Below are 112,995 nucleotides of genomic sequence, written 5' to 3' on the forward strand. Positions count from 1 at the left end.
GAGCCATTAAGCTAACTTGTACTAATTACCCGTGAGGCTTAACCATACAACGCCAAACGCGTTTTATGCGACAGTTTAGACAGAAGTTAATATAACTAAAGTAGAAATTACTTAGAAAGACTTAAAAAATATTATCAGATATTTTCCAAATTCAGTTAGTGCGTAGAAATACGAATTAACGCCCTAATTTGCTTGGTGACAATAGCGTTTTGGACCCACCTGATTCCATGCCGAACTCAGTAGTGAAACGAAACAGCGCCGATGATAGTGTAGCATTTGCTATGTGAAAGTAGGACATTACCAGGCTTCAAATTGTAGAAAGCCCGACTAGAAATAGTCGGGCTTTTTTACGTCTGCAGAAAAGTAAAATGTGCGCAATTAACACCCACTCATATCGCGACACAAAGTGATCCAAGTTAAGAAAACTAGATAATAAAATTCGCGAAAAATATGGGATAAGCGGGGATGACTTGGGATTTAGTGGGATAACATTTTAAACAGTCTTTAAAATAGTGAAAGTAAGCAAGTATTGAAAACTGCTTACTTTCAAAGTCAATTATTCTGCTATTACTCGATACTTCAATTCTGATGGTGATACAGAAATAATATCGATTAAATAATTTCTGAATCTAATTTCCTTTGAGTCAACAGGGTAAACCAACTCTTGTTTAAAGTCAGAACGGGCCATATTTTCAAATGTGTACTCTCTGTATAGTAGACTGATGCCGTTCGTACCTTGTCCTGTATAAACTATTTCATGGTTTATATAACCGTTTTCAGACAGCGGTACTTGAGATTCTACAAGCTTAAACGTGGTATCAAGTGGGTTCATGGTATAAGTATCGCCACTCCCAACAGGTGAAGTCCAAAAGCTGTTTGACATTACTGTCTGATCCCATTGCCCTTCATTATTAATTCCCAACATGAAAATGCTGCCAGGAATTGAAATTACACTATTTCCAAGCTCGTTTTTACCTGAAATCTTATAAGTATCACCAGCAGTTCCATGAAAATTCACACTTGTCGAAAGAATACCACCTTCAAATACAAAGTCATTTAGCGCTTGGTAAGTATCTTTTTTAAAGCTTGCTTTGTAAGATTTGCGAACAATCAACTGCTCGCCAACATAGGCTGTTTGTTCTTCATCTAGCGTGTAGTTTTTGATATCTACTTGCTCAATTTTGCTTGAATGTTTACCTAGTTGAACTGTTGAAGTACACCCAGTAAGAGCAGCTGCAATTATTAATGCTGTGGTATATTTCCAATTTGATTTTGACAAAAACATATATAGTTCCATTTATTTTAAGTTGATACAGCTGCTGTTCATGCGGCCAGGATCAGTTTAAGTTATTTGAATTAATTTATCACCTGAATAAAAAAACGACAGGGAATTTTTAGTAAATTTTTGCCATAAAAAAGCCCCTTTCGGGGCAATTGGTTGGTTAGAATAGCTCGGGTTGTATGCGCTTGGTTTCAGCGGCGTGTACAGCGCGAACAATCTGGTAGATGCGTTGCTCAGATAGGTTGTATTTCTTAGCAAGCTCTGTGTGGTTGTTACCTCTAAAGTCTTGGTAAATTTGGTTGTGCTTAAGTATGGCGTCAAGCCCAACACCTTTAGGGATATAAACGCTCATGCCACCGCACTGGTGGCGAAAGTCATCAACTATTAACGTAGCCAATTTAGTGGCCTGTTCTTCGTCAATTTTATTCTCTAAAAGCATCCGCTCAATTGAATCTAGCAATATCAATAGAGTTTCAGCCGTTTGCGCTTTACCACTCATAACTTACTCCGGTGAACCAGAAATGGTTATTGGATATTTTTCAGATGATGGATAAGCAATTAATTTATCATCTAACTCAGCCCACAATAATGACTGATCTCTTTCGGCGATCTCTTTCGCTTCTTCTAGAGATAAACCAGTCATTTTTAAAGTGTATCCATTGCTAAAGTCTGCTTTGCTAGGTCTATGATTAAAGTAATGACTTCTAATAGCATGAGCGATTGATAAAGCTATATATTCAGCATCAGATGAAGAGCAATTATTATCATCTAACCAGTCATGAGTAAGAATAGCGCCACCGTTTTCTAAATCGTGCATAGCCTTATTAACTAAATGATCTTTTCTATTTAATGACATAACTAGCTCCTGTACTTGGCTAGGTTCTCTTGCCACTTCTGGGTTGACTCTTGCAGTGTTTCAGGACGTTCGACTTTCATTTCAATGGCCTGATTAGCAGAGACAACCGTTTTAGATGTTTGGCTGTTTAAGAACTTTTGTTGCTCGGTTTCTAGCACCTTTTGTAAGTAGGCGTGATCATCACCCATACGGCGGTAACCGTTGCGCTCCCAGTGGTCACGAATGCTGGCAACAGTAATGGTTAGCGCTTGGGTAAATACCGCTAAATCGTGCTGTTTAGTTAGCTCGATTATGTCCTGGCTTAACTTTAATTGGCGGGCGTGTGATAGGTCTGATTTGTCCGGCGTAAACAATTGAACATAATCAGCCAGCGCCGCACTTGCTTGACCTGGTAACGCAGTGTAAATGCACAGCAGTTCGTCAGAGGCTTTGTTGTGTGCAATCGCTGAGATATCTAATAAACCTCGGCAATGAGGGCATTTAGCTAGTTTTTGCATTACCTGCCTCCTTTGCTTGATCCACAGAAATACCAAAGCGCTTAATAAACTCGTTGCAGTCTTCAAAGGCTTGTAAAGTCGTAAGATACCGCGCACGTTGCATATTGACTGGAATATTTAAACGACTTGCTTGCAACTTGGTTTGAACGACAAACATTTCTGTTGAATCGTCTAGTGATTCCATATCAAGAGCTTTGTAGTAGCGCAATACAGCCGCAATTTTTACCGTCATCGCTTGTTTCATTAAGCGTAAATGGTAGCGCTTTAAACGTTCAATTAGCTCATTGGAAATGGGGGCCATCCAGTCTAAACGGTCAATTTCCTTGCCATCATTTAGGCTTTTTGATTGCTTAACACACCACTTTTCAAGAGCAATATAACTGCCATTTTCAAGCAGCTTATGCGCTTTCATCATGGTCCAGACTTGACCTAGTTTTTTAAGCCTGGGCTCTTTATCAAGTAAGGCCTGATCAATCTTCCGCGTAACTGGCTTTTTCTTTTTAAAGCCTAGCTTTTCCATGCCTTTAATTACTTTATCGAGCTGCTTTTTATCCATCTTGGTGGTGCTGTCGAGACCAGCCCAGGCTTTAAGGTTCGCACGGTAAACATCATCGTCCATATTGAGATCACGTTTAGCGATTTGGATAAGCTGAATTAACTTTTTCATCGGTTACTCCAAAGCCGCCCGTAGGCGGCATACCGTTAAGCGGATTGTTTTACTGGTTCGTGCACAGCCAAGGTTTCCTCTTTGATAAAGGCAACCTTTGATCCTGCATTATTGATTTTTGCTTGATTAAAGCTGTTCAGCGCTTTTTTGTATGATGGCGAAGTGATCATAGGGTAATCATTTACGCGTACTTTATAAGTTATTGTCTTCATGCTGACTCCTCCACATCATTTAAGTGATCAACAGGAACATGCACCGGTTTAATAAAAAATTGTTCTTTTTGATTAAAAGTAATGCCTTCAATGCCTTTAACCTGCTCGCGGTGTTTAATGAGGCCTGTTTTATTCACAGATGTTTTAACACTTAGCAAATCAGTCAGTTTTAATTGCTCTTGTAGCTTTGCTAACGCGTCGATCACTTCTTGGCCTTGCTTTACAGTTACCGATAATGGCGGTGTGCGGGTGCCAATTTCGCCTACTGTATAAATGCGAGATTTTTTACCAGCAGGCACTATGTCTTGCTGGTTGGCGCTAAAGAATATTTGAGCTGATTTACTCAATACCTTAATTTCGTTATTGATTGCCGTGGTGGTCTCTTTTAACGATGTTTTGGCATCTTCAATCGCCTGATTAGTTTGTGCAGTGGCTATTTCGAGCCTTGTTTGCAGTTGGCCAATGCGGAATATGGTTTGTTCTAACTCGTCTGAGCTGCTTACAGACAGCATATCGTCTGATTTTACGCGGCGGTTTGTTGATTTAGCCATGGCGTTTATCCTTCATATTGTGGATTTGAGTTTCCAGTTTGTGGGTTGCGTTTTGAAGTTGCGCTAAAGTACTTAGTGCATCGTCTTTACGTCCCGCTAAAATTTCGCCATTAACCAGCTCAGTTAATTGTGCAATGGTATAAATTGATGGCGCGGTATTTTGGGTTAATCGGGGTGTGCTAATTTGGGCTGTTGCACTGTTCATGGTTTGTTCCTTACGCTGCTTTTTCTTGTAACCAAACACGAGCAGCGTTGATCACATCGGCTTCGTTATTGCCAGTAAATGGCAAGCCAATGTCAGCTATTACCGCTTGTGCTTTTGGGGTTAGGTTCTCGATGGTAATGCGCGTCGTTATCTCAAATTGCAGTAAGTACTTAGCGCGCTCCTTTTCTGTTTTTAACTGGCTTAAAAGTGCCTTGTCAAAATCAGTAATTGATAAAAAGGCCATGTTAGGCTCCTGGGTTGTGTTCAAGTTTGGTGTGCTCTTGGCCATGCACAGGGCGGTGCAAAGACTCTTTTTTACCTGCCTTAATACCGTCAAGAATTGCGCGGCTGGTGTTCGCTTTTTTGCCTCGCTTTAACGGTGAGCTGCTACTCAGGTCGGGGAACTCTTGCGCCATGTAGCGTTCAATAATGCTGGTTTCTTTTTCGCTAAGGGCGAACTCTTCAACCGTGCGAGCAATACCAAACACCCAACCTTCAGCAAAACGATCGCCACGGGCTACTTTAGTTGCACGTTTGCACTGTTTAGGTTGCTGCTTTACATACTCTTGGCGAGTTTGTTTTAGCTTGCTCCAGAGCACTTCGTAGCAGTATTTAGCAAGTTCTGGTTGCGGGTTAATACCAATAAAAGCGACTTCTGAATTACTAAATAAACTGGACGACATCACAAAACGCACACCAAATACACGTTTGATCAAATGCAATAAAGCCGCGTGATAACTCACTACTTTTTTGCAATCCGTTTCAACACGTTCATGCTGTACATAGCTAAAATCAATGTCGCTTTCGCTTACCTTATGTTTGCGCATTAGGTTTTGCGCTTGGCGCATTGCAGCAGCTGCTTCATGCTCATTGGTTGCTTGTTTGGCAAGCGCTAAACACTGGCGAATCTTTTTAAGAATGCGGCTATCCATTGCTACCACCTGCTTGCAACTTTTGAAAAATCGCGCTTACGTATTTAGCCTGATGAATTGCATCATCAAGGGCATTGTGGCGAGTGCCTTCAAAAGGCATATCTGTTTTAGGATCGAAGTTAAAAAGGCGGCGGCCTAAATCCACAATGGTGCGTACATCACGGTCATTTCTAAATTGCCATGGTGCTTGCATGTCACATGCTTTATAGGCATTACGAATAATTGTGTTATCAAACGTTGCACCATTCCCCCAAATGTTACGGGTGTCTATGTCTTCAATCTGGCTCACCCATTGGTCAAACTCGCCTAGTGCTTCAGCAAGTGGTAACACATCATGAGCAAGTAACTTTTGGCGTGCTTCATCATCTTGCTTTAACCACCAAAGCACCGTATCTGCATCCATTTCGCATAGCGTTGCAGAGCTGGTTAAATCAATACTTACTTCAAAGCCAGCGCCAATATCACCAGTCATTGGGTCAAAAAAACAAGCGCCAATACTGACAAGAGCCGCATTTGAACCAGTGCCCATGCTTTCTACATCGGTCATCACATCTTTCATAACTAAACCCTCACGTATTCTTCGGCAAGTTCTGCCGTAATGCGGTCTTCGCCTAGGTCGGCTGCTTCGTTCATCAGGTTTTTCATCAGCGTGTTTACGTTGAGTGGGTAACTCATATCAACGGTTTCATCAGGGCGGCCAGTGGTGCGGCCAAACTTGCGAATACCACGCAGCGCTTGCTGCATTTTTTCAATAGCGGCGGGTTCAATCACTTTCTCAGGTACCAAGTTGGCGGCTTTGAGTTTGTGATCAATGTAATCTTTAAGCTCAGCACCAAGGGGCGGCACATTTAGCTTATTTACGCGGTATGCAAATTCGCGCACGTTCATTGAGCTTAAAACTTTGTCCAGCTCGGTTTGGCCGATAATGCAAATACCAATTAACTTAGTGAACCCTTCGCTTAGCTCCCACAGCACCTTTAATTGCTTAATGGTTTCTTCGTCTAGGCGGTGGCCTTCGTCAATAAGTAAAATATGGCGGTTGCCAGCGTTACAGCTGCGGGTAAGTTCATCACGTATAATCGAATCACGGTCTTCGCTACTACGTGGCAGCTTAGAAATGTTCAGCTCACGACAAATAGCCTCACTAATCGAGCTTGAACCAATTTTCTTTTTATCAATTCGGGCAGGGCGAATAACCCGAATATTAGGGTGCTTAGCGCGTATTTCTTCCATGGTAAAGTTCATCATTACCGTTTTGCCGCTGCCGCACTCACCTACCAGTGCCATTAAGGTACCTACCTTTGCACAGTTGATAATTGACTCAATCACATAGCGCTGCTGCGCGCCTAAATACACATGGTCAATGCTATAAATTTCGTTATCCCATGGGTCGTTAAAAATTTTAAAATGTTGTCTGGCTCTTGGTGTAAGCATTTGTGCCTCCGGTAATTCAATGACTATGTGCCCGTTAATTGAGTCTTCGTGACCAATGATCAGGCGCTTGGTTTTATGTGCATGTTTCCACTGGCTGCCTGTGGTCACCGCGTTGTAATGTGGATCATCCAAAAATATTTGGTAAACGTTGCTCTCAACAATTAAGCCGTTTTCAATTGCGAACTTTTCTAAGCCTGCTTTAAGTGCTTCACGCGGTAGCGTGCGCTTTGGCCAGTCAGACTTAGTGACTATTTTGTTAAGCGTGGCCTCGCTGGTTTTAACGTTGGCATTTAGGTTTAACCACTGCGCTAACTGTTTATAGGTAATGCCACGGTTAGCCATCATGCGACCTAGCTTTATCTTCCAGGTCTTTCGGCTTAACTTCTTTTTATGCTCGTTGGGTTCGCTCATGCCACCTTCCTGTATTGCGTTGGATAAGCGGCTAGCACGCGGTTAAAAAATTCATCACGCTCTTGCTCGTCATTAAAAATGTACTGGCCTTTTTCGTCGGCTAGTTCCGTCCAGCGTTTTGAATCAACCAACTTCACATGCACCATATACACGGTGCGAGTACGGCCAGACACAACGTTAAACGGTGCATGTTCGGCTTTGCGTAGTTGGTGCTTTTTACTGTTTCCCATGGTGGTATCTCCTAACGGGTAAAATTAACCACGTTTAAGTGGTTTGGTTTGTCAAAGGTTGCTAGCTCGTCAAGTAAGCTAGGTAATTGGCTTGCATCAATACTGCGATCAGCAAGATAGATTTTTTCTTCAGGGGTAATAGGTGTGCCGCGCTTTGCCACAATGGCTTTACGCAGTGCAACGCCCGCTAAAGTGTGGGTAGGATGTTGTAAGCCGGTATCAACTTGCTCACCACGCACACGCATAAAGTCAGGTGTTTGCAGCTCGTTTAAATGGCTGTGTGCATCGAGTGCACCACCAAACGGCACGGCTTTTTTACCGCGCTTAGCTTTTACTATTTCTTCATCGCTCATGCCTGGATAAGCACCACGCTCGGCTTGCTTACGGGCAATATCTAACGAGGTATCTTTAGGCGCTTTCATTTGTTGGCCAATCACTGCGCCGTTTACATCAAAGCCTGCTTCGTCGGTTTCAATGGGGGCCACGGTATGTATTTGCTGCTCGCCTTGGTGCTTGCAGTACACAAGTACTTCACCACGTTCTGATAACGCCATAGGCAGCACTAACACTTTTAAGCCTTTGTAAATGCCAACAAGGCCATCAAGCGCATACTTTTGGCTGCGTTTAACGCCCGGGTGAACAAACGTGATCGACAGGTCAGGCCTAACCATGCGGGTTTCTTCTTTATGGGTAAGTAACCAGCGGCAAATATCTTCGCTTGGTAGGTCGCGTACTTTGCCGTGCGCCATACGTTTCATCCAAAACTCATAACGGCCTTTACCGTGGCGGCTATGCTTGGCTGAGTAATGCGGTATTTGATCTGCGTTGTAGGCGTTTTGCCACGAAATAGCATGCTCGTTTAACTCCGCAACGCTGTTTACTGGCTCAAACATCAAACGCGACTCAAACAGTTTTTCAACTAAGTTGTTGGCGTTTTCTACTTGGCCTTTAGCGCGTGCGCGGCCCACTTCGTGATCAATCACATCAACGCTTAATGCATCCAGGGCGCGAAGAACTGCACCCGCTGTATTGGCTGAACCTTTATCCATAACTAAAATGTCAGGCAGGCCACGTACTGGGCACTTTTCATCGTTGTGCAAACCCCAGCACCACAGCAAAAAGTCATACAGGTTTGCCATGGTTTCACCGGCGCTTTCGTAGTAACGCACACGTACCGCACCGGAATAGTGATCAGTTAATACATAGCGCCATACGCGTAGGTTTTTTATCTTCTCTAGGTTTTCAGGCTTGTTTTTGTAAAACTCGTCATCGCTCATAAAGCGTTGCACACGGCCTTTTTTACCGCCTGGCGGGTAGTAAATTAAGCACAAGCTTGGGTCAACCTGATGCACATGGTTAGGGTAAAGGCTGCGTAGCTGCACATGCGCAGTACTTTGGGTAAGCATTTTGGCCGTAGCGTTTTGTTCGCGCAGTAAACGCCTAACCGTACTGTTACTTTTAAACTCACAACCATTGGCCGCTAATATGCTTACGGCATTAGGCGTTTCAACAATTTGCTTACCGTTTTTACGATTACCCACCGCCAGCATGGCTTTGAGTTTATCTAGGCTTTCAGGGTCTTGGCTGCTGTTACCTTTGTCAGCACGCGGTTTACGGCCACTGCTGTAACCGAGTTTGGCTAACTCACGGTAAAAGGCATCTTTACTTAGCCCTAGGCGCTGTTTAGCTTCAGCTAAAATAATGCCTTTTTCGCCATGTTTCGCGTTTTCGATACGCTGCTTAAAACCAAGTAAAATTTCGTCAGCCATGATGCTTACTCCTCGTTGCTCATGGCGCTGTCGTTAAGCTCTTGCAGTACATCAAGGCTGGGGCGCATTTTTGGTAAGTAGCCCTCAAGTATGTTTGAGGTTTCAAGCCACGCTTGGGCAAAGTCTTCAGCGAGGGTTTTAAAGCTATGTAGTAAGCCTGCAGCTAAGTACTCAGTCACTTGGGGTGATAAGTTATCGTCATCTAAAAAATGCTCACGCAGTGCTATTAAGCGGCTTAGCGATTCAACGGCGTTACTTTCGTACTTGGTGGCTTCAAATAATAGGTGCTTGGTTTGGTCTACCCAGGCATCTGCCTTAAACTTGGTGCTTTCAAGTTCGGTTTGATAGTCCATGGCTTTCATTTGGTAGTCGTCACGCATACGAACAGCTACTTGGCGTTGTTCGTCTGCGTCTTTGGTTTTTTTCTTTTCGTTATCAAGCTCTTTTTTATGCTTGGCTTTTAGGTCGTCAATCAGGTCTTTAATTGATTCTTTATCGCCTACCTCAACAGCTTCTGACTCAATAATTAAGGCTTGCTCGTCTGTTGGTAGGCTTTTTAAAGCGCGCATTTCACGAATGCCTAAACCAATTTTTTGACTAGCATTCAAAAAATCTTCACCAAATGACTCAAGGTTACTAAGTCGTTCCTCCATCGTGCTATATGAACAATTGAAAAAATATTTACAAATATCTTTTAAGTTACTAGTGGTCTTTTCAACCCCATTTTCATCTACATAAGGAATGCCTTTATATTCGTTGGATTCCTTAACTGTTTTATAGGTTAGTATTTCACCAACAATTGACTGCTCTTTATTAGCTTTAAAAACTTGGTGCTGACCTATTGCAATATAAATTTTTGATTTCGCCGCTAGTAAGTTATTAGCGTCAACAATGGCTTTTTGCTCTTCATTTGAAGCCGTAGTTAAGTTTTTATTAGTCATGAGCAGTACCCTCTGAACGGTTAAATAATGGCTGCGATAGAGCTTGTTGTAGATGGTTTCTAATTAGTAAGCTTTCGAACTCGTTATTAGTAATAACAACTTCTGGCACAGAGGATGAAAGTAGGTATATAAGCTGTTTTATTGTTAGTTCTTTATCCGCATGTTTAGCACCCAGAAGAAATGGGCTTGAAAACATAACGCTGATAGTTGCTGCCAAATCATTAAGGCGCGCTTTATCCACTAGCGGGTTCTCGTGGTTATTTAAAAAATTACAAACACTGCTTAATGAACCAATAGGTCGATTATCGGAGCTGTGTTGCTTCATCCATTCGAAGCGCTGTTTTGCTTGTTCTTTAAGAAGGGCTTGGTAGTCAGCCGCTATTTGGTCTAAATCAGTATTCATACTATTGCTCCATAATTTCTACGGTCTTGTTCTAGTTGCTGGCTGCGCTGAGTTATCGCCAGCTGGGCGCTATTGGCTAAGGTGATTAGGGCAGGCCCTAAGCGCACTTTGTTTTGATCCCATGGGCAATATTCGGCAAAGCCTGCTTGGATCAGGTTTTTAATAACTGCCGTTGCCTGTGATTGGGTGATGTTTAAACGCTTGGCTAATTCGCCTGGGCGTAGGCCATCGGCTTCATAACCGCTGAGCGCTTTAATTGCGCTTAGGCCGCGCTGCATGGTTGATGAAATATATTGCTCACTCATGCTGAAGCCTGCTTGCTTTGGTAAAACTCGCGCAGTTCTTTAACGCAACTAGGGCATGCAGCCTCTATTTCAATGTGGCAGGTTGTAACGTGTCGCCAGCCCATGTAATTTGCGGCATCAATAAATGCGTTGACTGGTATGGTGCCGTGCTCTACACGTTTGCAGCAGTTGCACTGTAGAGTGATTTTTGGTGATTCAATCTTGAGCTGCGCTGTAGTGATTTTTTGAGTTAGTAATTTCATGCTTTGTATTCCTTGTTAGCCATTGCTTTAAGCTGCGCCATAGTCATCAAAAACACCGTTTTAGTGCTCTGAGGGCGAAATTTAGACGGTTCTTGGTCTTTGATAGGGGCAGGTTTCATGGCTTTTGCTCTTAACTAATGGGGTTCGTGGATTAGGTCAAAACAGGCTTGGGGTTCGTCAAGCTTTTCGGCTTCGAGCTTTTGATAAGCCAGTTGTTGCATTAACAAAATTATTTGCTCTGCCACATATTGGGCATTGCCTGCGCCTTCTTCTAACTGCATAACCATACCGATCACTTGGTTAGCAAATAGGTTTAAATGGGTAAGGTTGCTGTTACTTGGCTTTTTACCTTTGGGCATATCAACAATGAGTTTGTCTAGGCTGTGCGCCATGTACATCAGCGGGTACTCGCGCCCTGTTGCTGCCATGTACGGAATAAGTAAACTGGTGGGCATATCGCCGCTGCCTAAATGCTTGTACAGCATATCGGTGCTAATACCTGTTCTGTCGGCGATGCGTGGCACACTCATTTGACGCGTTGCTTGGGCGTGTTCTTTACATAGCTGGAGTGCTTCGGGCAGGCTACGGGCAACAATACGACCCCACTGACGGCGTTTTGGCTTAGTCATGAGTCGCTCCTTTTGGCAAGCAAAAAATAGCTAAAATGGCATTCCAAAAACAAACAATTTTTGGAACTTCACTTTGTACATTGCATAGCGCTACGCTGGATATAACACCAACACCCAAGGGCGTAACATGCAAACATACACCGTAAACAATATATTGATTTGGCTGTGCATAGACGATAAAGCCATTCAACACACCCCCTTTACTTTGTGCAGTGCTGTGGCACTTAAACAGTTGATTATTGACTTGAGCCGAAAGCGGTATATGCAACGGCGTATTGCTGTGCGCACACTGTACAAGCAACGTAGCAATCAGTTGCTGACCTTGATGTGGTTGTGTGAGCAGCGACGAGCGCATTTTAGTCATAATAGTGATCCTGTTGGTTCGATGGTTGACTTAGTGATTAATTGGTTACTTAGGCCTTATGATGCGAGTAACTGTTTAAGCTCATTAACGCCTTGTTGGCGTAATGCGCCCTTTAGCAACTTAGGCTGTGCGTATGAGTCAACATCTGGGAATACAACATGAATCGGTTTTTCGATGAGCTTAGCTATTGCCTCTGCAATACGGCGAGATTGAGTGTGGCCGCAAACAACTCCCGATACAGTGGCAAGGTTTACGTCCAATGCATCTGCAAGCATAGAAAGGGTATAACCTTTTGCTTTGATAGCTTGTTTTATTTCTTGTGATTTCATAGTACATTACCTTTTTGTGATTAACCTTTTGCATGGTTTTGGCGAACAGAAGCAAAAGGTTTTGTTAAGATGTTTTCATTGTAGTTATCAAATGTGATAACTGTCAAGGGTAAATTATCAAATATGATAAATTCATTGAAGTTCGAACGTGAGAGGCTGAATTTAACTCAAGCCGAAGTTGCGAATGCTATAGGCGTTGGAAAAGCTAGTTATGTTCGGTGGGAAGGTGGTAAAGCTATTCCATCAGATAAATTAAATGAATTAGCAAAGCTTGGTTTTGATATTAATTTTGTGGTTACTGGTGAACATAATTCGGCGCATTCATTAAATAAAAATAACTACCAAAGAGCTATGCGAATAGTGATGCTTTATGTTGTGAAATCAGGCCGTGAGGTGAAAGATGCTGATCTGTTTGTACAAGTCGTTAACGAGGTTTATCAAGTGATTGAGCAATGTGAGCAGGAAAGTAAAGAAGTAGATCAAGTTGATATAGGCACAAAAATAATTAATTTATTTGCAGCGTAGAGCAAGGGATTAGCAATGGATAAAGATGACAAAATAGTTGAAGCATTACTTAAAAATAATAATGTCATTTCGTTTGAACAAGCTTTTAAAAAAAAGGCTGGTATTAACCAAGAGATTGAGGGAAAAAGTAACTACCAAGTGCATACACCAAATGGCGAACCTTCCGAAGGTGTTAATCAGTCAATCATTGGTGATGGTAATTTTCAGGTCACTGGTGATGTAACATTCAATCAATTAAAGTCTATTAAACAAGAATTAGTGCCACCTATAGATAGTATTGGTGCAAGTACTACACTCGTAACACGCATTGAAACCTTGCTCGATGATGTGAAGAAAGCGCAATATAAACGTATTGGCAAAAGCTATAATTGGCGAGCGTTAAACGGACAATTAGGTATTGCTTTTGGATTTAGTAAAACGAGCTGGAAAAAAGTTTATTTATTACCTCAAAGCCGTGGCAACGATGTTATTGCATGGTTGCAGAAGAAATATGACAACACAATAAGTGGCCGAATTGAAAAGGCCAGTATGCAATCTGGCTATCAACATACTAAACCAAAGTGTTATGAACTAGAGACAGAATTTGCCCAACAAATAGGCTGGAGTGAGGAAGAGCTTAAAGCACAAAGAATCGCGTTTACTGGAATTACATCACGTAGATACATCAAAGTTGCGCTTTACAACCAGTGGGTTGATCGGTTGGGCAGTCTACTTGATTAATATAGAAATTAAGAGTTTTTAATAAATATGGCGACTGTCGCCACTTTATATAAGCAAGCACCTATTACCGTAGTGCCAACAGCTATATAAGTAAAAACATCCGACATGTCGTGGGTGTTTTTTTTAATGTTTTGTTTTATATGGTTTTATTTTCTCCTCTGCTCCGACTGTCGGAGGTTTATCTTTATTTAACTCTTACAAATGCTATCTGCAAACCAGTAGACTAACGATTTAAAAAGGAATTTCACATGATAAAACGTGGTTTAATTTTTACGCTTGCTATAAGTAGTGCATTGCTTGGTTGTGATAAGCAGGAAATCAAAGTAGAAACAGTACAGCTTACTCCACCGCCTGCTGAATTTATTAGCCCTTATCGGTTTCTTAAATTTAGGATCAGCGCAGCTAGTGACATTTTAAAAGTAGCACCAGATGCTAACGGTTCGATAGTTACTAGCACCAACCAATATGAAACGCGATATGAAAGTAATGATGGCATTATTACTTATTCAGAAATTGCACTTCTAGAAACCGCTCCATGTAGCCAAACACAAGAGTTTGATCCTATCGCCATGCTTAATGCTGTTGCGGTAGATGTTAGACGCTTAGAACCTCAAATGAGAATGACGCATGTAGCGACTTATTATGATCATAGCAACAAGTTAAAAGTGAGTGTGACTTGTCAACAAGATGGAATGCCAATCATAGTTGCCTTTAGTAATAAGTATTATGGTTATTAATTTAACTTGTGGAGCTCTATTATTGAGCCAAAGGTAACGCGAGTGACACAATGGGCTCTCTAAGATACTAAAATGGTACAATAAGGAAAGTAAAGGAAGCTGTTAGTTTATGAGTGAATATAAAGAAATTTTAACTCGTTACCCTATAGAAGAGTTGTTAAATGTTTTCAGAAATAATCAGGATATGGTATTTGTTTATAGCGATTTTGAACTTGGTTATAACCTTGAATACATAAAAAGCTACGAACTTCTGTTAGATACCGCGGGCATTAATCAAACAGAGCTAAATCAAGAAGAAAAATTAAGAATAGTTCATGATATTATTGACCGCTTAGTTAAGGATGACTTTTTAATTGAGTGGACTCCAACGGACTTTAGAGCTGTAACCTATCAAGATCGTCCAGTTCACTGTCTTTTTTTACATCGAGCATTTACATTATCAAGCCAAGGGATAGAGCTTGTTCTCAAGGTAGAAGCACACAACGATGCTGAGCGACGTCATACTGATACCCATAAACATAATACGTTAATGCGCTGGATTGCTGGTTCTTCTTTTTTATTATCATTGGTGGCTGTTAGTGTTTCTGCCTATTTGGCTTACATTGCTAATCAAAATATGCAACTTAATCAGCAGCGTTTGGAAATCCAGCAACAGCAAATAAAAGCACTTAGCCATAAAGTTATAGAAGAACTCCCAGCAAAACCTGAAACTACAAAACCTGCTAACTAGCCCCCATTTTTACTAAAACCCTTTAATTTAGCCCCCCAACAAATAGCGCCACACTGGCGCTATGAAAAAACTTATTCCAGCCGACCTAACCCCGCATTACAGCCGTGCTTTTTTATTCTGCATGGACTGGATTTATGAGGCAGAAGGAGGCGACTCTGATCATAGTGCCGACAAAGGTGGCCGTACTCGCTTTGGTATTAGCAAAGGCGCTTACCCTGGTGTGGATATACCGACTTTAACGTGGCCGCAGGCTATGCGTATTTACCACCGTGACTTTTGGCGGGGTAGCCGCGCTAAAGAACTAGCTGAGCATGGCTTACTTGAACTTGCCTTTTTACATTGTGATGCCGCCATAAACCACGGCGTGCCACTGGCCAACATGCTGTTACAGCAAGTACTGGGTGTGAAGGTAGATGGCATTTTAGGTTCGCGCACCCTTGCTGCAGCTATAAACCACAATCAAGAAGATTTACTGGTTGATTACTTTGCCCGCCGCGCCAGCAAATACAGCCGTATTGCAGTGAATGATCCTAGCCAAATAACGTTTTTATATGGCTGGCACCGCCGCCTATTTAAGCTTGAAAACCGCATTGAAAAAGCGGTAATGAACGAGTCATTTTATTGCTCTTGGGATTTTGTATGAAGAGCATTCCACTTTATGAAAAGCGTGGTTATGACCTGCGCATTAGCACTTTTGCTAATGGCGAAAACCCTGACCCCCTAACCGTTTGCCCCACAGGCAACCCCACATTAAAGAATGCGTTTTTAAAAGGTTGGCACTCAATAACGGGTGTGCGCCTTGAAGTAGAGGCGCGTGTTTTGAATTCAAAAAATACAGTAAGGAGTTTGCCCCGTGGACGAATACGTTAAGTGGTACCCGTGGGTGCAAGGTTTTGTGCTGGTGGTTTTTTTTGTGGTGGTTTACGCACTTAAAAAATCGTTTGCCAGCAAAGACGATGTGAACAGCCAAGACAAGCGCTTGCAAACCGTTGAGCAAACCTATGTGACCAGTAAAGATTTTATCAAGGTGAACGAAACCGTGCAGCGCATTGAAGTTGAGATAAAAGATTTACCGCAAGACGTAAGTAAATTGACCCAAGAAGTCACTAAGTTGCAGAGCGAAACCAAACATCTACACGATATTTTAAAGCGTATAGAGCACCCACTTAATTTAATTGTTGCATCAAAAATTACAGGTGATCGAAATGGCAAGTGAGTTTCAGGTAGAGATGTGGCTGCTTATATGTTTGCTCATTGCGGGTGCATTGTTCTTTTTGTATGTGTTTTTTCGGCTTGGTTATGTACTGGGTATGTTTATATGTGCGTTTATTTTTAAACGATTTTTTAAGGATGGGGGCAATGAAAGAGATATTTGAAGCTGATCAGCGTTTAGTTATTTTGCGTGCCTTAGCTGAGGCCGCAGGCTATAGCGCTAACTGCAGCATGTTGAGTTGTGTGCTTAGCTCGTACGGGCATCAATTAAGCCGCGACAAAGTACGCGCGCACATGCGTTTTTTAGAAGACGTTAACTTGATCACCATTGATGTGGTCGGTGATAAAACCTTAGTGGCTAAAATTACAGAGCAAGGGGCTGATGTAGCTGCAGGGCGTAAGCTTGTAGATGGCATTAAGCGCCCAGCACCTGGGGGCATTTAATTATGGCACGCGGCAATAAGATAGAGCGCCTGCCTGATCACTTACGTGAAAACTTACGTGAAATGCTGGCAACCAAACAACACACCTGCCAACAAATAGCCGATGCAATTAACGAAGAGCTCGCAGAATTATCTGGCGTGCAAACCGATGTTGAAAGCATTGATGACAACACGGTGTGGCGTGAAAAAAAACGCATTGAGAGCATTGCAGACGAAATACGCCGCAGCCAAGCGTATGTTGAGTCGTTATCTAAACAATGTGATTTAACCAGCATTGGTGACACTGGCCGTGTGCTTATGAGCCTGCTGCAAAGTGCGGCGTTTAAAACAACCAGTAGCTTAATGGGCGGCGAAGACCCCATTGATGCCGACACACTTAACGACCTTGTATTAGCGGTTGCACGCTTACAACGCAGCGCTAACCACAATGCCGACTTAGAAAAGCAGATAGCAGAAAAAGCCCGTAAACAGGCGCTGGCCGAAGCACAAGCTCAGGCTGAAAGTGCAGGTAAAGCGGCTGGTTTAAGCTCAGGCAATATTGATTTAATACGCCGTGCCATTGCTGGGGAACGTTTGTAATGGCTATGAATGAAGAAGAATTAACCGCGATTTTATTACCGTATCAGGCGGAATATGTGTGGGATCAATCTCCGGTTATTCTTTATGAAAAGTCGCGTCGTATTGGTTTAAGTTGGGGCGAGGCGGCGGCCAGTGTGCTTGATGCCGCTGCAAGTAAAGCCGCTGGCGGCATGGATTGCTGGTACATAGGTTATAACAAGGATATGGCCGAAGAGTTTATTCGTGACTGTGCCAACTGGGCTAAAAGCTTTAACGAAGTGTGCGGTGATGTAAGTGAAGAGATTTACGCTGATGAAGGCAAAGACATTCTTACTTATGTTATTCGCTTTGCTAGTGGCTTTAGGATTACCGCGCTTAGCTCGCGCCCGTCTAACTTACGGGGTAAGCAAGGGCGAGTAATTATTGATGAAGCAGCGTTCCACGATAACCTTGATGAACTAATAAAAGCGGCATTCGCGCTATTAATTTGGGGCGGTAAGGTACGCATTATTAGCACCCACGACGGCGAAGAAAACCCCTTTAACTTACTTATTAAAGAATGCCGCGCAGGCACTAAGCCTTATAAGGTTTACCGCACAACGTTTAGAGAAGCATTAAGCCAGGGCTTATATAAACGCATTTGTGCAATGAAAGGCACAGAGTATAGCCAAGAACTCGAAGACGAATGGGCCAATGGCATTTATGACTTTTATGGTGATGGCGCTGCAGAAGAACTTGATGTGATCCCAAGTGCGGGCGGCGGTGTTTACATTAACCGCTTATTGGTTGAGCGCTGCCAGCACCCAGACAGTAAAGTGATCCGCCTAGAAAAACCGGATGACTTTGTAACGAACCCTGAGCGCACTCGCATTATTGATGACTGGTTAATCGATACCTTAAAACCATTAATTGATGCCATGCCTGGGCAACGCACTGTGTTTGGCCAAGACTTTGGCCGTAGTGGCGATTTAACCGTACTTTGGCCCATGCAGCAGCAAAGCCCCATCAAGTACCACACGCCTTTTTTAGTTGAGCTGCGTAATATTCCGTTTGATTGCCAAGAGCAAATAGTGTTTTACCTGCTGGATAACCTGCCGCTGTTTTTTCATGGCAAGTTTGATAGCCGTGGTAATGGCCAGTCGATTGCTGAAAAAGCCATGCAACGTTATGGCCCAAGCCGTATTGATTGTGTGATGCTGTCGCGCCCTTGGTACAACCAATTCTTTCCTAAATACAAAGCCGCGCTTGAGGGGCAGTTTATTACTGTGCCTGAAAGTGAAGATGTAGTGGCCGACCACCGCCGTGTGATTTTAGAAAAAGGCCAACCCAAAATGGATGATGGCCGCGACAAAGGCAGTGATGGTAAATGGCGACACGGTGATACAGCCGTTGCTGGGGTGTTGGCTAATGCCGCCACATTAGAAGAAGGCGAACCCGCCGCAGGTGCCACGGTTGCAAAAAATAAGCAGTCAATTAAAAACCAGCCATCGCGGTTACAAGGTCGAACAAGACCAGGTGGACTGTTTAAGCGAATTACCGGTTATTTTAAAAATTAACACTGACGCGCTCAGCGCGATTTTAAGCCTGTGTTGGGTGCGTTGAATGGCATTGCACGCAAAAACGAATTTAAAGCCGCTTAGGCAAATGTAAAAGATTTACAAAAGGGTTGAAAAGCTATGTTTGGTTCTAAAAAACGCAAGGCAAAGCAAGAGGCAGAATTTGCGGCAAAAATTGCAGCAATTGTGACTGAAACAATTGCCACAAAAAATTCAGCAAATGAAAATACCACCACGTTTAAAGAAGCCGCTGGGGCAATGGCGGGCAGTATTGACGCAGACGATCACTTGTATTCTAAGTTGTCGGCAGATTCTAACCGTAACTTAAGTGGTCCTACACGGGTGCGTATGAATAAAATAGCCCCGTACCTTTGGCAAAGTAATATGATTGCCAACCGTATTATTGAATTGCCATTAGCTTATTTGCTGGCCGAGGGCGTTAAAATTACCAATGACGATGAAGACTACCAAGCGGTAATTGATGCGTTTTGGACTCACCCGATTAATAACATGGCCATTAAGCTTGAAAAGAAAGTGAGAGAGCTGGCGATATTTGGTGAGCAGTTTTACCCTGCGTTTGTAAACCCCTTGAGTGGTGAAGTGCAACTGAGTTATTTAGACCCCGCCCATGTTGAAGAAGTGATTTACGACCCGCGTAACCCAGAGCAACCAGTAGGCGTTAAAACTAAACGCATGAGCAATGGCCGCCATTACTTTTATAAAGTGATCATCAATGGCAGTGAATCGGTATTTACCAAGCAAACCCAGCGCCTACGTGAAGGCTTTGCTGATGGCGATATTTTTTACTTTGCGATTAATAGCTTTTGCGCCCACGGACGGGGCAACTCCGATTTAACCGCGCAGTGCGACTTTTTAGATTTGTATGACGATTTTATTTTTGGCGAAGGCGATAGAGCCGAAAACTCCCGGGCATTTGTGTGGGACGTAACGCTTAAAGGCGCTGATAAAAACAAAGTTCAGGAACGTGCAACCGAGATTGAAAGTAACCCACCGCGCCCAGGCTCTGTAAATGTGCATAACGACAGCGAAGAGTGGAAGGCCGAAAGCCCCTCGCTTGGTACTGGCGATACCGAAGCCCTGGCAAAGTTATTTAGAAACCACATGCTAGGTGGTGCAACCATGCCGCCGAGTTGGTTTGCGGATGGTGGCGACGTTAACCGCGCCAACGGTGAAGCCATGGCCGAGCCAACCTTTAAAATACTTGCCATGCGCCAGCGCTACATTATTTATATGCTGCATGAAATAGCGACCTTTGTTATTCGCCAGTATTACAAAGCAACACTAGGACAAGAGCCTGACCGCACGATTGAAGCCGATGTGTTTAAGTCAAAAGTGGTGATGCCAGAAATGACCGCTAAAGATATTAGCCGCTATGCTGCGGCGTTACAGCAAGTAGTGGTAGCTGTAAACCTTGCGATTACACAGGGCATTATTACTGAAGAAACGGGCTTAAGTGTGATTGCATCAATTGCTGATCGCCTTGGTGTTGAGATAGACCCCGCCACTGAGCTTGAGAACGTAAAAACTGAAATAGCGCAAAAAGCAAAAGACCAGGCAAAAGCCGATACCTTTAATGCGTTTGATGGCGCTGACGATGATAGTGCTGATGAAGCCGCTAATGAAACAACAGCCGATAACGAGCTAACTGATGACACCGAGTGAGCGCACAGCAGCGTTTAATAAAGCCCGTACCGCACAGCTCAAGGAGTTGCTTAAAAACAAGCAAGGGCTGTGGGATTCGTTATTGCGCTTATTAGAGCTGGCTGAAGAAAACACCCAAACTATATTGCAAGGGCAACCAACCGATTGGCAGCAGTGGCATTACGGTAAATTGCAAGGGCAAATTAACCAGGTAATGCAAGAACTGGGTGAGCGCAGCGCCGCGCAAATTACGGCGTTTTCAAAAACTACATGGGTGGCGGGGATTAACTTAATTGATGTGCCACTTAAAGCCGGTGGTGTAACGGTTAACGCCATGACGCAACTTTTACAGCACCGCCAGCTTGTGGCCATTGACAGCTTTATGGTTGATCGGATTAAAAACGTGCTCAGTGGTAAAGCTGACTTTATACGCTCGCAGCTGGGGCTGGTGATGATGGGCGCGCAAGATGCCAACACCGCAAAAAAAGCCATTACAGAAAGCTTAGGTGACAAAAAGATGTGGCGGGCTAAAACCATTGTCAACACCGAGCTTAGCCGTTTATACAATGTTGCAGGGCAAATGCGTATGACCGAAATTGGCGATGCAGTACCAGGCATGGAAAAAGAATGGCGTATGGGTAAACGCAAAGAACACCGCGCTAATCACTTGGCTGTGCGCAATACCCGTGTTGCTGCAAGCAAACCATTTACGGTAGGCGGTATTAAAATGATGCACCCACACGACCCCAAAGCACCTGCTAAAGAAACCGTGAACTGTAGCTGCTTTACAGTGCCGGCAATGGCACATTGGAAAGTTGACCCGAAACTGACTGTTAAAACTTAGGAGAGAAAGATGGCTTTATTATTTTTGTATGCGTATTTTTTTGTAGGGTTTGGCTTTGCGTTAGCGTCGTGGTTAGAAGCGGCCTCTACCAATGCCAAGAGTAAAAAAAGTGTACCGGCCTTTTTTAAGGTGGGCACACTTTTTATTTTATGGTGGCCATTTATTGCAGTGTATTGTTACCGTGCTCATGTAAAGCGAACTGTGCCACCTATCGATTGGGATGAACTGAGTAAGTAAAAAACAAGTGTAATTATGATGGCAAGCTGGGTATTATTTTAAAGGGACTTTTACTATTTTAAAATTAAGCCATCATAAGGACACGTTTAAATGGAACGATTACAGAACGTTTGGCAGCAAGCTTTAGATAATAAAGATTCGGCCACTGCATTACTTGCGCTAATTAACGAACACAGTGATTTGCTGTATTTATGGAAAGAGCCAAGCTATGAAGATGAACCGATTAACTACCATGTAAAAATAATTGAAAAGCTCGACAACCCATACAGAAATGAAGACGATGAATTGTTTGATGATTACCAACCAATTTTGATACCCGATACAAATAATGACCTTGCTTTATTAATAAAACAAAGCGGTGTTACGCCCATGAACTGGGGTAATGAACTCGCCTAATTTTCCTAAAACCCTTTAATTTAGCCCCTCCCCAAATTCCCTTACATTAAAAACTCATTAGCCAAACTAACAACCATTGAGGGCGACATAATGAGTTTTTTTGCATTACTGACCAAGGGCCATGCGTTACTAGAAATAGCAACAAAAGTGCTCGACATTGTTGAAGACGTTAAAGAGATTGGCGACGACAATAAGCCTAAAACGGATGAACGTGGTCAACCGATTATTAAAAAGCAAATCCGCAAAGTTCAACCTGAAGAAGTGTTTGATTTTAAAGTTGAGCGCGATAGCGGTGTTGTAAAAGCACTTACCAAAGCCGGCCAACGTGTGGAAGGTGTACTTGCTGCTGCCGACCTTGCCGAAGCTTTACTGGTTAGTGATGGTGCGAGCGACGCTGGTAAAAACTTGCTGGAGCAAGAAGCCGCAGCTGCTGATAAAGCCAAAGCGTTACTTGCTACTGCTGAGCTGGACGCTGCAAACAAAGCGAAAGACGCAGAGCAGCAGGCAAAGGATATTATTGCTAAAGCCCACGCTGATGCTAAAGCGCTGCTTGATAAAGCTGAAAAGGATGCCAAAGCTGTTGCAGATAAAGCGCCCGCTAAACCTGCTGCAGATAAAGCGGCTAAGTAAGGGGCTAAATTATGTTGACCTTTTTACCTGCAGGTACTGGCTTTTTAGGCAACCGTGCGTTTGTTGAAGCTAAAACATCAGATTACCGTGATGTGATGGACTTAGTGCGCCGTGAGCTTGTAAAAGTGATCGTCCCTAATAGTTCGCATCGTGATAGCTGGGTAGATATTACCGCTTTTTACCCTGAACAAGTGGTGGTTAATAAAGATGGCCGCTACTGGGCTTACGCTTACACAGTGAACGAAGCTAACCAGGTTACGTTTGATGCACCGGTTGAAGTAGTTAAAGAGTTTAAACCAGCAGGTGTTGTAAAGCTGACCGAAGCTTGGTTTGACGAAAGCCGTTTTATTGAAGCCAGTAATATTAAGCCAAGTAAGTTTTTAGTGACGCTTATTGAAGTAGGTAAAAGCTTAAATGGTGTGAACTACCCAGCCCACGTTCTGCGTGAAGCGGCCCCTTTGTTTAACGGTGCCAAGTGTATGGTTAAGTCTGACGATGACCATATAAAAGGCGGCGCTCAACACTTTAACAACCTGATTGGCCAGTTTGCTAATGCCCAGTTTGTTGAAGGAATTGGCGCAGGTAAGCAAGGTGCTCTGCAAGCCGATTTAACCGTGCTAGAAAGCTCAGGTTATGCCACCAAGCTACGCGAAGCCGTTGATAACAACATGCAAGAGCTGTTTGGCTTAAGCATTGATGTAGATGGTAAAGCCACTGGCAAAGGGGCTAACCGCACGGCTAAGCAATTCCTCAAAGTTAATTCCGTCGATTTGATCATGGTACCTGGTGCAGGTGGTCGGATCGTGTCATTTAAAGAAGCTCATAATCAAGGCAATGTCATGAATGAACAATTGTTGCGCCTAATCGAAGCGCTTAAAAAATCGAACCCCGCGTTAGCTGCATCTGTGACAGCTGACGATGATGAAACCGCTATTGTGCAATTAACCGAAGCGCTGGCAAAACACGGTGCGCCAGAGCCTAGTAACGGTGAAGGCTTAACGCTTGCTGATGTGAATAAAGTGATTGTTGCAAGCCAACGTTTAGTTGAAGCAAAGCAAAGCGCGGTGGCGTTAATTAACCAATCGACTTTGCCAGACGCCGCCAAAACACGCTTAACCGAAAGCGTGCAAAGCAAAGACGACGTAACCACTGAAATGGTGAAAGGCTTAATTGATGCTGAAACCACGTATTTAAAACAGTTTACTGAGTCAGGCAAGGTGAACATGCCGCACGGCGTGCAGTACTCAGATAACCCAAGCGGCATTGAAATGCTGAATGCGTTATTTGACCCAGCTAATAAAGACGTTGTGAGCCTAAAAGAAGCTTACATTGACCTAACCGGTGATAAGCACTGCACAGGGCGTTTAAGTGATTGTAGCCGCACTCGTATGGTTGAAGCGCTTGATAGCAACAGCCTGCCTAATGTGTTGGCTGATGTAATTAACCGCCGTGTAGTTGAGGTGTATACCAGCCTTGAGAAGTACCAGTTGTGGCGCAAGATTTTCCGCGTGAGTAATGCAACTGACTTTAAAGATCAGAATGTCACTGAATGGGGCGGATACGGCGACTTACAAGGCGTACTTGAAAGTGGCGCTTACCCAGAGCTTGCAAAACCGACTGACACGAATGCGAAGTATAAGGTGAGCAAAAAAGGTGGCCTTGCCACTATAACCATGGAAATGATTAAAAATGATGACCGCAACATCATTACGCAAATTCCTAACAAGCTGGCCCGTGCTGCTGCGCGAACGCTCAGTAAGTTTGCGTGGGACTTTTACATTAACAACCGCAATGCACCGGATGCTAAAGCGCTTTTTCATGCTGACCACAACAACCTGTTTAGTGCTGCGCTAACGCAAGATGAGTTAATGAAGCACTGGCGCGCAATTATGAATCAGCAAGAGCTTGATACCGGTGAGCTGCTTGAAATTGAACCGGCATTTTTACTGTGCTCACTGGGCAATGTTGATGACGCATTTAACTTGTTCCAACGCAATGACAACAACGACAAAGCATTTGCTCAGCAACTAAACCTTGAAGTGCTACGTGTGCCTGGTGCGACTGATCCGAACGACTGGGGCTTAATGACCGACCCAGGTGAGCTGGCTAACTTTGAGATGGGCTTTTTAGATGGCATGGAAAACCCTGAAATCTTTACGCAAGACATGCAAAACGTGGGCTCGGTGTTTACGAACGACCAAACCACAATGAAGATCCGCCATATCTATGGTGGCCAATGTACTGACTACCGTGGTGCGACTAAAGCGATAGTTATTTAATTTCCTTGGTGAACTGGTGATGGGATGACACGTTGCGCACGGATGCGCTTTATAAGGGTTTTTATTATGTATGCAACACGATTGCCAAGTTATGTACAAGACCAGCAAGGCATTTTAAGCGCTGACGAAATCAATAACGCGTATGCCGATATGCTTGCTAAGTACCAAAAAGACACGGGTAATTTAGATATTGCAATTGAACATGTTGATGCCTGTTTAAAGCTGGCTGCAGCAAGTTGTATTGATAAGTTAGCGACCTATTTTGCTAACAATGATAACAGCACGATTTCCAGCGATAGCGTTGACCACGGTAGCAAAGCCGATAGTTACAGACGCATCGCAAACGGCTACCGCAGCCAGTACAACGCGGTAGTGATCAATGACAATAAAAGCTCTGCGTATGGTAAGCCGGTTGCGTTACCTAAGCGCCAACGGTTGCGCTGATGACGGTACGAATTACAGCAAAGGGCTTTGATGCCTTAACTGAGCTTTGGCAACACTCACCGGCGATTGTACAAAATGAGTTGTCGAGCGCGATGAATGAAGCTGTGGCGTATGCGCAGTACCAAATTGTAAGCCGAACACCTACGGGAGCCGGTGAAGGTGGCCACTTAGCGGCAAGTATTAACAGTGAGGTGATAATTAACCCCACTGTGCAAATTGGTTATGTGGGTACCAGTAAACTTTACGCTGAAGCGGTAGAGCTTGGCACTAAGCCACACATGCCGCCGATTGAGCCGCTAGTGAACTGGGTAGAGGCAGTGCTGAACCTTGAAGGCTTAGAAGCTGAAAAGGTAGCCACGTTAATAGCACTCAAAATTAAGTCACGCGGTACTGAGGGGCAATTTATGTTTAAAGAAGGCTTAGAGGCCAGTGAACCTTATATTCAAGAGCGTTTTAACCAAGCAATGAAAACGCTGCTGAATACATTGGGAGGCGGTAATGCTTGATCAACTTAGAGCGGCCATTGTAGCGGTGTTAAACGGTGCAAATATTGGCACGTTTTACCCTAAAGAGCGTTTTAGTAAAAACATGAACACGCTAAAAGAGATGTATGGCCAAGGTGAGGGCATTGCCGGCGGTTATATACGGTTAAAGCGCCGCAAGCGCCAAAATCCGTACGCTACCCGAACCACTAAAACCTATACGTTTGATGTGGTGTTTTTACAAAGCTTTGTTGATGAAGACAGCAGCCAAGTGGCCTTTGAAGATGCCATTGACGCATTAGATGACGCCTTTGCTGTTGATCCGCTGTTGAGTGATTTGGTTGACGATTTAGACGATGGCGACGACACCGGCCTTATTTTAGATGACCAAACACCGGTGATGTTTTGTGGCGTGTTATGCCACCAGGCACGAATGCATTTAACCGTGAACGTGAGTAGTTAGGAGAACATGATGAGTAAAACACCCAGCCACGGCGGCAGCTATACCAAAGACGCAAAAGGTGAGTTAACCCTAGTTGCGCGTACACAGCCGGTTGCCACGGTTAAAAAACCAGTTACTAAACCCGCAAAAGCAAAGGGGAAAGACAATGACTAAGTGGAGCCAAACCAGTCTTTTAGCCGCAATAGAAGCGACCTATGGCACGTTGCCAGCGGTACTAAATGCGATGCTAACCAAAGACATTGAATTACGCCCTTTAGAAGGCGAAGAGGTTGAGCGCGGGTTAAATACGCCGTATTTGGGCGCTGAAGAAACCATGTTTACCAACGAGTATGCGGGGATCAGTTTTAAGGTTGAGCTTGTTGGCTCGGGCACGTTGGGCTTAGCGCCAGCGTGGGGGCCACTAATGCGCGCATGTGGTATGGCTGAAGTGATTGTGGCTGATACCAGTGTTGAATATACGCCTGTGTCTGACTCGGTTGAATCGGTGGCCATGCACTTTCAGCTTGGCCGTAACAAGCACACGCTGTTAGGTGCCCAAGGCAGCTATACCATTGAGCTTGAAAAAGGCATTCCTTATTTGTCGTTCGACTTTAAAGGGCTTTACGTGCCACCCAGTGATAACGCATTACCGGCTGCTGATTTTAGCGCATGGCCTAAGCCAATACCGCTCGGCGCTGGGCGTACTACTGACTTTTTATTGCATGGCTTTGAGGTTGTGCCGTCAAAACTGAGTATTGATAGCGGTAACGAAGTGGAGTTTGATCCAACGCTTACTACGGAAAAAATTGAATTTTTAGACCGTGCTATGTCGGGCTCTGTAAATATTGCCGCACCTAACATTGCTGATATCGACTTTTTTAGCCGTGCTCTTAGCTCGCAAACAGGCAACTTACAAATTAAGCACGGCCCTGCAGGTGGCCACCGCGTGACAATTAGCTGCCCTAAAGTGCAAGTAAAACAACCTAAATATGTTGAGCGCAATAAGAAAGCAGAGATTGAGATGGCACTGGCTATTTTACCAAGCGCCGGCAATGACGAGTTTAGCTTGCTACTCGATTAACTTTTTTAAATCAATTTAAACACCAGGAGAAAACAATGGCTTTTTCAATCGTAACTATGCAGAACCTTGAAGTTAAGCAGCCGGTTAAATTTATTTTTGACAGTGATACTCATGAGTTTACAGGCAAGTTTAAGCTGCTTGATGATGACAGTAATGAGCAGCTGGCTAATGGCGGCGACCATGACTTTATTAAAAAGATTTTGGTGGGCTGGGGTGATGACTTTGTAGGCGAAGACGATAAGCCATTGCCATTTAATGAGGAGAACTTGGCTGCGTGTTTAAAAATTAGTTGGTGGCGCACTGCTGTAATTGACGCTTATTTTGTTGCGGTTGCAGTGGCCGGAAGAAAAAACTACTAGAGGCTGCACGCTATTGGGTAGCCGATGAACACCCAGACACAACCCATTTAATAGATGTATTAACTCAGCAAAACGCACCAAAGCATGTAATTGACCAAGTTAAAGCGCTCGACCTAGACAAACAATTTAATGTGTTTAGGTGCAATGCGCTGGCCCTTACGGCGTTTTTAACGGTGTCAACACAATGGCAAGGAGACGGAAACGGCATTAGTTACAGCAATGCCGCCGTGGCATGGAAGCTAGCTGGGTTAGATATTACGCCTGATACGTTTGCAAAGTTTCAGGTATTAGAAGTTGAAGCTATAAACGCAGCACGAGAGCAACATGAGCCGATATAATTTGAGTTTAAAAGTACTGTACGATGGCCGAGCAATCAGCCAGGGTACGCGTACCAATGCAAACGATATACGCTCGTTACAGCAACAAGCGCAGCAGCAAGTTGCGCAAAATCGTGCGTTAGCCACCAGTAATAACAGCGTAGCGCAAAGCTATAGCGGTTTAGCTACGGCCGTTGGTGGCTTTATGGCGCTTAATTTTGCCAAGCAACAAGTGCAAAATATTGGCCAAATTCAATTACTCAATGCCCGTTTACAAGGGCTTACATCATCAAGCCAAGAATACGCCCAAGTGCAAAATTACTTGATAGCAACAAGTAATAAGCACAGCCAAGTGTACTCAGCCATGGCCGATAGTTACACCAAATTACTCGCGCTTAGACGTTCAGGTATTGTTACAGATACTGAAAGCAAGCAACTGCTTGAGGGAATGAGCAATGTGTCTAAACAGTTAGGTGCAACAACAGCACAATTATCACAAAGTTTATTTGGTATGGCGCAGGGCTTTACAGCTGGCACTTTACACGCTGAAGAACTTAACCAAGTAACAGAGCCTTTACCAGGTTTATTACAAAGCCTAGATAAAGCAGCTGGTTTAGTGTCTGGTGGTTTTAGGCAAATGGTTGTCGACGGGAAGATTAGCAGCCAATTCTTTAAAGAAACCTTGATCAAGGCATTCACAGATTATGAAGGGGCTGCTGAGCGTATTGCTACAACAATACCTGCGGCACTTAACCGCACAGAAACCGCTTATGAGCAGTTAATTAATCGTGTTGAACAACCTGTGAGTTTTGCGCTAGTGCCGGCGATTGATGCGGTAACGGGTGTGTTAAATGAACTGACTACTAATCAAGAATTGGTTGAGGATATTACCACTGCCGTCACAGCTCTTGCCATTGTATTGGGTGGGCGTTTAGCAACGAGCCTCACTGTTAGCGCTGCTGGGTTTGCAAAAAACACCATTGCTAAAGCACGTCTTGCACAAGAAACCGTTAGGTTGACGGCAGCAGAGGTTGCAGCGGCACAGGCTAACTTACGCAGTGTGCAAACAACTGTTAATTTAACGGGTGCGAGTAACATTTTAGCACCCGCGAAAGCGCGGTTAACTGCGGCTACGGTTGCTCATGCTGCGGCTGTTCGTGGTTCTAATGTTGCGATGCGTGCACTCGGTGGCACCATGAGTTTACTTGGTGGGCCAGCTGGTTTGATCATGTTGGCGGCATGGGGCATTTATGAATTTGCAAGCAGCTCTGATGACGCTACTGATTCAGTTAACAAACTAAAAGAAGCCAGTAAAGATTTAAACCCGTATGCAAACCTAACAGGCAAACAAGCAGAAGGCTTATTGTTGCTTGCACAGGGGCGCTTACAGGGAGCGATTCAATTAGCAGATGAAGCCCGTCAGCGGTTTAATAACCCGTTTTTAAAGGGCAAGTTCGATGACGTACAAGTAGCAGAGCAGCGAGTTACTGATTTAAAAAATGAAATTGTTGCGCTGCAATCGGTAGTAGGCAAGCCTGCAGGCAAAGCGCCTGAAAAAGGTCAGAACCCGAATGATCTTTCTGCATTTCAAAAGGCCAACGCGTCTTACCAACAACGCCTGGCATTGTTAGGTAAAAACACTGAGCTTGAAAAAGTTAACTATGAAATTGCCAGCGGCAAATACGCCAAGCTGCTTCCTGCTCAGCAGCAGGAATTGCAGAATATTGCTAAGTTAATCGACCAAAAAAACAAGCAAGCAGATACAGAAAAAGACTTTAGTCAGCTTGAAACTGATTTACTGACTGAAGAAGACCGTATTCGTCGTTCATACACACGCCGCATTGATATTGCACGCACCGCACTTGATGAGCAAGGTAAAGACAGCACCCGTTATGCTGAAATCGAGCTACAACTACGCCAACAACGCGATGCCGCACTTGATAAGTTAGCAACAGATAAAGCTGCGCGCGATGCACAGCGCCAAAATGAATTACGCCAACTTGAAGACCAAACCCGCCGCGACCGCTACGAAACTGAAATAGCTGAATTACAGGGCTTTCATAGTCGTTTAGAAGCTGAAGAAGCTGCCCATGAAGACCGCAAACGCCAAGTACAGCTTAGGTATGCGGGCAATTATGGCCAAGTAGTACAGCAATTTGTTGATTTAGACCGTGCCAGCGGTAATGACCGTGTGGCGATTGGTTTAGATATTGGTGAGAACTTAGCTGGGCAAGCCGCAAAACACAGTAAAAAAGCCTTTAAAGTTCAACAAACATTGAACATTGCTAAAGCGTTAATGAGTACCTATACAGCTGCAGCTGCAGCGCTTGAATTGGGCCCTATTGCTGGGCCAATTGCCGCAGGTGTTATTACTGGTATGGGGCTTTTACAGGTTAAATCTATAGCTTCACAAAAACCGCCAGGTTACCAATACGGTGGTTATACCAATGGCAATAAGCTCATTGAAATTGGTGAGCGCAATACGCCTGAGCTGCTTGAGTTAGGCGGTAAAAACTACATTGCGGGCGGCAATGGTGGTCGTGTGTTCAACCCCAGCCAATTACCTGCAGCTAAACAGGCACAGGGCACAGGCGGCAACACGGTTGTGAATGTCACTGTGCAACTAATTGAAGATGCCAGCCGCAGCGGCCAAGTAGCACAAGAACGCACCAACGACAGTGAGTTTGTTATTAAAGCCTTTGTGGCCGATATACGTCAAGGCGGTGATGCGGCAGGTGTGCTTAGCACAACATTTGGCTTACAGCGTACAGGAACTTAATGATGGTTAATTACCCGTTGTCGCTGCCTTTACCTCGTTTAAAAGAAGTGTCTTACAAGCGACAGTCAAACATATTACGAACAGAAATGGGCAGCGGCCGTGCCCGCCAGCGCCGCAGGTTTTTAAGCGTACCGACATTTATGGAAGCCACATGGCGCTTTAGAAAAGACGAAGCCGTAGCATTTGAAGGCTTTGTTGACCATGGCGTACAGCTAACAGGCTGGTTTTTGATGGATATTTTAACGCCTAAAGGTGTTGTTAAGCACCAGGTGCGATTTTTTAAAGACCCACTAGAGAATTTTAAACCAATCAGTGCCCTGGTATGGCAATACCAAGCACAGGTTGAGGTTAAAGAATATAAAGCAGCGAGTGAGGAAGAGGCGGTTAACAGCACCTTAGCACCACAAACGCTAGAACAATTTGTTAATGGTGTTGAAAACGCCTTAAGTACTTATCAGGAGATTTAGACATGGCATCCTTTTTTAGTTTAATAACAGAGCTTGAGACTTTACTAGAGCAGCTAAGTGCAATTCTTTCAGGTGATGAAAATCAAGTTGTTTTAGTAAATGGTAATAACAAAGATTCAATCTCAAAAGCTATTGCTGATCGGTTCGTCTCATTGCAATCGATGATAAGTGGGCGTTTAACGTTTGAAACGATTTCAGCTTTAAATTCCTCAGGTGAACCCGCAAATGGTGAGCTTGCAGAAGTCTGGAATGATTCAAACATTTTAAACAACGGACTTTATGGCTGGAAGGATGGTGCATGGACCTCATCAGATTACGACCCTGTAAAAGCCGTAAAATCGTTTGTTGATGCTTTATTAGTGCATAGCTCATCAAACCATTCAGGCTACCAATATGCAGTTGTTGATAACAATGGGAAGTTATTGCTTGGTATAGACAATCAAGGAAACGTTATAAATAAGGGGTTAAATGACGTAATTAATAGCTTATCTGATCAAACTGAAAACCACGGATTAAGGCTCGTTTCACTTGAAGACGACTCTTTATCTCACGAGCTTACTATTAATGCACTAGATGAATTCAAAAATGATTATTTTGACACAACTAATTCAAGTCATTCAGGCTTTGCTTATGCAATAGAGTCATCAGATGGTAAATGTTTATTTGGCGTTAGGCCTGATGGTTCTGTTTATAGTTTAGAGCTAAAGCCTCTTATTGAAAGCTTAAAAAGAGAACGCGGTGAACAGTCAGGTTATATCATTTCTTTTGTTGATGGAGCTGAAAAGGTACTTGGTGGATTTGATGCTTTTGGACGTTTCGTATTAAGCAAAGGCTCTAAGTTTTCTGACAGATACAGTCCTCGCTCTGGGTATATCTATACATTAGAGGATTCTAAAGGCCACATCTTATTTGGTATTAAAAATGATGGTACAGCTGTTCTTCCCAATGTAGGAAATTTGCAAAGTTCAATCAATGAAATAAAGTCACAAGTAGAAAAACTAGAAAAGCCTAGTGTATTTTTAGATCCGCTAACAGAACAATCATCACCAATGGCGTCAGGCCCCGGCATAATCTGTTGGGGAGACTCTATGACAGCAGGTGCAGGCAGCACCGGTGGCAATCGTTATCCTACCTATTTGGCATCAAAAAGCGGGTTAACAGTTCACAACGCTGGAGTTGGCGGTGAAAGTTCAAACACTATAACGGCTAGAACTGGTGCAATTCCTTTCCCCGTTCGCATTGCGAATGCGGAACCAATTAAAGAGATCCCTTCATCGGGAGAAATACAAATAGAATTTGATACTTTCCTTGGTAATTCCTTCGCTCCATTGCGACAGGGTAGCGGTGGTGCTCAAGGTTTTGCAGGCGAACTAAATGGTGTTAAAGGAACTATATACTTTACTGGTACAGGAACAACACCAGGAGACTATTTCTTCGTTAGAGAAACAGCAGGTGAAGCAGTACCAATGAATAGACCTCCGTACCCATATAGAACCTTCTTTTCTGAAGAACATCGTGGTGACATTGCAATAATATGGATTGGTCAGAATGGTAACGTGCTTGAAGATGTTTTGTCTCAAGTCCAGCTAATTATTGACCATTTAAAAGCTGCTTATAAAAAATTTTTGGTTATACCTAAACCGACTTCAACACCTGAAGAGGACGCTGAGTTCGAGAGACTGTGGGGTAGAAAGGTTGTAAAAATCAGAGATTACTTATCTAAACCTATTTATTCGGCAGATGGTGTAACTGTGGAAAGTAGTTATGGGTTGAGTGATGCTGGTTTTGAACCAACAGAACAAGATCTTATTGATGTAGAAGCAGGGAAAGTTCCTACTTCGTTACGTGTTGATAGTGTCCACTTTAACAACGCCGGCTATGAAATATTGGCTGAGCAATGTTATCAAAGATTAATAGAACTTAAATATATTTAAGGAGCTAAAATGCTTACAGTAAAAACAAACTCAGTTGCAGTTGATCCAAATAACCAATTAGAGTTCTTAGAAAAAGATTATGCAATCATCCGTGGTGCAACAATCGGTTTAGTCGATTTTAGTCATCCTGATACATTTTCAGGTGCGGATTATACAGGTATTAATATTCCTGGTGGTACTGCAGTTAAAGGTTTAACTAATGATGCAGTTGATGGTGCTATACCTCTAGAAATACCAAATGGTTTTTCTGAGGGGGTTTTGACATTAAGTGCGTCTACTTATGTCAGTTTACCAAGTGCTAACTTTAAACCGCCAGTTGACGGAAGTGTCGATCGTGCAGTTCATTGTTTTTGGATTTCGGTTCCAAAAACAGGATATCCGAATAGCACAAATAACAATGTGATAGTTTTGGGGGATGATAGTACAACAAGTAACAATTATGGGCGTTTATCAGGTCAGTTTGATGTGTCTACAGATAATGCATCTTTGTTAAAGCTTGACTGGATCTTTTATGGTTCGAACATTTCAGTACCATCAACAGCTATTGATACCTTAGCGGAGGGAATTCATCAAGTTGCTTTCACTTTTGAAGTTGTTGATTCAGAGACTGCTACTGTCAGAATGTATTTAGACAACCAACTTGTAGCCACTAGAACTTCAACATATAACGACATACCAAACCAAGGTGGTTCAAATTTTGTACTTGGTGATGGTGAGGCGTTTAATGAGTTTGCGAATGACGGGATGAAGTTTGGGCGAATTAATATTGCCGATTTAACTAATCGTCCAGACATTTCTATTACAGATTACATAGCTCGTGATTGGGAGCATGCAAAAGGGTTTTTCGGCTTATAACTATGAGTGAAGTACTCCAACGCGTTTACGCAAGCGCCCCGACGAACGACCTGCCGATCCATACTCTGGAATTGCAAGCCGATTCGTTTGGGGTGATCAGACTCTGTAATGGGTTTGATAATGTTAATGCTGGCATTGAGGGTGGCGAAATTGTACTTTTTGAGGCGAGCGGGATGGGGGTTTCGCTCCCATCTCGCGCTGTAAAAGGTCGCCAAGATTTACAGTTTCAGCTTGATAATGTATCGGGCGAAGCACTGGAAAAAGTTGATGCTGCTAAAGATGCTGGCGATAAAATCAAAGTGATTTACCGCGTTTATACGGCGAGTGACTTAACAGAACCTGCCGAGCCACCCGTAGAAATGACCGCTGTTAGTGTACAAGCAACGGCAATGCGGGTGAATGTAGTTGCATCATTTAATGACTTGGTTAACAGAGCATGGCCAAGAGATCGCTATACACCAGATGTTGCACCTGGTTTAAAGTACTTTAGTTAATCCTATGAAACATATTAATGATTACCTGAGTGTACCGTATGTCGATGGTGGTCGAGATATGACTGGGCTTGATTGTTGGGGCCAGCCACGTTTTGTGCTTCACAACGTATACGGAAAGCCTTTATTTAAGTCGTTTGGCCATGTTAGTCCTGATGATAAAAACAACCTCACTAACTCATATAGACAAATAGTTGATCAATTTAAACCTTGCTCAGCTAAAGAGCAGGCTATTGCGTGTGGTTTTAGAGGGGGAAACTTAATACATATGGGGTTATGTGTATTTACTGATGGCCAACTACAAATACTGCATACATCACGCAAAAAAGGGCCATCTATTATAAAAGTATCTGATTTCTACAAGCTATTTTTTGAGGTTAAATTTTATGAGTACACAGGTTGAAATTAAGATTTACCCAAACAAGCTTGACGATAGTTTGTATGAGCCATGCACTGGTCTAGTTGGTCAAACAGTAAACTCATGGTTAAGGGCAAACGTGCCAGCATATGCAGAGCTAGAGCAGCCTCTATTTAGTGTAAATATAAATAACAGACATGTACTTCCTAGTGAATGGGATACGTGCACGTTCAAGCACAATGACAACATAAAATTTGTTGTTGAGTCTAAAGACCCTGCCACAATTGCGTATGCGGTTATTGCAGTTATCGCCATCGGTGTTGCCATCTATGCGACTAACCAAATACCTGATAATTATAATTCGACTGTGCCTGATGGCAGCAGTATTTATGATGTTAATACACAAGGTAATAAGCCTCGTTTAATGGGGATTATTCCAGAAATAGCTGGTCGACATTTAATCTTTCCCGATTACCTTACTATGCCACGGCGTGAGTACATCAATAATGAGCAATGGCTTTACCTTATGTTATGCGTTGGCAAGGGGGAGTATGAAGTTTTAGATGATGAAGTTTTTATTGGTAATACACCTGTTACAGGTAAACCTAATGATGTTGATTATCAAATTTTTGCCCCAGGTGAAGATGTTACTGTGCATGAGGCCCATCGCAATGTTTATACCTCTAGCGAAGTTGGCTCAACAGCAGGAAGTACGGGTATAGAACTAAAAGGCCGTGTAACAAACACTGGTGGTTTGAATGGTCGATATATATGGTCATTTGAAGGTAATAAATTAGTGGTTCATCGAGAAGATTTTGAGCCTGAAGTCGGCACCATTAGATATAAAACAACACCTCCTTTTACTGTTGGTGAAACACTCAAAATAGAAGGTTCGTTAAGTGGTCAAAATGATGGGTATTTTGAATTGCTTAATGCTAGTACATCAGGCAGTGAAGTTAATAAAGTCGATGGTCAAAATCAGGATGATCCTACGTGGAGTTCGTTTGTCACTGAGCTTAATTCAAACGCTAATGTATTAGTTGAAGGTGGTGGCGGTGATGGCCAATTTAACGGCCCTTTTTTTGCGTGCCCTGCGGGTGAGAAAACTCAGAAATTATGGGTTGATTTTACATTGCCTCAAGGATTGGGCGAGCTAGATGATGAAGGTGATTTTCTAAGTCGCTCCGTAACTATAAGAATTGAATACCGTGACGAAGGCGCTCAAGAGTGGGCTTTCGTAGAGGAAACTTATAGTAATTCAACTAACGACCAACTGGGCAGAACCTTACCTATCGAGCTACCCACAAAAATTAGACCTGAAGTGCGTATTAAGCGTGTTACTGCTGCAAACGATGATACGCGTATTAAAGATGAAATTTACTGGACGTCTTTAAAAGCTGAGCTTGATAGCGCAACTAGCTATGAAGGTATGACAACAATTGCAGTTAAAATTCGTGGTACCAATGCACTTGCTGGCTCTGCAGAGAATAAGTTTAATTTAATTGGTACTCGTATTTTGCCTGTATATGAAAATGGTGCATGGAGCGCGCCTAGGCCTACTACCGACATTGCACCATTCTTTAATCACGTTATTAAAAGCTCAGGCCATAGCGATAGTAAGATTGGTCTAGAGGAAATTAATACATTACACCCCGTTTGGCATAATCGCGGTGATGAATTTAACGCTGTATTTGATAGTGGTAGCACTATGTTTGAAGTATTAAAGCGTGTGCTGGCGGTTGGTTTTGCAGAGCCAACAATCGACTATGGCCGAATTATTCCGGTGCGTGATCAACAGCGCACTATATTCCAGCATATGTACCAGCCAGATAACTATATCGGATTTTTAGAGCGCACAATTACGCTGATAGATGATGATGAACATGACGGTGTTGAAGTTGAGTACTTCTCACCAATTACATGGAAGTCAGAAACAATCTTGTGTTTACTCCCTGGTGACTTAGGTGTTAACCCTGAGAAGGTAAGAGCGTTTGGTATTACTAGTAGGGATAAAGCATATCAATTTGGCATGCGTAAACGCCGAGCTCGCCGCTATCGTCGTACAAGCTTCACCTTTAAAACAGAGATGGACGCATTAAACTCGCGTTATTTAGATTACTGCGCATTAGCTGATGACATACCAGGATATGAACAGACAGGACGGGTTGAATATATAGTAGGGCGCTCGGTTTATGTTGACGCTATATTAAAGTGGCAAAGCGGACAATTACACATCTTAGCACTAAGAAAGCCTGACGGTACTTTATCTGGCCCTTACACTGCGACTATCGGTTCATCAAGCAATGAAGTTATAATTGATAGTGACATAGACTTTGCACCAGTGTTTGATGGTTCAATGGAACCACCTTTATATATGTTCGGTGTTACAAACAAGTGGTGTAATGCTGTGCTGATAAGGGATATCAAACCATCGTCGGTTGATAAGGTTAATGTTACTGCAGAACTGTACGACGATAGAGTTTATCTTGACGATAATAGTTTAGCGCCTACTTAACATAATAAATGTTCAGCCAACCAGCAGGTAAAAACAAAGCAGCTTAACGGCTGCTTTTACTTTCATATACTCAAATATCCTTTAAAATACCGCAAGGTTTAGTTTTCGCAGTTTTCGCGATTTTCTATAGCGAATTTTCGCGGCTTGCATCAACAAAGAGAGTGTAGCATTTGCTATGTGGCTCTCCACCGCTGTGGGCACTACGACATTACCAGGCTTCAAATAAGAGAAACCCGTTACAGCAATGTGACGGTTTTTTTGCTGTCTGGGATTTAGTAAATAGCCAAGAGCGCATGCCGAACTCAGTAGTGAAACAAAACAGCTCGAAGGCGAGCCCCGGCCAACGATAGTGTAGCATTTGCTATGTGAAAGTAGGACATCCCAGGCTTCAAATTGTAGAAAGCCCGACTAGAAATAGTCGGGCTTTTTTACGTCTGCAGAAAAGTGAAATGTGCGCAATTAACACACTCATATGGCGGCACAAAGAGAGTGTAGCATTTGCTATGTGGCTCTCCACCGCTGTGGGCACTACGACATCCCAGGCTTCAAATTGTAGAGAGCCCGACTAGAAATAGTCGGGCTTTTTTACGTCTGCAGAAAAGTAAAATGTGCGCAATTAACACACTCATATCGCGACACAAAGATAGTGTAGCATTTCACTGTGGCTCTCCACCGCTGTGGGCACTATGACATTACCAAGCTTCAAATTGTAGAGAGCCCGACTAGAAATAGTCGGGCTTTTTTACGTCTGCAGAAAAGTGAAATGTGCGCAATTAATATACACTCATACCAACACCATCGAGTAGGGCGGAAAAATAGATCACTTAATTAAGCGAATTGGTATAAAAATAAAATTGTGAACTACCGAATTTACGTTTTCGGTTTGTGTAAGCAGTTGTTTAGGTGAAGTATCAAACAGAATTTATAAATTAGTTTGATTAGTTCATTATAACTCGTTAACTAACCACAGACTTAGCTTGTTTATGAGGGCAATGAATACTAATATGATTTCATGATCTTATAACTAAATCTATTGGCTTAGTTGTTTTAAAATTACTACCAATAATGATTGTGAGCTGTAACTTAAATGCCTTATGAAACATTTGTAGATGACTCTGCATCGCTAGTTGAATTTACCCGAGTTTACTTAGCTATTTTTTATACTTTTGTTGCCGGATTTTATACATTTAGAATTATTTATAAAAATCGAAATACACCATCAGGCGTTATTTATCCCGGTGATAAATTTTGTACTAGTTGGTGGAACCATATGGTTTTTAAATTTTTCAGGGCTGCTATTTGGTTTGTATGTGTAATTAGAGTATTTGTACCTGAGTTAGATAGCTATCTTGGGCTATTCCCAATACTCAATGGCTGGCCAGGCGTATTATTTGGCGATGTATTATTGACCGCAGGCTTTATTTTAACGATGTTTGTACATTTTCATATGGCAGCACTTTGGCGTTCAGGCATTGATCCTAAGGGACCACATGAACTTAAAACATCAGGATTATATGAATACTCTAGGAATCCGATGTATTTAGGCGTTGTAGCTGCACAGGTGGGGTTCTTTTTAGCCTTACCTAGTATATTTAGTTTGACCTGTTTAGTTATTGGTTTTACAGCTATATATAGACAAACATTAGTTGAGGAGGCTCATTTAGCCCATCGTTTTTCTACAGAATATAAAGAGTATAAACAACTAGTCCCTCGCTGGTTATAGCTTGGGATTGAGCTTTAAATACATGGATTTTTAAGGCAAGAGTAAAGAAGTGTTCTGTGTTGGCTTACTAAAATCTAGCACGATAGACATAAATAAGATCACTTCTTTTTGTTTTATACCAATTCGCTTAATTAAGTGATCTATTTTGAGGATGGAAAAACGTGTTGATAGCTAGGCAAAAAAATTGCTATTTAGTTGTTCTAAATGAGATTTTTTTAACACAGGTAGCGACCCGTTTAGCCCCGCAAAATGATTAAGTATTATTGCGGATTGGTATTATATACTTTTCCATAAACTCTTGTTTAGTAATTGCCTTTGAAAAAATGTAGCCTTGAATATAATCACAAGCAAGCTGCTTTAATAGGTCATACTGTTTTTGTGTCTCAACTCCTTCAGCAACCACCATTACGTCTAGATTGTGAGCCATAGTGATAATAGCTTTCACGAGAGCAATACTATTATCGTTTGATTCTATATCGTTGATAAATGAGCGATCTATTTTTAAAATATCTATATCTAAGCGTTGTAAATACGCCAAAGAAGAATAACCAACACCAAAGTCGTCAATCGCAATATCTATATTAATAGTGCTTAAGCGTTTTAATTGTCGTTGTATTGACGAGTCGGGATCCATTAAAGTATTTTCAGTGACTTCAATTAAGATAGTGTTTGCAGGTAGTTGATACTTTTTACTTGCAACAATCCATTCATCCACCCAGCAACCAGCACGGTCAATTTCAAGAGGTGATGTATTTACACTGACTTGAATTGTCTTTTCACTTAAAACATTGAATTGGACGGTATCTTGAATTGCTTGAGATTTTACCCATTGGCCGATATCGTTTATTAATCCGTTTTTTTCAGCGACAGGTATAAACTCATTTGGCCCTATTAGGCCTCGTTCAGGGTGATTCCAACGAATTAGGGCTTCAGCTTTTGGTACTGATTTCCCGTCAATTGAAAATATAGGTTGGTAATATAATTCAAATTGGTTTTTTACAATTGCAGTGCGTATCTCTTCTATCAGGCGACGCTTTTCTGTGGCTTTTTCTTCTATAGCATAAGAGAAAAATTCATAGCGATTCCGCCCTTTATTTTTAGATAAATACATTGCTTGGTCAGCGCGTCTAACGAGCTCTTCTACTGTTAAACCATCAGCAGGGAAAAACGTTAAACCTATGCTTGCAGTAACATAGACTGTTTCTTTTTTTATTTTAATGCTCTGCATTAAACTACTTTTTACAGCTTCGGCAATTTTTGATGCTTCATCCGGGCTATTTACACCCTCTAAAATTAATGTAAATTCGTCACCACCCAAACGTGCGACTGTATCTTTAGTCGTTATACAACTTTGCAGTCTTGTTGCTACTTGGTGTAAGAGTAAATCACCGTAGTCGTGACCTAGGCTGTCATTTACTTCTTTAAAGCCATCCAAATCTATGAATATAAGGGCGAACTTCATTCCCTTAATACTTACTAAGCTTTGTAGTTTTTCGTAAAAATAACGCCTGTTCGGTAAGTCGGTTAATCCATCTTGGTAGGCATATTGTTGCAACTGAATATTCGCATTTTCAAGTTCATTAGTACGCAGTCTAACTTGGTTTTCTAATGAATTTTCTCTTTGCTCAATGTTGTATAACATCGCATTAAAACAAGAGGTTAATTGTCCTACTTCATCTTGTGATAGCTGTTTAGCGCGTAAGCTATAATCGTGTGATGTAGTTATTTTATTTGCTGTTTGAGCTAGATATAAAATAGGGTTTAAAAAGCGACGCCTTAATAAAAGAGATAAAATTAGGCTGACGGCAAAGGTGAATACCATCAAAATCATTATAAACTTAAAGTAAAAAGTAATTCTGTCTTGAATGTAGCTGTTGTTAGCGCGTATTTTTAATATACCGTAATCATGCATATCGAGCTGAAGGGGTGTACTTACTTCAATACTTTGCTCCATATCTTCATCTTCGGATTGCGCAATAACAAGTTGCTCACCAGTCATACTTGTTACCATTATACTAATAACATCTGAGCGTATAAGTATTGGGTTTATAAGCTCCTGCACTGCATCAATATCATCAAACATAAGCGCTGTAGTTATATTCGGTGAAAGCATTTTTGACAGAGAGCCCAAGCTTTCTATTTGTTCCTCTTTAGCGCTAGTGATTTCATAAGCACTAAATACAATGGTTACTGTCGCGGTTGATACAAGTGCAACACTCATTAAGATAAATAGTAATTTTTTGCTCATCGTATTTAATGCAAATAGTTTTTTCATTGCACTACCTATCTACAACGCGGGCAAGGCGTAGCACTTTTGAGCTCATAGTAATGCCTGCATCTTTAAGCTGTTTTGGAGCAATTTCAAAGCGAATTTTACCACTGGAAAGAAAAAACCTGATATGACCGCCATTTTCAATAAATGTGTCTGTTTCACCAATGAGCATAACGTTTTTCAGCTCTAAAGGTGTTATGTTTTGCCATTCGATAAATGTATCAGAGGTAATAAATAGCATGTTACACGCCGAGGTTGTTACTTCATCAAGAGTGATTAATTTATTGTATAGAGGTAAGTTTTTTATAGTGCGACTTTTTAAAGCGTTGTTAGCCGCATCAATAAAGTATTTATCAGGGCTACAAATAATAAATTCATTAAGAGATTCTAAATGATAATCCCAGTGTCCAAAACGTGCAAAGTTATATAAGAAGCCTGCTTTTAGCATGTATTCTTTTTCAACAGCACAAACGCTGGCACTAAAAAGTGTCAACGTTATTAAGCTACTGTGAATTAAACTTCTTAATTTAATCATCTAATTAACTTAGAAATTTGCTGAAATTGTAAACGTAATACATTCATCAATATAGTTTGGTAATGTATAGGTTTCGCGCGTATTATTGTACTCAATATGTGAATCTGCAAAGAGGTTTTTACCCGAAATTGCAGTAGACCACACAGGTGTTGCTTGCCAATTCCAACTAACATCTAACGTTGTGTAATTATCAGTGTTATATGCATTTGAGTTTATTGCGCGCAATGTCGCAAACACATTATGGTTGGTTAAAAAAGAATAATCGGCTTTTGCAAATAACTGCCTGTTTTTAGAGTCATAGCCGATTGCGGGCTCTACTCGAGGAGGTAAATCGTACTTATAATCGGTGTAACTATAACCAAACTCAGTATTGAGATTATCAACTGGTTGCCATGATACAACTAGGTCGAACCCTTTAGTGGTCGTGTCTGCTACAGATGCAAAGTCTAAATCTATGCGAGTCATTGTTAGTGCTTGAAATACTTCTGGGATTCTCCCTGCTAGAAATAATTCAAGTATAGGTGTGAATTGTTCAGCATGCGTATTCATATCAATAACCGCTACGTTATTAGCATCTGTATAATAAGTAGAAAGATCCAATGACCAATCGTTAGCAGTAAAACGGTAGCCTAATTCATAAGATAGATAGTTTTCAGATTTAACTTTGTCGTTACCATTTAGGTAGGTTGCAATTCGGTAGTCGTCTATTTGTCCAAAGCCAGAGCTTAAACCGGTAAGATCTTTAATTTCTGTACCATTAACTTTAAAGTTGTCGTTAAATTCAATCAATGTTGGTGTACGTACACTTCTCGATATAGCACCCCAAGTAAGGTGGTTATCTACTGGTTTGTATATAAGCCTTGCTGACGGTTGATTTTCCCAGCCGGTTAAATCGTTATGATCAAGCTTAGTACCAATAATAAAATCGAGTGTATCAGGCGTCACATTGTATTGAGCTTGAACAAGTGCACCAAACTGTTTGAGGTTATCAAAGTTTTTATCGCTATCTAAAAATACACTTTCTGCGAAAGAGATAGAGTTATACCGGTAGTTTAATCCCCAATCTAGCTGTAGAGATTGGTATATGAAGTTCATTTGATAATCAATATCTATCGATTCAAAGTCTTCTTTAATATAATCTTGAGAACCATTTTGTTTCAGCCAAGAAATTTGTAGCATTTGATTGGCATCGGGCGACACTCTGTTTTCAAGGCGCGCCATTATGCGTGAGTCTGTTCGCTTTAAATCATCTGAGAATGAAATGTTTTCGTTGGTTTCATCTATAACACCTCGATAGTTTTGACCAAGTGTTGAGTGAGTAACGTCCCCCTGAAGTAGCGCAGACCACTCATCATTAGGGGTAAAGTCAGCCCGAAAACCTAAAGAATTTTGTTTAGTTGTATCGTTAGGTGCGAGTGAAATCCCTTTTTTTGATTCATTCGCATCTTTTACATGACCATACACACGGTAGCTGCCTATGTTACTTATATCACCACCGTAACGAAGATTTGCATCAACATTTATTTGATTACCAGTTGTTACGTTTGCGTATCCACCGCGAGTATCAATACTGTTTTTAGTAATGATATTAATCACGCCATTATTTGCGTTACTACCCCAAAGTAACCCGCCTTGTCCGCGTATTACTTCAATGCGTTCAATGTCATACAAAGGAACGTTGAGTGTTTCCCAATAAACTGCAGCAAATTTTGGGGTATATAAGCTTTGTCCGTCAATCATAACCAATAGTTTGCTAGAAAATCGAGAGGCAATACCTCTTGATGAAATAGCCCATTGATTGTTATCGAGCTGACGTACAATTAAACCAGGCACCATTTTCAGTGCTTCAGGTACTGATGTAGCACCAGAGTTAGTAATTTGTTCTTTACTTAATACATAAATAGATGAAGCGGTATCAAATGCTGATTGCGCTCTTTTCATCGCAGAAGTTGCTTGTACATCCATGCCCATTAAAGCATCAAGATCGAGGTCTTCATCTTCAAACGGCTCGGCCGTTAAGAGAGGGCAAACAAAAAGTAATGGCCAAAACAAACGTTGTGATATTTTCACCCAAAAGTCTCCTGCGCAATCAAAAAATCAAAAACAGTCTTTGTTTTTGTAATACATGTGATATCACACAATATTAACATACATTAACAGTGTAAAAGCATAAATGAGATTAAATCAAGGTAACTAATTTTGTAGTAGTTAAAAGGTCCAATTTCGCCCAATTGAACTGTAAAAATATAGTTAAATGAACTTTATAAGTATATTTATTAAAGAGTCAGTAAAATGTAAATAGCTGATAGCTATATGTTTATATACAACTTAAAATTTAGTCTATTTCAGAATAACTTCAAAGTATTTACGGTTATTAAATATTTAATCTTAACTTTTTCGTGTCATGCTTCTCAAAGCAATATTAATTATATGGGCACAATTTATACCTAGCCCTGTGTTATCTGCGATTGTGGTTTAATTATCTTTGCTTTTGTTAAAGCTATATAGAATACTTAAATTTGCTTGGTTTTGCTTTGAAGGCACCAAAGTATGATAAAAAATGAATTAATTAATGTAGAAGAAGTACTAGATTTAATGCTTGATGCCGTTTGTGTGGTAGATAAACAAGGCACATTTGTTTTTGTAAGCGCAGCATTTGAGCAAATTTTTGGTTATACGGCCGACGAAGTTGTAGGCAAAAAAATGATTAACTATGTTTACGAAGGTGATCATTACAAAACGCATAACGCTGTAACTTCGCTATTGTCTGGCGAAACGGTAAACCCTCGCTTCGAAAACCGCTGGATGAGAAAAGATGGTCAAGTAGTCCATATATTATGGTCTGTTCGTTGGTCAGAGCAACATCAAGTAAGAATTGCAGTAGCGCACGATATAACTGAGCGAAAAGTAATGGAAGAGCAGCTCCATTACATGGCTCGGCACGATGTGTTAACTGGTTTGCCTAATCGCTCTTTATTGATGGAGCGATTAGAAAAAGTAATTATTAGTGCAGCTACTAACAACACATTTTTTTCTTTACTGTTTATAGATATAAATGGCTTTAAAGCAGTAAACGACACCCACGGACACGAAACTGGCGATAAGCTTTTATGTGCTATAGCAAAAAGGCTCTCAGCGTCGGTTAGGCATTACGATACAGTAGGGCGTTTAGGTGGAGACGAATTTTTAATTATTTTAGATAATTTAAGTTCTAGCCACGAAACCGTCAGAATAAAAAATAAAGTCCTCACTGAGTTTAAAGCTGTCTTTAAGTTAGATGACGTACTACTAAATATTTCCCCCAGTATTGGCATTGCAAACTACCCAGAGCACGGCCAAACAGATCACGAACTTATAAAATATGCTGATCAAGCTATGTACAAAAATAAACAACAAGGCTTAGATAACGTAACCTATTTACCTTAAAAATTATGCTGAACTACCACCTTAGACAACTCATCATCACAACGCCCTTAACTACAATACATTACTTGCCGCCACATTTTTAATAGCGGTTTCAGTGCTGCATTAAAAATCTATAAATGCTCTTACAGCAGTTCGTAGGTAGTACCTTGATAAATAAACTGCACAGGCTATTCCTGGTTGATAATGAAGGCAATTACCGTATAGGCAGTAATACATTTTTTACTAATGATGCAGGCGAAAGCAAAGTTTCGGTCACTGATTACGCAACAGCAATGGTTGATGAAGCGCAAAATGCAGCGCACGTAAATCACCATATTAGTATTGCCTACTAATATGGTTACTAATCAAAAGCGTTTGATTATTTAGATATAACAATACTGGCTCACAAGGCTAAAATAATTTAATCTGAGCGTATTAATTCTTATTAAATTACTTGCCTTATGAGCCTTCTTTTTTCTCTTGCGTTAGCAAGCCTTCCCGCTTTACCTGAGCCTGTTGCAAATAATGCAGTGGCTAAAGTTATTGTTAAAAATCAGCCCTACTTTTTAAGCTTTATGGGGCTGGGGCGCGATAAACAATACTCGTCAGTGCATAACAAAGTGTGGGCGCTTAAAGTTGGCGATTCACAGTGGCAATCTAAAACTGGTGTGCCTTCAAGCTTGCCATTAAAAGGGCGCTTAGCAAGCACCGCAGTCGGCTTAGGCGAGTACGCTTATGTGTTTGGCGGCTATACGGTAGCAGAGGATCATACTGAAGTTTCAAGCCCCGACGTATATAGATACGACGTAATAAAAGATACCTACACTCATCTTGCGAGCATGCCTGTACCCGTAGACGATAGCGTAGCGCTGAGCTACAAAGCGCGTTACATTTATCTAATTAGCGGTTGGCATAACGACGGCAACGTAAACTTAGTACAAGTATACGACACGCAAAATAATACATGGCAACAAGCCTCGCCATTTTTAGGTGAGCCTGTATTTGGCCAAGCCGCTGCTATTAGTGCTAACACCATTGTTATTTGTGATGGCGTTAAAACACAAGCTAATCCTGATTCGCGTCGCTCGTTTGCAGGTGTAGCACAGTGCTTAAAAGGCACAATAGATTCAACTAATCCACAAAAAATAGACTGGCGCACATTGCCACATCCAACAGGCACTGCTCACTACCGAATGGCAGCCACCAGCTATAATGGCAATATTTATATGTTGGCAGGCTCTAATAACCCATATAACTACAGCGCAATAGGTTACGACGGCAAACCTGCACCTGCAAGTGACCATGTTTGGCGCTTTAGTATCGAAAAAAACGAATGGCAAATTTTATCCCCAGTTGAAGTAAAGAGCATGGATCATCGTGGCTTACTTGAGCACAGTGGGGTTTTATATCGAATTGGCGGCATAGATAATAATCAGCAAGTAAGCGCTAACGTGCTCGGTTACGAGGTTGAAAAGTGAACACTCTTTACATTACAGGAGCGGGAGTCAGCGCAGCCAGTGGTATTCCCACCTTTAGAGGGGAGGATGGTTATTGGACCATTGGCAGTAAAAATTATACGCCTATGGAAATGGCAACGCGCGCAATGTATCAAAACGCCCCAAAAGAGTTTTTAGCATGGTATTACCATCGCTTTGCAACGTATCGCAACCATGGCCCAAACGACGTACACCATTGGCTAAGTGACAAAAACCTAATTACTCAAAACATAGATGGGCTTGATGGCAAAGCGGGTAACAAAAATTACATAGCGATACACGGCAGGCTTGATCAAATGACCTTATTTCATGCGCAAGGTGAGCCAGTCACGCCACTTGCCACCCCGTGGGATAGCGTAGACGAAAGCCGCCTGCAAGAGTCTCTTTTTGAGCTATTTAATATTCAAAACCAAACGCCTGAGCTAAACCATTCATTTAAGCCCTTTGTTTTATTATTTGACGAATACTACACCGAGCTTTACAGAATAACACAAGCACAACAGCGTATGCTCAACGCCGATAAAATTGTATTTATGGGCACCTCGTTTAGCGTCAATATTACGCAAATGGCAATTGAAATAGCCCGAAATTACGACATTCCTGTTGAAGTGGTTGACCCTGAACCTGCACATATTTTGCACGCTAACGTCACATATAAAAAAATGAATGCATTAGATTACATTCAATCTAATTAATAAGTGCTATATTTTAAAGGGGTTGGTAATGTTTTCTTAAATATTACAATCTCTTTATATAATATTAACGAGTCAAAAATGTTATTATTATCCTGATTATAACAATACTAAAGAGATCTGAATGAGCGACTTAACTGCAATAGCAAACTTGTCCATTTTACTTGTAGAGCCTTCAGAGGTTCAGCAAAAAATAATAATAAAATCGCTTTTAGAAAGTGGTGTAAAACAAGTTGAAACTGCATCTACACAAACACAAGCGCTTAGCTTATTAGCAAGTTATCACCCTGATCTAGTTATAAGCTCTATGTATTTATCTGACGGGACAGCCGACTCACTATTGCAAGAAATAAGATCAAACCCTATCACCGAGCATCAACCTTTTATGCTTATATCGAGCGAGCGTAATAAAAAATACCTTGAGCAATTACGCCAATCGGGTGTGCTGGCTATTTTACCTAAACCATTCAGTGCTGATGCAATTACACGCGCATTAAAAGCAACGCTCGATATTATAAGCGAAGAAGAAGTAGAACTAGAGCACTTTGATGTAACACTTTTACGTGTACTTGTTGTTGATGATAGTCGTTTTGCGCGCAAGCATATTATTCGTGTGCTTGCTGGTATGGGCATTCCAACCCCGGTTGAAGCAGAAGATGGTAAACAAGCAGTTGAAAAACTTAACGAACAGTCGTTCGATTTAATCGTTACCGATTACAACATGCCTGAAATGGATGGACGCGAATTAACCGAAACAGTACGTAGCTCAAACGCTTACTCACATATTCCTATTTTAATGGTGAGCTCAGAGGCAAACGACACTCACTTAGCTAATATTGCGCAAGCGGGAGTTGATGCCATTTGTGATAAGCCGTTTGAACCCGCAACGGTGCGAGAATTACTGTATAAAATAATGTCTTGAACAGACAGCTAAGGCAAAAGTGATTTTAGCCTTAGCAATATATCTCATAAATAAATTCTAAAGACTTCCTTGGGGATTGAGTTTCTCTTTGCTGTTAACTTGGTTCGAATTTTTATCTGAAGTTAAAACAAATGCCGATACAACTACAAAGAATGCAACTACAATACCAATAAGCTTATATGCCTCAGCAAAGCCTATCGCATCGTACAAAATACCAGTAAATACAGATAAACCGCTTGCCGCAACCTGCCCCATAAACTGAAAACCAACAATATAAATAGTGGCAGAAAGCCTTGCATCAAATGTGGCAGATATATATTTAAAAATAGCAATTAGCATAATAGGCAGCTCAACTGCATGTAATAGTTTCATTGCAGAGATTGATAATGGATCAGTTGCATAGCCAGAGCCGATTATTCTTAGTGCCATAACAACACCGCTTACAATTAAGCCGTTTTTTGCGCCAATTTTATTGACTAAAAAAGGGGCTAAAAACATTCCACCCGCTTCTAAAAATACTTGAAAAGAGTTTAAGTAACCATACATAGCATTTCCCTCTTCTCTAGTAGGAAACTGCGCTGCAAAGTAAACAGGGAACTGCTGATCGTAGACGCCATATATACACGAAACGCCAATAACAAAAGTTGTAAACGCCCAAAATTTAGCATCTTTGAATAGCGCAATTGCGTCAGTAATTTTTAATGCGCTGGCGCTTAGGTTTACTTCCTTAGACTCATCACTTGCTTTAACAAACCATAAACACACTAAAAAAACTAAAGCACTTACACTTGCTAAAACAAAATTTAAGGTGGGTGATATATTAAAAATTTGGCCAGTAAAAAAGGTTGCAATAGCCCACCCAACCGAGCCCCACATACGTGCTTTACCAAATTCAAACCCAGTATTGCGGCCAACTCGTTCTATGTAGGTTTCAACGGCCCCAACGCCTGCAAAAAATGCGACCGAGCAAAATAAACCACCAGCAAAGGCCCCAACATACAAAGAACTAATAAGTAACGGGGTATAAACATAAATAAAAAATGGACCGCTTAGTAGCAACATCACACCAACAAACCATAACAGGTTCTTTTTTAAACCTAACTTATCTTGAATAAAACCATAACAAGGCATTACAAACAGTGCTGCAATAGCATTTATACTAAATACGATACCTGTTTGAGTACCATTTAAGCCTATTGCCTGGTTAAGCCATATAGGATAAATCGAAAAGCAGAAAGACCATGTTAAAAAAAAGCTTAAAATACAGCCGCTTAATAACCAATAATTGCGTTTAGATAAGTGTTCAGTCATTTGTCAGTGCCTTAATATCTACGCGGAGCTGTGTGACCCCCTAAGAAGTAGTTCTCCGCTAATTTCATGTGTTTTAGTGTGTGATTGTAATTCTTTATTTATTGCGATTTGTGCAGCTAGTTGGCCCATACGAAAGTAAGGAAGACTCACTGTTGATAATTTAGGTAGTAGGTTTTCGGCGATTAATTTGTAGTTATCGTAACCAACAATAGAAATGGTTTGAGGGATTTTGTAACCCATTTGACGTATAAGCATAAATACGCGCATAGCCATTTTATCGTTACCACAGCATATGGCTGTAGGGCGCTCGTGCCTCGACATAATGTCGCGTAATACATCGGGTAACTGTGCAAACTCATCTTCTGGGTCTGTGCAAACACCTATTTTTATCAACTCTTCTTCAACACTTATGCCTTTTGCTTCGTGAGCGTCTTTAAACCCTAGCGTTCTAAGTGGTGTAGCGGGCATATCTTCAAAAAGTGTTAAATACGCTATTTTTGTGTGCCCTAAATTTAATAACTCTTCAGTTAATTTATAGGCCCCTTTGTAATCATCGGGCAAAATAGTTGGGTGCTTAAGCTGAGATTCAAAGCAGTTAACAAGTATTAAAGGGCACTTATTAAATGATTGTTTAATATTCACTTCTCGGTGATAAACCGTCGCGTAAATAATGGCCTCGGCGCGTTGGCGCCTAAAATCATCCACCAGCCGAGAAAAGCTTTGTTCGTTACCACCAGACTCCCCAATCATTAATAGCTTGGAATGTTTTTCACACTCATGTTGAATGCCCGCAATAATATCGAAAGAGTCAGGCGTGGTGGTCAGGTGTTCGGTAATAAGGCACACAATGCCTTTCTCTTGCCCGCGTAAAGACTGCGCCGCTGCCGAGGGATAAAACTCAAGCGCTTTCATCGCGGCTTCAACTTTGTTTTTGGTTTTATCACTCACGCCCTCAAACCCGCCTAGTACTCTAGAAACGGTTTTTACTGATACGTTAGCTTTAGCTGCTACATCTTTAATTGATGACATATTGTTCAATACTCTCTTTATTTAGAAGGTAATGGATTTTCACACATTACGAACAATAAGTTGACAATAATTTAAAATTAGCCATTATAATGACCAACGATAGACATTTTTACAAGATTTAATTTACATTTATTAAGTGGTGCCTATGCAATCTTCTACAAAACAAAACGACTTAATTGAGCAGCGAAGCTGGACACCTCAATATCACTTTTATAAACCGAACCACTGGATAAACGATCCTAATGGGTTGTTTTATCTTAATGGTACTTATCATCTGTTTTTTCAGCTAAACCCAGATGATGTTGTATGGGGAAATATGCATTGGGGGCACGCAACCTCGGACGATCTTATTAATTGGCAGCATCAACCAATCGCACTTTACGCGGAACCAGAAGGCTTAGGTTATATATTTTCGGGCGGTGCAATTGTTGATAAAAATAATACATCGGGTTTTGCTAAAAATGGTGAAACCCCTATTGTTGCTACTTTTACACAGCAATCTAAAGACGAAACGCAAGTGCAAAGTATTGCGTACTCACTCGATGAGGGTAAAAGCTTTACTGTTTATGATCAAAACCCAGTTATTCCTAACCCAGGCTTAAAAGATTTTAGAGACCCTAAAGTAACCTGGTACGAAAAAGGGCAGTTTTGGATTAAAACGGTAGTGGCAGGCCAGTGCATACACATTTACAAATCGAATGATTTAAAAACATGGCATAAACTATCTGAATTTGGACACAAAATAGGTGCCCATGGTGGGGTGTGGGAATGTCCTGATTTATTCCCTCTTATTTGCAGCGATACTGATACTGAGCGCTGGGTATTAATTATTAGTATTAACCCAGGTGGCCCAAATGGTGGCTCAGCAACGCAATATTTTATTGGTGATTTTGACGGCGAAAAATTTGTATCTCAAGATGAACAAATACGCTGGTTAGATTACGGCACCGACTGTTATGCGGGTATTACATGGGATAACACACCCAATATTAAACATTCGCGTACCTACATTGCATGGATGAGCAATTGGCAATACGCAAATAATACTCCTGATAATACCTGGCGAGGAGCCATGACTCTACCCCGCACTATGTACTTAAAAAAAGCGGAGCAAAGCTATTACTTATTAACGCCAAGCGCAGTAAAACTACCTCAAGATACAGTCCGCTTGCAATATTGCTTAAGTAAAGAGCAGCCTATTAGTGTGCCAGAAGCTTATAGCTTAGAGTGCGATATTTCACTAACTCAAGGGAATATAGCCTTAGTTTGGAAAAATGATTGTAATGAACAATTCAGACTCGAAATAGATGCCGATACACAAAGTGTAACCGCCGACAGAACGAAAGCAGGTTTTACAGATAAAGGCTTTGACTCTGTAATAAAAATGCCGCTTAGCAAACATGAGTGCACTAACTTGCAATTAGAAATATTTGTAGACGAGTGCTCAATAGAGCTGTTTTTTAACAACGGGGCACATTGTATTACCGCATTAGTTTTCCCTAAACAAGCATTCTCGCAGCTGCATATCGATCAAAGCAGCAAAAAAGAGTCGCTAGAAAATTTAAAAATAACCAAGTACACCAAATAGTTAGAATAAACTAATTAACCCCAGCAAACTTTATGTTTAATTTGTTTTTTTAAAGTAAATAAATTGTTGACATAAGGTTTGTAGTAACGATAATGTCTAACGATAGACAACTGACATCAACAGGAACACAACTATGTTTAATAAAAACGTTATAGCTATTTCCATAGCAGCTGTTTTTGCAGCACCTAGCGGTCATCTGTTTGCTCAAGAAGCTGCTCAGGAAGCACAGCAAACAGAAAAATCTGAGGTGCAAGATATAGAGCGCGTAATAGTCACCGGTGTTACGCGCAATATGCAAAAAATGGAAGCTACATTTTCTATAAATACTATTTCAGAAGAGGAAATGAAAGTTTTAGCACCTCACGGCGCAGCTGACTTACTAGGGAATATTCCTGGTTTTTTTCCTGAAGGTGGAACCGCAGGTGAAAGCCATAACAACGTACTTGTAAGAGGCTTACCACAAGCTGGTGGCTATCGTTATGTACCAAATCTCATTGATGGTTTGCCAGTATACGAAGAGCCCGAAGCGCCGTTTATGAATAACGATGTTTTTATTAAACCCGATTTGATGACCACAACTGTTGAGGCTGTTAAAGGCGGCCCTGGCGGCGTACTTTACTCTAATGCACTTGGCGCAGCTGTAAACTACATTACTCGTACAGGTACTCAAGATTTTGAAGGTGCGTATAAAATAGAAGTGGGTGACTGGGGGCATGTACGTAATGATTTTTTTGTTGCAGGTCCTATAAACGATAACTTAACATATGCACTAGGTGGTTTTTATCGTGTTGCTGATGGTATTCGTGACCCGGGTTACACAGGTAATAGTGGTGGCCAATTTAGAGGTAATTTACTTTACATTAGTGACGATGGCACCACAGAGGTAAAACTACAAGCTCACGTTATTAACGATAAAACCAATTTTTATCAAAATATACCGTATTCAATTACAGCAGATCGTGCGCCAGGCACACCAGAAAACCCTTTTGAAGTTGATCCAAGTAGTGTAAACAACCTCGGTGTTGATTTTAGTGATGGAACTGTTTTATCGCATCAAACTAGTTTTTATGAGCTTTACAACGCTGATGGTAGCCAATTAAAGCTAGATATTAGCGATGGTATTGAACCCAAATTTAATATCTATACATTCGAAATATCAAAAGATTTTGCTAATCAATGGCGCTTAGACACCGCATTGCGTGCAACAAGTGGTAGTAACGGGTTTCATGCCTTATTTAACGATCCGCCTACAGAGCGCAGCCGTTTAGAGGCAGAGCAGTTTTCTCGCATTCAAAGCTTTGACGGCGTAATTGGTGACTCGTACGCAAATGCAACAGGCGTTAAAGCATTTTACTCAGATACAGTAACGGGCACCGATTTAAGCACTGCAGAACGCGCAGACTCAATTTTAGCGCATAACATTCCGGTTTACGGCATGGTTGATGCCACAAGCTATGTAGGTGATTTTCGCTTAAGCCGCTTTTTTGACTTTGAAGAACACTCTCACGAGCTAACATTTGGTTTATACACAAGCCATTACACATATGAAGTTCAATCTGTATTTGCAAGTGCCTATAGTAATATTAGTGAAAGCTCTCGATTAGTTGATTTGTATGCTGTGGACGAGAACGATCAGCAGGTTGGCCCATCTATTTCACAAGGCGGTGTTGATCAGCCCGCGTTATTTGGTTTAGGCGCAGATGCCACTATGCGCACCAATGCATTTTACTTCCTAGACCACATTTCAATGCTTGATGACAGGCTGCAAATTGATATTGGCGGGCGTTATCAAGAACTTGAAGTAGACCGTGTAACAACCAATTCATTCGACCCAGGTAATAGCTCAAACGATTTTACACCAAGTGACGTAGTTGTCGGCTCTACCAACGATACCTTGGCTGATAATTTTGTAAATGTACCCGACGGTACACCGCAATTTGCTTCAGAGAGCTACGACGCTTTTGGTTGGACTATTGGTGCCAACTATCGCTTAACAGATACCGTAACAACTTATTTAAGTTACGCTGACACTTTTAGATTACCGGGTTTTGAAGATTATATTTTTGGCGGCCCAGCAACTAACCCGTCTACCGGTGATATTGCTCGCGGAGATTTGGTCGAAAACATTAAGCAGTATGAAGGTGGCATCCGTTTTTCAGAGAAAAACTATGAATTTAACTTTAGTGGTTTTTACATTGATTTTGCAGCTAAAGAAACCTTAGCCGCAACGCTTGATGACTTAAGTGATACAGGTGCAAATGGGGTGTCTTGTAGCGCAGTACCTGCACCGGATGATTGTGCAAAAATACGCGATAGCTATCGCACCAGCTTAAAAACTCACGGAATTGAATTTGAAGGCAAATACCGCCCAGAGTGGTTAGATGGATTATCGCTACAGGGTAGTATTGTTTGGCAAGATCCCAAGCAAGGACAAGACTCAGCAATTCGCTCTGCGATTATAGAAACAGATACAGATGGTGATGGCATAAACGATACACGCCGCTACGATGTGTCATCAGGTGCAGACAGACGACCACGCCGTCAATCTCAGTGGTTGATTAACGTGCGTCCGTCATACACGTTCTCAGAATTACCGGTCACTGTATATGGCCAAGTAATGCACTACAGTGAGCGTTTTTCAGACGATGGTAATACCAACGTAACTATTTACCCAGGTTACACGCAATTAAATGCAGGTATGTTGTATTCATTCACTGAGGATATGGAGTTTCAACTTCACGTTAATAACTTAAATAATGCCGATTCGTTTACAGAAGGTAGTTCTGTAACTGAGGGACTACGTTTTTCAAATGGCGACTACACCGGTGTAGCTAGACCATTACTTGGACGAACTATTAAAGCATCATTAATGATTAACTTTTAATAGATTACTTAAAATGTGTGTTGTGCAATGTATTGTAATGTTTAATTTTACAATGTGTTGACGCTAAGGGAGCGCTTGCTCCCTTTTTTTATTATGTAACGCTATACAACTGAAAGGCCACAAAACATAAAATAACCGCAATGCAGCTATCAAATATACGCCATCGAAATGGGGAGCTTAAAACCTTTTTTAATTTTGGCGCAAATAACACCAAGCCACTAAACCAAATAACAGAGGCCACGCAAGCGCCAATAGCAAAATGCATAGGCGCAGGCTGAAGTGCGCCAATACTGCCAAGCAGTAACACGGTATCTAAATAAACATGTGGATTTAGTAAACTTATTGCAAAGGCCGCAAGGGCCGTTTTCCACCAGCTCACTTTTATTACCTGAGTTACTTTTAACCCCGATGTGCCTTTAATTGCACTGCGCGCAGAGCCAAATGCTAAGTAAAGTAACATAGCAATACCGCCCCACGTTAACCACGGTAATAACCCTGGCAGCCATAGCTTTAACTCATTAGCTGCAAATACCCCTACAATAATTAAAGTGGCGTCACAAATTATACAAACCGCGGCTAAAACAAAACGGTTAGCGCCCGCCATACATTGGCTTAAAATCCAAATATTTTGCGCCCCAATGGCAATAATTAAACTCAGCCCCAGCATCACACCCGACAAAAACGACATACTTTAAATCCAAATAAATAAAACCTGCAATTCAATGCCTTGCAGGGTAGGGAGTATTCTGTTACAAATCCAATGAATATATTTATTGTTATATGCGTAAAACTCATGATTGATTACCAGTTACTCAATGCGCTTAGTGCCGTTATAAGTGAAGGCGGATTTGAAAAAGCCTCAAAAAAATTATTTATTACCCAATCGGCGGTGAGCAGGCGTATTCATCAGCTTGAGGCCAAACTAGGCGAGCCCGTATTAATAAGAACCCAGCCGCCAACGCCCACGGCACTTGGTAAACGTTTACTTAACCATTTACAGCAAGTATTGCAGCTAGAAGTAGCCCTTAATGTAGAGGCACTTAACGAGCACACAGATTTAAACACCCCGCTTAGCGTAAAGCTTGCTGCTAATGCGGATTCGCTTGCCACCTGGCTGCCCGAAGCACTCGCCGTATTAGATACAGAGCTTGCGTGCAAATTACGCTTTGAGGTCATTAGTGAAGATCAATCCATTGCCCATAAAAGAATGAAAGACGGCGAGGTTATGGTGTGTATTAGCTCATCCCCCGAGCCCGTTAATGGCGGGCTGGTAAGCCCGCTTGGCGCCATACGCTACAAAGCCATTGCAAGCCCCGATTTTATAAAACAACATAAGCTTACTGAGCTTTCGCAATTAGCGCATTTACCGTGCTTGGTATTTAGTGAGTATGACAAGCTACAACACCAGTTTTTAGAAGATATTAATGGCTCAGCCCCACTGTTTACCCATATTTACCCTTCGTCAGAGGGATTTAAACAAGCCATGATTGCAGGCCTAGGTTATGGGCTATTACCTACCTTACAGCTAGGAGACTCGCTGATAAAAGGAGAGTTAGTCGATTTATTCCCAGAATATTATATTGATACACCTTTGTACTGGCACTATTGGCAAACCGAAAGCCCGCAGCTTAAAACGCTACGTAAGTTTGCATTGCAAGTAGCGGGCAAGCGGTTAGAGCCTATTAAATAATCAAAGAGCTTATAGCTGCCCCAATCTGTATATAAGCAGCGCTGTTTTAGCGGTGTTTTTATTTAGGCTGGTTAAATCGGCGGTTTCGTTTTTAGTATGCGCGCCACTACCCATTAGGCCAAGGCCATCAAGTGCCATATCAACATGGTTTGCAGCAAACGAAATATCAGCCGCCCCGGCATTACGTGGGTTTGCAGCCACCACTTTGTTATAGCCTAAGTCTTGGCTTGCTTGGCTATACAGTGCAAGCAGCTTTTTATTACCCTCGGTGAGCCCCATTGGTGGGTAGCCGTCTTCAAAAATAAGCTCAGCGTGGCTGCCATTTAAGCTTTTAGCCACTATTTGCTGCATCACTTTTTTAGCGCCTTCTACTTGCTTTGGCGAAAGCGCCCGTAAATCACCCGCTACATGCACGGTTTGCGCAATTACGTTACTTTTACCAAACGCCGTGGCTGACGAGTTGGCACTGTCGTAATCGGCATTTGTACCGCCTACAATAAGCCCTGGGTTAAATGTTAAATTAGGTTGCGTGGCAAGTTGCTCTCTAAAGTCATTTAAAATGCGTGATGCTTCGTAAATAGCGCCATAACCAACGCTTTCGCTAAATATTTGTGACGAATGTGCAGCATTGGCCGTTACATTTAACGTCCAGCCGGTATAACCACGGCGCGCCGCCATAGCTGTTTTTATATTGTTATCGCCATTTTCATAGCCAAGTGCTACGTCAGCCCAAATTGCTGCATCAACAATAGCTTGTTTAGATAAGCTAAGCGGGCGACCGCTGCTTTCTTCATCGCCAGTCAGCAATACTTTTATGCTTACATTTTCGAGTAAATTAAGGGCTTGCAAGCTTTTAAGTGCGGTAATTATTATCGTGTTACCGCCTTTCATATCGGCAACGCCTGGGCCACTGGCTGTATCGGCATCAAGTTGTTTGTAGGTAGTAAAGTTATCGTTTTTGGCAAATACCGTATCTAGATGGCCGATCATCAGTATTTTTATTGCATCGGGGTTTTTACTCTCATGGGTTGCCAGTACATGTCCTGCGCGGTTAAACGCACTGCCATTCAGCCATTCTACTTTAAAACCAATGGCTTTAAGCTGCTCACTTGTCAGCGCGCCTACTTTTTTTACACCTTCAATATTAAGCGAACCGCTATTAATATTTACGGCTTGCTCTATTTCTTTAAGTGCTTGGGGAATGTTTTTATCGACCTGTTTTACTATTTCACGCTCGTTTTTATCAAGCGCCGCATGGCTTGTAAGCGACAGGGTACTCGCAAGGGTAAAAATAAGTGCATGGCTAAATTTTAAAAATGACATAACAGCATAATAAGTGAGAAATAAGAATATTTAATATGAAGTAAAAATACAGAGTATTCAATAGAAGTAGGTTGCGATTTTTAACTAATTTTATAAGTAATAATGAGTTACAAGTTTAATAATTATAGGGTATACGCGTTATTGTTTTAAACACAGATATTTAAAATATAACCTGTTGCCAGTATTACAACATAGCAATATGTCTGATATTACTGATCTCCACCATTTTGGGGTTTTGCTTCATTTAGAAAAGGTAAGGCGAATCTAACTAACTGTTTACAGTTGTTTATTTTATAGCTAGCATGAAATCACTGTAATATAGGGATATTTATCGGTTTGTAAAACGACAGATGTCGTAGACTAAATAGTTAACTTTCTAGGAGATAATATTGGCAGTTGCAGAAGCTTGTAGTTTAGTTAATACGTGGATAGAACCTAAATACATAATTCCAGCTTTAATGGTTTTTATATCTTCTGGTTTACTACCATTCCTTCTTCATAAATATAAAGTTTCTAGAGAGCGAGCGGAAAATCTTTTCGAAACGAGAAAAACTGAATATCAAAACTATTTTAAAATTCTCGATAATGCTGCAAAACTAGCGGGGCAAGATTATGTTGTGTTTATGAATGAAACTCTTCCTGATGCAACGCGAAGACTCTATGAAGAGGAATCTTCTACAGAAGCCATATTAAATTATCAAAAAGTTTTAAATGATTTTACGATCGGCATACAGGAAGGGTTTCAAAAAGCCACGAGTGAGTTAACCGGCTTAAGGATCGTATGTTCTCGAAACTTAATTGAAAAGCTAGAGCAATTTGAGTCGTTATATCAAGTACTTCTTACAATGCAGCCAGAAATGCTTCGTCAATTGAACGAACAGCTTACTCCTGAAGCATTCTTGACTGGTAACTACAATTTCGAAACAGAAATTCAGCAAAAGATGGTAAGAAAAGGAAACGACCTCAAAAATTTGAGGAACCAGATAATAGACACAATGCGAAGTGAGTTGGGCTATGAGAGTTAACAAAACGCTTAAGTTCACTCCCTCCGGTCGCTGGGACGCCTATACGCGGGGCGGCTTCGCCATTATGCCCCACGCACCTGCGCCCCTTAGCTTAAAGTTGAGGCTGTAGAATTACTATTTTTAAGAAAAGCAGCCTCTTTTATGGGCTCCAAATGCATTACTTAATGCTTTAAAAACGCTTAGAGTGAATTACAGGAACTCGTTTTTTTAATTGAATTTGGCTGTTGAAGTTATTCTACAGTCTCGTTATAGGTTCTAGATGACTTCACACAGAGATTTAAATCCCACACATGAAAGTGCTGTTCTAGATTCATATAAGAATCTCCTTTCATCACAAGGCAAAGTACTTAAATTAATTAACAGACCAGATCCGCCTGATGCAATTGTAAAGATTGATGGCGTAGATACTTGGATAGAAATAACAGATGCACATTTTAGTCAAGAGACTGCAGTTGAAAGTAATTTTTCTGATGAATTTAAAGCTGAGTTAAAGACCCAGAATATTTTTAGTTCTATTTATGTTTATCAAACCTGAAACCAAAACACTCATGCGTACCATAAAATCAAATGAAGCAATATTCTGTCGTAAAAGTGATATCTCTTAATAAAAAATTTATCTATTCAGAAAACAGCTTTGGCTCTAGAGTTCCTCAGGTCGGTGATATTGGAACAATAGTTGAAGTTTATGATGGAGCCTTTGATATTGAATGTAGCGATGAAAATGGTGTTACCATTTGGCTTGAAGTATTTGAACCTAGTGATGGAGGTTTAGAGTTACTGTATATATAACAAGCTTTATTAATGCCGAATATTTTCCCTTCATTCTATCTAGCCGGTATTTAGAATTAACAACCATCAGGTTTAATACCATTAGCATTAAACCTGACAGCCCAAAATCTACCAAGCTACATTTAATTAGTTGGCATTAAATAAATCTCGCGTACGCTGTTGCGCTGGTTTGCTTCAATAGCAAACAATACCGCGTCGGCTACATCTTGTGGGTCGAGTTTGTCGGGTTTAGCTTCATCAAAAAACGGGGTGTTTACCATGCCTGGTGCTATGGTTGTGCAGCGGCCGTTCCACTCACTCATTTCCTCAGCTAAGTTTTGTCCAAAGCCATAAGCAAACCATTTAGTTGCACCGTAAATAGAGCCGCCAATTGGCTTACGGCCAGCGGCAGAGCTGGTTAATATAAAGTGACCTTTGTTTTGGCGTAAATGCGGCAGAGTTAGTTTTGCAGTCCACAGTAGGGCTTTAATGTTTATGTCAATCATGGTTGACCACTCATCCGGATCACCTTTTTCGGTGCCAGCGGTTGAAACACCCATGCCCGCGTTAGCAAAGGCTACATCTAATCGGCCAAACTTTTCAATGCCTTTGGTAACTACGTTTTCAAGCGCGGTAAAGTCGGTTGCATCTGCGGCTACGCTCAGTGCGTTATCTGATCCTAGTTCGGCAACAAGTTGGTTAAGTTGCTCTTCTCTACGGGCGGTTAATATAACTTTATGACCGTTGTTTACTAAGGTTTTTGCCGTTGCTTCACCAATGCCACTAGAAGCGCCGGTTATGAGTACTATTTTCTCTTTTGCCATGGTTTTTCCTTATTAACAAATGAATAAAGGCGCAGCTCAATGTGCGCCATGCAGTTATTGGGCTATGTCAAAATTGACTGATAAATCGTCAGCTTGCGTTAGGCTAATTTGTTTTAGTTGATAAATATTAAAATCAGCATCTACTTGCTCTGCATCGTCTATGTGTGCGCTACACGTATAAGCAAGTTGATAATCGCCTGGTGTTATGAATGCGAGTTCAAATTCGTATTCATTATCGTCTGCATCAAATACAACATTGGCAGTAGCTAACGGAGCGTTATCAGGCGTTTGGTCATCTATTTCATGAATATCTGTTGGGGTTTGTGCCTGCGCAGAGTAAAGGTAAACAGCATGGCCAAATGATGAATCATCAGCGGCAAGACCAATGTTGTCAGTCTCGCAATTGTTTATGAGTGTTTGGCTTACAGTGCCTTCAATATCTTGTGATTCAGAAAGGTTTTGTAAACGCACACCGCGAGGTTTTAAAAAGACTTCGTTATTATTTTGTGGATCAACTAACGATTTTTTTAAATCAAACTCTAATACAAACTCGTTGTCGGTTTGATTGAGTGTAAAGCCATCTAGCTGTATTTCACCCACGCCATCATTACCTTTTCTTTTTACGATAAGCGGTGCAATGCTGCCGTCTTCATAAACTACGTGAGATGTTAAGCTAAGGTTGTTTGTGTCGCCGTTTATTACTTGCGCGCGGATCCACGAATAATCACCTGCAGGTACTTCTTGATCGTCAAGTAATTGAAAAATATCGTCGCCCGTATAGTCTAGTAAATTGACCATTTGCGCTAAGGTGGCATCGTTTTTAGAGCGAGTTTCAAAGCTAACTTCTTCACCTTCTTGGGCTTTAATTGTTATTGAATCAAATACAACGTTAACCTGTTTTAAACCAGTGACTGGAGCGTCGGAAATTCCTAAGCTAAAAGTTGCTTTATCACTTGTTTGTGGGGTTGTTTCAGCATCGTCATTTGATGAGCCGCAGCCTGCTAAGGCAAAAATAATAGCGCTACTTAATATTGTTGATTTAAAGTTCATGGTTGTTTCCTTTTATTTGATTTGTTAAGTGTATGTATTTAACCCTTAACCTAAATTGAATTAAAAATATGAGAAGTTAGAACTTTAACGTGCTGTTTTAAAACGTTTTTAATTTCATCGATTTAATCGTTTTTTACTATATACTCGCGCCACTTCTTTTGAAGTCGGTTTTATTAGATTTAACCATTATTTTGCTGAGTTTCAGCCACATTTATCGGAACAAACATGAAAGATAAACTCTTAGCGTTTTGGCAAAGCCATTCAGAAACAATCATCACTTTAGGTTACAAGGTGATTTTAGCGTTGGTGATATTAGTTGCGAGTGCCTTAATTGCACGATCGGTTAAAAAAGCGATTAAAAACTCTAAATCCCCGTTAAAAAGAGTGGATAGTACGCTGCTTCCTCTTTTATCGAGTATTGCTGGTTATTTAGTTTATATAATTGGCGGTCTATTTATTTTAGATATTTTTGGCGTAAACACGGCCAGTTTAATTGCGCTAATGGGGGCTGCTGGTTTAGCGATTGGTTTAGCCCTTAAAAATACGCTGAGCAATATTGCTGCGGGTATTATGCTGCTAATACTTAGACCTTTTAAAATAGGCGATTTTGTTGATGCCAGTGGCACACTAGGTACTGTGAGTGAAATAAACCTATTTACCACTATTTTTAAAACCACCGACGGTCTTTATATAGCATCGCCTAACGGCAAAGTGTGGGGTGGCAATATTAAAAACTTTACCCGTAATGGCAAAAGACGAATGGATATAGTGGTGGGGATTTCGTATGCCGATTCTATTGATGTTGGCTTAAATGTACTTAAAGAATTAGCCGCATCAGAGAGCCGATTACTCGCAGAGCCTGCACCTAAAGTAATGGTGACATCAATAGGCGAAAGCGCAGTGAACATTCAATTACGTGCGTGGGCTGTTAATGGTGATTATTGGCAAACTGTGTGGGATTTAAATAAACGTGTTAAAGAAGCTATTGAAGGTGCTGGGCTGAGTATTCCGTTTCCGCAGCGTACGCTGCATATATCTGAGTCTATGGCGTCGGCAATAACTGTTAACAAAGATGCTTAAATATGTATTAACATAAACACAAATAGCGAGCCTTGGCTCGCTATTTGTGTACTAGCCTTTGTGTAGGCTGAGGTATTAACCTTCTAATTGAAAGTCGTACACGGAGCCTAAATTTAGTAGCTGCGTTAGCTCATCAAGTGCTTGGTAGCTTTCGGTGAGTAGGGCTGAGTCTGCAAAGTCACTTGCGCCTAATTTGTCGCGGTAGTTACGTTTTGCCCAGTCACACAGTTGTGTGTATTTAGTATCAGTTAAAATAACCTCTGGGTTTACTGCAGCAAGTTCTTGCTCGTTAAGGGCTACACGTAAACGCAAGCAAGCTGGGCCGCCGCCATTTTGCATACTTTGGCGTAAATCAAAAAACTGTACTTGGTTTACTGGGTTATCAGCCATAATCATTTCTTCAATGTAGGCGTTAACCGCGACGTTGCGTTTACATTCTTGTGGTGCAACTAACAGCATTGAACCATCTTCAAGGCTCACTAACTGGCTATTAAATAAGTAGCTACTTACAGCGTCGGTAATGCTTACTTTATCGGTAGGTACTTCAATAATGTAAAATTCTTTATTGCCCACATACGCTTCGCGAATATCTTGCAGTGCCAGTGCTTGGTTTAAAAATGCTTGCTGGTGGCACAGTAATACGTTGGCGTTACCTACTGCAATTACATCGTTATGGAACACGCCTTGGTCTATTACGTCTGGATTTTGCTGTAGTAAAATTTGGCTCGTTTCTTTTAAATTATGTAAGCGACAAATTGCTTCTGAGGCTTCTAGTGTTTGCCTTGCAGGAAATTTAGCTGGTTTTGGTAATTGGCTGTTAAACGCGCTGGCACCAAATACAAACATTTCAAGGCCTTGCTCGCCGTGGCTGTCACAAAAACGAGTATGGTTTGCTGCACCTTCGTCGCCAAAAAAGCCTTGATCAGGTAAATGGGTATGATGCGCAAAGTATTTGTCGTTATTAAACATAGCCTTTAATAAGCGTGTAGTGGTTGCAGGCTCTAATGAACGATGAAACTTATTATTTAAATTAGCTGAAGTAAAATGTACTTTGCCGTCGGTTGTATCTGGAGATGGCGATACCGTAGCGGCATTGGCTGTCCACATTGCAGACGCTGAATAACACGCGCGTAATAAAATAGGATCTGCTTTAAATGCTTTGTGAATTACTTGTGCATCATTACCGGTAAAGCCTAAGCGGCGCAGTACGTTTAAGTCGGGGCGCGCATGAGGGGCAAATACACCTTGAGTTAGGCCTTTGTCGTGCATGGCTTTCATTTTTTCAAGGCCTTGAAGCACAGCCTCTTGAGGATTTGAAAAGCTTGCTGCGTTATTTAACGAGGCAACATTACCATACGATAAACCAGCGTAGTTGTGAGTAGGGCCAACTAAGCCATCAAAATTAACTTCCAAAGCGTGCATACACGTTCCAACTAAAAATTTTCAATAGGGTGCAACAATACAACGCAATAGGGTTGCTTGCAAAGTTATAAACGCAGTGTTTTTACTAATTTTCGATGTTTTTAAATGTTGAGTTTATTACAAGGGGGTTGTTTTTATATTGAACGATTAATTTGAAGTTTAATTAAAATGTACACATAAATTTCATAGTGTGCAAAAGCTTAGCCTAAAGTAGGTTTTTACATTTAAGCTTTATGCCAAGCCTTTACACAATACGATGTTACTTAACATAGACGCGCTCTTTGTCAGCGGTGGTATGGGTATTTGTTGGATCATTAACTTGCCAAACGCTAATGTCTAAACGCCATAAAAGGTAAAGGGTATGGTATAAGTTGAACATGGTTTTTCCTTGGTATTTTCACTGAACACATCAGTTTATAGAAAGAAGTATGCCAACATTAACTTGAATATTTTATGAATAGAAATCAGGTGTTTAGTATTTAAGTGTAAATACATACTTAAGGATTAGCACCAAAGAGGTGAAATATTACTAAAAAATGCACCAACGTGGTGTGTTTTTAACAAAAAGCCATGCAACTATTGGGTCACTTAAACGTGCAAGGCTTTTTAAAAAATGTAGTCACTCAAAAAGCAAATTAGCGGCCTACTTTTCCTTTTATTAAAGGCTCGAACGACATTACTTTAAACTTACCGTGGCTTTGATTTTTGCCATTATTAAGTACAGGCGAGTTATGTAAATCGTCAACGGTAAAGTATATTTTATGATCGGCTCCGTAACTAAAGCCATCAGGCCAGCTCAAACGTTCGTCCTTAAATAATACTTCGTAGTCGCCAGTGGGTTTAACTACGCCAATTGCGCCATTGGTTATGTCGGTTACATATACGTTACCGCCGCCATCAACAATAATACCGTCTGAAATTGGCTTAGTGCCGTAACGCGTAACTTTGTCTTCAAGCGCTTTAGCCAAAAGGCTCTCGTTATTTATATCGCTGGTGGCAATGCGGTAAACCGACGTGCCCGACATAGAGCCAAAGTAAAGCCAGTCTTCGTTAGGGTCAAGCGTAATAGGGTTAACACCTAAACGGGCAGGTTGGCCGCCAAGGCTCATTGTGCGCCCATCAATAACCATATCGATATTTTCGGCTGTGGTGTAATGGCTATTTTGTAACACTCTGCGTGCTACACCTGTTTTAAGGTTTACCGTAATAATAGCGGCTTGGCTGCCTTGTGCTGTGTCGGCAATGTATACAACGCCATGCTTATTATCGATGACTAAATCGTTCAAAAACGAGGTGTCGGTAATGGTCGGTTTAGCCAGATAAATAATTTTGTGCAGTTGCTCTTTGTTTGTATCCCAGCCTACTAAGCGCCCAGCGTGATCGGGTCCTGAAGTGTCGAGCATCCATAAAATGCCATCGCTTGATACATTTATGCCAAGTACGTCGTAAAAACCTTTACCGTTATTGTACGCGTATGCCCACTCTTCATTAGGGTAGGGCTTAGTTGTACCATCGCTTAAAAGCTCCATAATTTTTTGCTTTTGGCCAAAAAAGCCATGCACAGATAAAAACTTTCTGCCCGATGGGGTAATAGCAATGTTGCCCGGTGGGTGCTGCGCATCAAATGTGGCTACTGTTTTTAAATCAGCATTTTGGCCAGCGGTGTTAGCAGATACAGCGCTGCTACCTAAAAGTGCCGTGCTACACGCCGCTGCTAATAGTAATTTTTTAATATGAGTCATTTTTAAAACCTTTTAAAACACGTTTATTGTTTAAAAATTAAGAGCCTAATCGGCTAAGTCGTTTACTACTAAATCGAGCAGCTGCATCAACTGTTTCGCTTGTGTTGCATCTACACTATCAAATTTACATAAAATATTTTTAGGAATATCGGCTGCTTTTAACTTAAGTGATTGGCCATGCTGGGTTAGCTGCACTAGGCGTTTGCGTTTGTCGTGCTCATCTTTAATAACAGCCAGTAATGATTTGTCGCTCATTTTTTTGAGTATTTGAGTCATTGCACCGCCATCTATCGCGGTTTTATCTATTAGCTCTGCAATTGTTATTTCGTCTTGCTCCCACAGCGCCATCATTACTACGTATTGCGGGTAAGTTAAATTTAGCTCGTTTAAAGGCTCGCGATACGCACGCGCAATGCTGTTAGATGCCATATATAACCGGTGGCATAACTGATTTTTTAACTTTAATTGCTCAAACTGCATAACGTTATCCTTTATTTCGATACATGGCATTTTAATTTGCATGCAAAGTATTTGCAATCTCTAATTACTTGTTCTATTATTTTGCACACAAACTAAATTAATTACTAAACTTTGGAGTTCATTATGAATGTATTACAAAACGTAGCTTACACAGCAAAAGCAACTGCAACTGGCGGCCGCGAAGGCGTAGCTAAATCTGATGATGGTCGTTTAGATGTAAATTTATCAACACCTAAAGGCTTAGGCGGAGACGACGGTCAAGGCACTAACCCAGAGCAATTATTTGCCGCAGGTTATGCTGCGTGTTTTATTGGCGCACTTAAATTTGTAGCAGGTAGCGAAAAAATAGATTTACCAGGCGACACACATATTAATTCTGAAGTGTCTATTGGTGCTATTGAAGGCGGTTTTGGTATTGCAGTAAAACTTGCTGTGTCACTAGGTGATATGGATAAAGCTGCAGCGCAGGAGCTTGTAGATAAAGCGCACCAAGTATGTCCATATTCAAACGCAACACGTGGCAATATTGAAGTAGAGCTTTCAGTTATTTAATTAATTGCTAAGTTAACTAATACTGTAATAGCCCAGTGGTTTTGCCACTGGGCTTTTTTGTGCGTGGAGTTTAATAAAATGAGTCGTTAAATAAATATACAAAAAATCATATATTCACTATTCCATATATCCTGTTTTTGTTTTATTGTATGTGCAATAAAACTGCGAGGACAATATGGAACAATTCAACCCACTTCAATTTTATAAATGCCTAGCGGACGATACGCGTTTAAAAGCAATGCTGCTCATTAGCGACCAAGAAGAGCTATGTGTATGCGAACTGGTTGCTGCACTTGAGCTAAGCCAACCTAAAGTGTCTCGACATTTAGCGCAGTTAAGACAATGCGGATTGTTGAGCGACCGTAAACAAAATCAATGGGTTTATTACAGTATTAATAAAGCCCTGCCAGAGTGGGCTAAAAATGTATTAATGCAAACGCTTACTGCTAACCCTTCATTTTATGAAAACGATTTAACGCGCTTAAATGTTATGGGTAATCGCCCTGAACGTATTACTAGCTGCTGTAACTAACTTATTAAAGGTATTTAATTATGACTATTAAAGTAGGTATTAACGGTTTTGGCCGTATGGGACGTTTAACTCTGCGTGCAGCAGTTGATTGGCCAGAAATAGAGTTTATTAAAGTAAATGATGTAGCGGGCGATGCTAAAACCCACGCACATTTAATTGAGTTTGACTCAGTACACGGGCGCTTAGCACAACAGGTTTCTAGTGATGATAATAGCTTTAGTGTGGGTAAACACACTATTGCAGTTACCAACAACAAAACCATAAACGAAACTGATTGGTCTGATTGCGATGTAGTAATAGAAGCCAGCGGTAAAATGAAAACCACAGAGCTGTTAAATCAATATTTAGCACAAGGCGTTAAGCGTGTTGTGGTAACCGCACCTGTAAAAGAAGACGGTATTTTAAATGTAGTAATGGGTGTAAACGATGATCTTTATCACCCAAGTGAGCATAAAATTGTTACAGCCGCCTCGTGTACTACTAACTGTTTAGCGCCAATAGTAAAAGTACTGCAAGAAAAAGTGGGCATTAAGCACGGCTCAATGACTACTATTCACGACATTACTAATACTCAAACGATTATTGATGCCCCTCATAAAGATTTACGCCGTGCGCGTTCGTGCGGTACAAGTTTAATTCCTACTACAACCGGTAGTGCAACTGCTATTACGCATATTTTTCCTGAGCTTAAAGGTAAATTAAACGGCCACGCCGTGCGCGTACCTCTTACTAACGCATCAATTACCGATTGTGTTTTTGAGCTCGAGCGAGGTGTTACACAAGACGAAGTAAACACGTGGTTTAAAGACGCTGCAAATAACGAGCTACAAGGTATTTTAGGCTACGAAGAAAAGCCGCTTGTATCTATAGATTACAAAACAGATCCGCGCAGCTGCACTATTGATGCGCTTTCAACCATGGTAATTAACAACACTCAACTTAAACTATACGCTTGGTACGATAACGAGTGGGGTTATGCAAACCGTACTGCTGAGCTAATGCTTAAAGTTGCAAAAAGTGATTTGGTTTAATCTCGTTTAAAAAGGTTTAACGCTATGTTTGCGCAGTTGGCTAACTTACCGAGCTCTATAAAACAATATTTAATAATTACTAGTAACTATTGGGCATTTACTTTAACTGATGGCGCGCTACGCATGTTGGTGGTGCTGTATTTTCATCAGTTAGGTTATGGCGCATTTGCGATAGCCATGTTGTTTTTGTTTTATGAAATATTTGGGGTGATCACCAATTTAGTAGGTGGTTGGCTTGGCGCGCATTTAGGGTTGAACAAAACCATGAATGTAGGGCTTGGGCTACAACTTGTCGCTTTGGCCATGCTTTGCGTGCCAGGGGATTGGCTAACCGTTGCCTATGTTATGGCAGCGCAAGCACTGAGTGGCATAGCAAAAGACTTAAATAAAATGAGTGCAAAGAGCGCCATTAAGTATTTAGTACCGCAAGACGATGCAGGGCAAAGCCAATTATATAAATGGATTGCCATACTTACCGGCTCTAAAAATGCTTTAAAAGGGGTTGGCTTTTTTTTAGGCGGCTTATTACTAACTGTATTTGGTTTTGTGGGAGCATTAATAAGTCTAATTATTTTACTTAGTGTTGCGTGGGTTATTAGTTTAATTTTTTTAAAAGGCGATATTGGTAAAGCTAAAAACAAACCTAAGTTTAAAGAATTATTTTCTAAATCGCGGGCAATTAACTTACTTAGCGCAGCGCGTTTATGCTTGTTTGCAGCGCGCGATGTATGGTTTGTAGTTGCACTACCTGTTTACTTAGCCGCTCAGTTTAACTGGGATCATTGGTGGGTCAGCGGTTTTATGGCTTCGTGGGTAATTGCTTATGGGCTGGTGCAATCGCAAGCACCGCGAATAACTGGGCAAGGTGATTCAACTTCACATTCGGTCAAAAAAGCATACTGGTGGGTTGCTTTATTAAGTGGCGTAACTGGCATTTTAGCGTTGTTGATGCAATTGGATATAGCGGTACATTTTACGCTTGTAATAGGCTTACTTATTTTTGGTGGAGTATTTGCTGTAAATTCATCGCTGCACAGTTACTTAATAGTAAGTTTTGCTAAAAACGATGGGGTGTCGCTAGACGTTGGCTTTTATTATATGGCCAATGCGATAGGGCGTTTGCTTGGTACGGTGCTTTCTGGTTGGGTTTTTCAAGTATATGGGCTTAGTGCGTGTTTATGGGTAAGTGTGTGTTTATTAGTTTTAGCCGCAATTACAACAGCACGGTTAGCTAAACTTTAAAAAACCAAACGTATTGTATTAAATTCAATTTGTTTAACGATATTCATAGCTTCGTTGGTTAGATCTACTAAACTGTATCAGTAGTTTTAATTTAAAGGGTGTAATGAATGCGAGAAATATCGTTAGCAAAAAAGTTACTCTGGCTTAGTGTCGGTAGTATATTTATAACTGTACTAGTGTTATCAGGCATTTTGTGGTGGCAGTTATCATCAAGTAATAAGCAGTTAGCGACTAAATCTGAAGAGTACATTACTGTAGAAGTAGAAGAAAAGCTTAATGCTCATGCAGCTGGATACGGAGAAAAAATTGCAGGCTTTATTAATGAAGCTTACCGCATTCCTTATTCATTAGCGGCTTTATTAGGTGACGCAGCAAAAAGCGAAACCCTGAGCCGCGATACGGTAGTAAGTATAAACCGCTCGATGCTAGAGCAAAATACTCTGCTTTCTTCTATATATTCGCAATTTGAGCCTAATGCTTTTGATGGGCAAGATTCGAGCTTTAAACAAGGTTACAAACATTCGGTTAATGGTAATGGCACCTTAGAGGTGTATATAACTCGCGACCAAAACGGCGTAATTGAACAGCAAAAAGTAGCTAATGCTGCCGATAAATATATTACCTCTTTAAATGAATTTGGTATTCGTGAAGCGCATTGGTATTTGTGTGCAAAAGACACGCTTAAGCCTTGTATTATGGAACCGTATTTATACGAAATCCCATCGGGCGACTCAGTAATGCTAACTTCGTTAACTGTGCCTATTTTAAAGTCAGGTCAGTTTATTGGTTTAGCTGGCGTTGATTTAACGCTCCCAACTTTTCAGGGCTTAACCGAAAAGCTGTCGAGCGAGCTTTACAACGGCCAAGCAAAAGTAACACTTTTAAGTGATATAGGTTTAATTGTAGGCAGCAGTCACTATAAATCTAAATTAGGCCGCCCATTTAAAGAAGCGGTTAGTAGCAACACTTACAGTGAGCTGGTTAAATTTAAAGGCCAACATGGTCTCTTTAAAACGCCTAGCGAGTATTTAGTTAACTACCCAATTAATATAAAACTAGCTAACACTCAGTGGTCATTAATCATAGAAGTACCTACAGATCTAGCACTTGCAGGGCCTGAAGCGCTAGAAAAAAACATGCAAGAGACAGCAACATCACTCAGATTTATTATTTTAATAACAGGCTTAGTAATTGCTGTGGTTGCTTTTGTTATTATGAAATTAGTAATAGCAGGTGTAATAGCGCCGCTACAGCAAATTCAACAGCGGGTTGATAACCTCGCAAGTTCTGAAGGTGATTTAACACATACATTGCATGTTGATAGTCACGCTGAGCTTATTGCATTAGCTGGTGGATTTAACCGATTTTTAGCAAAGCTACGTGATTTAATTTCTGAGCTTAAAACGGTGTCTGATCAAACCAAGCAGCAAGGCGAAATAGCACAACACATAGCTATTGATACAAAGCATAATGTGCAATCTCAATTTCAAGAAATTGAAAGTGTGGTAACGGCTATGAACGAAATGAGCGCAACAGCACTCGAAGTAGCCAGAGCATCAGAGCAATCAGCCCAACAAGCCGATGAAATAAATAGCTTGGTAGTGAGCAGTGAGTCGAGCTTATCATCTGCGATGACGCAAGTTAAAACGATGTCTGAAGAAATTAAAGAAGCTAACCAAGCCGTTGAAAAAGTTGCTTCGCGTAGTAAAGACATTACGCAAATATTAGATGTAATTCGTACTATTTCAGAACAAACAAATTTACTTGCACTTAACGCTGCTATTGAAGCTGCGCGCGCTGGTGAACATGGGCGCGGCTTTGCCGTTGTTGCCGATGAAGTACGTGCACTTGCTTCTAAAACGCGTTCATCAACAGATGACATAAGCCAACTAATTGATAGTTTATTATCTGAAGTAGGTAACGCATCTACCGTTATTGAAAAAGGCGTAGTACGTGCACAAAATGCCGTTGATGAAACATCAGTAGCTTTTGATGCTCTGCACAGTGTTGTTGTTAAAGTTGATGAAATAACCAACCAAATTACACATATTGCCACCGCTGCTGAAGAGCAAAGTTTAGTGACTGAAGAAATAAACCGTAATTTAACGCTTATCTCTGATGCCGCATCGCAACTTGCTGACTTATCTACACAAGCAGGGGATAGCAGCGAAGCGCTTAATGCACTTGTTGCCCAGCAAGATAATGAACTAAATAAGCTTAAAACGTAACTTACAAATTAAGCTTTAAGCACAAAAAAATGGCCAGTTAATACTGGCCATTTTTATTTAGTAGAATAAATGTAACTTGTTGAGAATGCTCGATAACTGCTATTTATAACTTTTTAATCAACATAAACATTTGGTTGATCATTGGCTCAGCAAATTGCTCTACATTAGGACGATTAAAATAACCGCGTAAACCTGTAAATTGCACTTGAAAAAAGCGCGCATATTCAACAGCGGTCAACGTGTTACGTAACTCACCTTTGTTTATTGCTTGGGTAAATAATTGCGTTAAATAAGCTTCAAATTGAGCCGTTAAATCTAAGCTTAGCTCATACAGGTTTGAATCTTTTTCTGCAAACTCGCTGTTTGCTTTAACTAGCATACAAATAGCGCTTGGGCTGCAATCTTTTGTTTTAATTACCACGTTTTCAACAAACGCACGTAATCCGCCAAGTACTGTATCGGCACTTGATAAAAACCCTTCTATTTGGGTTTTCATTTGTACGGTGTAATCTTTCAGCGATTCGCAATATAGACCTTCTTTAGAGCCAAACGCAGAGTAAATACTACCCGGGCGCATATTAACGGCTTCTTGTAAGTCACGCGTTGAGGTTGCATGAAAACCTTTTTGCCAAAATAGCTGACTAGCAACGCGAACTACATTCTCGCGTTCAAATTTAACCTTATTAGCCATATCATTCTCAATCAATTTGAACATTTGCTCAATTTTAACTTGAACAGTCGCTCAAAATCAAATACTATGTGTCTCGAAGTTACTTAAAACTATTAATTATTAGGAGCTAACCATGGCCGAATTTACTTTATACACTCAAGAAAACGCACCAGAAGAAGCAAAACCGTTACTAGCTGATTCAGTAGCAGCATTTGGTATGCTTCCTAACTTACATGCAGTAATGGCTGAAGCACCAACATTACTTAAAGGTTACCAAGTACTGCACGAGCTGTTTCAAAAAACATCATTCAACGCAGAAGAGCTAACAGTAGTATGGCAATCAATTAACGTAGAGCACGACTGTCATTACTGTGTTCCTGCTCACAGTGGCATTGCAGCGGCAATGAAGGTTGATCAAGGTATTGTTGACGCACTTGTTAACAAAACACCACTTGAAAACCCTAAGCTAGAAACTCTTCGTGAAACTACACTCGCAATGACACGTGAACGTGGCGTGATCAGCGATGAGCAAATCGAAAAATTCTTTGCCGCAGGTTACGCTAAGCAACAGCTACTTGAAATTATTGTAGGCTTGTCTCAAAAAGTAATGAGCAACTACACTAATCACCTTGCTGATACACCAGTAGACGCGCCATTTAAAAAATACGTAAAATAAATACGGTTTTATAAATGACAAAAGGCAGCCTAGGCTGCCTTTTGTGCTTTTAAATCACAGCTATTTAAATTTAACCGTTTTTGTACTGCGTGTATAAATACGTTGTTCGGGTTTTGTCCACTCACCTTTTTTTAAATAAGAGGTCGATACAATAAATTTATCGTCTTTTAGTTCACTCATCGATTTAACCTTTGTAATACCATCTTGGCTACCAGTTACGTCTTCATAGGCTACAAATTGAGTGGGGCTGAGCACTTTCATAGTGCCTTTTGTATAAAATCCTGCGGTTGTGAAATAGTAAAATACCAAAGACTCTTTTTTACTGTCGTAAAAAATCATCGACTCGCCGCCATACTCACCTTCATTAATAGAGTGCTTGGTATGTATCGCTTTACCGTTTAAAGCACGCTCCCAACGGCCAACATCTTGTATTTTTTTAGCACCTTCAGGTACTTTAAAGTCAGCCTGCCAAGTTCCTAAATAGGGCTTAAATACGGCAAGTTCTTTATCAAGGTTGGTGGGTGTATCGGATGCATAGCTACTAAATGTTGATAAGCATAAGACTAAGAATATCGCTTTAAAATATGTCATAATTTGGCTCTTGTTTTTGTAATACCAATGCCAAGTATAGGCGATAATTAATTGATAAAGAAAATATTAATCACATTCTCATTACTTTATTTAGCCGCCATTTGGCTGGCTTACCTACTGCAATACTTACCTGTTTATATACCAATATATGTACCTGGTTATATAAGTGTATTAAGTGCTATCACTTTTTTAATGTACGCGTGGGATAAGCGCTCTTCACATAAAAAAGTAAATCGTACGCCAGAGCGCACACTGCAACTACTTGCATTATTTGGAGGATGGCCGGGGGCATTACTTGCTCAACAATTACTTCGCCATAAATCGCAAAAGCGACGTTTTATAGTGATGTTGTGGTTATATATTTTAATAAATGCGGGATGCAGTATTATCGCTATTTATTTTCCAGATTTATTGTTAGGTTAAAGTATAAATAGGAAAAGGACTTTTTATGACTAATACAAGATCGGCTGGCGTGACCTTAACGCTTATTTTATTTTTATTAATACCATTGCAAGGATGTGCAGACATGTTTGGGTTTTTTAATAAACAAGACGTTACGTTGTCGTTGCCTGTAAAAGGCAGACTATTAAATAATGGTGAGCCCCAGCAGGGCGTTAAAGTAACAAGAGAGCTGATTTACGGTGATACTTATATTGATGAAGCCATAAGTGATAACAATGGTTACTTTTATTTCGATAATAAAACAATACGTAGTTCAAAGCCTTCAAACATGTTTTTTAATAGCTCTTTGCTACAGAGTATTTATATTGGAAACAAAAAAGATGAAGACTCAATCTTGTGGTATACCACAATACAGTTCACCGAAGAGCAAGCACTGCTGTCTGATATATTAAATAACTTTGAATGCGAACTTAGTGAAGAGGCTACAACGTACGATATACCGATAAAAAACACCGGTCAATTTTATACAGTTTATACGCGTTGTAATATCAATTCGCTTAATTAAGTGGTCTATTTTGAGGGCGGAAAAACGTGTTGATAGCTAGGCAAAAAGTTCGCTATTTAGTTGTTCTAAATGAGAATTTTTTAACGCAGGTAGCGACACGTTTAGCCCCGCAAAATGATTAAGTATTATTGCGGATTGGTATAAGTTATAGAAATTAGTGAGAAGTTTGATAAAGCCACCAATGTTCATCTATTAGTGGCTTTAATATGATGATTAACGTTTTAACTGTGCTTCTTTTTGGTTTAGTAAACGAATTATAGGGTTTTGCTCTAATATTTTACTTTTCAAAATATAACCAATAATTAGTCCAGCTATAAAGCCACCAATATGTGCACCATAATCAATGCCATCAGGGCCTGTTACTGCACCAAAAATGTTAAATCCTAACCAAATAGCAAAAAACCATACCGCAGAAAGTTTCTTCTGATAAATTACAAACATAAAAGTGAGGCTTGCGTGCCTAAACCACATCAGATACATGCCAAATAAACCGGCTATCGCACCACTGGCACCCACGCCTGGAATATTCGACATAGGGTTTACAATGTAGCTAGCAAATGATGCGAGTAGACCACAGGCCAAGTACCACAACAAAAAGCGCTTGTGTCCTAAAACATCTTCTAAGTTATCGCCAACGATATATAAAAAGTACATATTGCCAACTAGATGCATTATGGAACCATGTAAAAATACGCAAGTTAATACAGTCCATAGCTCATTACCTTTACTTAAATCTGCAGGTGTCATGGCAAAGTTATCAATGACGTAGCTAAATGAGCTCGGGTTTAAAAAGTAAAGTGCAAAAATCAGTGTGTTTAAGACAATAAGACCGCGAGTTACCCAGGGGGTCTTTTGTGGCTTAATATTATATTCAACAGGCATTTGCGTTAAAAATTGGAACAAGTAAGTTTTCCAACTTACTTTTTGATTTAGCTCGCCTAAACTCGCTTTTATTTCAGGGCTATTTTCAACACTTTCAAGCTCATCTTTATCAATCCATGTGCCATCGCAGTGTCTACAAACATCTATTTCGGTATGAAAAGCTTCAAGTAAGTGAAAACGTTCCAAGCTTTTTTTACAATCAGGGCAGTCAAGCTCAGAAATTCCTAATGCTTCACCAAAGTGAGTTTCAAATTTATCACCTTCAGGGCCTTCATTTATTTCGGAAATCATCCGATTTACTTCATTTTTTTCGAACCATAAGCCACCACATTCACGGCAAATATCTATTTCTTCGCCTTGATAATTGGTTACTTCTAATGGATGGTCTTTACAATGTGGGCAGCTCTTAGTTGGCATTTTCTAGCTCCTTTAACGAACCAACAGAAATGTCATTCTGCTGTAATTCCATTTTTAATTGTTTAGCGCTATTTTTTAGTGCGGGTAGCGTTTGAGTTTTAATTGAGTCTGTTATTTTTGCTAATTCGATAGAAGCCTGCTTAGCAGACATTTTTCTTTCTATTGCGGCATTAATGATAAAATCAGCTCGAGAATAAAACCGACGTATTTTAGTCAAAAATTCACTTGGTGTTTCAAGCGTAGTAGGCGAAAACTGCATGGTTTTCCATATGTACTGCTCAAGTGTGGGTTTAAAAAATTCCATTTCTGATTTTGGCGGGCTCTTCGCTAAGCGTTCTGCATACTTAGCTACCGTATTTGCGTTATCATTAACTTCGTCATAGAGCGATGTACGCAAATAGTAGTTATCTTCCATTTTGCTAAATGAATCGAACTTAAGCGCTTGTTCTAAACCGCTTTGAGCAGCCAAATAAACACCAAATACGGTAGAAATAACCATAAAAAATTGATTTAACCAAAAACCAGTACTTTTGAGCTCTTTATGATCGACCGTTTTAAGGGCTTGAGTAAGTTTCTGAGTAACTACAGGTGGTTTTGTATTGTTGTTAGGGGTGGGATTAGTTGGTTCCAACAGTTTGTTCCTTGAATATTGCTTCCTTTTTAAGCGCACAAGAATACTTAAAAATTAACCAGTTAGCAATGCTACTATCCGTATTGAATATACTTTTTTACGTTTCGACCTGCATGTACATGCAGACGTAAACTTTACTCATTTCCTAAGGAGAGTGGGTAATGAATCTTTAGTAATTATACTTTAAGTGCACAACTACTAAAATCCCCATATCAAAACCGTTAAAGGTTTCAATTGATTACTTTGTGATTAAAAATAAAACAAGCAGCCATGGCTCTTCCTCATTTAACAGTTAAAGCAAATAAGAATTCTGTGCTAGAAAAGCTATGTTTTGCTCATGAGGTAAGTATATTGGTATATATAAAATTGATAATACTAAGTTATGGCTAATTAGTTTTTATTTTAAATATATAACAAAGGTCATTCTTGAAAAATACTTTCAACCTTTGAATTTAAAAATACTGCACCGTTTTGTGTTTTGCCTAAATGGTCGTCTTTATTATAAATAGGGCAGCTTTTCAGTGATAAACAGCCACATCCTATGCAGCTGTCTACCTTGTCTCGCAAACGCTGCATATACGCTATTCGCTCGTCCAGCTGTGCTTGCCATTGCTTTGAAAGGGCTGCCCAGTCTTTTTGTGTGGGTGTGCGCTGATCAGGTAATGTGGCCAGTGTTTGTTTAATTTCATCAAGGGTTATTCCCATTGCTTGTGCGGCTTTTACTACCGCTACTCGGCGCAGTACATCTTTTTTATAGCGGCGTTGATTGCCGCCATTGCGCCAGCTACGTATTAGTCCTTTTGTTTCGTAAAAATGCAGGGTTGATACTTTTACGCCGCTACGCTTTGCTACATAGCCCACGGTTAAGTTGGCCTCAGTTAGTTTCTTTTGATCTATTGGCATTATTTTTAATTTCCGATTGACCTCAATATAACTTGAGGTTTTAAGCTTCTTGCAACATTAAAAAAGGAGCTAACTAAATGCAACAAAAACTTGAGCGTAGCACTGTTATTATTTATTCAAGCGCACGCAAAAATGGTAATACACAGGCGCATGTTAATGGATTTGCAGAGCAAAATAATGTGCGTGTAATATGTTTAGATGATTATAAAATTGCGCCGTATTGCTATAACAAAAACTATAAAAATGATGATTTTTACGCTGTGTTTGAAGCACTTTTAAAATATGAACATTGGGTGTTCGCGTCGCCTGTTTATTGGTACAGCACCACGGTACAAATGAAATTATTTATCGATAGAATAACCGATTATATGGACGATGAAGCATTAAAACCTAAGCTTCGTAGTTTACGCAGTAAGCATTTTTCAGTGCTTTCTAATGCGTCATCAAGTGAAGCCCCCGCCTGTTTTGTAGAGCAGTTTAAAAATACGTTTAGTTATTTAGGTATGCAGTTTATTAACCACAGCCATAAAAGTACCCAAAAGGTTGCTTAAATTGCAGCCTTTTTTGGTTGTCTCTGGTAGTTTAGTAATAATCTTAAAAAACACAGGACTGTTTTATGAAATATTTACTATTGTTAGTGCTGCTTTTTAGCCCTTTAATATATGCAACAGAGCAACCAATTAAGGGGTATGGTAATTATTACAATGTACCCGAGCATGATGAAATTAATGACGCTACGGTATTTAAAATAGCCTTTGATGTTGCTGATGGCGCTAAAGAAGGCGCGCAAAATAATTCAATAAATTCGCTAGCGCGTTTTATTAACATGCATGTGGCGCATGGCGTAAAGCCTGAAAACATACAACTTGCATTAGTTGTGCACGGCAGCGCAAGTGTGGATGTGTTAGCTAATAGCGAATATAAAAAACGCTTTAACGCTGACAATAAAAACCAAGCGTTAATTGAGCAGCTACTAGCAAATAACACTAAAGTGTATGTTTGCGGGCAATCTGCTACTCACTTTAAAGTAACGCCAGCGCTTTTAATTGAGGGTGTAAAGATGTCGCTTTCAGCTATGACCGCTCACGCACAACTTCAACAACAAGGCTATACGCTCAATCCATTTTAATGACTCAAATAATAAAAAATATTCTCTGCTTTGGGGATTCAAATACATGGGGCTTAAACCCTGAAACGGGTAAACGTTTGGATGAAAATACCCGTTGGACATCACTTTTAAATAAAAACTTAGGGTGTGGTTTTAACGTAATAGAGGCTGGGCAACCTAACCGCACGTTAGTGCATAATCCCCCGTTTGACGGTGTGCTCAATGGTGTTAGCTATTTAAAGCCTTATTTGGATAAGCATGATCTCGACTTTATTATTATAGCTCTTGGTACAAACGATCTTAAAAAACGTTTTAATTTAACACCTACTTTAATAGCAGATGGCTTGAATGATTTAATTAACTCAATACACATTTATTATCAGCAAGGTAGTACTTTAAAATCCCCTAAAATTATTATTGCTAGCCCACCTAGAATAAGAATTACCGAGCAGTATTCACGTATTTATGAAGAGGCTGATACAAAAGTAACAGAGCTCTCTAGTGCATTTAAAAGCGTTGCAGCTAATAATAAGTGTGCTTTTATTGATTTTAATTCGTTTATTAACATAACAGATGGTGATGGGATTCATTTTGATGATAACCAACATTTGGCAATAGGCTTTAAAATAGCGCAATTGGTTCAAAACTCACTCAATAATTGTTGAATCTATCTGTGTGAATTTAATGCGACTTATGCAATCATCTAATAAATTAGTGATATAAATTAACAATCTCAGGATGCTATGGAAAAGTACCAAAAAAAATCGATTATAGCCGTTCTAACAGGGGTGTTAGTTTTTATAACTGGCTGTCTCATTTTGCTCTATTTTGCAGCGCAAGAACTCACTACTCAAATCAATGCCGATACTAAACACATTCTTAAACATGTTGACTCTGCTGTATTAGAGCGTCGCAGTGTGCTTACACCTCTTAATAAGTTTGGTTTCAAGCAGTGCAATGAAACTACATTGCTTGAAATGCGGCGTGCTTTATTTGATTCACAATATGTGATTGATATCGGTTTTTTTATTGGTAACCAGTTAATGTGTACAACTGGGGCTGGTTTGCTAAGCAGTGTTATAAACGACCTTGAGCCTGACTATATCCGTAAAGATGAGGATGTACGTGTACGTTTTGAGCCGCAGTTGTATTTATTATTATTTACCGGACGTCCTATGGAAGTGGTAATCGTTCGCCAAGGTAATTTTAACCTGATCATGGAGTCAAAGGCATTCAACTCTGCGAGTATTGGGTCCAAAAATTGGGAAGTTGTATATAGAGACTCCGAGGAACTGCATCATTTAGCTGGTACAAAAGGCACTTATAGTAAAATAAGTGGCGACAGCTATTTACCGTATGAAACGGGTGTTGCTTGTAGTACTGAAAATGAGAACTACTGCGCAGCAGTGCATTTGCCTTGGAGTCAGTTCTTTTCTAATAACCACTTTTTATTAATCATCTCCTTAATTTTAACCTGCTTAGCTGGTGTATCGAGTGCGCTAATGGTAAATGCAAGAATTGCTGCTCGTCGCTCTATTAATCAGCGTATTCGTAAAGGACTCAAAAAGGGATCATTTTATTGGACTTACCAGCCTATTATTTGTTTGCAAAGTGGCAAGCTGATTGGTTGCGAGGTACTTGCCCGTTTTGAAGATAAGTACGGTGTTTTATTTCCAGATGAGTTTATTCCGGTTATTAGAAAAAACAATTTAACCTGGACTTTTACTGAGGCCATGATTGCCACCACAATCAAAGAGTTAACTTCTATAGAGGTATTGCCTGAAGGCTTTAAAGTGTCGCTTAATATATTTCCGTGTGATGTAGAGCTGGGTAACGTATTGTTGTTACCACAAATTACAGAGCTTACCAATTCACGCTTTATTATTTGTTTAGAGATAACTGAAGACGAATACCTTGATACAAGCATCGCGCATGCTCATTTTAGAACCTTGGTTGAATCGGGATTTAACTTATCATTAGATGACTTTGGTACGGGTTATTCGAATTTAAGAAACTTACAAAATTTGAGTTTTCATCAACTTAAAATTGACCGTACGTTTGTTCAAGATATAGCAACTGAGGGCTTAAAAGCCTCTATGATCCCAAATATTATGGAACTTGTGCATAAGTTTAATTATACCTGTGTAGCAGAAGGAATTGAAACCACTGAGCAAGAGGCCATTTTAAAAACAGCGGGTGTGCATTACGGACAAGGCTGGAAGTACGGTAAGCCCATGACTGCGTCTAAATTTAAAAATTATATAACTAGTCAGCATTTTTAGATCTCAGCTGCCATACTAAACGTATCGGTATGAAATTTATAAATATTAGGTTTATTATGATCAAATTAACATTAAGTGCTTTTGCACTTTTATTACTTAGCGCATGTACTACACAGTACCCAAACCAGCAATTAACAGGTAAGCAGTTTCCAAGCATTAGTGGCGAAAGCTTAGAGCAAAGTATGGTGACTATACCTAGTGATTTTAAAGCAGATAAAACACTACTGCTCATTGGGTACAAGCAAGACAGCCAGTTTGATATAGACCGTTGGTTAATTGGTTTAGATATGGCGGGCGTAACGCTCCCTACATACGAACTACCAACCATTGCCGGCATGGCACCACGTATGTTTAGCACATTTATAGACAGCGGTATGCGCAAAGGCATCCCTAAAGAATTATGGGGTGGGGTAATCACTATTTATAAAGATGGCGAGACAGTTCAAAAGTTTACAGGTAATCAAAGCCCAAATAACTCTCGTGTGGTACTTATAAATAGCAGCGGCGAAATTTTATACTTTTATGATCGAGGTTTTTCGGTTGATGCGTTAAATAAATTAAAAGAGACAATAGAATAATTACCCCTAAAGCTTAGTTTACGACAATGTATATTTAAGGTTTTAAGAATTACTAAACTACTAATCCGATCTGTTATTTATCTTACAAAAGCAATTGTAAAAACAAAGGCAATGTAGGTTATATATTGATTTAATAGGTTTTTATCTGTTTTAGGGTGAGAAGCGATAACTTTATTTTAATACCAAAATCTCATTGTAAGTTGTATTTGGTTTAGGTAATGTAGTGTAAATGTTTCAAGGACGAAATTTATGCCCCATAAAAACTCGGTATTCGTAAAAACAACATTTCAATCCTCTTTTCATTTACATAACTACGCCACTATTTTAAGGACACTACAAGCCCTGTTTGGTGATATTAAAATGGATGATGTTTTGCCTAAAATAGAGTTGCGTGCAAATTATGATTTATTTTTAATAGATGGTGCTAAAAGTAAATGGCAAGATCTCATTCCCGCAGACCTTATTTGTTTAGCTAAACACTATAGCGTTGTTATCTTTAATGTTGATAAAGAAGATGTGTGCGAGCAAAACTTATTGCTTAACCATTTTAATGGTGTTTTTTATAAATCAGATGCGCCAGAAGATATTTTTAAAGGGTTAATTCGTGTTGATACTGGCGAGCTTTGGTTTACGCGTAAAGTAATTTCAAAAGCTTTTAACGACATTTTAGCCGTGGCAACGTCATTTAATAACCTACACGGCGACATTGAATTAAAGCAGGACTATTACGAGCATTTAACAAAGCGGGAAAAGTCTGTTATTCATTTAATTGCACAGGGTGCGAGTAACAATACAATCGCTGATAAACTTAGCATTAGCGACCACACTGTAAAAACACATTTGTACAGTGCGTTTAAAAAAACTAACTCACGCAACAGGGTGGAGCTTGCTAATTGGGCGCAGCGCTACATATCTGTTTTGCTGCCAATGGGGAAATAGTTTTTTGAATAAATTTCACTACTCCTAAAGTGACTTTAAGCCCAGCATTGCTGGGCTTTTTTATGTTTTAAAAAATATAAACTATGCTTTTTTATACGGATGTGTTTTAAGCCAGTGCTCGGCTATTTGCTCACGTGTGGCAAACCAAACCTGATCATGCGAGCGAGCATATTCTAAAAACCGTGCTAATGCTTTTATTCTTCCTGGTCTGCCAATTAGGCGACAATGCAAACCTATCGACATCATTTTAGGGGTGTTTTCACCTTCTGGGTCGCCTTCCTCGTATAGTGTATCGAATGCATCTTTTAAGTAATTATAAAACTGATCGCCTGCGTTAAAACCCTGCACGGCAGCAAAGCGCATGTCGTTTACATCAAGCGTGTAGGGCACTATTAACTGTGGTTTACCTTCTTTAATACTGTAAAAAGGTAGGTCGTCGCTGTAATCGTCGGCATCATATAAAAAATTACCATTTTCAACTACAAGGGCTGCTGTGTTAGGGCTTGTGCGCCCTGTGTACCAACCTTTGGGCTTTTTACCGGTAAGCGCTTGAATGATTTCAATGGCTTGTTGCATATGCTCGCGTTCGGTTTGTTTATCTATATGTTGATAATTAATCCAGCGCAGGCCATGGCTTGCAATTTCGTGGCCCGCTTCAACAAAGGCTTTAGCTACATCGGGGTGGCGCTCAAGGGCCATCGCCACTGCAAAAATGGTGACCGGTATATCGTATTTTTTAAATAAACGCAGTAGCCTCCACACGCCAGCGCGTGAGCCATATTCGTAAATAGACTCCATGCTTATATGGCGGTCTTCAACATGGGGGGCACTGACTATTTCAGATAAAAACGTTTCAGCGGCTGCATCACCATGCAGCACGCAGTTTTCGCCGCCTTCTTCGTAATTTAATACTACTTGCACGGCAATACGTGCTTTATTGGGCCAATTTGCATGGGGTACATCTGGACCATAACCAATTAAATCGCGCGGGTAGTTTTTAAATTGCTCGCTCATTTTATTGCTCCTTTTTAAGTGCTGTGAGCCAAGACCCGAGCGTTTCGCGCTCTACATCAGTCATTTGGGTCATATTAGCCAGTGGCATGTCTTTGGTTATAACCGCGCGGGTATGAATAAGCGTGCTGGATTTTTTTACATCACTAATAGAGTCGAGCTTAAAGCCTAGCGGCGCTGTTTGAAAAAGCTCAGAGGTGGGTGTTTCGCTGTGACACCCAGTACAGTGTTTGCTAATTATATCCCACGCTTGTGCGTCGGTAATACTTGCTTGTAAAGGCGCGCTTTCGCCTGCATTTGTTGGTGTACTGGGCCAAGGGGCTATGGCGAGCATAAGAGCAAAAAAGGCGGCAATACCGCTTACAAGTACTGAGGGCTTATTAACGCCTTGATGCTTTAAGTTAAAGTAATGGCGTATCCACATACCAATACCAAACAGCGCAATTAAAATAAGCCAGCCAAAGTTGTGGCTATACGTGTAAGGAAAGTGATTGCTAAGCATAATAAATACCACAGGTAATGTGGCGTAGTTATTATGTATAGAACACAGCTTTGCCTTTAAACCTGGCGCTGAATCAGGGATTCTACCAGCTTCTACTTCACTCACCATGTAGCGCTGGCCTGGCATAATAATGTGATACACATTACCCACCATACACGTGCCAATAAGTGCACCTACATGAATATACACAGCGCGGTCGCTAAATAATTGATCAACCCCAAAAGTCCACAGAGCTAATAAACCAATAACTACAGCAATAAACACTTTGCCGTTTTCGACCAGTGGGGTTTTACACAATAAACGATAAACACCATAGCCTAAGCCAATAAAACCAAGGGATGCGCCAATAGCTGCAAATTTACTTAGCTCACTTTTACTGTTATCAATTAAATACACATCGGCGCCAACATAATAAAGTAAGCTAAATAGTAATATACCGGTGATCCAGGTTGTGTACGCTTCCCACTTAAACCAATGCAGAGTATGAGGCATTTGTTCAGGGCCATTTTGATACTTAGCCACTTCGTAAAAGCCACCACCATGCACGGCCCATAAATCGCCTTTTATGCCTTTATCTATTTTCCACTGCGGTGGTGTTTGTAGGTTGTTATCAAGCCATGCAAAATAAAATGAAGCGCCAATCCATGCTATACCAGCAATAACATGAAAATAACGCAGTACTAAATGAGCAAGCTCAAATAAATAGTTTTCCATAACGGTTAAGCCTCTTCTAATACCGGTGAGCGGGTGTCTGAAAATTGATTGTTATCATCGCGCTTATACACGCTTTTACCCATAATGTAGGTTTGCTCAACGCAGCGGTCGTCGCCTAACATCATCATTGCAAACAGTTTTTCATGTAGGGTTTTGGCATGTTGTATTCTAAATTTTAAAAATGGGGTTGCTGAACAATCCATTACAATAAAATCGGCTTCACAACCGGCTTCAAAATTACCAATTGTCCCTTCTAAATCAAGTGCTCTAGCACCGCCGAGAGTTGCTAAATACAGCCCTTTAAATGCTGAAAACTTTTGACCTTGTAATTGCTGAATTTTATAAGCTTCGTTACCTGTTTGTAGCATAGAAAAGCTTGTTCCTGCGCCTACATCGGTTCCCATGCCTACGTTTATACCGTGCTCTTCACAGGCTTTTAAATTTAAAAGCCCTGATCCTAAAAATAGGTTTGAGGTAGGGCAGTGCGATATTGCCGCATTGTTATCTGCAAGGCAGCAAAGCTCGCGCTCAGATAAATGAATACTATGGGCAAATACTGAGCGTTTACGTACCATTTTTGCTTGCTCGTACACGCCAAGGTAATCTTCAGCTTCTGGAAATAGCCCTTTAACCCATTCGCACTCGTCTTTGTTTTCCGATAGGTGTGTATGCAGGTAGGTGTCTGGGTATTCTTCAAGTAACTGAGTGCATTTTTGTAATTGTTCAGGGGTTGATGTGGGGGCAAAACGCGGTGTAACTGCGTAGCTTAACCTATCAACATTGTGCCATTTTTTTATTAGGGCTTTGGATTCGTCATAGCTTGTTTGCGCGCAATCAGATAAGTCGTCAGGGCAGTTACGGTCCATCATTACTTTACCGGCAATCATGCGTAAATTGCGTTTTTGTGATTCTTTAAAAAACGCATCAACCGATTGCGGATGCACTGTGCCAAATACAAGGGCAGTGGTTGTGCCATTGCGCAGCAGCTCGTCTAAAAAGCGGTTAGATATCTCTTTTGAATAATGCTTACATGTAAACTTTTTTTCGGTTGGGAAGGCGTATTCGGTGAGCCAACTTAGCAGTTGCTCGCCGTACGCACCCACCATTTCGGTTTGTGGTAAGTGTATGTGGGTGTCAATCATACCAGGCATAACGAGTTTGCCATCGTGGCGGATAATATGCGCTGATTTATCAATTGTAGGTAATATGTCTTGCTCATAGCCAAGTTTAACTACTTTGCCGTGCTTGATAACTAATGCGCCCTTTTCAAAAAAACGATGGGCGTTTTCGCCAGCAATGGCAGGGTCGTCAACAAAGTCGAGTATATCGGCACAAACTACTGTTAAGTTATTATTGTTTTGTGTGCTCATTATTAGCTACCTCTGTATGTAGAGTAGCCAAACGGGCTAAGCAACAATGGGATATGATGATGTTTAGTATCTTGTAATCTAAACGTTATTTGCGCCTCTGGGTAAAACGCAGGGGTAGGTTGGTTTTGGTAATAACTATCTAAATCAAATACTAGCTTATAGGTTGCAAATTCTACTTCTGTATTTAGCCAGTCGGTAATTCGCCCATCGGAATCGGTTTTGCCTTGGGTTAGTTGTACCCATTCGTTATTTGTAAGTTTAAATAGCTTAACAGCAACATTTGCCGCAGGTTTTCCGGTGCTTGTATCAAGTATATGGGTAGTTATAGGGCTTTTGCTCATAGCAGTGACTCCAATCTTATTTTTGTTATTTTGGCTTGTTCGCCCGCGGCTATATTTAGCTCTGTACTGCGGGTGTTGTGTATGCGCTGCTCTATGAGTTCGAGCATTTGTTCGGCCGTTTTACCGGTGGCGCACACAATAAAAATAAAGCCAAACTTGTTCAGGTACTCTTTATTGAGGGCAATCATTTTGGTAAGTACGGCTTCGTTTGCTTTGCTCATACCCGATTGCTCATGCCCCGCTTTTTGTGCGGTAGCAGCGTATTTTTTGCTAAGGGTTGATAAGTCGCCTATTTGCGGGTGGCCTTCAAAGGCAGCTAAATAGTCGCTTTCGCCAAGGTTATCCCATGTGCTTTGTGCGCATTCAAACAGCTGCTGAGCACTTTTAAATGGCATTGCTTTTACCATGCCCGCCACCCAGTTAGGGGCCGCGCAGCAATGCTCAAGTGCTTGTTTTACTTGTGCATCATTTAGCGTATTTATTTGTAAACTACTCATGCGTTTACTTCCTCTTGCGTGGTGCTAATTAAGGCATTTTTTAGTGTGCGCCATTGCAAGCCTTGGCGTTTTGGTGCTTGGGTTTGCATAGCCTGGTAAAGGCCAATTAGCTGTCCACTAATCGAAATAGCCACTTCCATTGGCAATTTGCCCGTAATGTTTTTAAGCCCAACAGGGCAGGTCATTTGCTGTATTTGATCGGCTGTAAAATCGCGATGTGCTAGGCGCTGCTTAAAGCGTTTGGCTTTAGTGTCAGAGCCAATTACACCAAGCCAATTGGCATCGGCGCGTTTAATAATGGCTTGGGTGAGTGCAAAGTCGAGCTGGTGGTTATGGGTCAATATTAAGTAGTTGTTAGCTTTAGGCGCACGTTTTACTTGCTCTGTTGGTTCTTCATCAACCACTTTTACTACGTTATTTGGAATAGCCTGTGGGAATACATCGGCGCGGCTATCTATCCAGCGTATGCGCATAGGTAGTTGTGCCAATATACCAATAAGCGCCTGTGCTACATGGCCTGCGCCATAAATGTCGAGGGTAAAGCGCTCGCATTGCATGCATTCAAGCATAACGGTGGCAGCCCCGCCGCAGCACTGGCCTAAATTTGCACCTAGGTTAAATTGCTCAATTACTTGGGCGGCTTCGCCTTTGGCAAGTAGTTCGCGGGCTTTTTCTATTACTACGTATTCAAGGTGGCCACCGCCAAGAGTGTCGTAAATATGCTCGCCGCTTATTACCATTTTAGAGCCTGTGCCGCGAGGGGTTGAGCCATTTGTGCCAAGTACCGTGGCAATTACATAATTAGTGCCGCTTTGTTCGTGCTCGTTTATAGCCTGCGCCCAGTTTTGCGTATGAAAACCCTGAAACGACTCATTTAAATTAGTCATGTTGATGCTCCTTAAACCAGCTAGCGGTTTGCTCAATTGCACTCAATACTCGCTCTGGGGTTGCGGGTGTATCCAGTGGGGCTGTGTATTTGTAATCAGCCACACTGCTTATTGCATTACGAATAGCGCTCCATACACTAAAGGCCAACATAAATGGCGGCTCGCCTACGGCTTTTGATCTAAATACGGTGGTTTCTGGATTTGCTGAGTTATAAAGATTGACGTTAAATTCGGCGGGTGTATCGCCAATGGCTGGTATTTTGTAGTTGGCTGGGCCAAAGCTTGCAAGCTGGCCTTTATCATTCCATTGTAAGTCTTCGGTTGTTAGCCAGCCCATACCTTGTACAAAGGCGCCTTCAATTTGCCCTATATCAAGTGCTGGGTTAATTGAGCTGCCTACATCATGCAGTATATCAACGCGAGTTACCGTGTTTTCGCCCGTAAGCGTATCTACTTCTACTTCACTCAGTGCAACGCCGTGTGCGTAGTAAAAAAATGGGCGGCCTTCACCTTTGGCTCTATCGTAATGAATTTTTGGTGTGGCGTAATAACCGGTAGATGAAAGCGATATACGATTCATATAAGCAAGATTTGCAAGTTCGCTAAAGCTAATTTCCCCTTTACTAAAAGTAATGAGGTTATCTTTAAATGTAATACTTTGGCTGTCTACTTCAAAGTGCTCGGTAATAAAGTTTATTAAGCGCTCTTTTATTGTGTTTACTGCATTTAGCGCCGCCATACCGTTTAAGTCGGTACCGCTTGAGGCCGCTGTTGGTGAAGTGTTTGGCACTTTGTCGGTACGCGTAGCACTAATACTTACCGCGTTAAAATCGACCCCAAAGCCATGGGCCACAATTTGCGCAATTTTGGTGTTTAGTCCTTGGCCCATTTCGGTGCCGCCGTGGTTTAAATGTATAGAACCATCGCTATATACATGTACTAATGCACCGGCTTGGTTTAAGTGTTGTACCGTAAACGAAATACCGTATTTAACCGGCGTCATCGCAAGGCCTTTTTTGATAATAGGTGACGATACGTTAAATGCTTTAATAGCCTCTTTACGTGCCCAGTAGTCACCCGACTCCTCAAGCTGAGCAATCATATCTATTAAAATATGTTGCTCTACGGTTTGATGGTACGGCGTGGTATCGCGGCCTTTTTTATATAAATTGAGTTTTCTAATCTCAAGCGGATCTTTACCTAATTTAGCGGCTATATCGTCCATTATTAGCTCGCCCATAATCATTCCTTGCGGGCCACCAAATCCTCTAAATGCGGTATGGCTTACGGTATTTACTTTACAGCGATTACCCTTAATTGTGGCGGCTGGGTAGTAGTAGGCGTTATCGGCATGAAACATGGCGCGGTCTACTATTGCATCTGATAAATCGGGGGAGTAGCCACAAAATCCGTTTACGGTAATGTCGGCACCTTCTATTAAACCATTTTCGTCAAAACCAACATGATAGTGATTATAAAACGGGTGGCGTTTACCGGTTAATTTAAAATCGTCGCTACGGGCTAGGCGCATTTTTACTGCGCAGCCAAGGTGGTAAACCGCAAGGGCTGCAAGGCATGCCCATGGTGCGCCTTGGGTTTCTTTGCCGCCAAAAGCACCGCCCATACGGCGGGTTTCTACGTTTACAAAGCTAAATGGCTTTTTTAAAATTTTAGCAACTAAGTGTTGAACCTCAGTAGGGTGTTGCGTAGAACACTGAACATGAATGCCCCCGTCGTTATCAGGTTGCGCCAGCGCTATTTGGCCTTCTAAATAAAAGTGTTCTTGCCCGCCTATGTTTATTTCGCCTTTAAGCTGGTGGATTGCGTTATTAATGGCTTGTTCGCTGTTACCACGGTTAAGTGAATGGGGCGGCCTTACCCAATGCTCTTTGCTAATGGCTTCTTTAATATCAAGTATGGGTGTAGTTTGCTCGCACTCTATAACCACCAAGCGTGCCGCGCGGCGCGCTATTTCATAGGTGTCGGCAACGACAATTAATACAGGTTGTCCGTGATATTGAATTTCATGACTAGTGAGTAATACGTCACCAGGAAATACTGGGCCAATATCTAATTTACCCGGTACATCTTCGGCCGATAAAATACGTTTAACGCCTTCAACTGCCAGTGCGTGACTTGTATCTATTGATTTAATAAAGCCGCTTGTAACAGGGGCGAGCACTGGGTAAGCATGCAGGCAACCGTATGGCTCAGGGTTATCGTCGGCAAAATTTGCACTGCCACAAACTTGTTTAATAGCGCTTTCGTGATATTTAGATTGCCCAACGCTACCACCTTGCGCTTTTAGTTTATCCATTTCAAAGTGACGCATGTGAGATCCTCGTAATGGCAATGTTGTTATTGTTGCGTGCTTGTGGCTCACAAAACTCAATACCAATGCGTTGTAATAAGTTTTTGCTTACCGTGGTGCGATAATGCGCACTGCTTCTTACATCGCTCATAGGCGTAAAGTCATTATTAATAGCCGTTGCTGCGTCTATAAAACTACTTACTTGTAATGATTGAGATATCAGCTTTTGCTCAATATGCTGCGCGCGCTTAGGAATAGCTGCCATACCGCCCATAGCGCAGCGGGCTTGAGTAATCATGTTTTGTGAATGCTCTATAGCAAGCACCAAACACACGGTAGATATATCGTCTTCAAAGCGTTTTGATATTTTATGACACGCCAGTTTTAGTGACTCTGGGCGCTTTGGGATGGTGAACTTACTAATTACTTCATCGCTTTTAAGAACTGTTTTTTTGTAATCAATAAAGTAGTCGGCAACTTTAATAGTGCGCGTACCAGCGCTGCTTAATAAATCCATTGATGCATTAAGAGCGATTAAAAGGGGAGCTGGATCGCCAATAGGAGAGGCATTCCCTATGCTGCCACCGAGTGTGCCGCTGTTACGTACTTGGCTTGATCCTAAGCGTTCAAATAGCTCTTTTGACTCTGGGTAATGGTTATAAAATACTTCAACAAATTGGCTATAAGGAAGTGCTGCACCAATGTGTAACTCACCGTTATTATCTGCCAAGGTGCAAAGGTCCTTTACTTGGCTAAGGGAGATAATTACATCCGGTAAGAGCATGTTTTGGCTAAGCTCAATGGCAAAGTCGGTGCCACCAGCAACTAAATGTGCATAAGGATAAAGCGCTTTTAGCTCAACAAGTTGTTGGGCAGTTTGTGGTAAGTAAAATTTGCGAGGACCATTTTTTAAAAATGGAATATCGTCATCATATTGCGTATTAAGTGATGCTTTAAATTGAGCGGCCATTGCTGAGTAAGGTTCAGCTTTACGCTCATAGCTATAGGCTTTTTCGGCTGCAAGTAATATAGGGCTATAACCTGTACAACGGCATAAGTTACCACCAAGTGCATGAATAACCGCTTTTTTACCAGGGTATGTTGGTTCATTAATATAAAGAGCCAACAAGCTCATTATTATACCAGGCGTACAAAAACCACACTGCGAACCATGACACTCCACCAGTGCACGTTGTACGGGATGTAAATCGGTTAAGTTTGGGTATAAGCCAGTAGTCACAGCCTCTACCGTTACTATATGTTTTGCATGCGCATTACCTAATAACAATAAACAGCTGTTCATTGTTTTGTATTGCCAACTAGTTTGCCCGTTTGCATTTATACGCTCTTCACCCACTAAAATTGTGCACGCGCCACAGTCGCCAGTTGCACACCCTTCTTTGGTGCCCACTTTCCCTTTTTTGGTGCGTAGCCAGTCCAAAATGGTGAGACTTGGCGAACATTCTTGTACTTCAATTGGCGTGTTATTTAATAAAAATTGAATCACACAGACCCCCTTAATTTTTATAAAGCCCTGATACATAAAGGCTTGGCGTATGTTTTTTCTTGTTGTTTGCGCACGGGTAAGAAAAATACTTTTTCATCTTGGTAAGTATATTGCAGTTACCATGCCATTGTTGACCGGTTGGTCAGTTGATGTTTTGAGTAGGCTAAATTGCTCATTAAGTACAAATAGGCCCTAATAATGAATAATAAATACCGCCTTACTATGCAGGGAATGACAAAGCAGTATCCCGGATGTATAGCCAATAATGACGTAACCTTAAAAATTAAGCATGGTGAAGTGCATGCCTTATTAGGTGAAAACGGTGCAGGTAAAAGCACATTAATGAAAATGCTTTATGGTGTGGTTAAACCTGACCAAGGGGACATGTTTTTCAACGGCCGTATAATGAATATAAAAGAGCCTGCTGATGCGCGTGATTTAGGCATTGGAATGGTCTTTCAGCACTTTTCGTTATTTGAAACACTTACGGTTGCCCAAAATATTGAACTAGCGTTAGGTGATTTAGCAGGGCATAGCAGCACGCTTGCGGGTCGAATTACGAAAACATCAACACGTTATGGTATGCCATTAGACCCCCATAGACTGGTATCAACACTTTCAACTGGCGAGCGCCAACGAGTAGAAATTGTTAGATGCTTATTATTAGATATTCAGTTACTTATTTTAGACGAACCCACTTCAGTACTTACTCCACAAGAAGTCGATGCATTATTTAAAACCCTAAAGTCACTTAAAAAAGAAGGCTGCTCTGTGCTGTTTATCAGCCATAAACTGCACGAAGTGATTGAGCTATGTGACAGTGCGACCATTTTGAGAGGCGGAAAAGTAAGCGGGCATTGTATTCCTAAAAAGGAAACTAGTGAGTCAATTGCTAGGCTGATGGTAGGCGACAACACGCCAATTAGTAACCAAACTCGCAGAGCTTTGGGTACTGCGGATTTTTTAACCGTTAATAATCTAACCACCGCCGCACAAGCGTTATTTGCAACACCCCTTAAAAACATTAACTTTGCAGTACAGCAAGGCGAAATAGTGGGGATTGCGGGTGTTGCAGGCAACGGACAAGAAGAGTTATTAAAAGTGCTTTCGGGGGAACAAATTCAAGCTAGTAGTAGTGCCATTAAATTTAAAAATACCGTAGTTGATGCACTGTGCCCGCTAAAAAGGCGCCGCCTTGGGCTTGCATGTGTGCCAGAGGATAGGCTTGGGCGAGGAGCCGTGCCCACTATGGATTTGGCACAAAATGCATTGCTTACTAGTTTTGATAGTGGAATAGTTAAAAATGGCTTTTTAGTAAAACAAAAAATTACTGAGCTTGCTAATAAAATCATTACAAAATACAAGGTTAAAACGCCAAGTTTTCGCACTCATGCAGCTAGCCTTTCAGGTGGTAATTTACAAAAATTTATTATTGGTCGCGAGGTAGAGCAAAGCCCAAAACTACTCGTTATGTCGCACCCTACTTGGGGTGTAGATATAGGCGCACAAGTGGCGATACATGAAGCAATTTTAAAGCTTCGCGACGAAGGGTGTGCGGTACTCGTTATTTCAGAAGATTTAGACGAACTTTATAAAATTTGCGACCGCATTGGCGCAATTTGTGATGGCAAACTGTCTCCTATTTTAAATACCGATACCGTACCGCTTGTGCAGTTAGGGCAGTGGATGGCTGGCGACTTTAGCGATGTTTTTAATAACCAGCCTAAAGTACACACACCACAAGGGGCACTCGCATGATTAAGTTAGAACCACGTGTTGAGCGCTCACCGGCTTGGAGTTATCTCTCTCCTGTTTTAGCTATTTTACTCACATTAATAACCGGTTACGTGGTGTTTGCCTTATTAGGGCATGATCCTTTAAATGCCCTGTATACATTGCTTATAGCACCTGTTGCCGATTGGTATGGTGTAACTGAGCTACTTGTAATGACCATTCCTATTTTGCTATGCGCCTATGGCTTAGCGCTTTGTTATAGAGCATCGGTTTGGAATATAGGCGCAGAAGGGCAACTGCTTATTGGTGGTGTATGTGCTAGTGCTGTAGCCGTTAACTTTGTTGACTCAACAAGTGCTTTTGCAATGCCACTTACATTATTCGCTGGTATTGCTGGTGGCATGTTGTGGGCGGGGCTTGCTGCTTTTATGAAGCTGCGTTTAAACACCAATGAAATTTTAGTCACCATAATGCTCAACTACATAGCAGTAAATGTATTGCTGTGGGCTGTTCATGGGCCACTCAAAGATCCTCACGGTTATAACTTTCCTGAAAGTGCATTGTTTGGCGATAGCACGCTATTACCTATTTTATTCGACGGTACTCGATTGCACTTAGGCCTGGCGTTTGCGTTATTAGCGCTATGCGCCACATGGGTTTTTATTAGTAAAACCTTTATAGGCTTTCAAATACAAGTACTTGGGCTTGATGCATCCGCGGCCAAAATGGCGGGTTACAAGCGAGCATTATTAATTGCCGGAGTGCTAGTTATTAGCGGGGGCTTGGCGGGGCTTGCTGGAGCGGGCGAAGTAGCTGGGCCTATTGGACAGTTGGTTCCGCAAATATCACCCGGTTATGGCTATGCCGCCATTATTGTTGCTTTTTTGGGGCGACTCCACCCAGTAGGAATTACGTTTGCGGGCTTACTAATGGGGCTTATTTATATGGGAGGTGAACTTGCGCAAATTAACATGGGATTACCTAACGCTATAACCGGTATTTTTCAGGGGTTAATGCTGTTTTATTTACTCTCGTGCGATGTGCTTATTACTTATCGCCTTAAATTTTCGCTGCCATTTAAACAACAAAAAGCGCAGCCAATACAAATTGCACAGGAGTCTTAAATCATGGAATTAGATGTAATTACTAATATTTTATACGCCACTATTCGTACAGGCACCCCCTTATTGCTGGTGGCGCTGGGTGAAATGGTATGCGAAAAAAGCGGCACCTTAAATTTAGGGCAAGAAGGCATGATGCTACTTGGCGCAGTGGCAGGGTTTATAACTATGTACCAATGCGACAACCTATTTATTGGTTTTACGGTAGCAGCTGTGGTCGGGGTTATGGCCTCACTTATTTTTGCTTTTGTAGCACTTAATTTAAATGCTAGCCAAGTAGCGGCAGGTTTAGCGCTGACTATTTTTGGTACAGGCCTTTCGGCATTTTTAGGGGCCGACTATGAGGGAAAAACCATTAACGCGTTACCTACTTTAGCAATTGCAGGGTTTGAGCATATTCCAGTTTTAGGCAAAGCGCTATTTTCGCAAGACGCCATTGTGTATTTAAGTTGGGGTTTAGTGCTTGGTGCGTATTTGTTTTTTAAATACCACAGAGCAGGGCTTGCAGTACGAGCTATTGGCGAAAACCCAAGTGTGGGGAATAACTTAGGATTACCTGTAATGCGTACACGTTATTTCGCCGTAATGTTTGGCGGCGCACTGGCTGGCATTGCGGGCGCATATTTGTCGTTGGCTTATACACCACTTTGGACTCAAAACATGACGGCAGGGCGAGGTTGGATAGCCCTTGCTTTAGTGGTGTTTGCAAGCTGGCGTATTGAGCGCGTAATGCTTGGTGCTTATTTATTTGGTTTTGCCAGCATTATGCACTTAGTGGCACAGGCTTTTGGGTGGGCTGTGGAGTCTAACTTACTGGCCATGTTGCCTTATGGTGCAACGCTTATAGTACTGATTATGCTCAGTAAAAATAAACAAAAATTAAAAATGTACGAACCCATGTGGCTAGGTAAACCTTGGCACAAGGGTCATTAAATTAATTACAAAATCAATAAGGCAAATCACCTGCTTCAACAGGATATTAAAAATATAACACGGAGAATAACAATGAAAAAACTTATAACAGCACTCGGGGTTGCATTGAGCTTAGGCATAAACGCATCTGCTATTGCAAAAGATAGCGTAAAAGTTGGCTTTGTATATGTAAGCCCCATAGGTGAGGCCGGTTGGACTTATACACATGACTCTAGCCGCCATTACCTAGAAGAAAAGTTTGGCGACAAAATAGAAACTACTTTTGTCGAAAGCGTACCAGAAGGGGCCGATGCAGAGCGTGTTATTACGCAACTGGCTAAAAGCGGGCACGATTTAATATTTACCACGTCGTTTGGCTACATGAACCCAACACTTAAAGTGGCTAAACGATTTCCTAATGTAAAGTTTGAGCATGCCACAGGCTATAAACGCGCAAAAAACGTAAGCACTTACTTTGATCGCATTTACGAAGGACGCTACCTAACAGGTGTTATTGCAGGGCACATGAGTAAAACCGACAGTATTGGTTATATTGCTGCGTTTCCTATTCCGGAGGTAATACGCGGTATAAATGCATTTACGCTTGGTTTGCGCTCAGTAAAGCCTAATGCAAAAGTAAAAGTAGTGTGGGTTAATAGCTGGTTTGATCCGGGTAAAGAGCGCGAAGCTGCCGATAGCCTAATAGATCAAGGCGTTGATATTATTACCCAACATACTGATTCGCCTGCACCACTGCAAGCAGCGCAAGCCGCTGGTATTTACGCTATTGGCTACCACTCAGATATGAGCGGATACGGTAAAAAAGCACATTTAACGGCAGCGGTTCATCACTGGGATGAATTTTATGCAGATCGCGTACAGCAAGTACTTGACGATAAATGGCAATCGCAAGATATATGGAAAGGGATAGGCTCAGGGATGACTCGCTTAGCGCCGCTAAGTAAAGACATTCCAAGTGATGTAGTAAGTGAAGTAAATGCTATTTCAGAGAAAATTGGTAAAGGTGAATTTCATCCATTTACTGGCCCTATAAAAAATCAGCAAGGTGAGCTGGTTACAAAAGCTGGGCAGACTATTGATGATAAAACCTTACTCGGCATGGACTTTTACGTTGAAGGCGTAGAAGGGCAGCTTAAATAAACGCAGACGTATTTGAATTAAAATAGGGCAGGGCGTTAATACCTTGCCCAAGTTTAAGCGCTAAAAGGATATTGACCATGTCAAACCAAGAAGCTATTTCAGAAGACATAATTTACGCGGTAGATGATAAACCAGGGCTAACTGAATCATTTTTTGCTGCACTACAGCACGTACTCGCAAGCTTTGTAGGCATTATTACACCCACACTTATTATTGGTGGGGTGCTTGGCCTAGCAGCTGAAATACCATATTTAATTAGTATGGCGTTGTTTGTATCGGGTGTTGGTACGTTTATACAAGCGCGCAGAGTAGGGCCTGTTGGTTCTGGACTTATATGTGTGCAAGGCACCAGTTTTGCTTTTTTAGGCACTATTTTGGCCACAGGCTTTACTGTTAAAGCTACGGGTGGCAATAACGATGAAGTGCTCGCTACTATTTTTGCTGTGTGTTTTTTAGCGGCCTTTGTAGAGATATTTATTAGTTTTTTTATAGAAAAACTCGGCAAAGTAATTAAGCCTGTTGTTACCGGCGTGGTTATTACCACTATAGGCGTCTACCTTATAAAAGTGGGTATGACCGACATAGGCGGCGGCCAGTGGCTATTAACTAATAAGCCTGACGAGTTTGCCTCACCAAGTAACCTAATTGTTGGTTTTTCGGTTGTTGCTTTAGTGGTGCTGCTTAATGCAAGTAAAAATCAATGGGTAAGGCTAACAGCCGTGGTTGTAGCCATGATAGTAGGTTGGATACTGGCCGTTATATTAGGAATAGCCAAATTTGAAGTCGGCGAGTTTGATTTAATCGCCATGCCAATACCGTTTAAGTACGGTTTTAGTGTAGATTTTGGTGCGCTTATAGCCTTTGGCTTTTTATACCTTATTACTGCAATTGAATCGACAGGCGATATTACTGCCAATTGTGCTGTTTCTAAGTTACCTGTTAGAGGGCCTACTTACTTAGCACGCATACGCGGTGGTATTCTAGGTGATGGCGTTAACTCGATGATTGCGGCCTTATTTAACACTTTTCCAAATACTACTTTTAGTCAAAACAACGGGGTTATTCAGCTAACAGGTGTTGCCAGCAGGTACATAGGCCTGTGGATCGGCGGTATTTTAATCATTCTTGGTTTGTTTCCTGTGATTGGCGCTGTATTACAAAATATACCTAAACCTGTTTTGGGCGGTGCAACGCTTGTAATGTTTGGCACCGTAGCAGCCGCTGGGGTCAAAATACTCGCCAGCGAAAAAATAAATCGCAGAAGTTTACTTATTATTGCGGTGAGTTTGGGGCTCGGGCTAGGTGTTAGTTTTGTACCGGAGTTGTTTGCAAACGCACCTAAGTTAGTTACTGCCATATTTGGTAGTGCAGTGACGGTGTCGGGTATCACCGCAATAATAATGACGTTGGTACTACCAGAAAATTACTCAGCAAGTACGGATCATCTTAACTAAACTAATAAAAATCATAAAAGGGATTAACAATGAAAATCAAAACAATAAAAAAATTAGCATTAGTAACTGCAATTGCAATGTGCTCTACAGGTGTATCGGCTAAAGAGCTTTGGTCTGATTTTAGTATTACCGCAATGACAGGAGCCGACTACCTAGAGCCGTTTTCAGGTACTGAAGATGATAGAAGTGTTGTTACTATAGAGCATGCATCGGGACATACATGGGGCAGTACGTTCTTCTTTATGGATAGACTAAGTAATCCCGATGAAGTGTACGGTGAGCTAAACATAAACCCTACTCTTTACAAGCCACAAAATAGCTTTGTTAAAGAGGTGTTTTTAGGCCTACAAACAGAGTATGGCTCGGGAGATACGGATCAAAATAACTATTTATTAGGGGGCGGTGTATCACTTGATGTACCTGGCTTTCAATATTTTAATGTGGCTTATTATCGTCGTTTTCAAGATGATATAGGTATTCAACGTGAAGATAATAACCAAATAACAGTCACGTGGGGCTATAACAAAGGTAACTTTAGATACGATGGCTTTTTAGATATTGTAGATAGCACCGACACAATGTTTGGTAAAAGTGAAGGTGGCTTTAACTTTACCTCGCAGATTAAATACAATATTGCCCCTATGCTCGGCTTAGATACCACTCGTCTTGATGTGGGTATTGAGTATGTTTATTGGAAAAATAAATTTGGTGTAGATGGGCAAACCGAACATAATCCAAACTTACTAGTTAAATGGCATTTTTAACAGCAAATTGAATGGTATTTAATTAATAATTAAAGGCTACTTTTTAGTAGCTTTTTTATTTGATAATCTTAAATAATTGAATAGCTTAAATTAATTGTGTTAAATTACTTTTTAATAACACTATATGGATTTTTTGCATGGACTCTGAAATTGATTTTTCTACCTACACTTTAGATGAGCTTTACTCATCAGCGAGAGCTATAGATCGCGAAGCCTACCCAGATCGAGCAAAAGAAATAGACGACTTAATTGAAACGCGAGAAGCACAGAACCCATCTGAAAATATTGTATCAAAAGTAGCAGGAGAAAAAGCAACGCGCTCAGATAGGCTAGTGGCTGCTATTGTTGATGGCGTTTTAGGTGTTGCTTGTTTTATACCTGTATTCATACTCGTAGGGTTTGATAATTTAAGCCAACCAACACTTACTTTATCTGCAGGTTTGCTAGGTTATGGCATATTAAGCACGTTAGTGCTTCATGGTTACCTTATGTACCAACGCGGACAAACAATTGGTAAATCTTTAATGTCTATCCGTATTGAAAATTTAGATGGTACACAAGCAAGCTTTACTACAATTTACTTTAAACGCATGCTTTGTATGCAACTATTATCACTTGTCCCTTCGGTAGGTCAGTTTATAGCTGGTTTTGTTAATCCATTATTTATATTTGGAAAAGATAAACGATGTTTACATGATCATTTAGCGGGAACAAAAGTGAGTTATGTAGATTAATCAGGATATTAATTATGGCAGCTTTGCCCGGATTTAAGTTTGATTAGCAAAAGTTAAAAAATGGCGTATTTCACTAAATTGGTAATATAATTAAAAAACCTTACCGATTTTTTTGACTAGTAACCAAGGATGATTATGAAAAACAACACACAATTAATTTTAGCACTAGCGGCCTCTTTAATTTGTTACTCAACATATATTGTATTGATAGATAAACCTTTTAGTTTGCAAGCGCTTAACCTGTTTTTATTTCCCGTTATTTTATATTTTGTGTTTATTCGTTCGCGTAATGTTGAGCAAAGCCCGTTAAAGGCTGTACGCGTTGAGGGGCAAATATTATACGTTTATAAGCAAGTGTTTAATATTAACGATATTAACAAAGTTGTCATCGACAAAACTAAGAGGCACGGTGTATTTGCACTACCGTATAATCAAGTTGATGGTAAAACAACTGAGTTTATTTTTAATAAAGATGCGTTTGAATCTTTAAAATCCTACCTTTTACAAAACATTCCAAATGTAAAAATTATTGAATAAAGTAAAGAAGTAACAATGAATTTAAAGAGCGTATATTATTCATTGGTTTTCTTACCGCGGCGAAAATCAATGAGGTGATAAATGAGAATATTTAGGAAAACAAACGAGTTTGATAAACTGTCGAGGCGTTACGCATGTATTAAATGTGGTACTTGGGTGAGCATAAAAGCCCAAAACTGTATGCAGTGCCAGCATAGTTTTACCAATAATGATAAAAGCTCAATGGAAACACTCTATAATCAAAATAAAGAACAAAATTGGCAACATGCAATATTGCCTATTATTTTTGTAATATTGGTAATAGCTTTATTGTTCCTTTAATTTTTGCTTAAAATTTAAAAGTGCTCGACTGCAACTCTGTAACAAAATCCCTCTGTACTTTAACGTGTAAAAACTACCCATAATTAAAATAATTACTCTTGTTAATCCTTCACTAAATATCACATAGCTAACGTTTTTTAATAAATTAAATAAGCTTATAAATTTCAGTCACTTAAATTGTTGGTTTATTTATATTTACTCAGTTTTTTGGCACGTAAGTTGATACAACTCCTAATAAACTTTAAAAAGGAATTACCATGACTGCTGAATACTTTATGGTACTAGGGTTACTCGGTGTTGCATTTTTTGCTGTTGCAGGGGCATTGCTTGGGTATGAAAAAAACATTAGTGGCTTTGGCGTCGTAGTGGTTGCAACCGTTACAGCATTAGGGGGCGGTACCCTCAGAGATATACTTTTAAACAAACCGGTATTTTGGATTGCAACTCCAGAGTATTTATATTCGACCTATGGGGCCGTTATAGCAACAATTGCATTTATTCGATATTTACCGCGCGTTAATAATTACTACTTTTTATTGGTAGACGCTGTTGGTATGGCGTTATTTAATATTATGGGGATAGAAAAAGCACTCATTAATGGCTCTGGTATGGTGGTCGCAATTACCATGGGCATTACTACAGGTATATTTGGTGGTTTAATACGCGACGTAATTTGCCGTGAGGTGCCAACTGTTATGCGCAGCGAACCTTACGCCTCTGCGTGTTTAGCGGGTGGTGCAGTTTATGCTGCTTTATTTAGCCTTAATGTAGATTACATTTGGTGTATTTTAGGCTCATTTTTCACGACTATTTTTTTAAGATTAGGTTCTTTGCATTGGGGTTGGCATTTAACTATTTTCAGAAAAAAAGACTTCAGAGATCAAAGCGACTAATTTTAGTTACGAGTAGCTCGCGTTTGCATGTGGTACTCGTAATTATCCTCATCCGTTATAGTAAAACCCAGCCGTTTATAAAGTCCTAATGCTGGGTTGTTTTTAAGCACAGTGAGTTTAATGGGTTTTGACTGCGCATTTGTAATTACTTGTTCAATAACCGCTTTCCCATACCCTTTATTTTGATGCAATGGATGTATTTGTAATTGCATTATTTCAACGTGTTGAGCGTGCGTTTGGTATTTTAAAGTACCAATTGGTACCTCATTTATAACTATAAGATGGGAGCAGTCATATTGGTCATCAAGCCTTAAAACATGCTGTTGATCTGTTATACCAATCCGCAATAATACTTAATCATTTTGCGGGGCTAAACGTGTCGCTACCTGCGTTAAAAAATGCTCATTTAGAACAACTAAATAGCGAATTTTTTGCCTAGCTATCAACACGTTTTTCCAGCCTCAAAATAGATCACTTAATTAAGCGAATTGGTATTAAAAATAACCCGGCACTTTCTAAGTGTTCAATCATAGTTAGTTTTCTGAGGCTTAATAAGTAGTCTCGGTCTGAATATGCTGCCTTTATAAATTTAAAAACCATAGTGCTCCCTTGCAACAGCCTCAATGTTTATATTTGTAGAACGAACTAAAATAAGTGCGCAGTATTAAATGTGCAAGCCAAACTAACAAAGGCAAGACTACCAATACCCAAGTGCTTTCCACCAAAGCCCGCCAATAATTCCCCATACACTTAAATTAATAACGCTCATTATAAGGCCCATTACCCACCAGTCTTTTAACGATACATAGCCTGAGCCAAACACTATGGGTGATGTGCCTGTTGCGTAATGCGTTAACGACATCATCAGTGATGAAGCGCCAGCTAACAGTAAACCTAAAAATAAAGGCGGAGCGCCAAGCGCTAAACCTGCGGCGTAAAATGCGGCAAACATAGCAGTAATATGTGCTGTAGTACTCGCAAAAAAGTAATGAGCGTAAAAATATACAGCTACCAATATAATGGCCGATACAATCCAGTCAAAGCCCAGTTGCGCAATATTGCTCTCAACAAGTGTTGAAAACCACGTTACCAAACCTAGTTTATTTAAAAAAGTGGCCATCATTACTAATGCTGAAAACCAAACAACGGTATCCCACGCAGACTTTTCTTTAAGTACATCGTCCCAGCTTAATACACCAGTGACTAATAAAACCGACAAGCCTAAAAAAGCCACTGCGGTAGTATTAACCGCGTAGTCAGCCCCTAAAATCATTGCAGGTACGCCGGCCCATAAAACAAGCAACATAGCAAAAACACCCACCATTATTTTTTCGCCATAACTCATTGGGCCCATTTCAGTTAATTTAGATTCTGCGTAGGTTTTAGCGTCGGGCGTACTTTTAACTTCAGGTGGGTAAATGGCATAAACAACCAAAGGCACAAGGGCAATACATAGCAAACCAGGAACAAGCGCTGCCAGCGCCCATGTACTCCAAGTAATACTGATATTTGCACCGGTAGCATCAGCAATCAGCTTTACAATTAGCGGGTTTGGCGCAGTCGCTGTAATAAACATAGCTGATGTAATAGGGTTTATATGGTAGCTCACTAAAGCAAGGTAGTGCCCAATTTTACGAGAGCTGCCTTCCTCAGGAGACGAGCCAAAACTTGTTGCTATCGACTTCATTATTGGGTGAATAATAGCGCCGCCTCGCGCGGTATTACTTGGCGTTACAGGTGCTATAACAAGTTCAGAAAGTGCGAGTGCATAGCCAATACCAACTGTTTTTTTACCAAAAAGAGAAATAAAATTATAGCCAATACGATTTCCCAGACCAGTTTTAGCTAAACCCCGAGAAATAATAATAGCAATACCAATCAACCAAATTAATGAATTAGAAAAGCCACTTAATGCATCTTTAATAGCGCCAGATGGGCTGTCATTAGTTACGCCGGTTGACGCAACAGAAGTAATAGCTAAAATAGCAATGGCGCCGATAGGCATTGCTTTACCAATAATCGCAACTACAGTACCAATAAATAAAGCGAGCAAATGCCATGCGTTTTCGGTAACACCTTGCGGAGGCGGTACAGCAAACCAAAGTAGTAAAACAATGGCTATAGAAATCAGTCCAGAGGTAACTCGAATATCAGTACCCTTCATTAAAAAATGTCCCTAAGTTTTAGAAATGCATGCATTCTGTGTATTGAAAAGGCGACGTTATTCTACTTCATTTAATAATAAAAAAGATGACGCACATCATATGAATATTAGACTTATTTAATTTTATTAATAAAGAGGAAATAAACTATAAACTAAAGTGATTGATTACATTACCCGATAAGAGCTTACAGTGTGCTTAATTAACTCTGATTTTTAAGAGTTAGCTTGAATTGTTTTATAGGTTCGTAAGGTCTTTATAAACCTCAACGAATACTTGGAAATACAATGAACTTAAAACTAACCAATAACGTGATTACTTTTTTATTAACGACTAGCTTTTTGCTACTTGGCTTGTCGTTTGCGTTAGGATCAAACCCTAATACGTTAACGGCTACGTTTAGTTTTTATGGCGTTGACTCGCTAATGTCTGTACCTGCATTAGGTTTAATTAGTGGCTCCTTTATGATTGCCTTAGCGTTTGCCACCGTGCTCGCTCGCCTTAAACTAATGAAACCTACGCCAGCACTTTTACTTGCAGCAATTATAAGTTTAGTTGCATTACTTACCTTGTTTGCCAGTAACCGTTGGATGGCTCAACTTGGCGGCTTTCCAATCATTGGTAGCGGGCAGGGCATAATTAAATACTTTGCTGTAGTGCCTTTGTATTTGTTTTTGTTTTATAAAGACAAACTTACCGACAAACAACACGTACTTTTAAACTTTATACCGGTTGCTATGGTTTTATTGTGGATTGGCGGCATGAAGTTTTATGAATTTGAAGCAAAAGGCATTGTAAGTTTAGTAGAAACCTCACCGTTTATGTCGTGGTTATACACGGTATTTAGCGTACAAGGCGCGTCTAACGTAATTGGCGGGTTTGATGTATTATTTGCTGTGTTATTGGGCTTAGGGCTATTTTTAAATAATAAAAAGCTAATTATTGTAAGTGGCTTAGCGTGTTTAAGCGTATTTATGATGACCCAAACATTCTTAATTACCGCCACCGGTGCATTTAGCTCTTCCACTTTATTGGATCGTTTAGGGCAATTTGTAATTAAAGATTTGTGGTATATAGCCAACCTTGTTGTTATTGCTTTTTTAATGGTTTTTAAACCGACTAAATAAAGAGGACGTTATGATCAGTTGCAACCAATACGACTACATCGAAATTGCTTGTATGCACCATTTAAGCATTGAGCTTATATTAAAAAATGGCGATGGTGTATGCGGGATAGCAACTGATACAAAGCGCAATGCAAATAAAGACGAATGCATAGTTGTTAACGTAAATAACGAGCTGCAACTCATTGTGCTAACCACAATCAGCGTACTTAAAGCGCGTGAGAAAAACCCATACTTTGACCATGTGAACTTTGATGTAAAGTAAACACTTTACTCATTCGTTTTTATAATAAATATCTCAGCGAGTCTGTATCAATCAATATGTTTATGGCTCGCTTATCTAACCAATGCTTTAGCTAATTACGTGCTAAATACATAAAGCCAAAATTTTCCTATTACTTTCTTTTATTCTTTACTCGAGTTTTTCCACCGAACAAGTCTAAACGCCAACTATTAAGTGTATAAAAATGCTAAACCAGTATAAGTAAGCCTCAATAAGCCTTAGCTAGCCCTTAGTATCCGTCCGTTTGTTAATTATTGTTGTAAAGGTAACTACATAAATAAAGCTCTATTTTTATTTTGTCCAATAACATTATTAAACACCGTTTTGGTGAAAAATTACAAAGGGTTTTTTGTAACATATTTAATTACTTGTTTACATTGAAGTTGTTTAGTGGAATTATTGAACACTGTAATATACGCCGTTTTGGGGTGCTATAAATCCCCAAAGTGGTGTTCAATAAGCTGTTAGGTGTTTAAGGATAAGCATGAAAAAGTATCTACCTTTAATCATATTAATAATCTCTGGTTGTGTTGGAATGAAAACTTATAAAGGTGTCATAGTCCAATATAGCGATGTAAGCAAAAATTCTGATGGGACGTATTCAATTGAGGTTTTTGGTCATACCGATCTTAATGAAACAGATATGGTCGAATTGGTAGAGCTCAAAGGAAAAGAGTTATGCAAATCTAGTGATATATACGTTAAAAAATATAAAATGGGTACTTATGGCTCGCATAGTCAGTTTGGTTCTGTCTACCCACCAAAGATTAATGCAACAATTGACTGTAGTGTAAACAATGCGTAACAAGCTGTTAAACAAGGACAAAAATAGTTGGTTTTGTTCCTTTGTCGCTAATTTAACCAACTATTTCTTGCCTGTTAACAGGCTCGTTATATAACTACGTGAGGAGAGATGATGAACAAGGAAACTATAGGGAAATACGTCGCAGTTTTGGGATTATTGCTTTTCTGGGCACCACTTTGGGGAATTATTGATTCGTATTTAATTATGTCCTCTTCATTTCAAGAGATAACGCTGTTTGGAAATAATGAACCTAAAATATCACAAGAAGAAATGTCATCAACAGCTTTGTCTACAGTAACAGGGTTCATCTTATTTTTAGTTGCGCTTTGCTTTTTAACATTTTCCGTTGTGGGCTTAAACTATCGAACTGAGTGGCTTTTTTGGGCACTAATAATATATTCAACATTGTTACTCTTCATGTTCCCTGTTGGTACAGTGTTAGGAGTAACTGTGCTGGCAGCGCTAGTTTTGAACAGGAAAAAATTTGGACTTGACGGTGACGTTACATAATAAAACCATTAACCGGATTTGTGCAAGAGCGCCACAAATCGGTTATGGCAGGCGTTAGCTTTCTAAGAAGGTTTCGAGTTGAGAACAATATTTAGCTTTATTTTAGCCTCTTTAATTGTTGCATTTTTAGCGCCAATGGCAATTGAAATGAAATTTACTATTATGCCTTTTGGTATATTTATTTGGACGTTAATAGTTGTTCTAATTTTGGTTCCAGTAACAGCATTTCCCATTTATAAATTTATCACTAAAAGCTGTGGTTATTCGCTAAATACAGTGCTCAAATCTTCAGTTATATCTACTTGCTTAGTTTCTTTCTTTTTTGTTTTCCCTTCAGGTTTAGATAGCTCAATCATTAATGGTAAGGTATTGGTCGAAAATGGTTCAATTACGTTAATAGGTTATGGATATAGCTTTTTACAATTGTTTTTATTTTCTATAGTAGGTCTTGTTGCTGGTATTGTATTTTACGTTTCAAAAATAGAGTTAAACAAAAGCTAAAGAGTTAGGATGAAATTCATTCTAATCTTTACATAAATAATAAATTAAAGCAGCGGGTTAAGTGAGTTTTATAAAAATGAATCACGCAAAAAGCTGAGCTACAATGAAAGAAAGAGTAAAAAGCCAACCACACTAAACTTTCCCGTAATACCTTCCAAAACGTCAATTAAAACAACACCTAGTCCTCTTTTTATATTCCACGTGAAATACAGTAATCGATTGAACCAAAATAGGAACTCAGCTATGGTTTATTTATCAATAAAAAATTAAAAAACGAGTTAATCTACAGGCTTGTTATATTTCACGGAGGATTTAGGTTGTCATTTCCAACTTTAGAGACAAATCGCTTAAGGTTAGATCAATTATCAAAAGAAGATTCAAATAGTTTGTTTGAGTTGTTCTCGGACAATTCAGTTGTAGAATATTATGATTTAGAGGCGTTTACTGAACTGTCACAAGCCAGCCATTTAATTGAGTTTTTTAACGCTCGTTTTAAAGAAAACTCAGGTATTCGTTGGGCTATTCGCCTAAAAGAAACAGATCAACTTATAGGTACTTGCGGCTTTAATACTTGGAGTCCTAAAATGAAAAATGCTGTTATTGGATATGATTTACTGCCTAAATATTGGGGTAAGGGTTTTTCCACTGAAGCAGTTCATCGAATAGTTAAAGCCGCATTTTCAGGTGACTTATCTTGCGGTAAACTTAATCGTATTCAAGGCGATACTGTTCTTGGAAACTCTGCATCTGAGTCACTCCTTTTAAAAGTTGGGTTCAAAGAGGAAGGTATAAGGCGTCAAAGTGGTTACTGGAAAAATCAGTTTCACGATCTTAAATGCTTTGGGTTAATTCAGTCCGAGTACTCTGAAATACGCCAAGTTAGGACAATAACAAACAGTTAGCACACTAAATTTCCAGTAATACCTTCCAAAACGTCAATTAAAACAACAGCTAAGAATTTTTTATATTCCACGTGAAATACAGTAACGATTGAACCAAAATAGGAACTCAGCTATGGTTTATTTATCAAAAAAATAAAAAACGAGTTAATCTACAGGCTCGTCAAGATTAAAGAAACTAATTAATTGAATCTGGCTGTTAGAGCTATTCTACAGCCTCGTTGTATTGCTAAAGGATTATCGTGAAATATTCTAGGATTGTACTCTTTTCAGTAGGCTTGTATTTATTGCTAATTGCTTTATCAACAATAGCAACAAAGATTGTTGGCTTTGATGAGATGACTCAAAGTACATCATACATTTTTACTCATTACGTCCTCGGATTTTTAACCTCTTTAATCGTGTATTGTTACTTAAGCTATAAGCAAACATTGAGTCCCTATAAGCAAGCCTTTTTAGTTGCGGCGGTTTATTGGTTTATTGATCTAAGTGTCGGTGCCTTACTATACATTTTGTTAAAAATACCAATGGAGCTTTTGATATATTTAATTTCAGCTTTGCTGCATGTTATTGCTGTTTTATTAGGGACATTACTTGGTATTCAATTACGTAGTGAGAAAATTAATCGTAATAAAAAATTGTTAAGCATAACTTAAGCTGCTGGCTTTGCTTTCTCACTCTAACCTTAACCAACAATCTTGCAGCCTATTTATTTGGCATAAGTAAAAAGGAATTTAAATTTGCTATTCGATTGGTTTAGCTCTGAAAAGCCAAATGTTTATTTGGGATCGTTAGTTGTAGCTAATAACAGCCATTTTTCTAAGGTTGAGTCGTTTTTTTATATAACGGGCGATTCACTACAAGATCATATGCACAAGAAGCTTGAGGATATTTTTTGTCTTCACAGCATCTCATCTATTAAAGAGCCTAAAAAGTCAGATATTGGTTTAGATGTTGTTATAGTTACTTTGCATGGTGGTGATGCATTCACTATAGATTTTGATACAGCTATTATTCCGCTATTTTGGCGACCAAAAGTTAAGTTAGTATCGCGCTTGTATAATATTAAACACAATAAGACGATTAAAACGTTCAGCGTTTCTAAATCTGTTACGTGGCGCGAATTCATAGCTAAAAAATTTAGCTTAAGAGGCTTTTTTCGTTGGGGTCCTTTGTATCATAACGAAGACATGGAAATACTGTTGTATAAAGCATGCTACGAGTTATTAAATAAAATGCGAAAGGCTATTTAACCAGTAGCCAATAAGAATAATTAAGATAAGGTAAAAATACATTTTGCTCTTGGTGAACATTATTACAAACAAAATTACTAATCATAAAAGGATTGAAGAATGAAAAAATTTATATACGCAGCTGCAGCTATTTTATTGCCTACCATTCTTGGGGTTTTATTTGGTGGCATTATAAGCGAGAAAAGTGGTTTTTTAGAAAGCTTTAAAGCATACGGTTTTATTTGCTTACCTATAGCTGCTGTAACCTATTTTGCAGGTTTACGTGCAAACCAAGGTAAAGCTAAATATGAAGTTAGCAATAAATTAACCAAGAACAAAAAGTAGTTCGCTTTGCTGCCACAATGCTTATTTTTACAAATATATTTTGCCTATTTAAGGCAGCACTAGATATAAAAATACAAGGATACATAATTGAATTATTTAAATTGGTTACAAAAAACATACCCAGAGCTAAATGAGATATCAAATGAAACTATTAACTCTCATATCGACAAAGCAAAGTCTGATACAGAGCTTTTTAGGGAATTCATTAAAGTACTAGGTAGCTTATTTTTTATTATCCCGTTCAACTTATACCTTTATATTTCGGGTATTCAGGCATCTAACAGCTCTTTATATTGGTTGTTGGTTGTGGCTTCAATTGCTGTTGGTGGTTTTATCGGGCTTTATTGCGAGCAAAAGGTAATTAAAAAACGTCTTAAAAAAATAATACAGTTAAAGGCGTTTTAAATGACTAATGATGAAGGGCAGTTAGGATGACCTTATTCTAACTGTTGCGGAAATTGTCAATTATAGAGTGGTAAACAACTTGGCTTTATTAAGCTTGATTCCTTTTAAAATAAAAAGCGGAATATTACGGTCAATAAAGGCATGAGTAAATTTATCTTAAGTTGATAGGAACTCAGCTATGTTTTGTTTATCAATAAAAAATAAAAAACGAGTTGTTCTACAGGCTCGTTAGTAGTTTAAGGAAATTCGACATGCAATTAATGGATTCGGTAATATTATTTTGTTTTATCATTAGTGCAATCTCTCTTTACTTTAGTTTTGGTTCAAAGTTTTACGATCCTGAAAAGGTTTTAATTGATATGGGCGAACAGGTGTTTATTTCGCACTTGCCCAAAGCTAGGTTACATAAAAAATATGGTAAAACTATTCCTAAATCTTTTGTTACCAAAATTCAATTAGCTGGAAATTATGTAACTTTATTCAATCATAGCGGTAATGCAATAGATATTTGGTCGCCTAAAGATAAATTAGCTAAACCCATATTTGAGCAAGCAAAAAGTATTTTTAAAAATGCAGAAGCGGTTGAAATAAACTGTTAATAAGCGGTTTAAGCAAAGCGACTACTAACTGTTTGCTTAGTTCTCTTTACTACACATTACGACAAGTTATCATCAGCCCCTTATGTAGGCATCGAGATTGTAGAATTTTTTTTAAGAAAACAGCCTGTTTTATTAGGGTTAATTGCTGGAGCTCGTTTTTAATTGAATTTGGCTATTGGAGTTATGCTTCAGTCTTGTTAAGCAACCAAGGATAGTTCAGTGTTAAAATGACCTACTAAGCATTTTATTACAGTATTGATTGCAAGTTCCCTTTCCACAATCCCCCCTAAAAAATTAACTAAGAGTTAAATAACAATACTTTAGTAAACGCTAGTTCATATTACGTCACGTAATATCCATACAGAACTTTAAGTTAAACATACGTTCGTGCAGCGTTCCCATTTTTATTTGACTCAATTTATTGGATATTCTTTTTATGAAATTAAAGTTATTTATCGCAATTATTTTTAGCACTTCGATGTCGTCTTACGCGACAGAAGCAGTAGATAAAACGCAGTTTTCATTCGAAGACTTAAAAGCGCTGGCAAAAGCCTCAGCCAAAAAGCCCTATACAGAAACCAAGGTGCCAGCGCCGGAGTTAATCGATAAAATTACGTATGACGAACACTGGAAAATACGCTTTAAAGAAGATGAAACCTTATACCCAAGTGGAAAAAAGGCGCCCGTACAATTATTTTACCCTGGGCGATATTTTCCTGAGCCTGTAAGTATTTACATCAGAGACGATAAAAATCAGGTTCAAAATGTACCTTTTAGTAATGATTTTTTTGATATGCCTGATGACAGCCCAGCTCACGATCTCCCTGAGGGGTTTGGATTTGCAGGCTTTAGAATAATGCGCCCAGATATGAAACCAGATTGGATATCTTTTTTAGGCGCGTCTTATTTTCGTACCGACGGGCCAGAGGGGCAATATGGACTGTCGGCTCGAGGTATTGCAATTAATACGGGTATGAATCAGCCAGAAGAATTTCCGCGCTTTTCTGCATTTTGGATTGGCCCCGCAGAGAAAAAAGGTGAAAGTGTGTCTGTTTGGGCATTGCTTGAAGGGCCTTCTATCACTGGTGCTTATCGATTTGGTTTAAGCAAAGATAACAAAGAAGCTAAAGGCCATATTACCTCTGTAACGGCAAATTTGTATATGCGCGCCGATGTTGAACGCTTAGGCGTAGCACCGTTAACCAGTATGTATTGGTACTCACAAAAAGATAAAACAGAAGCTAAAGATTGGCGCCCAGAAATTCACGACAGCGATGGCCTAGCGATTCACACAGGAACGGGTCAATACGTTTGGCGCCCATTAAATAATCCTCAGTCGGTGTCGACCAATAGCTTTATTGATGAGAACCCAAAAGGGTTTGGTTTAATCCAAAGAGATCGTGACTTTAATAACTACCAAGACGACGGCGTATTTTACAATAAGCGTTCATCAGCGTGGATAAAACCTACTGACGATTGGGGCAAAGGCGCAGTACAGTTAATCGAAATTCCTACAAAAGATGAAACGTTCGACAATATTGTTGCCTATTGGGTGCCTGAAAAAGAGGCGCGCAAAGGTGATGAGTTTACCTTTTCTTATGATATTGAATGGCGTCCACTCGATCCAAAATCAAAAACGCTTGCAAGCGTTGTAAATACTCGCCAAGGCTTAGGGGGAATTCCCGGCCAGCCTATTCCTGAAGGCGTTAACAAGATGGTGATTGATTTTGAAGGTCCAGTATTTAAAGGCTTAGATAACAAAAGTGGTATAAAGCCGATTGTTGAAGCCAGCAACGGTGAAATACTAGAACCTATTGGGGTTTATCCGGTAGTTGGTACAAACCAATGGCGATTAGCGTTTGACTACAAACAAGCTAACAACAATCCGGTGAACATACGCGCGTATTTAGTTGATAAAAATGATGAAGCTATAACTGAAACATGGGTAAGTGATGCAAAGGTAACGATTAAATAAGCATTAAAGTAAAACGGGTGGCTATATTTTGATTTTCTGTCAATTATAGCCACCATAATGTCTTTTAAAACGCCAATCAAAACACCATTAAAACTCCCTTTTATATCCCACGTAAAATACAGTAATCGATTGAATCAAAATATGAACTCGGCTATGGTTTGTTTATCAATAAAAATAAAAAAACGAGTTAACCTGCAGCTTGTTAGCTGTTTCGAGGGATTGTATGTTTTTTTTGAGTAAATTATTTTGTTGGGAGCGAGGCCGACAAAAATCAGGCTACGATAAAATGTTGATTTGTGGTGCTACGTGGCCAATTAAATTTGATACATATTTGCTTAAATTCCCACAAGGAAGTGAAATAGCACCACACACAGACAAAGTTGAATCTGGTAAACACTATCGATTGAATATAGTGCTTAAAAAAGCAGATTTAGGTGGTGAGTTTATTTGCAGTGATCCGATATTTGAAACAAAGCGGGTTAAGCTATTCCGCCCTGATGTAAGTGAGCATCAGGTATCAAAAGTTATAAAAGGTAATAGATATTTACTCAGCATTGGGTGGATAAAAGGGAGCTCTAAATG

129 protein-coding genes and 1 rRNA gene (2 of these 130 cut by a window edge) are annotated in these 112,995 nt (G+C 40.4%); 81 read left to right on the forward strand and 49 right to left on the reverse strand.

Going from position 1 to position 112,995, the window contains the following annotated elements; all coding sequences use genetic code 11:
• Window positions 1-191: 191 nt before the first annotated feature.
• A 5S ribosomal RNA gene (gene rrf / locus I6E69_RS01705) occupies window positions 192-306 on the forward strand.
• A 250-nt stretch (window positions 307-556) separates the two neighbouring features.
• On the opposite strand, the gene I6E69_RS01710 is transcribed toward rrf, so the two are convergent.
• The 22 genes from I6E69_RS01710 to I6E69_RS01810 all read right to left on the reverse strand — a co-directional run bounded on the left by I6E69_RS01710 (window position 557) and on the right by I6E69_RS01810 (window position 12,259).
• Window positions 557-1,285: a hypothetical protein gene (locus I6E69_RS01710; RefSeq protein WP_231619685.1), complete on the reverse strand. Its 729-nt coding sequence runs from the start codon at window positions 1,283-1,285 to the stop codon at window positions 557-559.
• A 157-nt stretch (window positions 1,286-1,442) separates the two neighbouring features.
• Window positions 1,443-1,781 carry a Mor transcription activator family protein gene (locus I6E69_RS01715; RefSeq protein WP_182761594.1) on the reverse strand — a complete coding sequence of 113 codons (339 nt, stop codon included), beginning with the start codon at window positions 1,779-1,781 and terminating at the stop codon, window positions 1,443-1,445.
• A 3-nt stretch (window positions 1,782-1,784) separates the two neighbouring features.
• The gene (locus tag I6E69_RS01720; RefSeq protein ID WP_197120467.1) at window positions 1,785-2,138 is read right to left on the reverse strand and encodes a hypothetical protein; all 354 of its coding nucleotides are present in this window, start codon (window positions 2,136-2,138) and stop codon (window positions 1,785-1,787) included.
• Between the two features lie 2 nt (window positions 2,139-2,140).
• A complete protein-coding gene (locus I6E69_RS01725; RefSeq protein WP_197120468.1) occupies window positions 2,141-2,635 on the reverse strand; it encodes a hypothetical protein in 495 nt (164 codons plus the stop codon).
• Complete coding sequence (locus I6E69_RS01730; RefSeq protein ID WP_197120469.1) at window positions 2,619-3,302, reverse strand: regulatory protein GemA; 684 nt, start codon at window positions 3,300-3,302, stop codon at window positions 2,619-2,621. Before I6E69_RS01730 ends, I6E69_RS01725 begins: the two co-directional genes overlap by 17 nt.
• A 35-nt stretch (window positions 3,303-3,337) precedes the next feature.
• On the reverse strand, window positions 3,338-3,514 hold the full coding sequence (locus I6E69_RS01735) for a hypothetical protein (protein ID WP_182757759.1): 177 nt from the start codon (window positions 3,512-3,514) through the stop codon (window positions 3,338-3,340).
• Window positions 3,511-4,065 carry a host-nuclease inhibitor Gam family protein gene (locus tag I6E69_RS01740; RefSeq protein WP_197120470.1) on the reverse strand — a complete coding sequence of 185 codons (555 nt, stop codon included), beginning with the start codon at window positions 4,063-4,065 and terminating at the stop codon, window positions 3,511-3,513. Before I6E69_RS01740 ends, I6E69_RS01735 begins: the two co-directional genes overlap by 4 nt.
• Entirely contained in the window at window positions 4,058-4,270 is a 213-nt protein-coding gene (locus tag I6E69_RS01745; protein WP_197120471.1) for a hypothetical protein, read from the reverse strand. The genes I6E69_RS01740 and I6E69_RS01745 overlap by 8 nt, the downstream gene beginning before the upstream one ends.
• Window positions 4,271-4,280: 10 nt before the next feature.
• On the reverse strand, window positions 4,281-4,514 hold the full coding sequence (locus I6E69_RS01750; RefSeq protein WP_197120472.1) for a hypothetical protein: 234 nt from the start codon (window positions 4,512-4,514) through the stop codon (window positions 4,281-4,283).
• 1 nt (window position 4,515) lies between these two features.
• Window positions 4,516-5,202, reverse strand: a complete 687-nt coding sequence (locus I6E69_RS01755; RefSeq protein WP_197120473.1) for a DUF2786 domain-containing protein — start codon at window positions 5,200-5,202, stop codon at window positions 4,516-4,518.
• A complete protein-coding gene (locus I6E69_RS01760) occupies window positions 5,195-5,761 on the reverse strand; it encodes a 3'-5' exonuclease (RefSeq protein ID WP_197120474.1) in 567 nt (188 codons plus the stop codon). The genes I6E69_RS01755 and I6E69_RS01760 overlap by 8 nt, the downstream gene beginning before the upstream one ends.
• 2 nt (window positions 5,762-5,763) lie before the next feature.
• On the reverse strand, window positions 5,764-7,047 hold the full coding sequence (locus tag I6E69_RS01765) for an ExeA family protein (RefSeq protein WP_197120475.1): 1,284 nt from the start codon (window positions 7,045-7,047) through the stop codon (window positions 5,764-5,766).
• On the reverse strand, window positions 7,044-7,277 hold the full coding sequence (locus I6E69_RS01770) for a hypothetical protein (RefSeq protein ID WP_182757764.1): 234 nt from the start codon (window positions 7,275-7,277) through the stop codon (window positions 7,044-7,046). Before I6E69_RS01770 ends, I6E69_RS01765 begins: the two co-directional genes overlap by 4 nt.
• Window positions 7,278-7,288: 11 nt before the next feature.
• The gene (locus I6E69_RS01775; RefSeq protein WP_197120476.1) at window positions 7,289-9,046 is read right to left on the reverse strand and encodes a hypothetical protein; all 1,758 of its coding nucleotides are present in this window, start codon (window positions 9,044-9,046) and stop codon (window positions 7,289-7,291) included.
• Window positions 9,047-9,051: 5 nt separating this feature from the next.
• Window positions 9,052-9,987: a hypothetical protein gene (locus I6E69_RS01780; protein WP_197120477.1), complete on the reverse strand. Its 936-nt coding sequence runs from the start codon at window positions 9,985-9,987 to the stop codon at window positions 9,052-9,054.
• The gene (locus I6E69_RS01785) at window positions 9,980-10,390 is read right to left on the reverse strand and encodes a hypothetical protein (RefSeq protein ID WP_197120478.1); all 411 of its coding nucleotides are present in this window, start codon (window positions 10,388-10,390) and stop codon (window positions 9,980-9,982) included. The genes I6E69_RS01780 and I6E69_RS01785 overlap by 8 nt, the downstream gene beginning before the upstream one ends.
• Window positions 10,387-10,695, reverse strand: a complete 309-nt coding sequence (locus tag I6E69_RS01790; RefSeq protein ID WP_197120479.1) for a MarR family transcriptional regulator — start codon at window positions 10,693-10,695, stop codon at window positions 10,387-10,389. The genes I6E69_RS01785 and I6E69_RS01790 overlap by 4 nt, the downstream gene beginning before the upstream one ends.
• The gene (locus I6E69_RS01795) at window positions 10,692-10,937 is read right to left on the reverse strand and encodes a hypothetical protein (protein WP_197120480.1); all 246 of its coding nucleotides are present in this window, start codon (window positions 10,935-10,937) and stop codon (window positions 10,692-10,694) included. Before I6E69_RS01795 ends, I6E69_RS01790 begins: the two co-directional genes overlap by 4 nt.
• The gene (locus I6E69_RS20750; protein ID WP_269435692.1) at window positions 10,934-11,056 is read right to left on the reverse strand and encodes a hypothetical protein; all 123 of its coding nucleotides are present in this window, start codon (window positions 11,054-11,056) and stop codon (window positions 10,934-10,936) included. Before I6E69_RS20750 ends, I6E69_RS01795 begins: the two co-directional genes overlap by 4 nt.
• Before the next feature lie 15 nt (window positions 11,057-11,071).
• A complete protein-coding gene (locus I6E69_RS01800; RefSeq protein ID WP_182761581.1) occupies window positions 11,072-11,566 on the reverse strand; it encodes a hypothetical protein in 495 nt (164 codons plus the stop codon).
• Window positions 11,559-11,930, reverse strand: a complete 372-nt coding sequence (locus tag I6E69_RS01805) for a hypothetical protein (RefSeq protein WP_197120481.1) — start codon at window positions 11,928-11,930, stop codon at window positions 11,559-11,561. Before I6E69_RS01805 ends, I6E69_RS01800 begins: the two co-directional genes overlap by 8 nt.
• Before the next feature lie 56 nt (window positions 11,931-11,986).
• The gene (locus tag I6E69_RS01810) at window positions 11,987-12,259 is read right to left on the reverse strand and encodes a helix-turn-helix domain-containing protein (protein ID WP_145236388.1); all 273 of its coding nucleotides are present in this window, start codon (window positions 12,257-12,259) and stop codon (window positions 11,987-11,989) included.
• Window positions 12,260-12,382: 123 nt separating this feature from the next.
• On the opposite strand from I6E69_RS01810, the gene I6E69_RS01815 reads away from it, so the two are divergent.
• The 31 genes from I6E69_RS01815 (at window position 12,383) to I6E69_RS01965 (ending at window position 39,035) form a co-directional block, all read left to right on the forward strand.
• Complete coding sequence (locus I6E69_RS01815; protein ID WP_197120482.1) at window positions 12,383-12,784, forward strand: helix-turn-helix transcriptional regulator; 402 nt, start codon at window positions 12,383-12,385, stop codon at window positions 12,782-12,784.
• A 15-nt stretch (window positions 12,785-12,799) separates the two neighbouring features.
• Window positions 12,800-13,504 (forward strand): hypothetical protein, encoded by a 705-nt coding sequence (locus I6E69_RS01820; protein ID WP_197120483.1) that lies wholly within the window; start codon window positions 12,800-12,802, stop codon window positions 13,502-13,504.
• A 248-nt stretch (window positions 13,505-13,752) separates the two neighbouring features.
• A complete protein-coding gene (locus tag I6E69_RS01825; RefSeq protein ID WP_197120484.1) occupies window positions 13,753-14,241 on the forward strand; it encodes a hypothetical protein in 489 nt (162 codons plus the stop codon).
• 109 nt (window positions 14,242-14,350) lie between these two features.
• Window positions 14,351-14,971 (forward strand): hypothetical protein, encoded by a 621-nt coding sequence (locus tag I6E69_RS01830; RefSeq protein WP_197120485.1) that lies wholly within the window; start codon window positions 14,351-14,353, stop codon window positions 14,969-14,971.
• Window positions 14,972-15,032: 61 nt separating this feature from the next.
• Window positions 15,033-15,614: a glycoside hydrolase family 108 protein gene (locus I6E69_RS01835; RefSeq protein ID WP_197120486.1), complete on the forward strand. Its 582-nt coding sequence runs from the start codon at window positions 15,033-15,035 to the stop codon at window positions 15,612-15,614.
• Window positions 15,611-15,841: a hypothetical protein gene (locus I6E69_RS01840; RefSeq protein ID WP_197120487.1), complete on the forward strand. Its 231-nt coding sequence runs from the start codon at window positions 15,611-15,613 to the stop codon at window positions 15,839-15,841. The genes I6E69_RS01835 and I6E69_RS01840 overlap by 4 nt, the downstream gene beginning before the upstream one ends.
• Complete coding sequence (locus I6E69_RS01845) at window positions 15,825-16,187, forward strand: DUF2730 family protein (RefSeq protein ID WP_197120488.1); 363 nt, start codon at window positions 15,825-15,827, stop codon at window positions 16,185-16,187. Before I6E69_RS01840 ends, I6E69_RS01845 begins: the two co-directional genes overlap by 17 nt.
• A gap of 143 nt (window positions 16,188-16,330) precedes the next feature.
• Window positions 16,331-16,627: an ArsR family transcriptional regulator gene (locus I6E69_RS01850; RefSeq protein WP_197120489.1), complete on the forward strand. Its 297-nt coding sequence runs from the start codon at window positions 16,331-16,333 to the stop codon at window positions 16,625-16,627.
• A gap of 2 nt (window positions 16,628-16,629) precedes the next feature.
• Window positions 16,630-17,205 (forward strand): phage protein Gp27 family protein, encoded by a 576-nt coding sequence (locus tag I6E69_RS01855; protein WP_197120490.1) that lies wholly within the window; start codon window positions 16,630-16,632, stop codon window positions 17,203-17,205.
• On the forward strand, window positions 17,205-18,740 hold the full coding sequence (locus tag I6E69_RS01860) for a hypothetical protein (RefSeq protein WP_197120491.1): 1,536 nt from the start codon (window positions 17,205-17,207) through the stop codon (window positions 18,738-18,740). The genes I6E69_RS01855 and I6E69_RS01860 overlap by 1 nt, the downstream gene beginning before the upstream one ends.
• 120 nt (window positions 18,741-18,860) lie before the next feature.
• Window positions 18,861-20,423 (forward strand): hypothetical protein, encoded by a 1,563-nt coding sequence (locus I6E69_RS01865; RefSeq protein WP_197120492.1) that lies wholly within the window; start codon window positions 18,861-18,863, stop codon window positions 20,421-20,423.
• Entirely contained in the window at window positions 20,410-21,246 is an 837-nt protein-coding gene (locus I6E69_RS01870; RefSeq protein WP_197120493.1) for a hypothetical protein, read from the forward strand. The genes I6E69_RS01865 and I6E69_RS01870 overlap by 14 nt, the downstream gene beginning before the upstream one ends.
• 9 nt (window positions 21,247-21,255) lie before the next feature.
• Window positions 21,256-21,483 carry a hypothetical protein gene (locus I6E69_RS01875; RefSeq protein WP_182761568.1) on the forward strand — a complete coding sequence of 76 codons (228 nt, stop codon included), beginning with the start codon at window positions 21,256-21,258 and terminating at the stop codon, window positions 21,481-21,483.
• 90 nt (window positions 21,484-21,573) lie between these two features.
• Window positions 21,574-21,879: a hypothetical protein gene (locus I6E69_RS01880; RefSeq protein WP_197120494.1), complete on the forward strand. Its 306-nt coding sequence runs from the start codon at window positions 21,574-21,576 to the stop codon at window positions 21,877-21,879.
• A 90-nt stretch (window positions 21,880-21,969) separates the two neighbouring features.
• A complete protein-coding gene (locus I6E69_RS01885) occupies window positions 21,970-22,509 on the forward strand; it encodes a hypothetical protein (protein ID WP_197120495.1) in 540 nt (179 codons plus the stop codon).
• A gap of 11 nt (window positions 22,510-22,520) precedes the next feature.
• Window positions 22,521-24,788: a hypothetical protein gene (locus tag I6E69_RS01890; protein ID WP_197120496.1), complete on the forward strand. Its 2,268-nt coding sequence runs from the start codon at window positions 22,521-22,523 to the stop codon at window positions 24,786-24,788.
• A 66-nt stretch (window positions 24,789-24,854) separates the two neighbouring features.
• Window positions 24,855-25,232 carry a hypothetical protein gene (locus I6E69_RS01895; RefSeq protein ID WP_197120497.1) on the forward strand — a complete coding sequence of 126 codons (378 nt, stop codon included), beginning with the start codon at window positions 24,855-24,857 and terminating at the stop codon, window positions 25,230-25,232.
• Window positions 25,232-25,738, forward strand: a complete 507-nt coding sequence (locus I6E69_RS01900) for a hypothetical protein (RefSeq protein WP_197120498.1) — start codon at window positions 25,232-25,234, stop codon at window positions 25,736-25,738. The genes I6E69_RS01895 and I6E69_RS01900 overlap by 1 nt, the downstream gene beginning before the upstream one ends.
• Window positions 25,731-26,177 (forward strand): hypothetical protein, encoded by a 447-nt coding sequence (locus I6E69_RS01905; RefSeq protein WP_182761563.1) that lies wholly within the window; start codon window positions 25,731-25,733, stop codon window positions 26,175-26,177. Before I6E69_RS01900 ends, I6E69_RS01905 begins: the two co-directional genes overlap by 8 nt.
• 6 nt (window positions 26,178-26,183) lie before the next feature.
• Entirely contained in the window at window positions 26,184-26,330 is a 147-nt protein-coding gene (locus I6E69_RS01910) for a hypothetical protein (protein ID WP_197120499.1), read from the forward strand.
• Window positions 26,323-27,237 carry a phage tail tube protein gene (locus I6E69_RS01915; RefSeq protein WP_197120500.1) on the forward strand — a complete coding sequence of 305 codons (915 nt, stop codon included), beginning with the start codon at window positions 26,323-26,325 and terminating at the stop codon, window positions 27,235-27,237. The genes I6E69_RS01910 and I6E69_RS01915 overlap by 8 nt, the downstream gene beginning before the upstream one ends.
• A 35-nt stretch (window positions 27,238-27,272) precedes the next feature.
• Window positions 27,273-27,596, forward strand: a complete 324-nt coding sequence (locus I6E69_RS01920; protein WP_197120501.1) for a hypothetical protein — start codon at window positions 27,273-27,275, stop codon at window positions 27,594-27,596.
• Between the two features lie 173 nt (window positions 27,597-27,769).
• A complete protein-coding gene (locus I6E69_RS01925; protein ID WP_197120502.1) occupies window positions 27,770-27,934 on the forward strand; it encodes a hypothetical protein in 165 nt (54 codons plus the stop codon).
• Window positions 27,921-30,692: a tape measure protein gene (locus tag I6E69_RS01930; RefSeq protein WP_197120503.1), complete on the forward strand. Its 2,772-nt coding sequence runs from the start codon at window positions 27,921-27,923 to the stop codon at window positions 30,690-30,692. Before I6E69_RS01925 ends, I6E69_RS01930 begins: the two co-directional genes overlap by 14 nt.
• On the forward strand, window positions 30,692-31,159 hold the full coding sequence (locus I6E69_RS01935; RefSeq protein WP_197120504.1) for a hypothetical protein: 468 nt from the start codon (window positions 30,692-30,694) through the stop codon (window positions 31,157-31,159). The genes I6E69_RS01930 and I6E69_RS01935 overlap by 1 nt, the downstream gene beginning before the upstream one ends.
• A 2-nt stretch (window positions 31,160-31,161) precedes the next feature.
• Entirely contained in the window at window positions 31,162-33,093 is a 1,932-nt protein-coding gene (locus I6E69_RS01940) for a hypothetical protein (RefSeq protein WP_197120505.1), read from the forward strand.
• A gap of 9 nt (window positions 33,094-33,102) precedes the next feature.
• Window positions 33,103-33,948: a hypothetical protein gene (locus tag I6E69_RS01945; RefSeq protein WP_197120506.1), complete on the forward strand. Its 846-nt coding sequence runs from the start codon at window positions 33,103-33,105 to the stop codon at window positions 33,946-33,948.
• Window positions 33,949-33,950: 2 nt separating this feature from the next.
• Window positions 33,951-34,442 (forward strand): DUF1833 family protein, encoded by a 492-nt coding sequence (locus I6E69_RS01950; RefSeq protein WP_197120507.1) that lies wholly within the window; start codon window positions 33,951-33,953, stop codon window positions 34,440-34,442.
• A gap of 4 nt (window positions 34,443-34,446) precedes the next feature.
• Entirely contained in the window at window positions 34,447-34,842 is a 396-nt protein-coding gene (locus tag I6E69_RS01955; RefSeq protein ID WP_145236496.1) for a hypothetical protein, read from the forward strand.
• The gene (locus I6E69_RS01960; RefSeq protein WP_197120508.1) at window positions 34,826-37,312 is read left to right on the forward strand and encodes a host specificity factor TipJ family phage tail protein; all 2,487 of its coding nucleotides are present in this window, start codon (window positions 34,826-34,828) and stop codon (window positions 37,310-37,312) included. Before I6E69_RS01955 ends, I6E69_RS01960 begins: the two co-directional genes overlap by 17 nt.
• A gap of 1,087 nt (window positions 37,313-38,399) precedes the next feature.
• Window positions 38,400-39,035 carry an isoprenylcysteine carboxylmethyltransferase family protein gene (locus tag I6E69_RS01965; protein WP_182671906.1) on the forward strand — a complete coding sequence of 212 codons (636 nt, stop codon included), beginning with the start codon at window positions 38,400-38,402 and terminating at the stop codon, window positions 39,033-39,035.
• A gap of 253 nt (window positions 39,036-39,288) precedes the next feature.
• On the opposite strand, the gene I6E69_RS01970 is transcribed toward I6E69_RS01965, so the two are convergent.
• The 3 genes from I6E69_RS01970 to I6E69_RS01980 are packed head-to-tail and all read right to left on the reverse strand — an operon-like array spanning window position 39,289 to window position 43,912.
• Complete coding sequence (locus I6E69_RS01970) at window positions 39,289-41,310, reverse strand: bifunctional diguanylate cyclase/phosphodiesterase (protein ID WP_197120509.1); 2,022 nt, start codon at window positions 41,308-41,310, stop codon at window positions 39,289-39,291.
• A 4-nt stretch (window positions 41,311-41,314) separates the two neighbouring features.
• On the reverse strand, window positions 41,315-41,842 hold the full coding sequence (locus I6E69_RS01975; protein WP_080945067.1) for a YfiR family protein: 528 nt from the start codon (window positions 41,840-41,842) through the stop codon (window positions 41,315-41,317).
• 9 nt (window positions 41,843-41,851) lie between these two features.
• Window positions 41,852-43,912 carry a TonB-dependent siderophore receptor gene (locus tag I6E69_RS01980; RefSeq protein ID WP_197120510.1) on the reverse strand — a complete coding sequence of 687 codons (2,061 nt, stop codon included), beginning with the start codon at window positions 43,910-43,912 and terminating at the stop codon, window positions 41,852-41,854.
• 480 nt (window positions 43,913-44,392) lie between these two features.
• Between I6E69_RS01980 and I6E69_RS01985 the strand changes: the two genes are divergently transcribed.
• From I6E69_RS01985 to I6E69_RS02005, 5 genes are all read left to right on the forward strand, one after another.
• Entirely contained in the window at window positions 44,393-45,268 is an 876-nt protein-coding gene (locus I6E69_RS01985; RefSeq protein ID WP_197120511.1) for a diguanylate cyclase, read from the forward strand.
• A 146-nt stretch (window positions 45,269-45,414) separates the two neighbouring features.
• Window positions 45,415-45,600: an epimerase gene (locus I6E69_RS01990; protein ID WP_197120512.1), complete on the forward strand. Its 186-nt coding sequence runs from the start codon at window positions 45,415-45,417 to the stop codon at window positions 45,598-45,600.
• Window positions 45,601-45,708: 108 nt separating this feature from the next.
• Window positions 45,709-46,725 carry a kelch repeat-containing protein gene (locus tag I6E69_RS01995; RefSeq protein ID WP_197120513.1) on the forward strand — a complete coding sequence of 339 codons (1,017 nt, stop codon included), beginning with the start codon at window positions 45,709-45,711 and terminating at the stop codon, window positions 46,723-46,725.
• Complete coding sequence (locus I6E69_RS02000) at window positions 46,722-47,438, forward strand: NAD-dependent deacetylase (protein ID WP_197120514.1); 717 nt, start codon at window positions 46,722-46,724, stop codon at window positions 47,436-47,438. The genes I6E69_RS01995 and I6E69_RS02000 overlap by 4 nt, the downstream gene beginning before the upstream one ends.
• A 121-nt stretch (window positions 47,439-47,559) precedes the next feature.
• Window positions 47,560-48,357, forward strand: coding sequence for a response regulator (locus I6E69_RS02005; RefSeq protein ID WP_197120515.1), 798 nt, complete (start codon window positions 47,560-47,562; stop codon window positions 48,355-48,357).
• 57 nt (window positions 48,358-48,414) lie between these two features.
• Here I6E69_RS02005 and I6E69_RS02010 read toward each other — a convergent pair whose 3' ends face one another.
• Together I6E69_RS02010 and I6E69_RS02015 are read right to left on the reverse strand one after the other, a co-directional pair.
• Complete coding sequence (locus I6E69_RS02010) at window positions 48,415-49,668, reverse strand: MFS transporter (RefSeq protein ID WP_039486536.1); 1,254 nt, start codon at window positions 49,666-49,668, stop codon at window positions 48,415-48,417.
• Between the two features lie 18 nt (window positions 49,669-49,686).
• Entirely contained in the window at window positions 49,687-50,697 is a 1,011-nt protein-coding gene (locus I6E69_RS02015) for a LacI family DNA-binding transcriptional regulator (protein WP_052201256.1), read from the reverse strand.
• Between the two features lie 145 nt (window positions 50,698-50,842).
• Here I6E69_RS02015 and I6E69_RS02020 point away from each other — a divergent pair, with 145 nt between their 5' ends.
• Both I6E69_RS02020 and I6E69_RS02025 read left to right on the forward strand, forming a co-directional pair.
• Window positions 50,843-52,285, forward strand: coding sequence for a glycoside hydrolase family 32 protein (locus tag I6E69_RS02020; protein WP_138490254.1), 1,443 nt, complete (start codon window positions 50,843-50,845; stop codon window positions 52,283-52,285).
• Window positions 52,286-52,418: 133 nt separating this feature from the next.
• Entirely contained in the window at window positions 52,419-55,169 is a 2,751-nt protein-coding gene (locus I6E69_RS02025) for a TonB-dependent receptor (protein WP_149603485.1), read from the forward strand.
• A 91-nt stretch (window positions 55,170-55,260) separates the two neighbouring features.
• Here I6E69_RS02025 and I6E69_RS02030 read toward each other — a convergent pair whose 3' ends face one another.
• Window positions 55,261-55,857 carry a LysE/ArgO family amino acid transporter gene (locus I6E69_RS02030; protein WP_039486538.1) on the reverse strand — a complete coding sequence of 199 codons (597 nt, stop codon included), beginning with the start codon at window positions 55,855-55,857 and terminating at the stop codon, window positions 55,261-55,263.
• Window positions 55,858-55,962: 105 nt separating this feature from the next.
• Between I6E69_RS02030 and I6E69_RS02035 the strand changes: the two genes are divergently transcribed.
• A complete protein-coding gene (locus I6E69_RS02035; RefSeq protein WP_039486674.1) occupies window positions 55,963-56,859 on the forward strand; it encodes a LysR family transcriptional regulator ArgP in 897 nt (298 codons plus the stop codon).
• A 9-nt stretch (window positions 56,860-56,868) separates the two neighbouring features.
• Here the strand turns inward: I6E69_RS02035 and I6E69_RS02040 are convergent, their stop codons facing one another.
• Window positions 56,869-58,182: a M20/M25/M40 family metallo-hydrolase gene (locus I6E69_RS02040; RefSeq protein WP_197120516.1), complete on the reverse strand. Its 1,314-nt coding sequence runs from the start codon at window positions 58,180-58,182 to the stop codon at window positions 56,869-56,871.
• A 389-nt stretch (window positions 58,183-58,571) separates the two neighbouring features.
• Between I6E69_RS02040 and I6E69_RS02045 the strand changes: the two genes are divergently transcribed.
• The 3 genes from I6E69_RS02045 to I6E69_RS02055 all read left to right on the forward strand — a co-directional run bounded on the left by I6E69_RS02045 (window position 58,572) and on the right by I6E69_RS02055 (window position 59,996).
• On the forward strand, window positions 58,572-59,207 hold the full coding sequence (locus I6E69_RS02045; protein WP_231619686.1) for a hypothetical protein: 636 nt from the start codon (window positions 58,572-58,574) through the stop codon (window positions 59,205-59,207).
• 259 nt (window positions 59,208-59,466) lie between these two features.
• Complete coding sequence (locus tag I6E69_RS02050) at window positions 59,467-59,742, forward strand: hypothetical protein (RefSeq protein WP_197120517.1); 276 nt, start codon at window positions 59,467-59,469, stop codon at window positions 59,740-59,742.
• Between the two features lie 32 nt (window positions 59,743-59,774).
• Window positions 59,775-59,996 carry a hypothetical protein gene (locus tag I6E69_RS02055; RefSeq protein WP_008165689.1) on the forward strand — a complete coding sequence of 74 codons (222 nt, stop codon included), beginning with the start codon at window positions 59,775-59,777 and terminating at the stop codon, window positions 59,994-59,996.
• Window positions 59,997-60,118: 122 nt separating this feature from the next.
• On the opposite strand, the gene I6E69_RS02060 is transcribed toward I6E69_RS02055, so the two are convergent.
• Both I6E69_RS02060 and I6E69_RS02065 read right to left on the reverse strand, forming a co-directional pair.
• Window positions 60,119-60,799 (reverse strand): SDR family oxidoreductase, encoded by a 681-nt coding sequence (locus tag I6E69_RS02060; protein ID WP_024591546.1) that lies wholly within the window; start codon window positions 60,797-60,799, stop codon window positions 60,119-60,121.
• A 54-nt stretch (window positions 60,800-60,853) separates the two neighbouring features.
• Window positions 60,854-61,849: a DUF4382 domain-containing protein gene (locus I6E69_RS02065; RefSeq protein ID WP_197120518.1), complete on the reverse strand. Its 996-nt coding sequence runs from the start codon at window positions 61,847-61,849 to the stop codon at window positions 60,854-60,856.
• Window positions 61,850-62,074: 225 nt separating this feature from the next.
• On the opposite strand from I6E69_RS02065, the gene I6E69_RS02070 reads away from it, so the two are divergent.
• Window positions 62,075-62,929 (forward strand): mechanosensitive ion channel family protein, encoded by an 855-nt coding sequence (locus I6E69_RS02070; RefSeq protein ID WP_007586226.1) that lies wholly within the window; start codon window positions 62,075-62,077, stop codon window positions 62,927-62,929.
• A gap of 75 nt (window positions 62,930-63,004) precedes the next feature.
• Here I6E69_RS02070 and astB read toward each other — a convergent pair whose 3' ends face one another.
• From astB to I6E69_RS02085, 3 genes are all read right to left on the reverse strand, one after another.
• Window positions 63,005-64,351: an N-succinylarginine dihydrolase gene (gene astB / locus I6E69_RS02075; RefSeq protein ID WP_197120519.1), complete on the reverse strand. Its 1,347-nt coding sequence runs from the start codon at window positions 64,349-64,351 to the stop codon at window positions 63,005-63,007.
• Window positions 64,352-64,986: 635 nt separating this feature from the next.
• Entirely contained in the window at window positions 64,987-66,093 is a 1,107-nt protein-coding gene (locus I6E69_RS02080) for an L-dopachrome tautomerase-related protein (protein WP_197120520.1), read from the reverse strand.
• A 45-nt stretch (window positions 66,094-66,138) separates the two neighbouring features.
• Complete coding sequence (locus I6E69_RS02085) at window positions 66,139-66,573, reverse strand: MarR family winged helix-turn-helix transcriptional regulator (protein WP_004334500.1); 435 nt, start codon at window positions 66,571-66,573, stop codon at window positions 66,139-66,141.
• A gap of 123 nt (window positions 66,574-66,696) precedes the next feature.
• Between I6E69_RS02085 and I6E69_RS02090 the strand changes: the two genes are divergently transcribed.
• The 5 genes from I6E69_RS02090 (at window position 66,697) to I6E69_RS02110 (ending at window position 72,158) form a co-directional block, all read left to right on the forward strand.
• On the forward strand, window positions 66,697-67,125 hold the full coding sequence (locus tag I6E69_RS02090) for an organic hydroperoxide resistance protein (protein WP_197120521.1): 429 nt from the start codon (window positions 66,697-66,699) through the stop codon (window positions 67,123-67,125).
• Window positions 67,126-67,300: 175 nt separating this feature from the next.
• Entirely contained in the window at window positions 67,301-67,657 is a 357-nt protein-coding gene (locus I6E69_RS02095) for a metalloregulator ArsR/SmtB family transcription factor (protein ID WP_197120522.1), read from the forward strand.
• A gap of 20 nt (window positions 67,658-67,677) precedes the next feature.
• Window positions 67,678-68,688: an ArsJ-associated glyceraldehyde-3-phosphate dehydrogenase gene (locus I6E69_RS02100; RefSeq protein WP_197120523.1), complete on the forward strand. Its 1,011-nt coding sequence runs from the start codon at window positions 67,678-67,680 to the stop codon at window positions 68,686-68,688.
• Window positions 68,689-68,712: 24 nt separating this feature from the next.
• Window positions 68,713-69,930: an organoarsenical effux MFS transporter ArsJ gene (gene arsJ / locus I6E69_RS02105; RefSeq protein WP_182738711.1), complete on the forward strand. Its 1,218-nt coding sequence runs from the start codon at window positions 68,713-68,715 to the stop codon at window positions 69,928-69,930.
• Window positions 69,931-70,037: 107 nt separating this feature from the next.
• On the forward strand, window positions 70,038-72,158 hold the full coding sequence (locus I6E69_RS02110; protein ID WP_033020875.1) for a methyl-accepting chemotaxis protein: 2,121 nt from the start codon (window positions 70,038-70,040) through the stop codon (window positions 72,156-72,158).
• Window positions 72,159-72,261: 103 nt separating this feature from the next.
• Here the strand turns inward: I6E69_RS02110 and I6E69_RS02115 are convergent, their stop codons facing one another.
• Window positions 72,262-72,849 carry a TetR/AcrR family transcriptional regulator gene (locus I6E69_RS02115; RefSeq protein WP_197120524.1) on the reverse strand — a complete coding sequence of 196 codons (588 nt, stop codon included), beginning with the start codon at window positions 72,847-72,849 and terminating at the stop codon, window positions 72,262-72,264.
• 112 nt (window positions 72,850-72,961) lie between these two features.
• On the opposite strand from I6E69_RS02115, the gene I6E69_RS02120 reads away from it, so the two are divergent.
• Window positions 72,962-73,504, forward strand: a complete 543-nt coding sequence (locus I6E69_RS02120; RefSeq protein WP_004334524.1) for a carboxymuconolactone decarboxylase family protein — start codon at window positions 72,962-72,964, stop codon at window positions 73,502-73,504.
• Window positions 73,505-73,564: 60 nt separating this feature from the next.
• On the opposite strand, the gene I6E69_RS02125 is transcribed toward I6E69_RS02120, so the two are convergent.
• Window positions 73,565-74,095, reverse strand: a complete 531-nt coding sequence (locus I6E69_RS02125; protein ID WP_138490265.1) for a hypothetical protein — start codon at window positions 74,093-74,095, stop codon at window positions 73,565-73,567.
• 51 nt (window positions 74,096-74,146) lie between these two features.
• Here I6E69_RS02125 and I6E69_RS02130 point away from each other — a divergent pair, with 51 nt between their 5' ends.
• Both I6E69_RS02130 and I6E69_RS02135 read left to right on the forward strand, forming a co-directional pair.
• Complete coding sequence (locus I6E69_RS02130; protein ID WP_197120525.1) at window positions 74,147-74,518, forward strand: DUF1294 domain-containing protein; 372 nt, start codon at window positions 74,147-74,149, stop codon at window positions 74,516-74,518.
• Between the two features lie 25 nt (window positions 74,519-74,543).
• Entirely contained in the window at window positions 74,544-75,062 is a 519-nt protein-coding gene (locus tag I6E69_RS02135) for a transthyretin-like family protein (protein WP_231619687.1), read from the forward strand.
• A gap of 213 nt (window positions 75,063-75,275) precedes the next feature.
• On the opposite strand, the gene I6E69_RS02140 is transcribed toward I6E69_RS02135, so the two are convergent.
• The 3 genes from I6E69_RS02140 to soxR form a co-directional block, all read right to left on the reverse strand.
• Entirely contained in the window at window positions 75,276-76,361 is a 1,086-nt protein-coding gene (locus I6E69_RS02140) for a rhomboid family intramembrane serine protease (RefSeq protein ID WP_039486587.1), read from the reverse strand.
• The gene (locus I6E69_RS02145; RefSeq protein WP_197120526.1) at window positions 76,351-76,992 is read right to left on the reverse strand and encodes a hypothetical protein; all 642 of its coding nucleotides are present in this window, start codon (window positions 76,990-76,992) and stop codon (window positions 76,351-76,353) included. Before I6E69_RS02145 ends, I6E69_RS02140 begins: the two co-directional genes overlap by 11 nt.
• 420 nt (window positions 76,993-77,412) lie before the next feature.
• Window positions 77,413-77,895: a redox-sensitive transcriptional activator SoxR gene (soxR, locus tag I6E69_RS02150; protein WP_197120527.1), complete on the reverse strand. Its 483-nt coding sequence runs from the start codon at window positions 77,893-77,895 to the stop codon at window positions 77,413-77,415.
• A 77-nt stretch (window positions 77,896-77,972) separates the two neighbouring features.
• Here soxR and I6E69_RS02155 point away from each other — a divergent pair, with 77 nt between their 5' ends.
• The 6 genes from I6E69_RS02155 to I6E69_RS02180 all read left to right on the forward strand — a co-directional run bounded on the left by I6E69_RS02155 (window position 77,973) and on the right by I6E69_RS02180 (window position 82,802).
• Complete coding sequence (locus tag I6E69_RS02155) at window positions 77,973-78,446, forward strand: flavodoxin family protein (protein WP_004334544.1); 474 nt, start codon at window positions 77,973-77,975, stop codon at window positions 78,444-78,446.
• Between the two features lie 65 nt (window positions 78,447-78,511).
• Window positions 78,512-79,024, forward strand: a complete 513-nt coding sequence (locus tag I6E69_RS02160; protein WP_004334547.1) for a DsrE family protein — start codon at window positions 78,512-78,514, stop codon at window positions 79,022-79,024.
• A gap of 8 nt (window positions 79,025-79,032) precedes the next feature.
• Window positions 79,033-79,668: an SGNH/GDSL hydrolase family protein gene (locus I6E69_RS02165; RefSeq protein ID WP_052201261.1), complete on the forward strand. Its 636-nt coding sequence runs from the start codon at window positions 79,033-79,035 to the stop codon at window positions 79,666-79,668.
• Window positions 79,669-79,746: 78 nt separating this feature from the next.
• Window positions 79,747-81,285 (forward strand): EAL domain-containing protein, encoded by a 1,539-nt coding sequence (locus I6E69_RS02170; RefSeq protein ID WP_197120528.1) that lies wholly within the window; start codon window positions 79,747-79,749, stop codon window positions 81,283-81,285.
• 56 nt (window positions 81,286-81,341) lie between these two features.
• Complete coding sequence (locus tag I6E69_RS02175; protein WP_039486600.1) at window positions 81,342-81,863, forward strand: hypothetical protein; 522 nt, start codon at window positions 81,342-81,344, stop codon at window positions 81,861-81,863.
• 249 nt (window positions 81,864-82,112) lie between these two features.
• On the forward strand, window positions 82,113-82,802 hold the full coding sequence (locus I6E69_RS02180; protein ID WP_039486603.1) for a LuxR C-terminal-related transcriptional regulator: 690 nt from the start codon (window positions 82,113-82,115) through the stop codon (window positions 82,800-82,802).
• 81 nt (window positions 82,803-82,883) lie between these two features.
• On the opposite strand, the gene puuE is transcribed toward I6E69_RS02180, so the two are convergent.
• The 8 genes from puuE to xdhA are packed head-to-tail and all read right to left on the reverse strand — an operon-like array spanning window position 82,884 to window position 91,942.
• Complete coding sequence (puuE, locus tag I6E69_RS02185) at window positions 82,884-83,816, reverse strand: allantoinase PuuE (protein WP_197120529.1); 933 nt, start codon at window positions 83,814-83,816, stop codon at window positions 82,884-82,886.
• Window position 83,817: 1 nt separating this feature from the next.
• Window positions 83,818-85,029: a urate hydroxylase PuuD gene (locus tag I6E69_RS02190; protein ID WP_197120530.1), complete on the reverse strand. Its 1,212-nt coding sequence runs from the start codon at window positions 85,027-85,029 to the stop codon at window positions 83,818-83,820.
• Window positions 85,030-85,034: 5 nt separating this feature from the next.
• Window positions 85,035-86,399, reverse strand: a complete 1,365-nt coding sequence (guaD, locus tag I6E69_RS02195; protein ID WP_197120531.1) for a guanine deaminase — start codon at window positions 86,397-86,399, stop codon at window positions 85,035-85,037.
• Between the two features lie 2 nt (window positions 86,400-86,401).
• The gene (gene uraH, locus I6E69_RS02200; protein WP_024595278.1) at window positions 86,402-86,740 is read right to left on the reverse strand and encodes a hydroxyisourate hydrolase; all 339 of its coding nucleotides are present in this window, start codon (window positions 86,738-86,740) and stop codon (window positions 86,402-86,404) included.
• On the reverse strand, window positions 86,737-87,237 hold the full coding sequence (gene uraD / locus I6E69_RS02205) for a 2-oxo-4-hydroxy-4-carboxy-5-ureidoimidazoline decarboxylase (RefSeq protein WP_024606698.1): 501 nt from the start codon (window positions 87,235-87,237) through the stop codon (window positions 86,737-86,739). Before uraD ends, uraH begins: the two co-directional genes overlap by 4 nt.
• Window positions 87,234-88,124 carry a xanthine dehydrogenase accessory protein XdhC gene (gene xdhC / locus I6E69_RS02210; RefSeq protein WP_197120532.1) on the reverse strand — a complete coding sequence of 297 codons (891 nt, stop codon included), beginning with the start codon at window positions 88,122-88,124 and terminating at the stop codon, window positions 87,234-87,236. The genes uraD and xdhC overlap by 4 nt, the downstream gene beginning before the upstream one ends.
• The gene (gene xdhB / locus I6E69_RS02215) at window positions 88,117-90,456 is read right to left on the reverse strand and encodes a xanthine dehydrogenase molybdopterin binding subunit (protein ID WP_197120533.1); all 2,340 of its coding nucleotides are present in this window, start codon (window positions 90,454-90,456) and stop codon (window positions 88,117-88,119) included. Before xdhB ends, xdhC begins: the two co-directional genes overlap by 8 nt.
• Window positions 90,443-91,942: a xanthine dehydrogenase small subunit gene (gene xdhA / locus I6E69_RS02220; protein WP_197120534.1), complete on the reverse strand. Its 1,500-nt coding sequence runs from the start codon at window positions 91,940-91,942 to the stop codon at window positions 90,443-90,445. The genes xdhB and xdhA overlap by 14 nt, the downstream gene beginning before the upstream one ends.
• A gap of 198 nt (window positions 91,943-92,140) precedes the next feature.
• Between xdhA and I6E69_RS02225 the strand changes: the two genes are divergently transcribed.
• The 9 genes from I6E69_RS02225 to I6E69_RS02265 all read left to right on the forward strand — a co-directional run bounded on the left by I6E69_RS02225 (window position 92,141) and on the right by I6E69_RS02265 (window position 101,573).
• Window positions 92,141-93,700, forward strand: coding sequence for an ABC transporter ATP-binding protein (locus tag I6E69_RS02225; protein WP_197120535.1), 1,560 nt, complete (start codon window positions 92,141-92,143; stop codon window positions 93,698-93,700).
• Entirely contained in the window at window positions 93,697-94,800 is a 1,104-nt protein-coding gene (locus tag I6E69_RS02230) for an ABC transporter permease (RefSeq protein WP_197120536.1), read from the forward strand. The genes I6E69_RS02225 and I6E69_RS02230 overlap by 4 nt, the downstream gene beginning before the upstream one ends.
• 3 nt (window positions 94,801-94,803) lie before the next feature.
• Window positions 94,804-95,730, forward strand: a complete 927-nt coding sequence (locus I6E69_RS02235; RefSeq protein ID WP_197120537.1) for an ABC transporter permease — start codon at window positions 94,804-94,806, stop codon at window positions 95,728-95,730.
• Window positions 95,731-95,802: 72 nt separating this feature from the next.
• Window positions 95,803-96,870: a BMP family ABC transporter substrate-binding protein gene (locus I6E69_RS02240; protein ID WP_197120538.1), complete on the forward strand. Its 1,068-nt coding sequence runs from the start codon at window positions 95,803-95,805 to the stop codon at window positions 96,868-96,870.
• 77 nt (window positions 96,871-96,947) lie between these two features.
• Window positions 96,948-98,324 carry a uracil-xanthine permease family protein gene (locus I6E69_RS02245; RefSeq protein WP_004334596.1) on the forward strand — a complete coding sequence of 459 codons (1,377 nt, stop codon included), beginning with the start codon at window positions 96,948-96,950 and terminating at the stop codon, window positions 98,322-98,324.
• Window positions 98,325-98,353: 29 nt separating this feature from the next.
• A complete protein-coding gene (locus I6E69_RS02250; protein ID WP_197120539.1) occupies window positions 98,354-99,088 on the forward strand; it encodes a DUF5020 family protein in 735 nt (244 codons plus the stop codon).
• Between the two features lie 137 nt (window positions 99,089-99,225).
• Entirely contained in the window at window positions 99,226-99,822 is a 597-nt protein-coding gene (locus I6E69_RS02255) for an RDD family protein (RefSeq protein WP_197120540.1), read from the forward strand.
• 135 nt (window positions 99,823-99,957) lie between these two features.
• A complete protein-coding gene (locus tag I6E69_RS02260) occupies window positions 99,958-100,359 on the forward strand; it encodes a hypothetical protein (RefSeq protein WP_024595034.1) in 402 nt (133 codons plus the stop codon).
• A gap of 578 nt (window positions 100,360-100,937) precedes the next feature.
• Window positions 100,938-101,573 carry a trimeric intracellular cation channel family protein gene (locus I6E69_RS02265; protein ID WP_004334621.1) on the forward strand — a complete coding sequence of 212 codons (636 nt, stop codon included), beginning with the start codon at window positions 100,938-100,940 and terminating at the stop codon, window positions 101,571-101,573.
• A 2-nt stretch (window positions 101,574-101,575) separates the two neighbouring features.
• On the opposite strand, the gene I6E69_RS02270 is transcribed toward I6E69_RS02265, so the two are convergent.
• Entirely contained in the window at window positions 101,576-101,920 is a 345-nt protein-coding gene (locus I6E69_RS02270; protein WP_197120541.1) for an N-acetyltransferase, read from the reverse strand.
• A gap of 350 nt (window positions 101,921-102,270) precedes the next feature.
• Window positions 102,271-103,737, reverse strand: coding sequence for a DASS family sodium-coupled anion symporter (locus I6E69_RS02275; protein ID WP_197120542.1), 1,467 nt, complete (start codon window positions 103,735-103,737; stop codon window positions 102,271-102,273).
• 285 nt (window positions 103,738-104,022) lie between these two features.
• On the opposite strand from I6E69_RS02275, the gene I6E69_RS02280 reads away from it, so the two are divergent.
• Complete coding sequence (locus tag I6E69_RS02280; protein ID WP_197120543.1) at window positions 104,023-104,862, forward strand: DUF417 family protein; 840 nt, start codon at window positions 104,023-104,025, stop codon at window positions 104,860-104,862.
• Window positions 104,863-104,872: 10 nt separating this feature from the next.
• Window positions 104,873-105,124 (forward strand): Rho-binding antiterminator, encoded by a 252-nt coding sequence (locus tag I6E69_RS02285; RefSeq protein WP_197120544.1) that lies wholly within the window; start codon window positions 104,873-104,875, stop codon window positions 105,122-105,124.
• A gap of 502 nt (window positions 105,125-105,626) precedes the next feature.
• Complete coding sequence (locus I6E69_RS02290; RefSeq protein WP_197120545.1) at window positions 105,627-105,947, forward strand: hypothetical protein; 321 nt, start codon at window positions 105,627-105,629, stop codon at window positions 105,945-105,947.
• A gap of 111 nt (window positions 105,948-106,058) precedes the next feature.
• Window positions 106,059-106,457 carry a hypothetical protein gene (locus I6E69_RS02295; protein WP_197120546.1) on the forward strand — a complete coding sequence of 133 codons (399 nt, stop codon included), beginning with the start codon at window positions 106,059-106,061 and terminating at the stop codon, window positions 106,455-106,457.
• 78 nt (window positions 106,458-106,535) lie between these two features.
• Entirely contained in the window at window positions 106,536-106,958 is a 423-nt protein-coding gene (locus tag I6E69_RS02300) for a hypothetical protein (protein WP_197120547.1), read from the forward strand.
• Window positions 106,959-107,275: 317 nt separating this feature from the next.
• Window positions 107,276-107,860, forward strand: a complete 585-nt coding sequence (locus I6E69_RS02305; protein ID WP_197120548.1) for a GNAT family N-acetyltransferase — start codon at window positions 107,276-107,278, stop codon at window positions 107,858-107,860.
• Window positions 107,861-108,099: 239 nt separating this feature from the next.
• Window positions 108,100-108,513 carry a hypothetical protein gene (locus I6E69_RS02310; protein ID WP_331459121.1) on the forward strand — a complete coding sequence of 138 codons (414 nt, stop codon included), beginning with the start codon at window positions 108,100-108,102 and terminating at the stop codon, window positions 108,511-108,513.
• Window positions 108,514-108,597: 84 nt separating this feature from the next.
• Window positions 108,598-109,110 carry a hypothetical protein gene (locus tag I6E69_RS02315; RefSeq protein WP_197120549.1) on the forward strand — a complete coding sequence of 171 codons (513 nt, stop codon included), beginning with the start codon at window positions 108,598-108,600 and terminating at the stop codon, window positions 109,108-109,110.
• A gap of 99 nt (window positions 109,111-109,209) precedes the next feature.
• Window positions 109,210-109,434 carry a hypothetical protein gene (locus I6E69_RS02320; protein WP_007584351.1) on the forward strand — a complete coding sequence of 75 codons (225 nt, stop codon included), beginning with the start codon at window positions 109,210-109,212 and terminating at the stop codon, window positions 109,432-109,434.
• 87 nt (window positions 109,435-109,521) lie between these two features.
• Window positions 109,522-109,839, forward strand: a complete 318-nt coding sequence (locus tag I6E69_RS02325; protein WP_010553581.1) for a hypothetical protein — start codon at window positions 109,522-109,524, stop codon at window positions 109,837-109,839.
• A 251-nt stretch (window positions 109,840-110,090) separates the two neighbouring features.
• Window positions 110,091-110,438: a hypothetical protein gene (locus I6E69_RS02330; RefSeq protein ID WP_197120550.1), complete on the forward strand. Its 348-nt coding sequence runs from the start codon at window positions 110,091-110,093 to the stop codon at window positions 110,436-110,438.
• A gap of 436 nt (window positions 110,439-110,874) precedes the next feature.
• Complete coding sequence (locus I6E69_RS02335) at window positions 110,875-112,413, forward strand: glucan biosynthesis protein (protein ID WP_197120551.1); 1,539 nt, start codon at window positions 110,875-110,877, stop codon at window positions 112,411-112,413.
• Window positions 112,414-112,636: 223 nt separating this feature from the next.
• Window positions 112,637-112,995 carry the 5' portion of a 2OG-Fe(II) oxygenase gene (locus I6E69_RS02340; protein WP_101216351.1) on the forward strand. The gene runs 4 nt beyond the window's last position, so the window shows 359 of its 363 coding nt (coding positions 1-359); it begins with the start codon at window positions 112,637-112,639; its stop codon lies off the right edge, out of view.
• Window positions 112,993-112,995, forward strand: partial view of a DUF1272 domain-containing protein gene (locus tag I6E69_RS02345; RefSeq protein WP_197120552.1) — the start only. Its footprint extends 246 nt past the window's final position; the window shows 3 of its 249 coding nt (coding positions 1-3); its start codon is at window positions 112,993-112,995; its stop codon lies beyond the right edge, outside the window. Before I6E69_RS02340 ends, I6E69_RS02345 begins: the two co-directional genes overlap by 7 nt.

The organism is Pseudoalteromonas sp. NZS100, assembly GCF_015864815.1.
Classification (GTDB): Bacteria; Pseudomonadota; Gammaproteobacteria; order Enterobacterales; family Alteromonadaceae; genus Pseudoalteromonas; species Pseudoalteromonas distincta.

What these genes read in the sequence shown, in the direction of transcription:
- I6E69_RS01805 (WP_197120481.1), bottom strand. Translation starts at nt 11,930, where the DNA reads ATGACTAAAATGCGCTCGTCGCTGCTCACACAACCACATCAAGGTCAG.
- I6E69_RS02275 (WP_197120542.1), bottom strand. Translation starts at nt 103,737, where the DNA reads ATGAAGGGTACTGATATTCGAGTTACCTCTGGACTGATTTCTATAGCC.
- guaD (WP_197120531.1), bottom strand. Translation starts at nt 86,399, where the DNA reads ATGAGCACACAAAACAATAATAACTTAACAGTAGTTTGTGCCGATATA.
- I6E69_RS02155 (WP_004334544.1), top strand. Translation starts at nt 77,973, where the DNA reads ATGCAACAAAAACTTGAGCGTAGCACTGTTATTATTTATTCAAGCGCA.
- I6E69_RS01790 (WP_197120479.1), bottom strand. Translation starts at nt 10,695, where the DNA reads ATGAGTGAGCAATATATTTCATCAACCATGCAGCGCGGCCTAAGCGCA.
- I6E69_RS02020 (WP_138490254.1), top strand. Translation starts at nt 50,843, where the DNA reads ATGCAATCTTCTACAAAACAAAACGACTTAATTGAGCAGCGAAGCTGG.
- I6E69_RS01725 (WP_197120468.1), bottom strand. Translation starts at nt 2,635, where the DNA reads ATGCAAAAACTAGCTAAATGCCCTCATTGCCGAGGTTTATTAGATATC.
- I6E69_RS01945 (WP_197120506.1), top strand. Translation starts at nt 33,103, where the DNA reads ATGCTTACAGTAAAAACAAACTCAGTTGCAGTTGATCCAAATAACCAA.
- I6E69_RS02015 (WP_052201256.1), bottom strand. Translation starts at nt 50,697, where the DNA reads ATGTCATCAATTAAAGATGTAGCAGCTAAAGCTAACGTATCAGTAAAA.
- I6E69_RS01985 (WP_197120511.1), top strand. Translation starts at nt 44,393, where the DNA reads ATGATAAAAAATGAATTAATTAATGTAGAAGAAGTACTAGATTTAATG.
- I6E69_RS01860 (WP_197120491.1), top strand. Translation starts at nt 17,205, where the DNA reads ATGGCTATGAATGAAGAAGAATTAACCGCGATTTTATTACCGTATCAG.
- I6E69_RS01960 (WP_197120508.1), top strand. Translation starts at nt 34,826, where the DNA reads ATGAGTACACAGGTTGAAATTAAGATTTACCCAAACAAGCTTGACGAT.
- I6E69_RS02120 (WP_004334524.1), top strand. Translation starts at nt 72,962, where the DNA reads ATGGCCGAATTTACTTTATACACTCAAGAAAACGCACCAGAAGAAGCA.
- I6E69_RS01935 (WP_197120504.1), top strand. Translation starts at nt 30,692, where the DNA reads ATGATGGTTAATTACCCGTTGTCGCTGCCTTTACCTCGTTTAAAAGAA.
- I6E69_RS02180 (WP_039486603.1), top strand. Translation starts at nt 82,113, where the DNA reads ATGCCCCATAAAAACTCGGTATTCGTAAAAACAACATTTCAATCCTCT.
- xdhC (WP_197120532.1), bottom strand. Translation starts at nt 88,124, where the DNA reads ATGACTAATTTAAATGAGTCGTTTCAGGGTTTTCATACGCAAAACTGG.
- I6E69_RS02160 (WP_004334547.1), top strand. Translation starts at nt 78,512, where the DNA reads ATGAAATATTTACTATTGTTAGTGCTGCTTTTTAGCCCTTTAATATAT.
- uraD (WP_024606698.1), bottom strand. Translation starts at nt 87,237, where the DNA reads ATGAGTAGTTTACAAATAAATACGCTAAATGATGCACAAGTAAAACAA.
- I6E69_RS01770 (WP_182757764.1), bottom strand. Translation starts at nt 7,277, where the DNA reads ATGGGAAACAGTAAAAAGCACCAACTACGCAAAGCCGAACATGCACCG.
- I6E69_RS02110 (WP_033020875.1), top strand. Translation starts at nt 70,038, where the DNA reads ATGCGAGAAATATCGTTAGCAAAAAAGTTACTCTGGCTTAGTGTCGGT.
- I6E69_RS02230 (WP_197120536.1), top strand. Translation starts at nt 93,697, where the DNA reads ATGATTAAGTTAGAACCACGTGTTGAGCGCTCACCGGCTTGGAGTTAT.
- I6E69_RS02070 (WP_007586226.1), top strand. Translation starts at nt 62,075, where the DNA reads ATGAAAGATAAACTCTTAGCGTTTTGGCAAAGCCATTCAGAAACAATC.
- I6E69_RS02255 (WP_197120540.1), top strand. Translation starts at nt 99,226, where the DNA reads ATGGACTCTGAAATTGATTTTTCTACCTACACTTTAGATGAGCTTTAC.
- I6E69_RS02125 (WP_138490265.1), bottom strand. Translation starts at nt 74,095, where the DNA reads ATGACATATTTTAAAGCGATATTCTTAGTCTTATGCTTATCAACATTT.
- I6E69_RS01800 (WP_182761581.1), bottom strand. Translation starts at nt 11,566, where the DNA reads ATGACTAAGCCAAAACGCCGTCAGTGGGGTCGTATTGTTGCCCGTAGC.
- I6E69_RS02285 (WP_197120544.1), top strand. Translation starts at nt 104,873, where the DNA reads ATGATCAGTTGCAACCAATACGACTACATCGAAATTGCTTGTATGCAC.
- I6E69_RS02060 (WP_024591546.1), bottom strand. Translation starts at nt 60,799, where the DNA reads ATGGCAAAAGAGAAAATAGTACTCATAACCGGCGCTTCTAGTGGCATT.
- I6E69_RS01905 (WP_182761563.1), top strand. Translation starts at nt 25,731, where the DNA reads ATGCTTGATCAACTTAGAGCGGCCATTGTAGCGGTGTTAAACGGTGCA.
- I6E69_RS01810 (WP_145236388.1), bottom strand. Translation starts at nt 12,259, where the DNA reads ATGAAATCACAAGAAATAAAACAAGCTATCAAAGCAAAAGGTTATACC.
- I6E69_RS02295 (WP_197120546.1), top strand. Translation starts at nt 106,059, where the DNA reads ATGAACAAGGAAACTATAGGGAAATACGTCGCAGTTTTGGGATTATTG.
- I6E69_RS01855 (WP_197120490.1), top strand. Translation starts at nt 16,630, where the DNA reads ATGGCACGCGGCAATAAGATAGAGCGCCTGCCTGATCACTTACGTGAA.
- I6E69_RS02330 (WP_197120550.1), top strand. Translation starts at nt 110,091, where the DNA reads ATGCAATTAATGGATTCGGTAATATTATTTTGTTTTATCATTAGTGCA.
- I6E69_RS01820 (WP_197120483.1), top strand. Translation starts at nt 12,800, where the DNA reads ATGGATAAAGATGACAAAATAGTTGAAGCATTACTTAAAAATAATAAT.
- I6E69_RS02010 (WP_039486536.1), bottom strand. Translation starts at nt 49,668, where the DNA reads ATGACTGAACACTTATCTAAACGCAATTATTGGTTATTAAGCGGCTGT.
- I6E69_RS02250 (WP_197120539.1), top strand. Translation starts at nt 98,354, where the DNA reads ATGAAAATCAAAACAATAAAAAAATTAGCATTAGTAACTGCAATTGCA.
- astB (WP_197120519.1), bottom strand. Translation starts at nt 64,351, where the DNA reads ATGCACGCTTTGGAAGTTAATTTTGATGGCTTAGTTGGCCCTACTCAC.
- I6E69_RS01720 (WP_197120467.1), bottom strand. Translation starts at nt 2,138, where the DNA reads ATGTCATTAAATAGAAAAGATCATTTAGTTAATAAGGCTATGCACGAT.
- I6E69_RS02170 (WP_197120528.1), top strand. Translation starts at nt 79,747, where the DNA reads ATGGAAAAGTACCAAAAAAAATCGATTATAGCCGTTCTAACAGGGGTG.
- I6E69_RS01915 (WP_197120500.1), top strand. Translation starts at nt 26,323, where the DNA reads ATGACTAAGTGGAGCCAAACCAGTCTTTTAGCCGCAATAGAAGCGACC.
- I6E69_RS01890 (WP_197120496.1), top strand. Translation starts at nt 22,521, where the DNA reads ATGTTGACCTTTTTACCTGCAGGTACTGGCTTTTTAGGCAACCGTGCG.
- I6E69_RS01970 (WP_197120509.1), bottom strand. Translation starts at nt 41,310, where the DNA reads ATGAAAAAACTATTTGCATTAAATACGATGAGCAAAAAATTACTATTT.
- I6E69_RS02190 (WP_197120530.1), bottom strand. Translation starts at nt 85,029, where the DNA reads ATGGAAAACTATTTATTTGAGCTTGCTCATTTAGTACTGCGTTATTTT.
- I6E69_RS02090 (WP_197120521.1), top strand. Translation starts at nt 66,697, where the DNA reads ATGAATGTATTACAAAACGTAGCTTACACAGCAAAAGCAACTGCAACT.
- I6E69_RS01840 (WP_197120487.1), top strand. Translation starts at nt 15,611, where the DNA reads ATGAAGAGCATTCCACTTTATGAAAAGCGTGGTTATGACCTGCGCATT.
- I6E69_RS01815 (WP_197120482.1), top strand. Translation starts at nt 12,383, where the DNA reads ATGATAAATTCATTGAAGTTCGAACGTGAGAGGCTGAATTTAACTCAA.
- I6E69_RS02025 (WP_149603485.1), top strand. Translation starts at nt 52,419, where the DNA reads ATGTTTAATAAAAACGTTATAGCTATTTCCATAGCAGCTGTTTTTGCA.
- I6E69_RS01730 (WP_197120469.1), bottom strand. Translation starts at nt 3,302, where the DNA reads ATGAAAAAGTTAATTCAGCTTATCCAAATCGCTAAACGTGATCTCAAT.
- I6E69_RS02320 (WP_007584351.1), top strand. Translation starts at nt 109,210, where the DNA reads ATGAAAAAATTTATATACGCAGCTGCAGCTATTTTATTGCCTACCATT.
- I6E69_RS02100 (WP_197120523.1), top strand. Translation starts at nt 67,678, where the DNA reads ATGACTATTAAAGTAGGTATTAACGGTTTTGGCCGTATGGGACGTTTA.
- I6E69_RS02080 (WP_197120520.1), bottom strand. Translation starts at nt 66,093, where the DNA reads ATGACTCATATTAAAAAATTACTATTAGCAGCGGCGTGTAGCACGGCA.
- I6E69_RS02115 (WP_197120524.1), bottom strand. Translation starts at nt 72,849, where the DNA reads ATGGCTAATAAGGTTAAATTTGAACGCGAGAATGTAGTTCGCGTTGCT.
- I6E69_RS20750 (WP_269435692.1), bottom strand. Translation starts at nt 11,056, where the DNA reads ATGAAACCTGCCCCTATCAAAGACCAAGAACCGTCTAAATTTCGCCCT.
- I6E69_RS02085 (WP_004334500.1), bottom strand. Translation starts at nt 66,573, where the DNA reads ATGCAGTTTGAGCAATTAAAGTTAAAAAATCAGTTATGCCACCGGTTA.
- I6E69_RS01825 (WP_197120484.1), top strand. Translation starts at nt 13,753, where the DNA reads ATGATAAAACGTGGTTTAATTTTTACGCTTGCTATAAGTAGTGCATTG.
- I6E69_RS01715 (WP_182761594.1), bottom strand. Translation starts at nt 1,781, where the DNA reads ATGAGTGGTAAAGCGCAAACGGCTGAAACTCTATTGATATTGCTAGAT.
- I6E69_RS02240 (WP_197120538.1), top strand. Translation starts at nt 95,803, where the DNA reads ATGAAAAAACTTATAACAGCACTCGGGGTTGCATTGAGCTTAGGCATA.
- I6E69_RS02260 (WP_024595034.1), top strand. Translation starts at nt 99,958, where the DNA reads ATGAAAAACAACACACAATTAATTTTAGCACTAGCGGCCTCTTTAATT.
- I6E69_RS02140 (WP_039486587.1), bottom strand. Translation starts at nt 76,361, where the DNA reads ATGCCAACTAAGAGCTGCCCACATTGTAAAGACCATCCATTAGAAGTA.
- I6E69_RS01940 (WP_197120505.1), top strand. Translation starts at nt 31,162, where the DNA reads ATGGCATCCTTTTTTAGTTTAATAACAGAGCTTGAGACTTTACTAGAG.
- I6E69_RS01775 (WP_197120476.1), bottom strand. Translation starts at nt 9,046, where the DNA reads ATGGCTGACGAAATTTTACTTGGTTTTAAGCAGCGTATCGAAAACGCG.
- soxR (WP_197120527.1), bottom strand. Translation starts at nt 77,895, where the DNA reads ATGCCAATAGATCAAAAGAAACTAACTGAGGCCAACTTAACCGTGGGC.
- I6E69_RS02050 (WP_197120517.1), top strand. Translation starts at nt 59,467, where the DNA reads ATGACTTCACACAGAGATTTAAATCCCACACATGAAAGTGCTGTTCTA.
- I6E69_RS01885 (WP_197120495.1), top strand. Translation starts at nt 21,970, where the DNA reads ATGAGTTTTTTTGCATTACTGACCAAGGGCCATGCGTTACTAGAAATA.
- I6E69_RS02335 (WP_197120551.1), top strand. Translation starts at nt 110,875, where the DNA reads ATGAAATTAAAGTTATTTATCGCAATTATTTTTAGCACTTCGATGTCG.
- I6E69_RS01830 (WP_197120485.1), top strand. Translation starts at nt 14,351, where the DNA reads ATGAGTGAATATAAAGAAATTTTAACTCGTTACCCTATAGAAGAGTTG.
- I6E69_RS02175 (WP_039486600.1), top strand. Translation starts at nt 81,342, where the DNA reads ATGATCAAATTAACATTAAGTGCTTTTGCACTTTTATTACTTAGCGCA.
- I6E69_RS01955 (WP_145236496.1), top strand. Translation starts at nt 34,447, where the DNA reads ATGAAACATATTAATGATTACCTGAGTGTACCGTATGTCGATGGTGGT.
- I6E69_RS01745 (WP_197120471.1), bottom strand. Translation starts at nt 4,270, where the DNA reads ATGAACAGTGCAACAGCCCAAATTAGCACACCCCGATTAACCCAAAAT.
- I6E69_RS01865 (WP_197120492.1), top strand. Translation starts at nt 18,861, where the DNA reads ATGTTTGGTTCTAAAAAACGCAAGGCAAAGCAAGAGGCAGAATTTGCG.
- I6E69_RS01995 (WP_197120513.1), top strand. Translation starts at nt 45,709, where the DNA reads ATGAGCCTTCTTTTTTCTCTTGCGTTAGCAAGCCTTCCCGCTTTACCT.
- I6E69_RS02290 (WP_197120545.1), top strand. Translation starts at nt 105,627, where the DNA reads ATGAAAAAGTATCTACCTTTAATCATATTAATAATCTCTGGTTGTGTT.
- arsJ (WP_182738711.1), top strand. Translation starts at nt 68,713, where the DNA reads ATGTTTGCGCAGTTGGCTAACTTACCGAGCTCTATAAAACAATATTTA.
- I6E69_RS01880 (WP_197120494.1), top strand. Translation starts at nt 21,574, where the DNA reads ATGGAACGATTACAGAACGTTTGGCAGCAAGCTTTAGATAATAAAGAT.
- I6E69_RS01755 (WP_197120473.1), bottom strand. Translation starts at nt 5,202, where the DNA reads ATGGATAGCCGCATTCTTAAAAAGATTCGCCAGTGTTTAGCGCTTGCC.
- I6E69_RS02065 (WP_197120518.1), bottom strand. Translation starts at nt 61,849, where the DNA reads ATGAACTTTAAATCAACAATATTAAGTAGCGCTATTATTTTTGCCTTA.
- I6E69_RS01795 (WP_197120480.1), bottom strand. Translation starts at nt 10,937, where the DNA reads ATGAAATTACTAACTCAAAAAATCACTACAGCGCAGCTCAAGATTGAA.
- I6E69_RS02225 (WP_197120535.1), top strand. Translation starts at nt 92,141, where the DNA reads ATGAATAATAAATACCGCCTTACTATGCAGGGAATGACAAAGCAGTAT.
- I6E69_RS01850 (WP_197120489.1), top strand. Translation starts at nt 16,331, where the DNA reads ATGAAAGAGATATTTGAAGCTGATCAGCGTTTAGTTATTTTGCGTGCC.
- I6E69_RS02235 (WP_197120537.1), top strand. Translation starts at nt 94,804, where the DNA reads ATGGAATTAGATGTAATTACTAATATTTTATACGCCACTATTCGTACA.
- puuE (WP_197120529.1), bottom strand. Translation starts at nt 83,816, where the DNA reads ATGAGCGAGCAATTTAAAAACTACCCGCGCGATTTAATTGGTTATGGT.
- I6E69_RS01900 (WP_197120498.1), top strand. Translation starts at nt 25,232, where the DNA reads ATGACGGTACGAATTACAGCAAAGGGCTTTGATGCCTTAACTGAGCTT.
- I6E69_RS02040 (WP_197120516.1), bottom strand. Translation starts at nt 58,182, where the DNA reads ATGTCATTTTTAAAATTTAGCCATGCACTTATTTTTACCCTTGCGAGT.
- I6E69_RS01975 (WP_080945067.1), bottom strand. Translation starts at nt 41,842, where the DNA reads ATGATTAAATTAAGAAGTTTAATTCACAGTAGCTTAATAACGTTGACA.
- I6E69_RS01875 (WP_182761568.1), top strand. Translation starts at nt 21,256, where the DNA reads ATGGCTTTATTATTTTTGTATGCGTATTTTTTTGTAGGGTTTGGCTTT.
- I6E69_RS01750 (WP_197120472.1), bottom strand. Translation starts at nt 4,514, where the DNA reads ATGGCCTTTTTATCAATTACTGATTTTGACAAGGCACTTTTAAGCCAG.
- I6E69_RS02055 (WP_008165689.1), top strand. Translation starts at nt 59,775, where the DNA reads ATGAAGCAATATTCTGTCGTAAAAGTGATATCTCTTAATAAAAAATTT.
- I6E69_RS01785 (WP_197120478.1), bottom strand. Translation starts at nt 10,390, where the DNA reads ATGAATACTGATTTAGACCAAATAGCGGCTGACTACCAAGCCCTTCTT.
- xdhB (WP_197120533.1), bottom strand. Translation starts at nt 90,456, where the DNA reads ATGCGTCACTTTGAAATGGATAAACTAAAAGCGCAAGGTGGTAGCGTT.
- I6E69_RS02030 (WP_039486538.1), bottom strand. Translation starts at nt 55,857, where the DNA reads ATGTCGTTTTTGTCGGGTGTGATGCTGGGGCTGAGTTTAATTATTGCC.
- uraH (WP_024595278.1), bottom strand. Translation starts at nt 86,740, where the DNA reads ATGAGCAAAAGCCCTATAACTACCCATATACTTGATACAAGCACCGGA.
- I6E69_RS01760 (WP_197120474.1), bottom strand. Translation starts at nt 5,761, where the DNA reads ATGAAAGATGTGATGACCGATGTAGAAAGCATGGGCACTGGTTCAAAT.
- I6E69_RS02280 (WP_197120543.1), top strand. Translation starts at nt 104,023, where the DNA reads ATGAACTTAAAACTAACCAATAACGTGATTACTTTTTTATTAACGACT.
- I6E69_RS01895 (WP_197120497.1), top strand. Translation starts at nt 24,855, where the DNA reads ATGTATGCAACACGATTGCCAAGTTATGTACAAGACCAGCAAGGCATT.
- I6E69_RS01735 (WP_182757759.1), bottom strand. Translation starts at nt 3,514, where the DNA reads ATGAAGACAATAACTTATAAAGTACGCGTAAATGATTACCCTATGATC.
- I6E69_RS02245 (WP_004334596.1), top strand. Translation starts at nt 96,948, where the DNA reads ATGTCAAACCAAGAAGCTATTTCAGAAGACATAATTTACGCGGTAGAT.
- I6E69_RS02135 (WP_231619687.1), top strand. Translation starts at nt 74,544, where the DNA reads ATGACTAATACAAGATCGGCTGGCGTGACCTTAACGCTTATTTTATTT.
- I6E69_RS01765 (WP_197120475.1), bottom strand. Translation starts at nt 7,047, where the DNA reads ATGAGCGAACCCAACGAGCATAAAAAGAAGTTAAGCCGAAAGACCTGG.
- I6E69_RS01780 (WP_197120477.1), bottom strand. Translation starts at nt 9,987, where the DNA reads ATGACTAATAAAAACTTAACTACGGCTTCAAATGAAGAGCAAAAAGCC.
- I6E69_RS01950 (WP_197120507.1), top strand. Translation starts at nt 33,951, where the DNA reads ATGAGTGAAGTACTCCAACGCGTTTACGCAAGCGCCCCGACGAACGAC.
- I6E69_RS02035 (WP_039486674.1), top strand. Translation starts at nt 55,963, where the DNA reads ATGATTGATTACCAGTTACTCAATGCGCTTAGTGCCGTTATAAGTGAA.
- I6E69_RS01710 (WP_231619685.1), bottom strand. Translation starts at nt 1,285, where the DNA reads ATGTTTTTGTCAAAATCAAATTGGAAATATACCACAGCATTAATAATT.
- I6E69_RS01870 (WP_197120493.1), top strand. Translation starts at nt 20,410, where the DNA reads ATGACACCGAGTGAGCGCACAGCAGCGTTTAATAAAGCCCGTACCGCA.
- I6E69_RS02095 (WP_197120522.1), top strand. Translation starts at nt 67,301, where the DNA reads ATGGAACAATTCAACCCACTTCAATTTTATAAATGCCTAGCGGACGAT.
- I6E69_RS01965 (WP_182671906.1), top strand. Translation starts at nt 38,400, where the DNA reads ATGCCTTATGAAACATTTGTAGATGACTCTGCATCGCTAGTTGAATTT.
- I6E69_RS02265 (WP_004334621.1), top strand. Translation starts at nt 100,938, where the DNA reads ATGACTGCTGAATACTTTATGGTACTAGGGTTACTCGGTGTTGCATTT.
- I6E69_RS01920 (WP_197120501.1), top strand. Translation starts at nt 27,273, where the DNA reads ATGGCTTTTTCAATCGTAACTATGCAGAACCTTGAAGTTAAGCAGCCG.
- I6E69_RS01740 (WP_197120470.1), bottom strand. Translation starts at nt 4,065, where the DNA reads ATGGCTAAATCAACAAACCGCCGCGTAAAATCAGACGATATGCTGTCT.
- I6E69_RS02005 (WP_197120515.1), top strand. Translation starts at nt 47,560, where the DNA reads ATGAGCGACTTAACTGCAATAGCAAACTTGTCCATTTTACTTGTAGAG.
- I6E69_RS01930 (WP_197120503.1), top strand. Translation starts at nt 27,921, where the DNA reads ATGAGCCGATATAATTTGAGTTTAAAAGTACTGTACGATGGCCGAGCA.
- I6E69_RS01910 (WP_197120499.1), top strand. Translation starts at nt 26,184, where the DNA reads ATGATGAGTAAAACACCCAGCCACGGCGGCAGCTATACCAAAGACGCA.
- I6E69_RS01835 (WP_197120486.1), top strand. Translation starts at nt 15,033, where the DNA reads ATGAAAAAACTTATTCCAGCCGACCTAACCCCGCATTACAGCCGTGCT.